At 48.5% G+C, this 115,343-nt stretch carries 97 protein-coding genes, 1 tRNA gene, 3 pseudogenes and 2 riboswitches (1 of these 103 running past the window's edge); of the genes and pseudogenes, 78 read left to right on the top strand and 23 right to left on the bottom strand.

What is annotated here, in order from left to right:
- The 5 genes from DX130_RS22525 to DX130_RS22505 all read right to left on the bottom strand — a co-directional run.
- Positions 1-390: the 5' end (the start) of a helix-turn-helix domain-containing protein gene (locus DX130_RS22525; protein ID WP_116049231.1), read on the bottom strand. It extends 1,200 nt beyond the left edge of the window; the window shows 390 of its 1,590 coding nt (coding positions 1-390); its start codon is at positions 388-390; its stop codon lies beyond the left edge, outside the window.
- 81 nt (positions 391-471) lie between these two features.
- Positions 472-1,473, bottom strand: coding sequence for a FecCD family ABC transporter permease (locus tag DX130_RS22520; protein ID WP_116049229.1), 1,002 nt, complete (start codon positions 1,471-1,473; stop codon positions 472-474).
- Positions 1,466-2,476, bottom strand: coding sequence for a FecCD family ABC transporter permease (locus DX130_RS22515; protein WP_116049227.1), 1,011 nt, complete (start codon positions 2,474-2,476; stop codon positions 1,466-1,468). The genes DX130_RS22520 and DX130_RS22515 overlap by 8 nt, the downstream gene beginning before the upstream one ends.
- A 77-nt stretch (positions 2,477-2,553) precedes the next feature.
- Entirely contained in the window at positions 2,554-4,506 is a 1,953-nt protein-coding gene (locus DX130_RS22510; protein WP_240644657.1) for an AraC family transcriptional regulator, read from the bottom strand.
- A 293-nt stretch (positions 4,507-4,799) separates the two neighbouring features.
- Positions 4,800-6,050 carry an FAD-dependent oxidoreductase gene (locus DX130_RS22505; RefSeq protein WP_116049223.1) on the bottom strand — a complete coding sequence of 417 codons (1,251 nt, stop codon included), beginning with the start codon at positions 6,048-6,050 and terminating at the stop codon, positions 4,800-4,802.
- Positions 6,051-6,177: 127 nt separating this feature from the next.
- Between DX130_RS22505 and DX130_RS22500 the strand changes: the two genes are divergently transcribed.
- The 20 genes from DX130_RS22500 to DX130_RS22405 all read left to right on the top strand — a co-directional run bounded on the left by DX130_RS22500 (position 6,178) and on the right by DX130_RS22405 (position 31,043).
- A complete protein-coding gene (locus DX130_RS22500) occupies positions 6,178-7,221 on the top strand; it encodes a LacI family DNA-binding transcriptional regulator (protein WP_116049221.1) in 1,044 nt (347 codons plus the stop codon).
- Between the two features lie 123 nt (positions 7,222-7,344).
- Positions 7,345-8,442, top strand: coding sequence for a SurA N-terminal domain-containing protein (locus DX130_RS22495; protein WP_116049219.1), 1,098 nt, complete (start codon positions 7,345-7,347; stop codon positions 8,440-8,442).
- Positions 8,443-8,538: 96 nt separating this feature from the next.
- Positions 8,539-11,886, top strand: a complete 3,348-nt coding sequence (locus DX130_RS22490; protein WP_116049218.1) for a beta-xylosidase family glycoside hydrolase — start codon at positions 8,539-8,541, stop codon at positions 11,884-11,886.
- 179 nt (positions 11,887-12,065) lie between these two features.
- Positions 12,066-12,977 carry an ABC transporter permease gene (locus tag DX130_RS22485; protein WP_240644670.1) on the top strand — a complete coding sequence of 304 codons (912 nt, stop codon included), beginning with the start codon at positions 12,066-12,068 and terminating at the stop codon, positions 12,975-12,977.
- A gap of 16 nt (positions 12,978-12,993) precedes the next feature.
- On the top strand, positions 12,994-13,875 hold the full coding sequence (locus DX130_RS22480; protein WP_116049214.1) for a carbohydrate ABC transporter permease: 882 nt from the start codon (positions 12,994-12,996) through the stop codon (positions 13,873-13,875).
- A gap of 32 nt (positions 13,876-13,907) precedes the next feature.
- Positions 13,908-15,464, top strand: coding sequence for an extracellular solute-binding protein (locus DX130_RS22475; RefSeq protein WP_116049212.1), 1,557 nt, complete (start codon positions 13,908-13,910; stop codon positions 15,462-15,464).
- Positions 15,465-15,602: 138 nt separating this feature from the next.
- Positions 15,603-17,441 carry a cache domain-containing sensor histidine kinase gene (locus DX130_RS22470; protein WP_165861417.1) on the top strand — a complete coding sequence of 613 codons (1,839 nt, stop codon included), beginning with the start codon at positions 15,603-15,605 and terminating at the stop codon, positions 17,439-17,441.
- A 5-nt stretch (positions 17,442-17,446) separates the two neighbouring features.
- Entirely contained in the window at positions 17,447-19,033 is a 1,587-nt protein-coding gene (locus DX130_RS22465; RefSeq protein WP_240644669.1) for a response regulator, read from the top strand.
- A gap of 182 nt (positions 19,034-19,215) precedes the next feature.
- Complete coding sequence (locus DX130_RS22460; RefSeq protein WP_116049207.1) at positions 19,216-19,965, top strand: GntR family transcriptional regulator; 750 nt, start codon at positions 19,216-19,218, stop codon at positions 19,963-19,965.
- 145 nt (positions 19,966-20,110) lie between these two features.
- Positions 20,111-21,016, top strand: coding sequence for a glycoside hydrolase family 88 protein (locus DX130_RS22455; RefSeq protein WP_206098875.1), 906 nt, complete (start codon positions 20,111-20,113; stop codon positions 21,014-21,016).
- Positions 21,017-21,065: 49 nt separating this feature from the next.
- Entirely contained in the window at positions 21,066-22,046 is a 981-nt protein-coding gene (locus DX130_RS22450) for a PfkB family carbohydrate kinase (protein WP_165861416.1), read from the top strand.
- Positions 22,047-22,266: 220 nt separating this feature from the next.
- The gene (locus DX130_RS22445) at positions 22,267-23,607 is read left to right on the top strand and encodes an ABC transporter substrate-binding protein (RefSeq protein ID WP_116049201.1); all 1,341 of its coding nucleotides are present in this window, start codon (positions 22,267-22,269) and stop codon (positions 23,605-23,607) included.
- Between the two features lie 67 nt (positions 23,608-23,674).
- Positions 23,675-24,598, top strand: coding sequence for a carbohydrate ABC transporter permease (locus tag DX130_RS22440; protein WP_116049199.1), 924 nt, complete (start codon positions 23,675-23,677; stop codon positions 24,596-24,598).
- Positions 24,599-25,417, top strand: a complete 819-nt coding sequence (locus DX130_RS22435; RefSeq protein WP_116049197.1) for a carbohydrate ABC transporter permease — start codon at positions 24,599-24,601, stop codon at positions 25,415-25,417.
- A gap of 25 nt (positions 25,418-25,442) precedes the next feature.
- A complete protein-coding gene (locus DX130_RS22430) occupies positions 25,443-26,483 on the top strand; it encodes a zinc-dependent alcohol dehydrogenase (protein WP_116049195.1) in 1,041 nt (346 codons plus the stop codon).
- 14 nt (positions 26,484-26,497) lie between these two features.
- Complete coding sequence (locus DX130_RS22425; protein ID WP_116049193.1) at positions 26,498-27,487, top strand: SMP-30/gluconolactonase/LRE family protein; 990 nt, start codon at positions 26,498-26,500, stop codon at positions 27,485-27,487.
- 51 nt (positions 27,488-27,538) lie between these two features.
- Entirely contained in the window at positions 27,539-28,489 is a 951-nt protein-coding gene (locus DX130_RS22420; RefSeq protein WP_116049192.1) for a phosphoglycerate dehydrogenase, read from the top strand.
- 28 nt (positions 28,490-28,517) lie between these two features.
- Positions 28,518-29,459, top strand: a complete 942-nt coding sequence (locus tag DX130_RS22415) for a shikimate dehydrogenase family protein (RefSeq protein WP_116049190.1) — start codon at positions 28,518-28,520, stop codon at positions 29,457-29,459.
- Positions 29,460-29,474: 15 nt separating this feature from the next.
- Positions 29,475-30,053, top strand: a complete 579-nt coding sequence (locus DX130_RS22410; RefSeq protein WP_206098874.1) for a glucose-6-phosphate isomerase — start codon at positions 29,475-29,477, stop codon at positions 30,051-30,053.
- Between the two features lie 12 nt (positions 30,054-30,065).
- Positions 30,066-31,043 carry an aldo/keto reductase gene (locus DX130_RS22405; protein ID WP_116049188.1) on the top strand — a complete coding sequence of 326 codons (978 nt, stop codon included), beginning with the start codon at positions 30,066-30,068 and terminating at the stop codon, positions 31,041-31,043.
- A 193-nt stretch (positions 31,044-31,236) separates the two neighbouring features.
- Here the strand turns inward: DX130_RS22405 and DX130_RS22400 are convergent, their stop codons facing one another.
- Together DX130_RS22400 and DX130_RS22395 are read right to left on the bottom strand one after the other, a co-directional pair.
- Positions 31,237-32,187 carry a phosphotriesterase family protein gene (locus tag DX130_RS22400; RefSeq protein WP_116049186.1) on the bottom strand — a complete coding sequence of 317 codons (951 nt, stop codon included), beginning with the start codon at positions 32,185-32,187 and terminating at the stop codon, positions 31,237-31,239.
- Positions 32,188-32,374: 187 nt separating this feature from the next.
- A complete protein-coding gene (locus DX130_RS22395) occupies positions 32,375-32,851 on the bottom strand; it encodes a hypothetical protein (RefSeq protein WP_116049185.1) in 477 nt (158 codons plus the stop codon).
- 241 nt (positions 32,852-33,092) lie between these two features.
- Between DX130_RS22395 and DX130_RS22390 the strand changes: the two genes are divergently transcribed.
- From DX130_RS22390 to DX130_RS22355, 8 genes are all read left to right on the top strand, one after another.
- Entirely contained in the window at positions 33,093-33,632 is a 540-nt protein-coding gene (locus DX130_RS22390) for a GNAT family N-acetyltransferase (protein ID WP_116049183.1), read from the top strand.
- Positions 33,633-33,685: 53 nt separating this feature from the next.
- Positions 33,686-34,282 (top strand): YdeI/OmpD-associated family protein, encoded by a 597-nt coding sequence (locus DX130_RS22385; protein ID WP_116049181.1) that lies wholly within the window; start codon positions 33,686-33,688, stop codon positions 34,280-34,282.
- A 63-nt stretch (positions 34,283-34,345) separates the two neighbouring features.
- Positions 34,346-34,741, top strand: a complete 396-nt coding sequence (locus DX130_RS22380; RefSeq protein ID WP_116049180.1) for an NADAR family protein — start codon at positions 34,346-34,348, stop codon at positions 34,739-34,741.
- A gap of 296 nt (positions 34,742-35,037) precedes the next feature.
- On the top strand, positions 35,038-37,044 hold the full coding sequence (locus tag DX130_RS22375) for a stalk domain-containing protein (protein ID WP_116049178.1): 2,007 nt from the start codon (positions 35,038-35,040) through the stop codon (positions 37,042-37,044).
- 172 nt (positions 37,045-37,216) lie between these two features.
- Positions 37,217-37,930, top strand: coding sequence for a DUF7832 domain-containing protein (locus DX130_RS22370; RefSeq protein ID WP_116049176.1), 714 nt, complete (start codon positions 37,217-37,219; stop codon positions 37,928-37,930).
- Positions 37,931-37,978: 48 nt separating this feature from the next.
- Positions 37,979-38,686, top strand: coding sequence for a DNA alkylation repair protein (locus DX130_RS22365; protein ID WP_116049458.1), 708 nt, complete (start codon positions 37,979-37,981; stop codon positions 38,684-38,686).
- A gap of 209 nt (positions 38,687-38,895) precedes the next feature.
- Positions 38,896-40,767 carry a flagellin gene (locus tag DX130_RS27110; protein ID WP_116049175.1) on the top strand — a complete coding sequence of 624 codons (1,872 nt, stop codon included), beginning with the start codon at positions 38,896-38,898 and terminating at the stop codon, positions 40,765-40,767.
- 109 nt (positions 40,768-40,876) lie between these two features.
- Entirely contained in the window at positions 40,877-41,293 is a 417-nt protein-coding gene (locus tag DX130_RS22355; protein WP_165861415.1) for a GNAT family N-acetyltransferase, read from the top strand.
- 104 nt (positions 41,294-41,397) lie between these two features.
- On the opposite strand, the pseudogene tkt reads toward DX130_RS22355, so the two are convergent.
- Positions 41,398-43,068: pseudogene (tkt, locus tag DX130_RS22350) on the bottom strand (transketolase); the annotation flags it as partial.
- 69 nt (positions 43,069-43,137) lie between these two features.
- On the opposite strand from tkt, the gene DX130_RS27285 reads away from it, so the two are divergent.
- The 10 genes from DX130_RS27285 (at position 43,138) to DX130_RS22305 (ending at position 53,619) form a co-directional block, all read left to right on the top strand.
- Complete coding sequence (locus tag DX130_RS27285; protein WP_276310909.1) at positions 43,138-43,272, top strand: hypothetical protein; 135 nt, start codon at positions 43,138-43,140, stop codon at positions 43,270-43,272.
- 279 nt (positions 43,273-43,551) lie between these two features.
- Positions 43,552-44,169 (top strand): histidine phosphatase family protein, encoded by a 618-nt coding sequence (locus DX130_RS22345; protein ID WP_116049171.1) that lies wholly within the window; start codon positions 43,552-43,554, stop codon positions 44,167-44,169.
- A gap of 35 nt (positions 44,170-44,204) precedes the next feature.
- The gene (locus DX130_RS22340) at positions 44,205-45,083 is read left to right on the top strand and encodes a phosphotransferase family protein (RefSeq protein ID WP_116049169.1); all 879 of its coding nucleotides are present in this window, start codon (positions 44,205-44,207) and stop codon (positions 45,081-45,083) included.
- A gap of 209 nt (positions 45,084-45,292) precedes the next feature.
- A complete protein-coding gene (locus tag DX130_RS22335; protein ID WP_116049168.1) occupies positions 45,293-46,906 on the top strand; it encodes a glycosyl hydrolase family 18 protein in 1,614 nt (537 codons plus the stop codon).
- A 409-nt stretch (positions 46,907-47,315) separates the two neighbouring features.
- Entirely contained in the window at positions 47,316-48,131 is an 816-nt protein-coding gene (locus tag DX130_RS22330; protein WP_116049166.1) for a ribose-phosphate diphosphokinase, read from the top strand.
- On the top strand, positions 48,128-49,615 hold the full coding sequence (locus tag DX130_RS22325; RefSeq protein ID WP_116049165.1) for a nicotinate phosphoribosyltransferase: 1,488 nt from the start codon (positions 48,128-48,130) through the stop codon (positions 49,613-49,615). Before DX130_RS22330 ends, DX130_RS22325 begins: the two co-directional genes overlap by 4 nt.
- Positions 49,616-49,646: 31 nt before the next feature.
- Positions 49,647-50,411 (top strand): NUDIX hydrolase, encoded by a 765-nt coding sequence (locus DX130_RS22320; protein WP_116049163.1) that lies wholly within the window; start codon positions 49,647-49,649, stop codon positions 50,409-50,411.
- 271 nt (positions 50,412-50,682) lie between these two features.
- Positions 50,683-51,363 carry a response regulator transcription factor gene (locus tag DX130_RS22315; protein WP_116049162.1) on the top strand — a complete coding sequence of 227 codons (681 nt, stop codon included), beginning with the start codon at positions 50,683-50,685 and terminating at the stop codon, positions 51,361-51,363.
- Positions 51,360-53,111 (top strand): sensor histidine kinase, encoded by a 1,752-nt coding sequence (locus tag DX130_RS22310; protein ID WP_116049160.1) that lies wholly within the window; start codon positions 51,360-51,362, stop codon positions 53,109-53,111. Before DX130_RS22315 ends, DX130_RS22310 begins: the two co-directional genes overlap by 4 nt.
- The gene (locus DX130_RS22305; protein ID WP_116049159.1) at positions 53,104-53,619 is read left to right on the top strand and encodes a DUF3558 domain-containing protein; all 516 of its coding nucleotides are present in this window, start codon (positions 53,104-53,106) and stop codon (positions 53,617-53,619) included. Before DX130_RS22310 ends, DX130_RS22305 begins: the two co-directional genes overlap by 8 nt.
- 99 nt (positions 53,620-53,718) lie before the next feature.
- Here DX130_RS22305 and DX130_RS22300 read toward each other — a convergent pair whose 3' ends face one another.
- Together DX130_RS22300 and DX130_RS22295 are read right to left on the bottom strand one after the other, a co-directional pair.
- Complete coding sequence (locus DX130_RS22300; protein ID WP_116049157.1) at positions 53,719-58,035, bottom strand: LPXTG cell wall anchor domain-containing protein; 4,317 nt, start codon at positions 58,033-58,035, stop codon at positions 53,719-53,721.
- A gap of 215 nt (positions 58,036-58,250) precedes the next feature.
- Positions 58,251-59,387, bottom strand: coding sequence for a response regulator (locus tag DX130_RS22295; protein WP_116049156.1), 1,137 nt, complete (start codon positions 59,385-59,387; stop codon positions 58,251-58,253).
- Between the two features lie 200 nt (positions 59,388-59,587).
- Here DX130_RS22295 and DX130_RS22290 point away from each other — a divergent pair, with 200 nt between their 5' ends.
- Positions 59,588-60,721: a response regulator gene (locus tag DX130_RS22290; protein WP_116049154.1), complete on the top strand. Its 1,134-nt coding sequence runs from the start codon at positions 59,588-59,590 to the stop codon at positions 60,719-60,721.
- 13 nt (positions 60,722-60,734) lie between these two features.
- Here DX130_RS22290 and DX130_RS22285 read toward each other — a convergent pair whose 3' ends face one another.
- Positions 60,735-63,803: an ATP-binding protein gene (locus DX130_RS22285; RefSeq protein ID WP_116049152.1), complete on the bottom strand. Its 3,069-nt coding sequence runs from the start codon at positions 63,801-63,803 to the stop codon at positions 60,735-60,737.
- Between the two features lie 254 nt (positions 63,804-64,057).
- On the opposite strand from DX130_RS22285, the gene DX130_RS22280 reads away from it, so the two are divergent.
- The 8 genes from DX130_RS22280 (at position 64,058) to DX130_RS22245 (ending at position 76,481) form a co-directional block, all read left to right on the top strand.
- Positions 64,058-65,365, top strand: coding sequence for a putative bifunctional diguanylate cyclase/phosphodiesterase (locus DX130_RS22280; protein WP_116049150.1), 1,308 nt, complete (start codon positions 64,058-64,060; stop codon positions 65,363-65,365).
- Between the two features lie 8 nt (positions 65,366-65,373).
- Positions 65,374-66,714 carry a nucleotide sugar dehydrogenase gene (locus DX130_RS22275; protein ID WP_240644655.1) on the top strand — a complete coding sequence of 447 codons (1,341 nt, stop codon included), beginning with the start codon at positions 65,374-65,376 and terminating at the stop codon, positions 66,712-66,714.
- Between the two features lie 100 nt (positions 66,715-66,814).
- Positions 66,815-67,011: riboswitch (cobalamin riboswitch) on the top strand.
- 163 nt (positions 67,012-67,174) lie between these two features.
- The gene (locus DX130_RS22270) at positions 67,175-71,851 is read left to right on the top strand and encodes an S-layer homology domain-containing protein (protein WP_116049147.1); all 4,677 of its coding nucleotides are present in this window, start codon (positions 67,175-67,177) and stop codon (positions 71,849-71,851) included.
- Complete coding sequence (locus DX130_RS22265; RefSeq protein WP_240644654.1) at positions 71,848-72,825, top strand: DUF4430 domain-containing protein; 978 nt, start codon at positions 71,848-71,850, stop codon at positions 72,823-72,825. The genes DX130_RS22270 and DX130_RS22265 overlap by 4 nt, the downstream gene beginning before the upstream one ends.
- Entirely contained in the window at positions 72,822-73,712 is an 891-nt protein-coding gene (locus tag DX130_RS22260; RefSeq protein WP_116049145.1) for an energy-coupling factor transporter transmembrane component T, read from the top strand. Before DX130_RS22265 ends, DX130_RS22260 begins: the two co-directional genes overlap by 4 nt.
- Positions 73,685-75,361, top strand: coding sequence for an ABC transporter ATP-binding protein (locus DX130_RS22255; protein ID WP_116049143.1), 1,677 nt, complete (start codon positions 73,685-73,687; stop codon positions 75,359-75,361). The genes DX130_RS22260 and DX130_RS22255 overlap by 28 nt, the downstream gene beginning before the upstream one ends.
- A complete protein-coding gene (locus DX130_RS22250) occupies positions 75,343-76,077 on the top strand; it encodes an ECF transporter S component (RefSeq protein WP_116049141.1) in 735 nt (244 codons plus the stop codon). The genes DX130_RS22255 and DX130_RS22250 overlap by 19 nt, the downstream gene beginning before the upstream one ends.
- A 149-nt stretch (positions 76,078-76,226) precedes the next feature.
- On the top strand, positions 76,227-76,481 hold the full coding sequence (locus DX130_RS22245; protein ID WP_116049139.1) for a DUF6953 family protein: 255 nt from the start codon (positions 76,227-76,229) through the stop codon (positions 76,479-76,481).
- Here the strand turns inward: DX130_RS22245 and DX130_RS22240 are convergent.
- Positions 76,468-77,037: a DoxX family membrane protein gene (locus DX130_RS22240; protein WP_240644653.1), complete on the bottom strand. Its 570-nt coding sequence runs from the start codon at positions 77,035-77,037 to the stop codon at positions 76,468-76,470. The two genes, DX130_RS22245 and DX130_RS22240, sit on opposite strands and share 14 nt — an antisense overlap.
- A 202-nt stretch (positions 77,038-77,239) precedes the next feature.
- Positions 77,240-77,662: a FosM family fosfomycin resistance protein gene (gene fosM / locus DX130_RS22235; protein WP_116049137.1), complete on the bottom strand. Its 423-nt coding sequence runs from the start codon at positions 77,660-77,662 to the stop codon at positions 77,240-77,242.
- Positions 77,663-77,767: 105 nt separating this feature from the next.
- Here fosM and DX130_RS22230 point away from each other — a divergent pair, with 105 nt between their 5' ends.
- From DX130_RS22230 to mgtE, 3 genes are all read left to right on the top strand, one after another.
- Positions 77,768-79,210: a serine hydrolase domain-containing protein gene (locus DX130_RS22230; protein WP_116049136.1), complete on the top strand. Its 1,443-nt coding sequence runs from the start codon at positions 77,768-77,770 to the stop codon at positions 79,208-79,210.
- A 41-nt stretch (positions 79,211-79,251) separates the two neighbouring features.
- Entirely contained in the window at positions 79,252-80,100 is an 849-nt protein-coding gene (locus tag DX130_RS22225) for a DMT family transporter (protein ID WP_116049134.1), read from the top strand.
- Between the two features lie 92 nt (positions 80,101-80,192).
- A complete protein-coding gene (mgtE, locus tag DX130_RS22220; protein ID WP_116049132.1) occupies positions 80,193-81,551 on the top strand; it encodes a magnesium transporter in 1,359 nt (452 codons plus the stop codon).
- A 129-nt stretch (positions 81,552-81,680) separates the two neighbouring features.
- Here the strand turns inward: mgtE and DX130_RS22215 are convergent, their stop codons facing one another.
- Both DX130_RS22215 and DX130_RS22210 read right to left on the bottom strand, forming a co-directional pair.
- Positions 81,681-82,310, bottom strand: coding sequence for a cyclodeaminase/cyclohydrolase family protein (locus tag DX130_RS22215; protein ID WP_116049131.1), 630 nt, complete (start codon positions 82,308-82,310; stop codon positions 81,681-81,683).
- Complete coding sequence (locus DX130_RS22210) at positions 82,307-83,167, bottom strand: bifunctional 5,10-methylenetetrahydrofolate dehydrogenase/5,10-methenyltetrahydrofolate cyclohydrolase (protein WP_116049129.1); 861 nt, start codon at positions 83,165-83,167, stop codon at positions 82,307-82,309. The genes DX130_RS22215 and DX130_RS22210 overlap by 4 nt, the downstream gene beginning before the upstream one ends.
- An 80-nt stretch (positions 83,168-83,247) precedes the next feature.
- Positions 83,248-83,333: riboswitch (ZMP/ZTP riboswitch) on the bottom strand.
- A 479-nt stretch (positions 83,334-83,812) separates the two neighbouring features.
- Between DX130_RS22210 and DX130_RS22205 the strand changes: the two genes are divergently transcribed.
- From DX130_RS22205 to DX130_RS22160, 10 genes are all read left to right on the top strand, one after another.
- On the top strand, positions 83,813-84,211 hold the full coding sequence (locus DX130_RS22205; protein ID WP_116049127.1) for an OsmC family protein: 399 nt from the start codon (positions 83,813-83,815) through the stop codon (positions 84,209-84,211).
- 307 nt (positions 84,212-84,518) lie between these two features.
- The gene (locus DX130_RS22200; protein ID WP_116049125.1) at positions 84,519-85,808 is read left to right on the top strand and encodes a histidine--tRNA ligase; all 1,290 of its coding nucleotides are present in this window, start codon (positions 84,519-84,521) and stop codon (positions 85,806-85,808) included.
- 88 nt (positions 85,809-85,896) lie between these two features.
- Positions 85,897-86,154, top strand: a complete 258-nt coding sequence (locus DX130_RS22195) for a DUF2164 domain-containing protein (RefSeq protein ID WP_240644652.1) — start codon at positions 85,897-85,899, stop codon at positions 86,152-86,154.
- 241 nt (positions 86,155-86,395) lie between these two features.
- A complete protein-coding gene (locus tag DX130_RS22190) occupies positions 86,396-87,013 on the top strand; it encodes a class I SAM-dependent methyltransferase (protein WP_240644651.1) in 618 nt (205 codons plus the stop codon).
- 142 nt (positions 87,014-87,155) lie between these two features.
- Positions 87,156-87,854 carry a YjjG family noncanonical pyrimidine nucleotidase gene (locus DX130_RS22185; protein ID WP_116049122.1) on the top strand — a complete coding sequence of 233 codons (699 nt, stop codon included), beginning with the start codon at positions 87,156-87,158 and terminating at the stop codon, positions 87,852-87,854.
- A gap of 57 nt (positions 87,855-87,911) precedes the next feature.
- Entirely contained in the window at positions 87,912-88,256 is a 345-nt protein-coding gene (locus DX130_RS22180) for a YojF family protein (RefSeq protein ID WP_116049120.1), read from the top strand.
- Positions 88,257-88,278: 22 nt separating this feature from the next.
- The gene (bshB2, locus tag DX130_RS22175; RefSeq protein ID WP_116049451.1) at positions 88,279-88,938 is read left to right on the top strand and encodes a bacillithiol biosynthesis deacetylase BshB2; all 660 of its coding nucleotides are present in this window, start codon (positions 88,279-88,281) and stop codon (positions 88,936-88,938) included.
- A 20-nt stretch (positions 88,939-88,958) separates the two neighbouring features.
- Complete coding sequence (locus DX130_RS22170; protein WP_116049118.1) at positions 88,959-89,624, top strand: phosphatase PAP2 family protein; 666 nt, start codon at positions 88,959-88,961, stop codon at positions 89,622-89,624.
- A gap of 245 nt (positions 89,625-89,869) precedes the next feature.
- Positions 89,870-90,172: a poly(ADP-ribose) glycohydrolase domain-containing protein gene (locus tag DX130_RS22165; protein ID WP_116049116.1), complete on the top strand. Its 303-nt coding sequence runs from the start codon at positions 89,870-89,872 to the stop codon at positions 90,170-90,172.
- 3 nt (positions 90,173-90,175) lie between these two features.
- A complete protein-coding gene (locus DX130_RS22160) occupies positions 90,176-90,541 on the top strand; it encodes a DUF4180 domain-containing protein (RefSeq protein ID WP_116049114.1) in 366 nt (121 codons plus the stop codon).
- 58 nt (positions 90,542-90,599) lie between these two features.
- Here the strand turns inward: DX130_RS22160 and isdG are convergent, their stop codons facing one another.
- Positions 90,600-91,457, bottom strand: coding sequence for a heme oxygenase (gene isdG / locus DX130_RS27280; RefSeq protein WP_165861414.1), 858 nt, complete (start codon positions 91,455-91,457; stop codon positions 90,600-90,602).
- A 5-nt stretch (positions 91,458-91,462) separates the two neighbouring features.
- Between isdG and DX130_RS22150 the strand changes: the two are divergent.
- Positions 91,463-91,657: pseudogene (locus tag DX130_RS22150) on the top strand (ABC transporter ATP-binding protein); the annotation flags it as partial.
- A gap of 68 nt (positions 91,658-91,725) precedes the next feature.
- Here the strand turns inward: DX130_RS22150 and DX130_RS22145 are convergent.
- Complete coding sequence (locus DX130_RS22145; RefSeq protein WP_116049110.1) at positions 91,726-93,441, bottom strand: methyl-accepting chemotaxis protein; 1,716 nt, start codon at positions 93,439-93,441, stop codon at positions 91,726-91,728.
- A gap of 379 nt (positions 93,442-93,820) precedes the next feature.
- On the opposite strand from DX130_RS22145, the gene DX130_RS22140 reads away from it, so the two are divergent.
- The 5 genes and pseudogenes from DX130_RS22140 to DX130_RS22125 all read left to right on the top strand — a co-directional run bounded on the left by DX130_RS22140 (position 93,821) and on the right by DX130_RS22125 (position 97,575).
- Complete coding sequence (locus DX130_RS22140) at positions 93,821-94,282, top strand: GNAT family N-acetyltransferase (protein ID WP_116049108.1); 462 nt, start codon at positions 93,821-93,823, stop codon at positions 94,280-94,282.
- Positions 94,283-94,521: 239 nt separating this feature from the next.
- Positions 94,522-95,763: pseudogene (locus DX130_RS27095) on the top strand (family 8 glycosyl hydrolase); the annotation flags it as partial.
- Positions 95,764-95,784: 21 nt separating this feature from the next.
- Positions 95,785-96,855, top strand: coding sequence for a discoidin domain-containing protein (locus tag DX130_RS27090; RefSeq protein WP_420818552.1), 1,071 nt, complete (start codon positions 95,785-95,787; stop codon positions 96,853-96,855).
- 189 nt (positions 96,856-97,044) lie between these two features.
- Complete coding sequence (locus DX130_RS22130) at positions 97,045-97,233, top strand: DUF3934 family protein (protein ID WP_116049106.1); 189 nt, start codon at positions 97,045-97,047, stop codon at positions 97,231-97,233.
- Positions 97,234-97,269: 36 nt separating this feature from the next.
- Complete coding sequence (locus tag DX130_RS22125; protein ID WP_338068656.1) at positions 97,270-97,575, top strand: hypothetical protein; 306 nt, start codon at positions 97,270-97,272, stop codon at positions 97,573-97,575.
- Positions 97,576-97,723: 148 nt separating this feature from the next.
- On the opposite strand, the gene DX130_RS22120 is transcribed toward DX130_RS22125, so the two are convergent.
- A complete protein-coding gene (locus tag DX130_RS22120) occupies positions 97,724-98,251 on the bottom strand; it encodes a hypothetical protein (RefSeq protein WP_116049103.1) in 528 nt (175 codons plus the stop codon).
- Between the two features lie 157 nt (positions 98,252-98,408).
- Between DX130_RS22120 and DX130_RS22115 the strand changes: the two genes are divergently transcribed.
- On the top strand, positions 98,409-99,008 hold the full coding sequence (locus DX130_RS22115; RefSeq protein WP_116049101.1) for a DUF2087 domain-containing protein: 600 nt from the start codon (positions 98,409-98,411) through the stop codon (positions 99,006-99,008).
- Entirely contained in the window at positions 99,005-99,409 is a 405-nt protein-coding gene (locus tag DX130_RS22110; RefSeq protein ID WP_116049100.1) for a secondary thiamine-phosphate synthase enzyme YjbQ, read from the top strand. The genes DX130_RS22115 and DX130_RS22110 overlap by 4 nt, the downstream gene beginning before the upstream one ends.
- A 106-nt stretch (positions 99,410-99,515) precedes the next feature.
- Here the strand turns inward: DX130_RS22110 and gluQRS are convergent, their stop codons facing one another.
- Together gluQRS and DX130_RS22100 are read right to left on the bottom strand one after the other, a co-directional pair.
- Positions 99,516-100,478, bottom strand: coding sequence for a tRNA glutamyl-Q(34) synthetase GluQRS (gene gluQRS, locus DX130_RS22105; RefSeq protein WP_116049098.1), 963 nt, complete (start codon positions 100,476-100,478; stop codon positions 99,516-99,518).
- A 99-nt stretch (positions 100,479-100,577) separates the two neighbouring features.
- A tRNA-Asp gene (locus DX130_RS22100) sits at positions 100,578-100,654 on the bottom strand.
- A 248-nt stretch (positions 100,655-100,902) separates the two neighbouring features.
- Here DX130_RS22100 and DX130_RS22095 point away from each other — a divergent pair.
- On the top strand, positions 100,903-101,496 hold the full coding sequence (locus tag DX130_RS22095) for a hypothetical protein (RefSeq protein ID WP_133297966.1): 594 nt from the start codon (positions 100,903-100,905) through the stop codon (positions 101,494-101,496).
- A 717-nt stretch (positions 101,497-102,213) separates the two neighbouring features.
- Here DX130_RS22095 and DX130_RS22090 read toward each other — a convergent pair.
- The gene (locus DX130_RS22090; RefSeq protein WP_116049095.1) at positions 102,214-102,933 is read right to left on the bottom strand and encodes a hypothetical protein; all 720 of its coding nucleotides are present in this window, start codon (positions 102,931-102,933) and stop codon (positions 102,214-102,216) included.
- 259 nt (positions 102,934-103,192) lie between these two features.
- Between DX130_RS22090 and DX130_RS22085 the strand changes: the two genes are divergently transcribed.
- Positions 103,193-103,942: a gluconate 2-dehydrogenase subunit 3 family protein gene (locus DX130_RS22085; protein WP_206098876.1), complete on the top strand. Its 750-nt coding sequence runs from the start codon at positions 103,193-103,195 to the stop codon at positions 103,940-103,942.
- Between the two features lie 26 nt (positions 103,943-103,968).
- Positions 103,969-105,684, top strand: coding sequence for a GMC family oxidoreductase (locus tag DX130_RS22080; RefSeq protein ID WP_116049092.1), 1,716 nt, complete (start codon positions 103,969-103,971; stop codon positions 105,682-105,684).
- Positions 105,685-106,023: 339 nt separating this feature from the next.
- Here DX130_RS22080 and DX130_RS22075 read toward each other — a convergent pair whose 3' ends face one another.
- The gene (locus DX130_RS22075) at positions 106,024-106,224 is read right to left on the bottom strand and encodes a twin-arginine translocase TatA/TatE family subunit (RefSeq protein ID WP_116049090.1); all 201 of its coding nucleotides are present in this window, start codon (positions 106,222-106,224) and stop codon (positions 106,024-106,026) included.
- Between the two features lie 30 nt (positions 106,225-106,254).
- Entirely contained in the window at positions 106,255-106,992 is a 738-nt protein-coding gene (tatC, locus tag DX130_RS22070; RefSeq protein WP_206098873.1) for a twin-arginine translocase subunit TatC, read from the bottom strand.
- 196 nt (positions 106,993-107,188) lie between these two features.
- On the opposite strand from tatC, the gene DX130_RS22065 reads away from it, so the two are divergent.
- The 7 genes from DX130_RS22065 to DX130_RS22035 all read left to right on the top strand — a co-directional run bounded on the left by DX130_RS22065 (position 107,189) and on the right by DX130_RS22035 (position 114,866).
- Complete coding sequence (locus DX130_RS22065; protein ID WP_116049088.1) at positions 107,189-107,584, top strand: c-type cytochrome; 396 nt, start codon at positions 107,189-107,191, stop codon at positions 107,582-107,584.
- A 171-nt stretch (positions 107,585-107,755) separates the two neighbouring features.
- Entirely contained in the window at positions 107,756-109,615 is a 1,860-nt protein-coding gene (locus DX130_RS22060) for an IucA/IucC family protein (RefSeq protein ID WP_116049087.1), read from the top strand.
- 18 nt (positions 109,616-109,633) lie between these two features.
- Entirely contained in the window at positions 109,634-111,487 is a 1,854-nt protein-coding gene (locus DX130_RS22055) for an IucA/IucC family protein (protein WP_116049085.1), read from the top strand.
- Entirely contained in the window at positions 111,475-112,725 is a 1,251-nt protein-coding gene (locus tag DX130_RS22050) for an AMP-binding protein (protein ID WP_116049083.1), read from the top strand. Before DX130_RS22055 ends, DX130_RS22050 begins: the two co-directional genes overlap by 13 nt.
- Before the next feature lie 4 nt (positions 112,726-112,729).
- Positions 112,730-113,044, top strand: a complete 315-nt coding sequence (locus DX130_RS22045) for a phosphopantetheine-binding protein (protein ID WP_116049082.1) — start codon at positions 112,730-112,732, stop codon at positions 113,042-113,044.
- Positions 113,038-114,012 (top strand): DUF6005 family protein, encoded by a 975-nt coding sequence (locus tag DX130_RS22040; protein ID WP_116049080.1) that lies wholly within the window; start codon positions 113,038-113,040, stop codon positions 114,010-114,012. The genes DX130_RS22045 and DX130_RS22040 overlap by 7 nt, the downstream gene beginning before the upstream one ends.
- Positions 114,009-114,866 carry a sugar phosphate isomerase/epimerase family protein gene (locus tag DX130_RS22035; RefSeq protein WP_116049078.1) on the top strand — a complete coding sequence of 286 codons (858 nt, stop codon included), beginning with the start codon at positions 114,009-114,011 and terminating at the stop codon, positions 114,864-114,866. Before DX130_RS22040 ends, DX130_RS22035 begins: the two co-directional genes overlap by 4 nt.
- Positions 114,867-115,343: the final 477 nt, after the last annotated feature.

The following is a 115,343-nucleotide window of genomic DNA, read 5'->3' as shown; positions in this document are numbered from 1 at the left end:
TTTCTCCATTTGCAGCAACTGTTTGACAATATCGATAGCGCGATAAGGCAGCTTGCCTGATTGCCAGCCACTATCCGGAAGGCTGCTGCGATTATTTTGATAAACAAGCCTTTCCTCGTTCTGCTGAACAAGCTCATAACTTTCAAAGCTTAGCAGACATAGCTTTGGTAATCGTTTGTCCATTCGATATAGCTTGAGCTGATTGCCAGGTCGCATAAAAAGCAAGGTGTCCTTTGTTAGCTCCAAGGTGCGTTTTCCTGCATCGGCTTTTACTGAGCCGGTTATTGCCGCTATTAAAGTCGGCCTATCTATCCGCAGCAATATCGCCTGCTCCTGTATATGCCAATCCAGCAGCCGACAGGCTTTCAGCTGATGAATAGTGGTTTCCATCTATGACGATCTCCTTATTAGAAATTGAGGGCACTTCGAAGTGCCCTATTATGTCGTTACCTTCATGCTGCAGCAAATGCATCATCTCGCAGCTTTCCGTCTAAACAGCAGGTACATAAAGAACGGCGCACCGATTCCGGCGGTGAAGACGCCTGCAGGGATATCGAGCGGCAGGAAGAGCATTCGTCCGGCCAGATCCGCGAGCAATAAAATCATAGCGCCAAGCAATGCCGATACGGGGATGACCAGCTTATACGAATGGCCGACAAGTTTTCTCGCCATATGCGGCGCCAACAATCCGATAAACGAGATCATACCTGCAACGCCGACGGCAGCTCCCGCAAGCGCAACACTGTAAAACAACAGGACCATCCGGCTAAGCTGTAGCCTGCTCCCAAGTCCGACAGCCGTCGCTTCTCCCAGTGACTGCACATTCAGCTCTTTGGAGTAAAGGATGGACAATGGGATAAACACGGCGACCCAAGGCCAAAGCACCTCGATATATGTCCAATTCGTCCCGTAGATGCTTCCTGTCATCCAATTCAGCACCTGTGCGGCTAAGTAGGCAGGACCACTGATGAGTAAAAACATCGTCATCGCGCCCATCGCGGTAGATATGCCTATGCCGATTAAGACCAGTCTAAAGGGGGAAATTCCTTTTTTCCAAGCTAATGCATAGTTTATGGCTGCGGTCAGAAATGCGCCAACAACAGCGATGGCCGGAACCCAGTGAATGCTATAACCGGTGAACAGGGTCATAAAAGCCACGACGGCTACCGAGGCGCCTCCCGTCACGCCCAGCAGATCAGGAGAGGCCAGCGGGTTGCGAATGATACCTTGAAGGATAGCGCCGGCAACCGCCAGAGCAGCTCCAATCAATAGGGCAGCAAGGATACGCGGCAAACGAAACTGGATAATGATCAAATCGCTTGCTTCTTGGTTCTTGCCTACGAGTGACAGCAGAGTTTCCCGGAAAGGGATGCTCGTCCCTCCAATAGACAAACAAACGATAGCTAGCGCAAGCATGGTGAGACTAAGACCGGCTATGATCAAAACGTTCTTTTGGGTTTTTCCTTTATGCATGCTGCCTCCTTCTCGCCACATGAATCAGGAATGGCACGCCAACAAGTGCGGTTGCCACGCCGACCGGAACTTCCTTGGGCATAAGGATGAAACGCGAAACAAGATCAGCACATACGAGTAGAAGACCCCCCGTTAATGCACAATAGGGCAGCAGCCAGCGATAATCGTTGCCTACGAGATACCGGCAAAGATGCGGCACAATTAAGCCGATGAAGGCGATAGGACCAGCGGTGGCGACTGAGCTGCCTGCCAGTAAAACAACGGCAATTACAGATAGCCCCCGGATGAGCCCCATCCGCTGTCCCAAACTTTTGGCACTGTCATCACCAAGCGCCATCACATTAAATGAGCCCGACAGCAATAGCGATAAGATCCAGCCGATAACGAGATAAGGCAGCACAATGAGCAAATGATTAATTTGTCTGTCTGCCACCGAACCAATCATCCAAAACAAGGCAGCCTCAAGCGATTGTTTATTTACTAGCATAATGCCGGAAGTCATGGACGAAGCAAAGGCCGCAACGGATGCACCGGCCAGTGTAAGCCTGATCGGCTCAAAGCCGCTTCTGCCCTGGAAGCCAAGGGTGAACACAAGCAGCGAAGTGACTGCTGCGCCTGCCAAGGCGATCCAAACCATTCCGCTCATCGTCAGCGAAGAACCGAGAACGGCCAGCGCAATTACGATAAACAATACAGCGCCTGCATTAATACCGAAAATGGAGGGTGAGGCTAATGGGTTCCTAGTCAGCACCTGCATAATGGCTCCCGCAATAGCGAGGCTTCCTCCTACGGCTGCTGCAATGAGAGCACGAGGCATCCGTGTATTCGTAATGATAATGTGAGCGTCGGAACCGTCGAATTGGGTATAGGCCAGCCATACATCTCTGATCTCAAAGGTATGGATGCCGTACAAAACGCTGGCAAGCATGCCGGCGAGCAGCAGCAGGAAGCCAATAATCAAACCCGCCTGCTTACTTCTGCGGCTGTGCAGCCCTAAAGCCATATGAATTCATTCCTTTCATCAGAAACAAGCTGACGTCTCGTAATGACGACGTCAGCTTGCGTATCCCTTATGCCAAATTACTTGATGTCAAAATAGGCAACGATCTCATCAAGCAGCAGGTTTGCAGCTTTGTAGCCGCCTGCCGTATTCCAGATAGCTTCATCCACTTGAACGACTTTATTGTTTTGCACGACATTTAACTTTTTGAACAGGGGATCATTCATCCACTCTTCGACTACTTTGGCAGCATCCGACTTGCCGGCTGCTTCTGTAACAAAGTAGAACAAGACGTCTCCGTCCATGCTAGGAATGGTTTCTTTGGACATGATTTCAATGAAGGAATCCTTGTCTTGTGATTCCGGACGTGCGAAGCCAAGATCGTTCAAGAGTACGCCGGAGAACGTTTGCTTCTGATAAATCCGGACCTGAGAAGCCGAGAAGCGGGCTACGGATACTTTGGTGTCCGCTTTGTCGCCAATTTTGGCTTTCACTTCGGCAATTCGTTGATCAAACTCTTCCATAGCCTTCTGGCCCTCATCAGTCTTATTGACAGCTTCCATATACAGCTTGAAGTTGACTTTCCAATCTCCGCCTAAGTCCTCGGCAAAAACGGTTGGAGCGATCTGATTTAATTGCTCATAGATCTTGTCTTGTCTAACCTTGTTTCCGATAATCAGATCCGGCTTCAGGCTGGCGATCAATTCAATATTCGGCTGCAGCTCGTCGCCGACTGCTGTTACCTCTTGCATGTCATCCTTGATATGGTCATACCATGGATCGCCAATCCAGGATTGGACAGCTCCGATTGGTGTAATGCCTACGGCAAGAAGTGCTTCTGTGCCTTCGTTCGTAAGGATAACGACACGCTCAGGCGTGCCTGTTAGCGTTGTTTCTCCCATTGCGTGCTTAATAACGCGCGGTGCTTCGGCCGCCGCATCCGTTGGAGAGGGGGCAGGAGTCGAGACAGTGGTGCTCGTTGGAGTAGAGCCGCCATTAGCCGAATTCGTATTTGACGTACCTGTTGAGCAAGCGCTAAGCAACAAAATCATACAAAGCAATAATGATGCAGCCATCGGTGTTCTTTTTCCGCTGTACATAGATGATCTTCCCACTTTCTTGTATTGATAATGATTTTCATAACCATTACCACTATAACGTCTGAGTCTGCTTGGGACAATTGCATATCTTGAACGATCGGCAGGATTATTTTGAACCTTTGCTTTAAATTGACCTAGAGATAGGCCCACCTGCTTTTTGAACATCCGATTAAAATAACTGTCATCAGAGAAGCCCACGCTCTCCGCAATTTCTTGCAGCGTGGCATCGGTATTCAGCAGAAGCTCTTTTGCCTTGTCGATACGAAGCGCAATCATATAGTCGATGGGGCTCTTCCCAACAGTCTGCTTAAACTTCCGCGACAAGTAACTCACGCTGCAATCTAGCAGCTCGGCAAGCTCGTCGAGTGTGACACGATCCGCATAATGCTCCTGAAGGTAGCGCATCGCCTGCGAGACAAGATCGACCTTTTTGCCTTGAATGCCTTGTTTGCTCATCTGACTTAGAAGCTCATGTACAAATTGATAGAATAAGATTTTTATATGCAATTTCTCCAGCAGGCTCGGCTGCAGCCATTCACTCTCCATCCGTTCCATTCGATGATATAAGGGAATCGGATCACCTGGCGCAAAGCTATATTGCAATTGGAATGGGTTGTTCGTCTCCATTAGCTTCACCAATGGCTGACGTGCAGGCAAAGCCAGAGTGGCTTTATAAAAAATCATATAATATTCGAAAAAATCCTGGGCGGCAATATCCAAACACATCCCCTTGCCGCCATGCAGCACATGAAACCGATCTACGAAGCTTGCATTACCATCCATCCACATCTGCGCACTGCCGCGAATCGTATAAACAAAGGTGCTGGCAGGCAACCGATAGGATCGCAGCTCATCTCCTGGCTCCATGATAGTGTGACGCACATCTACCACTTTGATCGAGGCTTGATTCCATAGCAATAGGTGATCACTCATTTTCATTGAGCCCGTTCATTCCCTTCTAAACATGTCAGCCTAACGGCAACAAACTACTATTCATTATAAATGATAATCATTCTCAATTACAATAGAAAGATGTTTTTTTTATCGAAATATCTCTAATAACCGCTCACTGGAAGGGCAACAGCGGGCTAATCGACTGCCATTTTGCAAATTCAACTTCATTAGCCTGAGTAATGGAACTACAGAATGCAGCAATCTGGAGCTTAGCGTTAACAATTAGAAAAAGCGACCGCAGCCGGTCGCTTTTTCTACGTATCAACCCTATCTTATTGGACAATTAAAACGCCTTGAGCGGCCAACTGCTCATGAAGCCGCGGAATGGAGATGCTGGCAACGGAAACCTTCTCTTCAATAGCCAGAGCAGCGGCGGTGCCGGCTGCCTGCCCAAGGGCGAAGCAGGTGGCTTGCACGCGCATAGATGACATAGCCACGTGAGTGGCAGATATGCTGCGGCCGGCTACGATTAATCCTTCGACGTTGGCGGGCAGCATACAGCGGTAAGGGATATCATAGCCGTCTAGCTTGCGTTCGTCCGTATTGGCTCCGCCGGTAGGGTTGTGAATATCAATCTCGTAATTTGTTTGTGCTACGACATCCTCGAACCGACGGCCGCTGGTCAGGTCGTCCTCCGTCAGCGTATACCTTCCTTCGATCTGATTCGTTTCTCGAACGCCGACCTGGCCCGGCACGTGGGAGAGGATATAGTTGCCGTGGTTGTTGCGCTGCAAGTAATTGGCGACGGAGAATACCTGGCGCAACGCTTCCTTCTCCGCATAATTGATATCCTCGATTGTGGCCCCGTTGCCCTTGACACGCGTCATATTGACGAGCAGCGTACCATTGCCCATACCGCCCCAATAGAGATGGCGGCCTTGCGGAAGATCGGAGACCGATTCGTACTTATAACAATCATCGGGTAAATATTGGCGTACCGGCTTTCCAGTATCCTGCATCATGAACATCAGCGTCATTGGCTGTGTCAGTCCGTCTTCGTCACGCCCCGAGTGTGTGGGCACGCCGGCCTCCGAGGCAACTCTTGCATCCCCCGTACAATCAATCACGACGCTGCCTTCGAACGCCCGGAGACCTTCCCGCGTATTGGCGACGACGCCAGTTACCCGGTTCCCGCTCATGAGAGCGGAAACGAAGCTGGTATGATAATAGACGTTGATGCCTTCTTTCTCCAGCTTTTGATTCAAATAATGGCGCAGCTCGAAAGGTGAATATTGGGGCCAGATCGACTCATGATGCGAACTCGGCAGCGCGGCGGGAAGAAACTCCGCTATGATTTCACGATAAATACCGGTTACGTTCCCCACTCCCATAAAGACGCTGACATTCCCAAGTGTCCCCATTCCCCCTAATTGCCCCGAATGTTCCAATAGTATTGTTTTACGTCCGCAACGTGCGGCGCTGATGGCCGCAGCTGTTCCTGCGGGACCTCCTCCGACGACGATAACATCGGCTGTATCTTGGACGGTGACGGTTCGCTGCAATGAAATTTCACGGTTTGGCATGCTTCCATTCTCCCTTCGAGTTGTCATTCTGCTTTGATGACCTTTATTGTAGGGAAAATGAAACTTAGATTAAAGTTTCATTTTTGTTACAATTATAAAAAATTCGCTCACATCGAAGGAGCCAGTCATGTCTCGAAAAAAAATGATTACGTTACAAACGATTGCTGATGATTTGGGCTTAACGATCCATACCGTATCCAAAGCGCTGCGGGGACTGCCTGGCATGTCGGAGACAACCCGCAAGACCGTTATCGAACGGGCACGTGAGCTTGGGTATCGGACGAAGGAGCAGGAAGCTGGGATGTACGCAGAGAGAATTCCGTGGTCGAACGCCAAGCCCCGTCGATTCGCTATGTTGATTATCGGAGATTCCATCTTTCACCGGCAGCAGCTGGAGGGGGTGCAGTTTCGATTAAATGAGCTTGGACATACGCTCTATCCACTACTTATTCCGACTTCCTTATCTGAGGGAGCGGACTTCCATGAGTGGCTGGAGAGGAATGGCTTGTTTTATGCCGACGGCTTGTTTCTCACCGCAGCTATACCGGAGTGGATGGAGTCTTCGCTGCTGAAGCTGCAGATACCCAAGGTACTTGTTAACTATCCGCCCGATTTAGCCGAGGTGGATAGTGTGATTTGGGATGTGGAATATGCAGTTCACCGATCGATGGAGGAGTTGTACCGCTGCGGCCATAGCCGCATATTGTACGTTGGGTCCATCGAGCCATTGCGGGGATTCCGCTTAAGATGGAAAGCTTTTGTGGCTGCGGCGGAGAGGCTGGGGTTGAGTGGCTTAGCGGATCCAGGCGAGCATGTCACTATCGAGGCGGAAGATCGGGCCGTGTGGATGGAGAAGCTGCGGGAGAAATTAACCTCCGGTCAATATACCGCCGTCATCAGCGCGATTCCAGGTATGGCCGAATGGGTGTACGTCGCCGCCGGCTTTCTTAACCTGGGTATTCCGAAGCACTTTTCACTAGTTGGGATGGAGAACGAAGACAATCCTTATTTTCCGGATATGACACGTCCATATTTGCTTGTCCGGGAAGCGGGGGAGCGGGCGGCCGAGCTCATGCTGCGAAGAATTGCGAACCCGCTGCTGCCATATGAGCATGTACGGCTTAGAGGCGGGTTTTATCAAGGGAATACACTCCATGTACGGAAGTCTTGAAGTCATAGGAATACCGTAAAATGTCATCGTTGTCCTCTAACGAGCAGAGAAGAAAACGGTTACGATTTGTTTGAATGCTGCTTAGCGTTCACGCTCAACATTTGAAGACAGGGAGGGGGCATCATGAATCGTTCAAAAGCGCGGCTAACGGTGATCGCCATCGCGGCAGGAGTAAGTTTGATCATAGGAGTCGTGTTGCTTATGACCTGGAAAGGCGCTTTATTCGACGATGCTGCGGTCGCCGAAGTGAACGGTCAACCGATTACGGCTGCTGAGTTCACGCGGGCGCTTCATCAGCAGCGGTCTGCTGTTATCGACTATTACATGCGGACATATGGAGCTGAAATGGACACCGATTTCTGGAACACCGACTACAGCGGAGAGACGCCTGCGCACACGTTAAAGGAATTGGCGCTTGAGTCTGCCGTAAGATTGAGGCTCCAACTGATTCTTGCGGAATCTCAAGGCATTATTCAAGGGTCATCCTATAATGAGTTGCTTGCAGAGATGGAGCGGGAGAATGCGCGCAGAAAGGCAGCTCAGGAGGCGAGAGAACCGGTGTACGGTCCAATCCGGTTCGACGAAACCAATTTCCCTGAGTTTTATATCAGTAGAATTTGGAATGAGTTGAGAGAGAAACTGTCCCAGGATGAACTAGCGGTAGAGGATGAGCAATTGATGCAGCATTACGAGCAGATCAAGGACGAGTTGTTTAAGCTGGAGGATAACATACGATTTCATTCCATCAAGGTATCTTATACGGAGGATGGGCAGCGGATCGACGGCAAGCTGAAGCAGCAGGCTGAAGTAATGATGAATGCCATTAGGGAGCGATTGGAACAGGCCGAATCGATTGAAGATATTGTGAAAGAGCTGGAGGAAAGCGATGCCGGGCCCAGCGTGCTGTTGGCTATTGAGCCATTCAATGATGATACGGCAAGGTACTACTTTAAGTCTCTGCCTAAGCTCTATGAATGGTTGGCTGGCGGCCAGGAAGCAGGGCGAATCAGTCCCGTTATGGATGACCGGGCAACGGGTCAATACGTTATGGCTCTTGTCATTGACAGGGAAGCAGGCGGCTATCGAAGCTTTGCAGAGCAGAAGGACAATGTCCGCAAGCATTATCTAAATGTCGTGCTGGCTGCGTATTTGGACGAACGAATGGGTGAGGCTGAAGTGAACAAGATTGCAAGCAGGTATGATCGCATAAAGGTGAACTAGCAGATGCGAAAAAATGAAAGCGGTTACTTTCTGCTGGTTTAGGGGAAAGGTGTTCAAGCAGCGGTAGCTTCATACGAATTTGAAGGAGGTTTAAGAATGAATGGAATGAAAATGAACAAACTGATCGGCATGCTGCTTATATGGGTGTTGATTGCGGCAGGATTAGCGCCAGCGGCGTCTGCAGCGACCGCATATGAAGCGGAGCTATCGCCATGGATAGCAACAGGAACCGTTTATTATGTAGACGATCTGGGCGGCGACGATGCGAATGCGGGAACAAGTCCGGCTGCGGCGTGGCAGACGCTGAGCAAGGTGAGTGGCACCGTATTTGAACCGGGGGATGCGATTTTATTCAAGGCGGGCGGCATCTGGTCAGGTACGCTAAGCCCGCAGGGCTCGGGAAGCGACGGTCAACCTATCGCAATTGACAAATATGGCGAAGGGGCCAAACCATTGATTGCAGGCGACGGAGCGAATGCGGCGATATACTTCTACAATCAGGAGTATTGGGAGGTTCGCAATCTGGAGATTACCAACAATGCCGAGACGGCGGGGCAGCGCCGGGGCATTCACGTATCAGGCGACAGCGGCAATGATTGGAACAACATGCGGGAGTACAAGCATTTTGTATTCGAATATCTGGATATCCATAGCGTGAAGGGGCAGCAGGGAGGCGGCTGGCACAGCGGAGGCATTATCGTATGGGGTCCGGGCTGGAATTATGCCGTATCGGATGTAGTCGTTCGGCACAATAAGATCTACTCGCTGGACAGCGTAGGCGTATATTTGAACGGAGCCACCCGGGGTTTTTCTTCAAACAACCGGATCGAGAACAACATGATTTACGATATTTCGGCGGACGGAGCCATTTTGTTGAACACGACAGATGGGGTTATTGAGAACAATGTTGTATTTGACACACATAAGAGGGCAAGCGGCTACCATGTTCCGCTGTGGACATGGGGTACCAAAGATGCCGTAATTCAGTACAACGAAGTGTTCAATACGTATCCGGGCGGGGACGCTATGGCCTACGATTCGGATTTCAACAGCAGCGGCACGATTATCCAATATAATTACAGCCATAACAATGCCGGGGGATTCGTCCTGACGATCAACGATGGAACGAATCCGAACAATTTCAACAAGGATACGGTTATTCGCTACAATATTAGCCAGAATGACCACCATACCATCTTCACCTTCGGCGGACCGATCGAGAATACGCTCGTTCATAACAATACGGTCTATATACCCGAGCACTCGAGTGCAAGAGTATTCGCCAGCGGCGAGTGGGGAGGTTATGCGAAGGACACCTATTTCTATAATAACTTAATCGTCAATTATGGCTCGGGCGGCTATTCGTTCGGCCAGAGCACCAACAATGTGTTCGACAGCAATCTATTTTACGGCAATCATCCGGCAAACGTGCTGGCAATGGACACGAATAAAATAACATCTGATCCGCAGCTTTCTTCTCCGGGATCGGCTACGATTGGCCGGGATACGACAGCCGGTTATCAGCTGCTGCAAGGATCGCCGGCAATAGGTGCGGGACGGATCATTCAGGCGAACGGCGGCAAGGATTACTGGGGCAATCCGGTACCGGCGTCCGCCAATCCCAATATCGGCGCATATGAAGGGCCGGGACTCGATCCGAACAATCTTCCAACGCTGCCGCCTTCGCCGGAGGAGGCTAATTTGCTCGTCAATTCGGGATTTGAAGCAGGCGATTTCACCGGCTGGAGCTACTATTACAACGGAGCGGCAATTGTGGATAGTGAAAGACGTACCGGTGATTATGCAGCGAAACTAACCAATGCTGGTTCAGGAGTGGAACAGACCGTAACCGGACTCAAACCGAATACGATGTATATTTTATCGGGCTATGGCAAGAGAACGAACAACGGGTCTGCAGTTTTGGGCGTCAAAAACTATGGAGACGGCTTTATGGATGTTCATATGAACAGTTCGAATTATACATGGAGGAACCTTGCTTTTCGTACGGGAGATACCAACACAAGCGCAACGATCTACCTTTACAAAAGCAGTGGAACAGGCGAGGTGTATTTTGACGATTTATCATTGATCGAATATGGGGAAGTTCCGGGCTCCACGCCTGTGGTGCTTCCGCCGGACCCGGTTTTCACGGAAGGAACGAGCGATGAATTCAATACCTCCACCCTTGATGCTCAGTGGAACTGGATTAGAGAAAATAACGCAAATTGGTCTTTGACCGCCCAGCCCGGCTACATGAGAATCATCAGTGAAGCGGGTGATATCGTGGATGGTCAAGCATCTGCCAAAAATATTCTATTAACCGGTGCTCCTGAAGGTGACTGGACGATCGATACGAGGATGGTTGGAAAGCCTGCATCCCAATGGTCGCAGGGTGGGTTAATCGTCTATGAAAACGATCAATCCTATTTCAGATTAACTCGGTTATATGGAACCGGAAATCAGTTTCAGTTCACCAAGCAGATTAATACGGTACGTGAACATGTGGAAGTCCCCGATACGTTGGAGTCAACGGTATCCTACTTGAGAATAGTGAAGCAAGGCAACACTTATAGCGGATATTATTCGGCAGACGGAGTCATCTATACCCAGGTGTGGACCACACAGACAGCCGACCTCACTGATTTGAAAATCGGATTAATCGTATGTGCGGGCACGGGACTTGCTGCGGGATTTGACTATTTCCACATAACGCCTGCCGGAACGAATCCGCCGCAGCCGACGCCTGTAACGGGGGTCGCTCTCGATCCGGCTGAATTGAGCATGGAGGTCGGTGAGACTGCCGTACTATCGGCGACAGTAACGCCAATTAATGCTACCAATAAAGTAGTGACATGGAGCTCGGATAACCCGGCTGTGGTGATGGCGAACGCAAATGGAACGATAACCGCAATGGGAATTGGATCTGCTGTCATTTCCGTAACGACAGCAGATGGAGCGAAGACGGACACGAGTGTCGTTCAGGTTGTGCCGCAGTCGCCTCCCCAAGCGAAAAATATTGCTCATTTAGCTGATTTATCTGCTAGTTCGAGCCATGAGAATGGAAGTTTTCCGCCAATGCTTGCGGTGGATGGGGTCAAAAACCAGGATGCAAGCAGGTGGATTTCCAATACGGCTCTTGCAGGGCCGCACTGGCTCCAACTGGATTGGGATACTTACTATGAGATCAGTCATGTCAAGGTATGGAGCGGCTTTAAAGGGTTAATTGGAAGACAAATAGCCGACTTCGAGATCCAATACTGGGACGGAAGCGTTTGGCAGACGGCTGCATCCGTCACGAATAATACGCAAGACGGCAGGTTTGATCAATTTGTTGATTTGGTTTTCCCCGCCGTTACGACCAATAAGGTGAGAATGTACATTACTAAAGGCAGTGCCTATGATCAAGTGGCCAGACTCTTTGAAATCGAGGTTTGGGGTAAGTAGTCTATTCAGGTCATGAAATTACCGATAAAGGTCATCGCTCTCCCCTAACAGAAATAAGCCGGTTCTCTTACAATTTAGTTATCCGGAACAAGCATGAGAACTACGCATAGCGAGGGGGAAGGGAAAGTATGGCTGCTGCTGATTTCGTCGGAATAAAGGGTGAGGACGGCTTGACCGTGATGCAAGGCAAAAAACGGTTCCGGGCGATTCGTTCCTATTGGGACCTATACTTAATCATGCTGCCCGGAATTTTATATTTTCTTGTCTACAAATATTTGCCCATGTGGGGGGTTGTTATCGCCTTTCAGAATTACAGCGTATTCAGCGGAATATGGGGCAGCGAATGGGTAGGTTGGCTGCATTTCAAAAACATGTTTATGGCTGACGATTTCTACACCATATTCCGAAATACGCTTTTGATCAGCATCTACAAGCTGATATGGGGTTTTCCAGGCCCGATTATATTGGCTATTATGCTGAACGAGATCCGGCACATGCTTTACAAGCGGTCGATCCAGACGTTGGTTTATCTGCCTCACTTTCTATCGTGGATTATTCTCGGGGGTATCATGGTCAATGTGCTTTCACCATCCTCGGGAATCGTGAACAAGCTTATTACGATGCTGGGCTTTGAACCAATCTTTTTCCTGACAAGCGCAGACTGGTTCAGAACCGTCATTGTCGCAAGCGATATTTGGAAAGAGGTTGGCTGGGGGGCCATTATCTACCTCGCAGCAATTGCGGGTATCGATCCTAAGCTCTACGAGGCGGCAGTCGTGGATGGCGCAAGCAAGTGGAAGCAGCTTATCCACATTACGCTGCCATCGATGATGAGCGTCATCGTCATTTTGTTCCTGCTGCGTCTAGGTCATGTGCTTGACGTCGGATTCGAACAAATATTCGTGCTCTATAACTCACTGGTATACGAAGTGGGGGATGTCATCGAGACCTATGTTTACCGGGTCGGCATTCAGCAGGCGAAGTTCAGCTTTACAACGGCTGTAGGGCTGTTCAAAGCGGTAATCGGCCTTATCCTTGTCACACTTGCGAACAAGGGTGCGAAGAAGCTCGGACAAGAAGGAATATGGTAGAGAAAGGGGCGAATCCATGAGATTAACCAAAGGAGAGCAAATCGTATCGGCACTCAACTATATATTCCTTGGGTTGTTCGCCTTGCTGGCATTGGCGCCGTTCGTTCATGTGCTGGCGCAATCGTTAAGCAGCCATCAAGCCATTACGTCCGGGAGAGTATCCTTGTGGCCGGTCGATTTCTCGTTCGAGGCTTATAGCAGAGTGTTAAGCGAGCAAGAGTTTCTGAGATCGTTTCAGATCAGCGTTCTACGCACAGTCGTTGGGACTGTCGTCAACGTTGTCCTCACCTGTCTCTTGGCTTATCCGCTATCCAAGGCTTTTATTAAGGGCAGATCGGTCATCATGTTTCTTGTCGTGTTCAGCATGATGTTCGGCGGAGGCATGATTCCGACCTTCCTGATCGTAAAGGAGACCGGGCTGCTGAATACGTTCTGGGCGTATATCATTCCGGGAGCGGTCAGCGCATTTAATGTCATCATTATAAAAAATTTCTTCCAAAGCGTGCCGGCAGAGCTGGAGGAATCAGCGAAAATCGACGGTGGCTCCAATCTTGGCATCCTGTTCCGAATCGTAATTCCACTATCGATGCCGGCGATCGCGACGATTACGCTGTTCCACGCGGTTGGTCACTGGAATTCGTTTTTTGATACCGTTCTATATGTGACAGACCGAAAGCTGTTTCCTCTGCAAGTCTACTTGCGGGAGCTGGTTATGTTTAACCAGTCGGGCATCGACAACAATTCCGGATATTCCGCGAATCTGGACAGCACCCTGCTGGCGCTTGAATCGCTGAAGGCGGCGGCGCTTATTGCGAGTACGGTACCGATTCTAATCGTGTATCCGTTCCTGCAGAAATACTTTGTGAAAGGCATTATGCTTGGTTCTGTCAAAGGATAGACGCCTGAGATAATGAGAGGGGATCGATTACTATGAAAAGATGGAAACAAACCATGTCGGCGCTGCTGCTCGTCACAATGATAATGGGCACGGCATGCTCTTCGAATACAACTAACCAACCGTCCAGTCCTCGCGCTTCATCAGATACTTCCTCCGCATCGCCTTCCGGTTCAGGGGACGCTTCAGAGGAATTGGAAAGAAAATCGATTCGCGTCGTGTTCAACAACGGGGGACGCAAGTTCCCAGATAAGATGGACGAGAACAACAATCCGTACATCGATTTTATCAGAGAACAAACAAATCTCGATATTACGCTGCAAATACCGCCGGCTGACGGCTATCAGGATGCGCTTAACGTCATTATGGCGTCGGGCAATTTGCCGGACTCTATCTATACGTTCGATGCCAGTTGGTTCGAAAATTATGTGAAGCAGAACGCGCTTCAGTCATTGAATGAGTGGATTGATAAATATGGCGCAGACTTGAAAAAGAATATCCCGGAAGACGCATGGAAGACAGTCACGATTGACGGCAATATCTACGCGATTCCTTCCATGAATGCGGAACCGGGTAATGAGATTATGTACGTGCGGAAGGATTGGCTGGATAATCTGGGCCTCCAGCCGCCGAAGACGCTGGAAGAGTATCGCGAAGTGATGAGAGCTTTCGCTGAAGACGATCCTGACGGTAATAACAAAAATGATACGTTCGGATTTATTATGGCCGAGAATCTGGCTAGAATGGCTCCTCTTGTAGGTGCGTTCGGCATCCAAAAAGGGATGTGGACGGAACGGGACGGTCAATTGGTCAATTCGAGTATTCTGCCCGAGATGAAAGAGGCGCTGGCATTTATCGCAGGACTGCATAAGGATAAACTGCTTGATCCGGAATGGATTCTCAATAAGGAAGCGAACTTCAGCGAGAAGATTGCCAGCGGCCAGGCCGGTCTGTTCTCGGCATTCTGGTACGACACGCGCGGCCCGATTCTGACTAGCAAAAACAATGAACCTGATGCGGAATGGATTCCGCTTGAATTCCCGGTTGGCCCTGAAGGGAAACAGGGCACGACAGGCAATGGCTATATTGCCGGCTACAACGTTGTGCCGATCACAAGCAAAAATCCCGATGCCGTCGTCCGTATGCTCAATTTCATGAATGGCGAAGGCTACCGTACGTTGCTGCTCGGCTTCGAGAATGAAGTGTGGTCGATGCAGGACGGCAAGATTGTGACGAACTTCGAAAAACATAATGAGCATATTTATCGGCAGACGCTTGGTGAATCCATCCGGCCTTTCGGTGCAAAGGAAGAGAAAGACCGTCGCGATTCCCTTGGTTTGGAATTTAATTTGAACGACAACATTGACAGAATCGGGAAGGTGGCTATCCGTGACCAATATTTCGGTGTGCCAACGCCCGGCATGGGCAAGTACAAAGCTGATCTGACGAAGCTCGAGCTGGAATATTTCACGAAAATGATCGTTGGGCAGCTTCCGATTGACGCGTTCGATAAATTCGTCGAGGAATGGAAGAAAAAAGGCGGGGACGAAATTACCGCGGAAGTGAACGCATGGTATACGGACAATAAATAAGACCGACTGAGGTTGCTGATGGCGCTCCATAGGAGCGCCATTTCCGCTATTCATAATAAGGGTTATACTTTTTTTGTATGTGTTACCGGGGTTGGACTTCTGCACAGAAGTGATCTCAAGGGTCGTGGGGGTATGGAGATGAAGTGGCTCAGGGAACTTCAGGATAAATTCAGCAGCTCGATTCAGGTCCGATTGACCTGTTATTTTATAGTTATACTGCTGCCGCTCATTTTTTTTAGCTTGTACGCCAATATCCGTTCACAGCACATTCTTGAGCAGGAGCTAGGCGAACGGACGATGAGCGCGATGAGCTCGGCGCTGGAATATGTGGATTTGACGATGAACGGGCAGAAAAATCTGTCTACGCTTCTATCGACGGACCGAAGCTTGACGTCGCTCCTGAAGCATAATGAGCAACAGCTGTCGCCGGAAGCGCTGATCGATTTCATGCAGGTCATGCTGCAAATTACGAATATTGCCGCAGTCAATCCAAGCCTATCTGAGGTAACAATTTATCATGGAAGCTCGAAAAGGATGCTGTCAAGCAGGATTGGAGCACTGTATAAACCTCAGGCCGTGACGGAACAGTGGTATAAGGATGTGATGCGGTTAAACGGAGCGTACAATCTTTATTTGCCGGAGCGGCATGAGGAGTCACTAATGGGATGGGCTGACCCGGTGTACAACGAGGATCAGATCGTTCTGATGCAATTGATGGATTTGTACAGCCGGGACAGGGGCAGTAATGTGTTAATGCTGTCCATTCCCAAAAGCTTGCTCCTTGGATATCTGATGAGCCTGGTACCGAGTGAAACCTCCCATGTGTACTTACTTGACGAAAACGGGCGCCTGATCGTGACGAATGCGTCTGAAGAGCAGCGTGTGGACATCGCGAATATAGAGACGACGCATCAAGTGACGGTGCAGGAGATGCCGAATTCCTCGGAGAACAATATGGTGCTCCGTGTGGAGTCGCCCGTAAGCGGCTGGTCGCTGCTGCTGATGCAGCCGGAGAGCGAAATTTACAAGAAGTCGAGACCGCTGCAAATTTTCTCTTACTGGATTATTCTGATCAGCTGTCTGCTCGCGGTGTGGATTTCATGGCTCATCTATAGCGGGATTGCATCACCTATCTCCTCGCTGGTTTATGGGATGAAGCAGCTCCGTATGGGGAATTTCGATGCGAGACTCGTGAATAACCGGCAGGATGAGCTCGGTTATTTGACCGATGCGTTCAATCAGACCGTCGAGCAACAGCGCCATCTGATCCGCGATATTTATGAGCAGCAGCTGCGGCTTACGAAGACGGAGCTGAAGTTTCTGCAGTCGCAGATCAACCCCCATTTTCTGTATAACACGCTTGATTCGATCTATTGGTCGGCTAAAAATTATGATGCCGAGGAAATAAGCGATATGGTGCTCAACCTGTCTCGTTTCTTCCGACTTAGCCTGAGCAAGGGACGGGAATCCTTTACGATTGAAGAAACCTTCTCTCACTTGCAATATTACATTCGCGTCCAGCAGTTGAGATTTGTAGACCAGTTCACCGCAAGCTTCCATTCCACGGCGGATAGCAGCTCTCTTTACGTGCTGAAGCTTATTTTGCAGCCGCTTGTGGAGAATGCGATTTTGCATGGATTGGAGAAGAAGAAGAGAGACGGTGAATTGCGCATATCGGCTGAACTGCAAGACGATAGGCTCGTTCTGCTCGTATCGGACAATGGCAAAGGAATCGCGGAAGAACGGATGCAGCGAATTGGAGCCATGTTAACACGAAAAGGGGGCAGTGACACGTACGAAGCATCGGAGAGGAACGCCGAATTCTTCGGACTGCTGAACGTGAAGGAGAGAATAAAGCTCTATTATGGCGATTCGGCCGAGTTTTCCATTGAAAGCGAGGAAGGCAGAGGGACGACCGCGCGTGTCGAATTGCCGATTGAACGCTGTATGAACCAGTGGGAGGGGGAAGAGCCGTGAACCTCATGATCGTAGAAGATGAAATCCGTATATTGAATAGTCTTGTAAATAATATACCTTGGGAGCGGCACGGCATTGAAGTGGTAGCGCTCGCGGAGAACGGTAGGGAAGCGCTGTCCATCGTGGAGCGGCGCATGCCGGATATTGTTCTGCTGGATATTGAAATGCCGGAGATGGACGGCTTGACTCTGGCGGAAACCGTTCTGGAGCGGGAACCGCAAACGAAGATCATCATATTGAGCGGACATGATGATTTCCATTACGCGCAGCGGGCGATCGGGCTTGGTGTGATGAAATATTTGCTGAAGCCGGCAGGGGAAGATGAAATTCTGCAAACCGTGTTGGAGGCTGCCGAGGAGATCCGGCGTGAGCTGTCAGAGAAGCACAGCCTGACCGAACTTCAGCGGATGTGGAGCAGCAGGCTTCCACAACTTCAGGAGGAGTTTCTGCGCAGTTGGATCACTAACCGCTATGCGGAGTGGGAATTGCGCAAGCATTCCGGGGAGCTGAATCTGCAGCTGCAGGAAAACGGAAGATACGAGGTATCCGTATGCGAGATTGATCCGCTGTCGGAAGCGGAGATCCGATTCTCGTCGGCGGACAGGGCACTGCTCCAGTTCTCGTTGGAAAGTATCGCTAAGGAATGTATGCCGCCAGAGGAATGCCGGGTATTCAACGACGCCAACGGCTCCACCGTGTTGTTGTTTATGAGTCAGCCTGGAGAATCGGATGATAGTCTGACAAAACGAATGAATGGGCGAATATCCCGGCTGCTTAACATGGTTAAAGAGTGCCTGAAGCTGACGGCAAGTGCGGGTATGGGAACGGTATGCAGTCTCGGGGAGGTTCCCCACTCCTATCAGCAGGCATGCCGGGCGCTGCAGGAAAGGGCCGTTTACGGGCATGAAATTGCAATTCCATATCTGGAGGTCAGGCGAAGCGAGCAGCCTGTTTTCTTTGACTCCTCGTTTGAGAGGCAGTTGGAGATGGCCATTTATACAGGGGAGGGTGTCCAGGCATCCGCCTTAATCGACAGTTATGTGGAGAGGGCATTCGATCATGCTGATTCATCCGAGCTGGCTTATGAGCACGTGCTTTATTTAAGCGGAGTGTTCACTCGAATGATCCAATCGCAGGGATGGCTTATGCAGAAGGTGCTGGCGAATGACTATGCGTATTTCTTGTCATTAGAGACTTTGGTATCCAAAAGCCATATTGTGGAGTGGGCCAAACGTGTGACCGGTCATATTGCGGCGTATCTGGAGAATGAACGAAGGAGCTCCAGCCACCAGCTGGTGAAAAAAATAGTGGAGACGGTGGATCAGATGCTGGACGATGATTTGAGTCTTCATTCCCTGGCAGAGCGTATGTATGTGAACTCCTCATACCTCAGCCGCCTCTTTAAGAAGGAAACGGGGGAATCGTTTTCGGGATATGTGCTTTCTCGGCGTATGGAACGCGCCAAAGAGCTACTGCTGAGCGAAGCCAAGGTGTACGATGCGGCCAATGCCGTAGGCTACCGCGATCTCAGTTATTTCGCCAAAGTATTTCGCAAGTATTGGGGTATGGCTCCAAGCGATCTGAAAAAGTAGGATTATGGGAATCTATGAATCAGAGGGGCGAGCAGCCCCTCTTTTTCCTTTATCCGACTAACTATCGTTCGGCTAACGCGCAAAAAAACATTGACAGCGATTACATCGCCCTTTATTATGAAGGAAATGAAATGTAATGACATATTGATATGTTGAACTGTTGTTTTGAAAGGGTGAGATAAATGGCTGGTCTATTTTCGAAAAAATTAAATAAAGATATTCCGGTTCCATATTATTACCAACTAAAAGAGATATTGTTGGAATATATAGTAGAAAAACCTGATAATAATAATCAAATACCTACTGAAATCGAATTAAGCGAGCATTTCGGCATTAGTAGACCTACCGTGCGTCAAGCCATTAATGAATTGGTCTTTGAAGGGTATTTGACACGTCAAAAGGGCAAGGGAACATTTATTACGAAAACCAAAATTAATCAATCGTTCCTGCAAGTGCTCGAAAGCTTTAATCATGAAATGGTTCGCAAGGGCTTAACGCCAACGACGAAAGTCATTGGTCTCAAAGTCATGGAGGCGGATTCCAGTATTGCAGAGATGTTGAAGATTGCTGTAAATGATCAAGTCATCCAGCTGCGCAGATTAAGATTTGCCAACGACGAACCCATTGTTTACGTCATTACGTATTTGCCATACGAGAAATGTCAGGCCATTATGGATAAAGATTTCCAGAGAGAATCCTTGTATGATCTATTGTCCAAAGAATGTGGGTTTGAGTTGTTAAAGGCTGTACGTAAATTAGAAGCAGTATTAGCAGGGGAATATGAATCTCAAATCCTTGAAATCGAAAAAGGCACGCCCATTCAATTTATTAAAAGCGTAACGTATTTGGCTGATGAAACACCAATTGAATATTCACTTGCCAAGTATCGTGGAGATAGAAGCCAGTTTACCTTTGAATTAGGCATTCGTTAAGGGAGCTTCCACCATTCATCAGTAGGTTTATAAAAATTTTTAGAATAATATGTAATGACATACTTATATCTTGATAAATGGACTATATGAGGTGATTATGGTGGGAAACGATAAAGTGGACAAAGTAAAACGAGCAATGTTATCAATGCAACGATTTAGCTGGGAGCAAGGCGTTGCTGCTCAGGCGTTAATTGAAAGCGGATACATCGAGGAGGTCGTCTTGCTTGCACACGATGCGTGCGTTCGGCAGACCGAAGAAGGCAGACTCGGCATCATGGCCAGTGAACCGGCTGTGACGGATCCTGCAAGCAATGGTGAGGCCGTGTTGTTTGCTTGGAAGCATACGAATGATGAGAAATATAAAATTGCCGCTGATCGGATGCTGAATTATTTGCTGAACGAAGCGCCTAGAACGAGGAACGGAGCCATCTCCCATATGAACTTCGCCAATCAAGTATGGGTGGATTCCTTCTATATGGCCCCGCCGTTTATCGCCGTAGCCGGGCATGTGGAAGAAGCGGTTAGACAAGTAGAGGCTTACCGAGAGCTGTTATGGAATGCGGAGAAAAAGCTCTTCTCGCATATGTGGGATGACGACAACGAGAGATTTATCCGGAATGCGTATTGGGGAGTAGGAAACGGCTGGGCAGCTGCCGGACTTATTCGTGTCATTCGTACGTTGCCCGATACGATGGCAGAGAGTAAGCAGCGGTTGATTGGGTACTTAAATGAGCTGATCGAAGGCTGTTTAACTTACCAAAGAGAAGACGGATTGTTCTATGATGTGCTGGACGATTCAACGACTTTTGTCGAAACGAATGTTGCACAGATGCTTGCGTATGCGATCTACTCTGGTGTGAAGGAAGGATGGCTGAGGGAAGAATACCTGGCGAATGCGGATAAAATGAGAGCTGCGGCAAATAACAAGGTTGATTCCTATGGCATCGTTCAAGGCGTTTGCGGATCACCGAACTTTAACCAGGTTGGAACGGCGACTGAAGGCCAGGCCTTCTACATGTTAATGGAAACGGCTAAGCAGAAGCTGGGCTAGGGCATACATTTATATACAAATGAAATGGATTGGATTGGAGGACATGACTTTGAAGCATGATGTGATTTGTATAGGCGAATTACTTATAGATTTTGTTTCGTCACAGAGTGAAGCTTCGTTGATCGATAGCCCAGGTTTTATAAAAGCTCCGGGAGGAGCGCCGGCTAATGTTGCGGTAGGACTGTCGCGATTAGGAAGACGATCTTCCTTTATCGGAAAAGTGGGCAGAGACCCGTTTGGTCAATTTTTGACTCAAACCTTGCATGAAAACCAAGTGGATATTTCTGAAGTTATCTATGATGAAGATGCCAGAACGACATTATCCTTTGTAGCTATTCGACTAGATGGCATCCGAGATTGTATGTTTTACCGCAATCCTGGGGCCGACATTCTGCTCAGAGCGGATGAAATATCAGATGAATATTTGGGAAATAGTAAAGTGTTGCATTTTGGTTCGGTTAGTCTAAGTCATGAGCCATCCCGATCTGCTACGTTGCATGCCGTAAAACGTGCAAAGGAACTTGGTTTGCTGGTATCTTACGACCCTAATTTAAGATTGATGCTGTGGGATGATGAGGAAGAAGCCAAACGAGAAATACAAGCGGCGTTTAGTTATGCGGATATAGTAAAAATCAGCGAAGAAGAAATGGCGTTTATTACAGGCTATCAATCCGAAGTTGCCGCAGCTAACTATATTCTAAGTAAAGGTGCGCAATTGGTTGTAATATCCAGAGGAGAGCGCGGCTGTTTTTATTCCGATGGCGCAGTAACCGGGGAAATAGAGGGACATCGTATTGCAGTAAAGGAAACGACTGGAGCAGGCGATGCCTTTGTAGCGGGCCTCTTAAGTCAATTGCTTATCCAGCATGATCGTGACGGCCAATTCCACTTGAAGGTTGATTCGAATCTAGTTCGTGCCATTCAATTTGCCAACGCTGCAGGGGCACTGGCTACGACGAAAATCGGAGCGATCCCGTCCATGCCAACAACAGAAGAAGTTTATGAATTGCTCCAATCCAAGGAGTTATAATCACGTTAATATGTAAGCGCAACCAATGGTGATGATGAAGTGATGACTGCCGCACTGTGAATAAGTGCAATCAAATAGTCATCCTTTATATGTAATTATGTAATGACAAAATTTCATAATAACAATTCATCTAGTTACAAAGGAGGTGGTGTTATGTAAGGTGATGGTTTTGAGAAGGTAGAACCGAGTATACATTTGCGATCAAATAGGAGGGGTATCAATGTCAAAGAAATTAATGCCGTTTGTAGCTATTCTTCTTACATTAAGCCTTGTTTTGACAGCATGTGGACAGTCATCTAATACTGGCAAGAATGGATCTAAAAATGAAGGCTCCAACCCAAGCAGTGCGCCTGGTGATAACAACACGTTCACGGAGAAATCTCCAGAAGAATATTCGGGCGAATTTACGTTATGGGCATGGGGTGACTTTGAAGCCAATGTTGTTCCTGCCTTTAATAAAGTGTATCCGAATATTAAGGTGAACGTAGAGGTCATTCCTAACTCGGATTACGGTCGTAAATTACAAACAACGATTGCATCTCGCGGGGATATGCCCGACGTTTCACTCATGGAAGTGTCAGCACGCGGAGCGTTGATGTCCCTGGATGCTTGGGAAGATCTGAGCGCGGCGCCTTATAACGCTAAGCTGGACGACTTGCTGGAGTATGCGCTGCCCCTTATCACGAACGAAAAGGGTGAAGTCGTCACCATTCAAGAGGATGCCACAATGGCTGGCATTGCCTATAAACGTGATCTGGCGCGTGAATATTTTGGAACAGATGATCCGAAAGAATTAGAAGCTATTTTCAGCAATTGGGACGTCTTTGTCGAAAAAGGCAAAGAAGTGTATGAAAAAAGCGGCGGAAAAGTGACTTTAATGAGCGGACTATATGAAGAGGGCTTCCGCCTGCTATCAGGATCGTACACAGAGCCGTGGGTAGTAGACGGAAAGTTGAACATAGAGAGCACCTTTAAGCCCGTTTACGAGCTTATGGAGAAGATGACTAAAAATAATATGTTCGGCAAGCTGGACACTTGGTCCGCTTCGTGGAATGCAAGCTTCGCCAACAATAATGTCATTTTCTATGCAACGCCTACATGGTTTGTTCCTCACGGTATTAAACCAAATGATCCTGACTCTGAGGGAAGATACGGTCTAATGAGAGCTCCGGTCAGCTATCAATGGGGCGGAACAGGAATGTCTATTCCGAAGGATGCTAAAAACAAGGAGCTGGCATGGCAATTCGTCAAATGGGTAACGATGTCCATGGATGGCGCAAAAGCATTCGCTGAAGTGAACAATACGATGACCTTGTACAAACCGGCAATGGAAGCCAACATTTATTCTGCTGCTGATCCGTATTTTGCAGGGCAAGATATTATGTCGAAATTCATTGAAATTGGCAAAGAAACAAAGGCAAGACCGATTACCTTGTATGACTCCATCATTACCGATTCTAATGCCCTTACGATGAAAATGATTGAAAACGGCAGAACGGCTGAGCAAGCTTACAATGAATTGGTGAAGATGATTTTAGAATCAGCTCCGGAATTGAAATAATATCTAGCGGAAAAAGGCAGTCCCCTGTCTTTTTCCGAAATTTCGACTGCATCGAGGTGGGTGTTGAATGTCTACGGATGAATTAACTAAACGGAATAAGATTTCTCAAAAATTAGCACCTTACATTTTCGTGTCGCCTTTCTTTATTATTTTTGCGTTATTTTCTTTATTCCCCATTTTATTCACCTTGTATATTAGTTTGACGGATTGGACAGGAACCAAAGATGTATCGTTGGTAGGGGTACAAAATTACATTCAAGTTTTTCAAGATACGCGTTTTTATCGTGCAGTGGGCAATACGTTTTTGTTTATGATTATGATCATTCCAGCTCAAATTATTTTGGCTTTATTTATTAGTGTCATGCTCACCAGTAAAAAGGTGCCTTTTGTCGGGACATTCCGCTTAATGAATTTCCTCCCGTATATTACAACGTCTGTTGCGATCGGCTTAATCTTTAACATTATGTTTGATTCGAATTACGGCAGCGTAAATGAAATATTAATGAAGTTTGGCTTCATTACAGAAAAGATTAATTGGTTAGGCGAAAAATGGCCTGCAAGAATAACAATTGCGCTTGTAACGATATGGAAATACTTCGGCTATACAGCCGTTTTATTTATGGCAGGCATTATGAGTATAGATAAACAGTTGTATGAAGCAAGTGAAATTGATGGAGCGGGTAAATGGAGACAATTATTCAGCATTACATTGCCTAATTTGAAGCCAGTCATGATTTTTGTCGTGTTGACTACGATGATCGGTTGCTTCCAGATCTTTGATGAGCCATACATGATTTTCACAGGATTCGGCGCGACACTGGTCGGTGGTCCTCAAGGATCGGCATTAACGGGAACGTGGCTGATTTATGATACGGTATTTGGCGGCACATTCCGATACGGATATGGCTCTGCCATTTCATTTGCGCTATTTATACTCATTACGGCGATTACATTAGTTGTGCTTCGCTTTATGAATAAGGGAGGGGAGTAAATGGTTAAGAAGCTGGGAAGTCCCTTTATGTTTCTGCTCATGGTGATCATTTCACTGATTTCCCTTTACCCCTTCTACACGATGATTATTATGGGTACGTATGAAAGCAATCAGTTGTATACCGGCATAAAGTTTTGGTTTGGCGATTCTTTGAATAAGAATTTAGCGTCGGTGTTTTCAATCAACTTTTTGAACTATTACAAGAATAGTTTGGTCGTAGCAATTTCAACCACGGTATTAGGCGTTTTAGTCTGCTCTGCGGCCGGATTTGCTCTAGGGAAATATCAATTTAAAGGTAAAAAGCTGATGCTGGCTATTGTTATTGGGATGCTCATGATTCCAAGTCAGCTGAGTATTATTGCCTTTGTGATTGAAATGCGCTGGTTTGGTTGGATGGATACGTTGTGGCCGCTAATCATACCGCCTGCGGCAAGCGCTTTTGGCGTATTTTGGATGACGCAATTTGCGAAAAATACGATTCCGACAGAAGTATTGGAGAGCGCGAGAATAGATGGCTGTAATGAAATGAGTGTGTTTTTACGCATTGCGATGCCATTTATGCGCCCGGCTTTCGTCACCTTAGCCTTGCTATTGTTCCTATGGTCCTGGAATAGCTTCTTAACACCATTAATTGTGTTGAATTCAGATGCCCTGTATACGATCCCGTTAGGAATAAGAGGCTTGGCGGGTCAATTCAGAAATGATAACGCCGCTCAAATTTTGGGGATTACGCTCGGCACCATTCCAGTGCTGTTCTTCTTTATCGCATTTTCGAAAAACTTGATCGAAGGTCTTGCTTCATCAGCGGTCAAAGGATAATGGATTCTCGATGGGAGGTTGGCATATGAGGAGTCTCGTCACCGACGGGCGCGGAAATCTGGAGATACGCCATATAGCGCGTCCGCTCTACAACGAATATCAAGCGTTAGTGAAGCTGGAGAGCTGCGGAATCTGCGGTACAGATTCCAAAATTATAAACGGGCAATTTAAGGGATTCGATCACTATCCCGCTAGCCTTGGACATGAAGGCGTTGGTCGTGTCGTTGAGCTTGGTTCGAAGGTGACCAGCTTCTCGTTCGGAGATCGGGTGCTGCTTCCCTTCATGGAAGAAGCGATTGATGGTGTGAACTCTGGTTGGGGCGCGTTTTCGGAATATGCAATTATCGGGGATGCGCAAGCATTGTTGGTTGATGGCAAAGGTCCAGGCGACCCGCAGTTCTCAGAGGCTTATTATGCACAGCAACGAATTCCGGACGAGATCAGCTCCGTAGACGCTGCCATGATTGTGACCTTCCGTGAAGTATTAAGCGCTATTAAGAGGTTTAATTTTCAAGCTGGTGAAAGTGTCGTGATTTTTGGAGCTGGTCCGGTCGGATTAACCTTTACGAAAATGGCGAAGCTGCTCGGTCTAGGGCCAGTCGTTGTATCCGTCAATCGTGATTCCAAAATCGATGAAGCGAAAGCGGTAGGAGCCGATTATGTATTTAACAGCTCAACGGTAGATATTGTGAGAGAGCTTAAAGCGCTGTTCCCGCAAGGTGTGGATCAAACGGTGGATGCAGTCGGTTTGCCGGAAATTATGAACCAGTCGATGAAAGTCGTGAAGCATAACGGAAAGATATGCTGTTATGGCGTGCCAAAGGAACAAAAGATGGAGCTGGATTGGAGTCAATCCGAATATAACTGGTCGCTTCATTTCCTGCAATGGCCATCCAAATTAGAAGAATCCTTATGTCATGAACAAATTCTGGAGTGGATGGCAGAAGGTCGCTTAATTCCATCCGACTATATATCGGACATTGTGCATTTTGACGATGCAGTTGAAGCCTTTGCCGCTGCCAAAAACAAAAGTGGAAAAAAAGTAGTGATCACATTTGATAAGTAGAGAGGATGAATGACATGAAAGAAACCAAGCTATATTGCGCGCTTCCTGAGGACATTGCGGTAACACCGGACGGCATGGCAATTGATCACGAAGGGAATTTGATCCTGTCATGCCCGAACTATGCGGATCCGTCGAAGCAAGGCGTTATTTTACGGATTGATAAGGAACGCCATATTATGAAGTGGGCGGATGTTCCCGTTCATGAAGAAACCGGGAAGTCGCATCCGATGGGTATCGCTTTTGGCCCGGACGGCGATTTATATATTTGTGACAATCAAGGATGGTCAGGTGATCCGTCCCTGGTATTCAAAGGTCGTATTTTAAGATTACGTGTTCGCGACGGCCTTGTAGAACGTTGCACCGTTGTTGCAACAGGAATGGAGCATCCTAACGGCATTCGTATTAAAGACGGCTATGCATACGTTACGCAAAGCTTGCTTTCCAAAGTGCAAGATTCGTCGAAGCTATTAGTGAGCTGCGTCTATCGCTTCAAGCTTGACGAAGAAAACATTGAGATTACAAACACGCTAGAGGATAGACATATCCTGACTACGTTTATTACTCAAAATGTGGACTGCCAGTATGGGGCAGACGGCATAGCCTTTGATAAGGAAGGCCGCATGTACGTAGGGAATTTCGGAGACGGCGCCGTGCATCGAATTTGCTTTGATGAGTCTGGTGAAGTCACTAGCAATGAAGTTTGGGCACAGAATTCGGCAGAGCTGCAATCAACGGACGGCATGATTTTTGATGATAACGGCAACTTATATATCGCTGATTTCTCTGCAAATGCTATTGCTAAGGTAACGCCTGACGGCGTCGTGAAGCGAATTGCGCAAAGCCCGGATACGGATGGACTTAATGGTGAACTGGATCAACCAGGCGAACCTATCGTATATGGGGGCAAAGTTATCGCTTCATGCTTTGATCTTGTAACAGGTCCGGACAAAGTCAATACAGGGCATGAACTGCCGGCGACGCTTTGTTATTTCGACCTTGATTAGCCGTCATCATGGACGGGTTGAATACCTTACAGGACAGGAGTGGGACAGAGAATGAACCGGGTGCTTATAACTCCAAAATCATTTCCGCGAACGATGACGGAACCTGCTGAATTGTTGAAGGCTGCTGGCTTGGAGCCGATCTATAATACTTCAGGTCGTACCATGACTGAAGATGAAATCATCGAAGTTTCTCGGCAGGGTGTTGTTGGCATTATTGTGGGGGTAGATCCCATTTCAGCGCATGTGTTAGAGGACTTGCCCGACCTCAAGGCGGTTTCAAAATATGGCATGGGAACGGACAATATCGATAGTCAACGCGCCAAAGAATTAGCCATTGATGTGCGAGTCGCTGCCGGAACCAATAATGTATCTGTTGCAGAGCTAGCGATTGGTCTACTATTTGCTATTGCAAGAAAGATTCCATTGACTGTGGCTGAAGTGAAAAAGGGAAGCTGGCAGCGGGTAATGGGGAATGAGGTTACCGGCAAAACACTTGGTCTAATCGGTGCAGGTCAAATTGGGCGTGAGGTCGCCTTGCGTGCACGAGGATTATGTATGAATGTCATCGTATACGATCCTTATTTGCAGGATGACTCCTTTTTCAAAGAACATCATATTGCGATTAGTTCCAGCTTAGAGGGCGTATTAGGCGTAAGTGATTTTGTATCTCTGCATGTGCCGGCAACCGCAGCTACTCATCATTTAATTAATGAAACCACGTTAAGCTATTGTAAGCCTTCATGCTATTTGATTAATACATCAAGAGGCGAATTGGTCGATGAAGAAGCTCTCTATAATGCATTGCTGAACAAGAAGTTAGCAGGAGCGGCACAGGATGTTTTCAGTATAGAACCACCTCCGTCTAATCATAAATTGCTAGAGCTAGATTCCTTTATATTAACGTCTCATACAGGCGCATACACGCAAGAAGCTGTAGAGCGTATGGCTGTTAAAGCGACAGAGAATTTACTATCCATGCTTAAAGAGAAGCAACAGGGCTAAGCTGTAACGACGAGGAGTGGATCACAAGATGAAATTTGAAAAGGCAACGAAACCAACGATGTATTTTATCGGTGTAACTACGGGGAAGTCCTCCATCATGACGCTTTTTCCTAAATGGGCGGATATCCTGGATCTTGGGGATGTCGTGATCAAAGGGATTGATATCGAGATTCATGCGGCCGCTGAAACCTATCGTGAAGTCGTGGAGTTCATTAAAGGGGATGAGCTTTCGCTTGGAGCGTTAGTGACGACGCACAAAATTGATTTGTATCACGCAGCGAAGGATTTATTTGATGAATTCGATCCCTTTGCAAGGAGCTTTGGTGAGCTTTCGTCCATTTCCAAACGAGACGGCAAGCTAATCGGCCATGCGAAGGACCCCATTACAAGTGGTCTTGCTATGGAAGCCTTTATTCCCGCTAATTACTGGAGCGATCACAAGGGCGACTTGTTTATTATGGGTGCAGGCGGAAGCGCAATAGCCATTTGTTCATACCTCTTACAGGAGAAGCATGGCCATAATATCCCTTCTCGTATTATTGTAACCAATAGAAGTCAGCCTAGATTGGATGAGATTGAGAGAATTGTGAAGGAGCTGCGTCCGGATGTAGAGTCTCAATTCTATCTATGTCCTAACTCCGGAGATAATAACGAAGTATTATCTCCGATTTCCCCTCATTCTTTAATTGTGAATGCAACCGGTCTTGGTAAGGATCGCCCGGGTTCGCCACTATCGGATAACGTAGATTTTCCGCTTCAAAGCTTGATATGGGAGCTGAATTATCGGGGTGATTTGACCATGCTGAAGCAAGCCTTTCAAGCACAAGAGAAATGTGAGCTGACAGTAGAGGATGGCTGGGTCTATTTCTTGCATGGCTGGACACAAGTGATTGCGGAAGTATTTAACATTGAAATGACGGATGAGAAGTTTGATGAAATCGAAAAAATATCAAATTCGATACGCAGTTGAAGGATGGGGATCAGGATGATGCAACATTTTTCACAACCGTTTACACAATTATTTGATCTTAAGAATGGTTTGTCCGATAAAGGTGAGACGACAAACAGATATTTGTCCAATATGAAAGGGATGTACGCCGATCAGGGGGCTTATGAGGAAGCGATCGCACATGATAATCCGCTAGTTTACGAGTTTTATGAGCTGAAACTGCCGGAGCATCCCGGTGAGCTGTTGTTTGGAACAAGTATTGTTTATCCAGGTAAAGTAGGCAATGAATATTATATGACGAAAGGTCATTTTCATAGTATTCTGGAAACAGGCGAAGTGTACTACTGTCTCTCTGGGGAAGGATACCTGCTGCTCGAAAATCCTGAAGGAGAATGGAGCGCAGAGCGCTTTACTCCCGGAGCTGCCGTATATGTGCCGCCTCGGTATGCACATCGCAGCATTAATACGGGTAATGAACCGCTGGTTACCTTTTTTGTTTTCCGAGCGGATGCAGGTCATGAGTATGGTTTAATTGAACAACAAGGCTTTAGAAAGTTAATCGTTGAGGAAAACGGAGCTAGTTCAATCATAGACAATCCGAAATGGATTGAATAGGAGGCGACCACCATGGAATATTCATATTTGGGAAGATCGGGCTTGCGCGTAAGCCGCTTATGTCTGGGTACGATGAATTTTGGCGTAGATACAGATGAGAGGGAAGCTTTTAAAATTATGGATGCAGCATTAGATGCCGGCATTAACTTTTTCGATACGGCTAATATTTATGGGTGGGGCGAAAATGCCGGTCTAACCGAATCCATTATGGGTCGTTGGTTTGCGCAAGGCGGGCAAAGAAGAGAACGTGTAGTTCTTGCTACCAAAGTCTATGAGCCCATTAATGATCCTGATAAGCCGAATGATATAAAAGGTCTCTCTATCTATAAAATTAGAAGACAGCTGGAAGGATCGCTGAAACGATTGCAAACCGATCACATCGATCTATATTTCATGCATCATATTGATCGTCGCACGCCATGGGATGAAATATGGGAAGCGTTTGAAAGAGAAGTGCGTTCGGGTAAAGTCGATTATGTCGGCTCCAGCAATTTTGCCGGATGGCATTTGATGAAAGCACAGGCATCCGCTCAAAACCGCCGGTTCATGGGATTGGTTTGCGAACAGCATAAGTATAGCTTGCTGAACCGCTTGCCGGAGCTGGAAGTCATTCCTGCGGCGAGGGATCAAGGTATTGGTATTGTAGCTTGGAGTCCACTGGATGGCGGATTATTAGGTGGGAACTGGAAGAAGAAATTAGCAGCAGGGAGAACAAGCCGCAATACGCAATTAATTGAAAGACATATGACTCAGCTCGAAGAGTATTCAAGCTTATGCCAACAACTTGGCGAGTCGGAAGCTAACGTTGCGTTAGCGTGGGTGTTGGCGAATCCTGCGATGACTGCCCCGATTATCGGGCCGCGTACAGTGGAGCAGCTGAAGGATAGCTTGCGGGCTGTTGAGATTTCTTTGGACGAATCGGTTATGAAAGAATTAGACCGCATCTTCCCCGGCCCGGGAGGAGAAGCTCCTGAAGTCTATTCTTGGTAAGCGCATGAACGTATAAAGACAAATAAGGCTTGTTATATAAAAGTGCATTTCACTTGTAAGTTGAGCAATTAACAAGTGGGGTGCACTTTTGTTTCAAAAAGTGACATGAAAAAACATCTTCAAATAGATCGTTCCAGACTCGTGAGCTGGATGGGTCATTGAAGATGTTTATAATTAATGTCATGAAGTTAGCTCATGGCGTTTGAATAGAAAACGCCCGTGTCGGATTCGTAGTCATAAGCGCATCCAGTTCTTGTTCGGTTACCCCTTTACTTCTTAAACCAGGTAAAAAGGATTCGATAAGATACGTGAGTCCGATCGAGCCTTGGTATGACTTTAAGCGTTCTCTAGTAGTGTCGAGACCGAGCAAAATGTGATCCCCAAAACCGGCGCGTATCATCATCGTAATATGAACTAGTTCATTCTCATCATTATGATACTTGAATCTGCCTATCGTATCATACTCCAGAAAAACCCCTTCTTGCGCCATTCTTATATGTTGATCGGGTTCATCGAGCGAACGGTCGAGATGGCAAATAATGATTCGATTGCTTTCTACGCCATGCTCCTTGAAGAATTGATATAAGTACCAAGCCTGACGACTGGACTCAATATGACACATAATAGAACATCCGGTTGCTTTCGCTGCTATAGCAGCGGCTTCGAACCATCTTTTATCGGGATCATCCATTCTGGCTTGATCAATCGCCACTTTAATAAATCCCGCTTTGGCTTCGATATACGTATCGGGATAATGCTGATCAGTACCGATGTACATGCCGTTTTTGAGTTCATGTATAAAAATCGCGGCTAATTGTTGGGCGCTCTCTTGCTTGATCCAATGATGGTCGGGGTAGAAGCTTAGTTTGTGAAAGCCGGTAGGCAAAATTAACTGTAATCCTGTCTCTTGCGCCAGTCTGACCTGTTCCTTCTCCATCCGGCCGCACCCTAATGGCTGCGCATCCACAATAGCTTTGCCGCCTGCAGCCAAAAAATGCTCAACTTCCTGCTTAGTCAGATCATAATTGTCTATCGTTAAAGCAGGATTAAGAGTGCCTGGATGTCCAGGTGCAATAAACAAATGCTCATGGCTATGGCAAAAATCAAGTTTTTCTATCGGACCTAATACCGTTTGAATGGCCATATCAATTCCCCTTTAGCAGCGATTACAAATATATAAGAACGTAAATATGTCATTACATATTATTATACTCCTTTTTGTTGTTTAGTAAAATGCATCATTCTTTTGTTTTCGACAGAATCATATTTAATCCGAAAAGGGCCATCACTATTGTGAGAGGTTCTTTCTTTTGCCTGTTTTCTGGCTGCCGTTATTCACTCACTGTTATTTCTACCGGTTGAGATGATATTCTAAAATCTTTTCGATTCCCGTCGTCTAACTCTATTGAAAAAGATGCTGTTCCTATTAGCTTGTATGTCCCGGCTTTTTCGATTTTTATTGTCGTTTTGCCATCCTTCTGGCTGCCTGACTTATACGGCTTATTTGGTTTTAAGGGATGAGTAATACCAATCGTAGCCGTAATAAAGGAATCTATGAGAGGGTTGTTTTGTTCATCATAGATTTGCACATGAATCAATGGAGCTCCATGTAAAATCGAGATACTTTGCTTTGACAGGTTAGTTAATTCTGTGATGAGAGTAATGTCTTTATTTGCTTTCAGTGTTGTATCCACTACAGCTATGGATGTAGTGAAATTCTCCTCTACAAGATCCTCCTCAACAGGATCATTCATTGTTGTACAAGCTGTCAGAGACAGAAGCAAAACGATTAGGAAAACATATTTCATGATGGAATCCCTCCTTAAAGTTTATGGACGTATTTTAGACGAAATTGTTGCTTGTTCTTCCAAATATTCCATCATGTGAGTTTATAAAAGGCAGTTATAATATACGGTCAGATGGTTTCAAACTTGCTAATATGCTTATATTAGATGATAGAGGGAACAATAGTCATACACAGGTTAAGCTGTAATATAGCTTGAAGCAGCTCTACCAGGCATTATTTGATATAGGGGATGGAAGCAGATCATGAGCCAATTTACGATTATTGCAACGGATAGATTAATCATTAGAACACTTGAAATGAAGGATAAAGAAGCTTTTTTTGAATATCGCGCTATGCCGGAGGTTTATAAGTACCAATCATGGAGGCCTGAGAGTATTGGCGAAGTCGAAAGCTTTATCACTGCGAATATGGCTATCGAGCCGAATACAAGAGATTCATGGCTGCAATTAGCAGTTTGCCTGAAGGAAGGGCAGCTTGTTGGTGATATGGGTATTCATTTTATGGGCGATGATGAATCCATTGAAATCGGTTATACCCTTTCTCCTGAGTTTCAAGGTCAAGGCTACGCCTTTGAAGCGGTCAAAGCATTAATAGATTATTTATTTTTGGGGCTCAAAAAACATAGAATCACAGGATCAGTTGATCCTGATCATATAAAATATATAAATCTACTAGAGAGACTAGGGTTTAGAAAAGAAGCCCACTTTATCAAGAGCTTTCGACTTCATGACCAATGGGTTGATGATTGCGTATATGCCATATTGGCGGAAGAGTGGAAGTAATTTTTGGGGCAGTTGGGGATAACGTAGAAAGACAAAATAGAGGAGGTTCCTCCATGACAACTAGTAAAATGAATGCTAAAGTGGATCGTTTTATAGGCAGAGCTGATAAATGGCAGGAACAATTCGAGAACTTAAGAATGATTGTTCTTGGGTGTGAGCTAACCGAAGAATTGAAGTGGGGCGTGCCTTGTTATACGTTTCAAGACAGCAACGTCGTATTAATTCATGGATTTAGAGAATATTGTGCGCTTCTGTTCGTCAAAGGCGCCTTGTTAAAAGATCCTCAAGGGATTCTGATTCAACAAACGGAGAATGTACAGGCGGCACGCCAAATCCGATTCACTAATGTTCAACAAATCCTTGAAATGGAGACGACCCTGAAAGCCTATATTAACGAAGCTATAGAGGTTGAACAGGCAGGTTTGAAGGTGGAGTTGAAAAAGAATACAGAATACGCCATTCCTGAGGAGCTGCAAAGCAAATTCGATGAAATGCCTGATTTGAAAACAGCTTTTGAGGCATTGACGCCCGGTCGGCAAAGAGCGTATCTTCTTCATTTCACTGATCCAAAGCAATCCAAAACGAGAGTGTCACGGATCGAAAAGTATACGCAGCATATTTTGAATGGAAAAGGATTAAATGATAATTAGATTGTGTGGGCCAGTTATAATTAATTTTAGAATGGTTGCTTTTCAAATTTCGCCAAGTATCCGTTGGGGCGGGATAGAAGCAAGCCTCTTCGTAAGGATTGGGAAGAATGCAAGATTCAAATCATGAAGGAAGCACTTCTCGCTAAGGTACAGCAGCATTCCAGTATTAAATCGATTCTTCTGTTTACAGGAGATTGTACATTAGTCGAACATACGACCAACGATGCCTACTGGGATGACGGCGGTAACGGTCAAGGTCAGAACATGTTGGGAAAATTGTTAATTGAAATTAGAAACGATCTGGATGAACACATCCCGGAGTTTTATCCGCCGCAATGGATTGCGTTTCCCGATTACCCTCCCTTTAGTATGGGCTGGAGAATGGGAGCAGGCGAAGATTATATAATGTACTTGTCAGAATGGAGAGGGAAACAGTCTCCTGAAGCTCTAAAAGAATAGGATGACTACTTTGTTCAGCCGGACGAGTGGGTCAAGGCTGCTGAAGTTGAAGACGCATTCCATCAAAAAATAAATAAGCAATCCCGTAGCCTCCCGTCTTTTGATCTTTTTTCAAATAGACGGGAGGCTAAGTTGTTTCCATCAAGACATCGTTCTTGCACCAATTACGTATAGTCACTCCGTGTGTTCCCTCGACATTCGTTTAGCATTTACTTTGTCGGAAAAGAAGGGATTTTTGGCAGATATATCGAATTAACTCGAGATATCTGGATGACTATGGAAAAGGGGATAGTAAGATGAGGAAGTTTGCAGCAATGATGTTGAGCTTGTTCCTGTTGGTAAGCTTGATCCCGACAGCTGGGGCAGCACAGACAGAAACAAAAGCTTCACAGATTGCGGATGTAAAAGGCGATATGATTTTGATGGAGGACGGCACTCTTTGGCTGAAGCGGCCTTGGGCTGCAACCGGGTATATGAAAGCCAGTATAGACGCCACTTCTTTTGGCAAACCGTATGGCTATGCTTTAACAAGCAAAGGAGAGCTTATTTCCTGGGATGATCATGATCTTCCAACAGTTGACAAGAGCCAAAATAGTATCAAGTACTTAGCGTACGGTGCCTATATAAAGAAGGATGGAACGGTTTGGTATTATGACGGCAAGCAAATAGAGGGACTGAAAAATATTGTCCTTTACGAAAGAGATTATATGAGCCACGTTTATTTGACGACTAGCGGTGAAATCTATCATTCGTATATTCGTGACGCTGTGTTGGATAAGGTTGAAGATCCTTACTCCATTGTATCGTTACTAATGACGAGCGACAATGACGTTGCTTATATGGACAACACAGGCAAAGTTGTGGTGGTGAAAGCTCATCACTACGATTACAACGACGGAAAGGTTACCTTCCGCCCCAAAGTATTAACGAATGATGCCGCTCATATCCAATACAACTCGGACAATGCGCTTGTCGTTACCAAGAAAGACGGAACGGTGTGGATGTCTGGCAGCTACAAAGACCAAGATAAACTTGTGAAGCAAGTGAAAGGAATTGAAAAAGCAGTAAAAGCTGTTCCGTATTATGGAACCTTGCATGAAACCAAAAAAGTGGACGACCCCAATAATACGATAACTGTTAAGAGTAGTGGCATCACCATGCTAGTCAAGCATCAAGATGGCAGTTGGAAGGTTCATGTCGGCGACAAGGTTACAAACATCAAGGCTCCAGAATCGACTGGGATTAAATTCACAACATCGAATGCACAGCCGGCAGTAGGGAATACCATATACTTCAAGGTTGTTCAACAATACAACAACGGGTATAAAGAGACTTTATCGAACGAGAGTTATTCCATGGAGATTGACAAGCCGCATTTGTTAAAAGTAGCAAAGGACGGCTCCTATAAGGTTACAGGTGTAGGAGAAGCGAAAGTAACTGTAAAGGCAGGCGAGAAAAGCCAAACGCTCACGATAACGGCCAAGCTAGGGAAGAACTTGACAGGGGCCGTAAATCTTAATAATGTCACTTATTTGCCGATTCAAACCGTTTTCCAATCGCTTGGAGGAACCGTCACTTACACGGCAGCCAGCAAAACGTATGACGTTACGATCGGTACGACGACCATTCAACTAAAGGTTGGACAGAAGAACGCAAAGGTGAATGGCAAAGATACTGCCATGGAACAGGCAGTCCGCGAAGAAAAGGGTAAAGCATTGTTCCCGGCAAGTTTATTGTCCAAATCTTTGGGAGCGAAGCTGCAGTGGGATACCAAGCTCCAACAAATGAAAGTATCGTTTGGCTCCGCATTTATGGTCATTGAATCAGCTGATACGCCGAAGATCAAGAAACAAGATGAACAAGGTACGCTTGTTAAATATTTGAATAAGTCGTTTTGGGTGAATAGTTATAAAAATTGGGAGCGATTCTCCAAGGTTACGGTAACAGACATTGTTCCAGTAGGCAGTAACAATTTCCAGGTAGTCTTTAAGGATGCCAAAGGAAATACGCTTCAATCTGATATCATGTCGAAGGATTTTGTCTCACGAGTTTTGGACGATTCGTATACGTTCTTGTCGTACGACCCTTATAAGAAATACAGCTGGTCGGCCGCAACATGGGAATCGATCAAGGCATCCAAGATCTCAATCGGCATGAATAAGACCCAGGTGGAATTTTCATGGGGACGGCCTAATGATATTTCCAAATTAACGAGCCAGCAGACAACAATAGAAGTGTGGAGCTATGGCAGCCAGTATGTAGCGTTCACTAATGGTAAGGTTACACAAATTTATACGTTATAAAACAGAGAGCCGCACAGTCGTCCGAAAGGATAGATGTGCGGTTTTTTGAATGCGTAGAGAAAGTATAAATAGATTACTCAAAAGGGTGATAGAATAGAGTTCCTAGAGGGAAACTGTCTTACGTATCGGATATGTTATTTTTTATTTTTCTAAACATCAGCGAGGTGACAGCATGACCAAGATAGAAATCGTTTTGACCAAACAGGGCAAGACTTTCAAGGATTACAGGCACTTGTCGATTACGGAGACTCAAGAAGTTTGCATCATTAACTACATTAAAGGACGGTTGTATTCGGATAAAAAAACGATAAATCCTACCTATGAGTCATTTCCCAACAAGCAGGAAGCTATCGATCGGTTGAATGAAATTGATGGTGAATGGAAAGCAAAAGGCTATGTAGAAGAAGCGGTGGATATCTTGTTTCAAATCGCGGAAAAAGAAAAATACGTATACGACAAAGCAAAATGGCATTACGATGGCGACTTTCCGCAAGAGCTGGATCGCACTCAAGCCTATGTACCGACAGGTATGTTCATAGCCTGGCTGGTCAAAAATGATCTCGTCAGTAAGCGAAGTCGGAAGGAAGATGCGAACGAAATCGAGCTTGTCAAAGGGAACGAAATGACAGGTGCTCAATTTTATCGTACAAATTGGGATGGCGTATTGAGCTCGGATGAATTATCGGATGAAGCGGATGCATTTGCCCGTGAATATCTCCATCTTCATAATGACATGTATACGGCGGTGGATTTCCAAAACATATTGGCGGGTGACCTGCCGTCGATTTATCATGTAGAGGATTCTATTGAAAATTACTACGTCATTGAGCCGATTATTTCAGAGCGATATCAAGAGTGGAAAAATGGAAAAAAACTCGACATGTGATCATGGTATAGTATTTGAAGAAACAGTCTAAAAAGGATGTGTGAAATGATGAACTTAGAGGCGGTTATGCAAGAGCTTGAAGCTCTGAGCAAGGAACGTACCAAAAAAATATATCAATCCAATGGCGCTCATGAACCGTTATTTGGCGTAGCTACCGGTCAAATGAAGCCTATTCTCAAAAAGACGAAATTAAATCAGCCTCTAGCGGAGCAGCTTTACGCTACAGGTAACTATGACGCTATGTATTTTGCAGGCGTTATTGCAGAGCCAAAAGTGATGACGGAAGCGGATTTCGAGCGTTGGATCGAAGGTGCTTATTTTTATATGTTGTCCGATTATGTAGTGGCCGTAACACTTGCCGAGGCCGACATTGCACAGGAAGTGTCCGACAAGTGGATCGCCAGCGGCGAAGAATTGAAGATGTCTGCGGGCTGGAGCTGCTACTGCTGGCTGCTGGGGAATCGCAAGGACCATGAGTTTTCCGAATCGAAGCTGGCAGATATGCTTGAATTGGTGAAGAATACGATTCACGATGCTCCTGAGCGTACAAAATTCGCGATGAATAACTTCATCTACACAGTAGGGGTATCCTATGTACCGCTTCATGATAAAGCAGTCGAGATTGCAGGGATAGTAGGTCCAGTAGAGGTCAAGAAGGATCAGAAAAAAAGCAGCTTCTTGATCGCTTCCGAACGTATTCAGAAGGCTGTCGACAAAGGAGATATTGGTTTCAAGCGCAAGCATGTAAGGTGTTGAAATTATCCAAGATAAAGATCAATTGCAATTAGTATGGTTTATTACCGGGCCATTATTTTCTGGTTCTATTAGACTACTATTTTTTTGGAATTCGAAATGCCAAATGATTGAATTATGCGACTAAAGTAGTAAAAAAGAAGTGATTACTTCTAAATATTAGGATGCTACTTGCCGATATAGTAGTAAAGCGACGTTAATGGGTGGGGTCTATGAAAATAACGCATAACATCTCGGCATTAAATACAAGCAATCGGTTAAATAAAAGCAACAAAAGTGCAGGCACCTCTTACGAAAAACTATCATCGGGCCTTCGCATCAATCGGGCGGCAGACGATGCCGCTGGACTTGCCATATCTCAGCAGATGAGAGGGCAAATTAGAGGGCTGCAACAAGCAAGCAGAAATATTCAGGATGGAAATTCACTTGTTCAAACAGCAGAAGGCGGTCTTCAAGAAATTACTGCGATAATCCATCGGCAAAAAGAATTGATAATTCAAGGCATGAATGGAACTTATTCCGACCAGGATAAACAAAATATGGAGCAGGAAATTAAACAACTTAATGAAGCAATAGACAGCATCGCGCTTCAAACAGGCTTTAATACCACTAATTTGCTCGCGAGAGTGGATTATCAAATTCTTGAGGATCGTTCAAGCTTGAATGAGGATGTTACGACGACAGGCCCGTTCCCTACTACGGTAACCAATCAGCGAGTGTTTAACGGGTTTTGGCCTATCGGCACTCCTACACAGTCTCTGTCTGTTGTTTCGTCGACAACGGGAACGAATACCGAAATGGCTAATGATCATGAGGCGAGATTAACGCCGATCGTTTCGCCGGACGGCAGACCGGGCTTCAACGATTATGAAAAAAATGTACATACACAAACAGATACGACCGCTACCGTTGAGCATACCTATGAACGCATATTGAATAACGAACCGAGATTTACAGAGCTGGACGTGAAACATAATACACTTCGCAATATTTATTTCCAAACGGAACTTGTAGTCAACTCGACGCGGGCAGGACAATTCCCTGATTTTGGAGGGTTCCAGGATAGATTTGCGGTGATTGAAATTGATGGTGTATCGCATACGCTGGATACGTTTACGATAGACAGCTCGAACGTATCGGCAGGATCTATTTCGGTTTTTTATTCCAAGGACGGCATTGAAATCGAAAAAACGATGACGACAGATGGAACGTCATTTACAGCGGGGTTTAAGGTACGCAATCAGTCAGGAGTGGATGACAAACAAATCAGATTTAGTACGGTTTTTCAGCCGGTATACGACGCTACCTACGACATTTCATCTACTAACGGGGTGCCGATCGGCAGCACGGCGGCCAGCGGGGACATTCCTGATGCAGGAACGGTATTTGAATTGTCCAACGATCTAGTCGATTTTGAATTTTCATTTCTGAATGGCGGAAGCTATGCCAAGCCGAGCTCATTGACGACAGGAAGCGCGGTGCTGGATTCAAACAATAGCGGCACCAATGTGATTACTACGACTTGGGAAAGTGCAGATCTGGATGACGGGGGCTTACTGGAGTTCGGGTTTTCGCTGAACAACTTTAATTTCAAACAAGAGCTTCACCGAACTACAGATGAATATACCAGAACCATTCATTCCATTGTCGAGACGGTGACCACGGATATTAAGGACATTGACTATGTTCCTCCCAAAGTCGATATTCAAACGGGGGATCAATCAGGCCAGCTTCTTAATATACCATTATTCAATGTGAAAACGGACGGCTTAGGTATTGCGAACCTTAGCATTTTACCGCCGACTATTCCTGAGACTTCATTGGCTAAGACCGAAAGTGCACTAACAAGGGTAACGAATGTTAGATCGATTTATGGCGCGTTGCAGAATCGTCTTGAACATACGATGAATTCGGTTGATAATTATACCGAAAATTTAATGGCGGCTGAATCCAGAATACGCGATACGGACATGGCCAAAGAAATGATGGAGCTGACGAAGATGAATATTCTGAACCAATCGGCCCAGGCTATGTTGTCCCACGCGAATTCAAATCCGCAGGCTATTTTGCAGTTGTTCAAATAATGTTGTTATGAAGACCTTCTGAATAGGAGGGTCTTTTTTAGTACACAATGACTTGCAGCTTGACGAACAACCTAAATATGCTATTATACTGGCCTAAGGGGTGAGTATTTTGCAAATACTTGAATTGAATTACGAGAACAACCAACAAGAAATTTCGAGATTACTGGAACAACACAGCGAATTCGCTAACCATAGTGTCCCGCCCTATGTGCGTGAAGGCATCTCGCTTGCAGCTTATGAGAATGATAGGTATATCGGCGGTATCACGGGCAGTATTGTATGGAATATGCTGCATGTTCACCTTCTGGCAGTTGATCCTTCCTGCAGAGGGAATGGATTGGGAGCGGCTCTGCTGGAAGAGATAGAATCTAGAGCGCGGTTACGCGGTTGTAAGGTGAGCGAGTTAACGACGATGAGTTGGCAAGCGCCGCACTTTTATCAGAAGCAAGGGTATGAGATCTTCGGTGAGATAAAAGATTGTCCGAACGAAGGCCACACTAAATACTATTTAAAGAAAAGTCTTTAAGCTGTTATAGGAAAGCCGTCAACAAAAAAAGTTGCAAACATCATGTTTGCAACTTTTTTGTCTATAACCTACATGTGAACCAAGTCAAAAGAGTGTCCATAGCCTTAGCTAACTTCAAGTCGTCTTTTCACACGTTGGACAATTTGCTCTACGCTGAAGCCGTACTGTTCGATGATCGTCTCGCCTGGGGCGGAGGCCCCGAATTGGTCAATTGCAATGATGTCGCCGTCATGGCCTGCATAGCGTTCCCAGCCCAGGGATGAACCCATCTCAATGGCAATCCGTGTTTGGACAGACGGGGATAACACTGATTGTTTATATGCTAAGCTTTGCTTCTCAAAGCGATCCCATGACGGCATGCTGACAACAGCTGTATCGATTTGTTCTTCGGCCAGCGCTTGTTGTACTTGTAGGGCAAGATGAACTTCAGAACCAGTAGCTAGCAGCAAGGCTCTCGGGCTGGCGGACTGGCTTTTGGAGATGATATAAGCTCCTTTGGACACTCCATCATAAGCAAGCCGATGAGTATCTTTCATTGTAGGAAGATTTTGTCGGCTGAGAACAAGCGCGGTAGGAATGTTCTGGGATTCTGCTGCTAATCTCCAGGCCACTTTAGTTTCATTGGCATCGGCTGGACGGATGATAGATAGATTAGGCATCGCCCTCAACGAGGCCAATTGTTAAATCGGCTCATGTGTCGGTCCGTCTTCGCCTACCGCAATGCTATCGTGAGTAAAGACGTAAGTAACAGGCAACCCCATTAGAGCTGCTAGACGGATAGCCGGGCGCAAGTAATCGGAGAAGACAAAGAAGGTGCCGGCATACGGCTTTAATCCGCCATGCAACGCTAATCCATTGAGTATAGCTCCCATGGCAAACTCTCTAACCCCGAACCAAATATTTTTGCCACTGTAGGATTGGGGTAAAAAAGGCTCCGTATGTTTCATCATCGTTTTGTTGGAGCTTGCCAGGTCAGCCGAACCGCCGATTATGCCTGGCAATTCGGTTGCCAGCACGTTAATGATTTCTTCTGACACGGCGCGGCTTGCAGCAGAGCTGCCATCTGGATAGTGGGGCAAAACCTCATCCCAGTTTAATGTAAGTTGATTCTCTATTGCTCTCAGCAGCTGCTTGGCCAGATCCGGATAAGCAAGGGCATATTGTTCCCATAACTTCTGCCATGCGGCTTCTTGCTGTGCTCCTGTTTCAACAACTTTGGTGTGGAAATGAGCGTAGACTTCCTCCGGAACATAGAAAGGGGTGTCAGGAGCCCATTGCAACGCTTGTTTAGTCAGCTTTGCTTCTTCGCCACCCAAAGGAGAGCCATGGGAAGCGGATTTGCCGGCTTTATTCGGCGAGCCAAATCCGATTGTTGTTTTGATTTCGATAAGGGTCGGTTTTGTGAGATCGGATTTTGCTAGCACTAGAGCGCCGGTAATTTGTTCTCCGTCATTGCCATCCTCAACCCGAATATACTGCCATCCCTGGGCTTCGAACCGTTGCTGCACATTTTTAGAGAAGGACATATGAAGCTCGCCATCGAGCGAGATATCATTGGAATCGTACAGCACAACTAATTTCCCCAGCTTCAAATGCCCGGCAAGCGAGGCTGCTTCATAAGAGATGCCCTCCATTAAATCCCCGTCACCGCAAATAGCAAACGTAAAGTGGTCAATAATGGGCAGTTCGGGCTGATTGTATACGGCAGCTAGATGCTGTTCTGCAATGGCGAGACCTACAGCGGTAGCGACTCCTTGACCAAGAGGGCCGGTAGTGAGTTTTTCTTTGCCGTAACGGCAACCGCGACTCAATCCGCCACATTGCCGGTGTATATGAGTAAGTTCATGACACAGCAAGGTTATTTCTGGGGCAAGATGTCAGCCGCCGGTACGATGGTTGTGCTTGTGCCTATTATCATCGGCTTCTTTGCTTATAAGTCCTTCGTGAAAGGGCTGACAGCGGGTTCGGTTAAAGGTTAGCTATTAGCAGCTGAATAGCGCGTTCAAAATTACGGCTTTGGTTCCAAAAGGTTCGAAAATCTATAATAGATTTTCGGGCCTTTTTTATATGAATCGGCTAAATAAATTGTGAATCTGTAGGAATGTGATAGATTCGCGGTATTTAGGCCTGCGTTTTCGCATGCTCTTTAAACCATAGACAGGACGCTGGAATGAACATCCCGACGTCTGGAAATTTTGGCCAGCGACGACTACAATAGAAGGACCATTTACGAATAGATCGAGAAAGAAGGTCCTCCCATGAAAACAAAACTGTACTTGACTAGACACGGCCAGACAGAGTGGAATGTCGAGCAGAAGCTGCAAGGGCACCAGGATTCTCCTTTGACTGAGCAAGGAATCAACCATGCTGCTTGGCTTAGCGAGTCGTTAAGGCATGTGAATCTCGATATCATCTATGCTAGCTCCAGCCCGCGAACGCTAAAAACAGCAGACATTCTGCGCTATGATCGAGCAATCGATATTGTGCCGGAGGATGATTTGAGAGAAATAAGTATGGGCAGTTGGGAAGGGCAGAGGAACAGCGATATTGAAAGCCATTCTCCAGATAAGCATTATGACTTTTGGAACAATCCGCATTTGTATGAGCCGACGAATGGAGGGGAGACCTATCATGATTTGCAGCAACGGGTGCTCCCTAAGGTTCAGGATATCATCTCCCGTCATACGGGGAAGAACATTCTGATTGTGACGCATGCCGCTGCACTCAAAACAATCATGACCTTTTTCGAAGGCCGGGAGCTTGCCGATCTGTGGACGCCTCCGATTCTGCACTCAACAGCGCTATGCAAGGTAGTCTGTGAAGGCGATCGATTTACTATTGAACTATATGGGGATACGTCCCACTACAAAGAATAATCATTCAGGGTCATGTTCGAAAGGATGATTTTGAAATGACAGTACGGATTGAATTAGTAGATTGGGTGGAAAGAGAGGAGAGGGCGGAGGCCTTGCTTAGGCTAGGAGATGCCTTGATGACGTTTCCGATGAAACAAGGCTTTGAAGCTGAGGTCGTCAGGCTCCATTCTGATGCTTGCGGAAGTTTTGTTTTTAAGATATGGAATAAGCACTCCAGGCATGATGTTTCGTTCCAATACCGGCTGCTTAGCGTATTGTTCAAACGTGGAATATCTGTATCACGACCGCTCGGTTGGGGAGTGATGCCGGACGGAACCTATGCGCTGCTCACCACTTATGATGGTGTATCTGTTGACCCGTTGAAACCAGAGAAGATGCAGGCTATTGCCGGTATTCTGGCAGAGCTGCATCAGTTAAATCCAAGCGATATAGAAACGCTGAATATGCCTCAATATGATTTCGTCGGCTACCATTTTCAAGGCTTGGACTCACATCCCGATATCGCTGCAGCACTGCAATCCATCCTTTCAAAGGTGCAAATGAAGCAGGACCGAATCATTCACGGTGACTTTCACCCAGAAAATATTGTGGAAGACGGGGAACGCTTTACAGTAATAGATTGGACGAACGGTCAACTGGGAGATCCCAGGTATGACTTTGCCTGGTCCTATTTTTTACTTCGGCTCTACCTTTCGGAGCAGCACGCCAATTATTTTCGAACAGCTTACGTTAGGGTGGCGGCGCATGAAGTACCGCAGCAGGAGCTCGATATCTATGAAGCGATAGGTATCCTCCGATGGGTGTTATTGCATCGCAACGGTCATGTATTGGCCAAGCCTGAAGTGTTAGAGCATCTAAACAGGCTATTGGCCAGTCATGCCATAATGAAGGGGTTTGGGTTTCACAGAAGCTGAGGCCCTCCAATTATGATACCTAGCTCCGTTATATCCATTCACAACAAACAAGGGCGCAGCACTTCACAGTGTTGTGCCCTTGCTTATTCTAAGTCTTACAACCTATTCATTTTTCCAACCTTGTAACTACTTGTCACGAATGTGCGTCTATTACATGACAGTGAATAGGTTCGATAGATTTCAGAATGATAGAGGAGGAGCCGGATTATATGTTCAGAAAAACAACGTTATGGACGATAGCGCTTGTGCTGTTATGGGCTAACAGCGTATTCGCATACAATGTTCAGCTGCTGCCGTTTAAGGATGAGGAACACGATTATTCCAGGGAGCCGATCTACACCTTATCGGCGCTGGGCATTATTAATGGTTATGATGATCGGACCTATCGTCCGAATGTGGATCTTTCCAGAGAAGCATTTATAAAACTGCTGGTCATGGCCAGTCAACTGGAGATGACTGCTCCTAAGGACAAGCTGCCGGCGGATGTAACGAAGGATCGTTGGTCTGCACCATACATCTCGGCAGCGCTTGAGCGCGAGTGGCTCGGCGGACTGCTGGATCAGAAGGGAGCATTCCTGCCAGCACAGACGATTACCCGACAAGAAGTGGCGATGCTGGTTGGCCGGTCTCTGCTGGATGCCGAGAAGCAGGAGGTGCGCGAGAAGTGGTTATCTACGGAATGGAAGAAGGAGCGGGATACTCGCGGCTTTAAGGATCGCGATGCGATAAGCGAAGCCATGCAGCCCTATGTCTATTATGCAGCATATCGCGGCATGATGGAGGGCGACGCTGCGGGCTTTAAGCCTGGGGAGCCGCTAATCCGCAAGCAAGCTGCTGCGGTGATTTATCGCTTGATCGACAAGCGCATATCTGGTCAAAAGACCGATTTTACGGGCTATTATGCGATCCTATCGTATCCAGCCGTGCAGCATATGAATAAGCTTTCTGATGTTATCTTAGGCTGGTCGCATATGGAGTATGGCGGCTCGGGAGCTGCTGCCAAGCTTAATACCGGAACAACGGAGTACCGTATTCCGAACGGGTATGAAGAAGTATTGAACAAGGCCGACCAGGCGGGGCTTGGCAAGGAATTAATGGTATTTTACAATGATGTTAACTTGAAGGAATTTCTGAAGGACAAGCCGGCACAGACGGCTTTTATTGAATCTCTGTTAGCGACGCTCCATAATCCCGCTTATTCGTTTACCGGTGTGAGCATTGACTTTGAAGGATTGAAGGAAGCGGGCAGCGCTGCGGATTTCGTTGCATTTCTGCAGAATGTGAAGAAGCAGTTGGGCTCGTCTTACACCTTGTCCGTTGCTGTACCACCGATTCATTATTACAAAGGGTATGACTTGGCTGCAATCGGAAAGCTCGCTGATTCGGTTATTCTGATGGCCTATGATTTCACGTATAGTGCCAGCAAGCTTCCTTCAGCACCGCTGCAGCTCGTGAATGATACGGTACAGACTGCACTGCAATCGATTCCGAAGGAAAAGCTGGTGCTGGGTATTTCGAAGCAAGCTAATCAGTGGATTACAACGGATGGTGTAACTTCTTCGGTGCTTAAGCCGTCGATTGAGGCTGTAGAGAAGCGTCTGGCGATGCCAGGTGTGAAGAGCCAGTGGATGATGCCGCATTTCTTGAATCAAACGACTTTTGTAGATGACGGGAGCACTCATTTGATCTACTATGAAGACACGCAAAGCATTGCCAAAAAAGTATGGCTGGCCAAGTTCTATGGTCTGAAGGGCGTTTCCCTATGGCACATGGGCCATTATACGGCATCAGACTGGAAGCTGGTAGGCGAGCAAGCTCGCTGAGTAGGCTGAAGGAGCGGTTTATTTAATCATTTTTAGATGGTCAGGACATCTTTTCGACAAGGTCGGAATTGTCCCCAAAGTTTTACGCTTTCGTATGTTCATGGCTGAGACAAACAGAGTAAGACCTATCCTGGAGAAGCGTCAGCGTTCGCCTTTGTGTCCGGATTCCCCCCTTTGATACTATTCAAGGAATCTGGATACAACAGCGATACGAGGGATAGGTCTTGCGCAATTTGCGCATTTAGCCATGCAATCTATGTTGTTCCTCTGTGGTGACTTGTTTGCAATGATTAGAAACTTAGGCGCCAAGATGATAAAAACCTATTGACAATTTCTAATATTGTCATTATGATAATATCAATACGAAGTTATTAGTCGGAGTTAAAACTAACGGCAGGAGCGTGATCACATGATTGCATTAAATGGACAACAGCTGACGTTCATGACTTATCCGAACGGGGAAACACGAGTGGATGGAGAGCAAATATTGAAGCTTGCGGAGTCTCAGAATCGGATCAGCTTGAAATACGAGACCGATGGCGATTTGCTGAAGCTGCTGTTCGTGAAGAGTTTTCTGGATGATCACCGCCACACGGCATCGCTAATGATCAGCTACATGCCATACAGCCGGATGGATCGTGTGGAAGGAAGCTCCGTTTTTACTTTGAAATATACTGCTCATATGATTAATGCTATGAACTTTGAGCGCGTCACCATTGTAGAGCCGCATTCGGATGTCTCCACAGCGCTTATCCATCGCAGTGAGGCTGTTTATCCTACCGGTGATTTGCTCCAGCAGGTACTGGAAGAGACGGGATTCCGAATGGAGGAAGACTATCTGTTCTTTCCGGATGCGGGAGCACAGAAGCGATATGGCAAGCTGGGCGGTTATAGACAACTGATCGGATTTAAGAAAAGAAATTTCGAGACGGGGCATATTGAGCAGTTGGATGTTGTCGGAACGGTTGAGAATAAAGGGTTCAGAGCTATTATTGTAGATGATTTATGTTCCTACGGCGGTACGTTTCTATTGAGTGCAGAACGGCTGCGCGAGCTAGGCGCCTCGGAAGTTTATTTATTAGTCAGTCACTGTGAAGATTCGATCTATGAAGGCAAGCTCTTGTCGTCCGGTCTAATTGACCGAGTATACACGACAGATACCATCCTGAGCCAAGCTAGCACCGACAAAATAAAAATGTTCCCAATCGGAGGTATGTACAAATGAATGACACCTACGTATACCCTGCCACATTGCTCTGCGATTTCTATAAAGTCAGCCATAAGAATCAATATCCGAGAGGCACGGAGCTTGTCTATTCGACATGGACGGCGAGAACTAGCCGCTTAACCGGTATCGAACATGTTGTAGCCTTCGGTTTCCAGGCTTTCATCCGGGACTATTTGATCGATTACTTCAACCGACACTTTTTTAACCGGCCACAGGATGAGGTTGTGCGTGAATACAAGCGGATCATTCAGTTTACGCTAGGCATTGCTGATCCTGATGCTGATCATATTGCTGAGCTTCATGAACTGGGTTATTTGCCCATCCGAATCAAAGCGATTAAGGAAGGCAGCTTGGTACCTATCAAAGTGCCCATGCTGACGATAGAGAATACGAAGCCGGAATTTTTCTGGCTGACGAATTACTTGGAGACTTTAATGTCGTGTCAGCTATGGCTGCCAGCCAACAGCGCTACCATTGCTTTTGAGTACCGTCAAATCCTTCAAGACTATGCACTGCGTACGAACGGAGATGCTGCTGGCGTACCCTTCCAGGGACATGACTTCTCGATGAGAGGCATGAGCTCGCTGGAAGCGGCGAAGAGCAGCGGAGCAGGACATCTCCTCTCGTTTACAGGTACGGATACGATTCCCGCTATTCTGTACCTCGAAGACCACTATGGTGCTAATATGGAGAAGGAGCTGATCGGCACGTCGATCCCGGCTACAGAACATAGCGTCATGTGCGCTCATGGCCGTGATGAGATGGCTTCGTACCGTTACCTGATCAAGGAAGTATACCCAAGCGGATTCGTATCGATTGTATCGGATACATGGGATTTATGGAGTGTGCTGGATGTCGTCATTCGTGGGCTTAAAGAAGATATAATGAGCCGGGACGGCAAGGTAGTTATTCGTCCGGACAGCGGCGATCCCGTCCTCATTCTATGCGGCGATCCGGATTCGGACCATCCCTTTGCGCGCAAGGGCGTCATTGAGATTCTGTGGGACATCTTTGGCGGAACGATTACCGAACGCGGCTACAAGCAGCTGGATAGCCACATCGGTGCCATATACGGCGATGCGATTACCCTTGACCGCTGCCGGGAAATTTGCGAGAAGCTGGCAGAGAAGGGTTTTGCCTCGACGAACATGGTGTACGGCATCGGTTCGTTTACGTACCAATACAATACACGAGATACGTTCGGATTTGCGCTGAAGTCGACGTTTACTGTGGTGGATGGCGAAGAGCGCAAAATCTATAAAGACCCGGCAACCGACACGAACAAAATGAAGAAATCGCAAACCGGTCTAGTTAAGGTCGTCGAGCAGGACGGAATCATGACTTTCGTCGATAATCTTAGCATGGACGAGTATAATCAGTTTGAAGGGAAGGATTTGCTGGAGGATGTGTTTGTAGACGGAAAGCTGGTTCGTGAGCATACGTTAAGCGATATTCGTGCCCGGTTGCTAGCGAAATTGTAATTCAAATTTATATATAGCAGGAGATTAAGCCATGAACGAACAATCTATTCCGTATTCGCCCGAGCAATACCGCACGCCTGACGGAGCGCCGACCGATATCGTTGTCTTTACGATTACATCGACCCAGAAGGCAGGGATCAAGAAGTCTCTGCCGATCCGTTCGCTGGAGGTCATGCTGATCAAGCGAAAGAAATGGCCGTATGAAGGGAAATGGGCGTTGCCCGGAGGTTTTACGCTGGAGACCGAGACTGTTCAGCAATGTGCGCAGCGTGAGCTAATGGAGGAGACAGGGGTATCCGGCTTACATCTGGAACAATTCAATGTGTATAGTTCGCCGGGACGTGATCCTCGCGGCTGGATGATTTCCCATGCGTTTTTTGCGCTGGTGCAGGAGACGTATGTCGCGAGCAGGAGAACGTCAGATGAGGCGGCGGATGTCCGGTTAATACCGGTGGAGGAAGCTTTGTCGATGGAGCTTGCCTTTGACCATCGCGACATTATATCTGATGCGCTGGACAAGATTCGGCTGCGTATGATGACGTCCACTATTGCCAAGGAGTTTTTGCCGGAGCGATTCACGATGAGCGAGCTGTATCAGGTCATACAGGCTGTAGTGCCGTCCTTCCAGGAGCGCAACTTTATTCGCAAAATTACGTCGACGCAAAGCCGAAAGGGGATTATTGAGGAGATGCGAGACTCGAAAGGTCAGTTGCTCATGTCCAATCAGTATTCTCAGCGTCCGGCACAGCTGTACCGGTTCACAGATTACACACCGGAACTGTCGATTTATGGCTAAGTGAACATGGCATCGTGCTTTCGAATATCCAATGTAGACGGCTGACTGATCGCAGCCGTCCTTGCTTCTATACTCTCATTCGAGAGTATTTTTTTATTTGCCGTCCTAGGACACACGTTGTACACAGAACTTCGTTATAGTACGTCTTAGGGAAGCGGAGGTGCAGAATCGTGATGTAGCGCCGAAATCCGAAGCGAAGTTTATATCAAGGTTTCAATAGGGCAACAATGAGTATATAGAAATAGAAAAAGGTTAGATGTGGAGTCCGGGTATGAAACGAATAATATTGCTGGTTGAAGATGATGCGCTCATGCGTGAATTTATTACCGATTATTTCAAAAAAGAACAGTGGGACGTGCTGGAGGCGGAGAATGGCAGGGTGGCCATGGAACTGTTCGAGACCCATACCGTTGATCTTATCGTGCTGGATATTATGATGCCGGAGATGGATGGCTGGAGCGTATGCAGGAGAATCCGTGAGCAGTCAGACGTGCCAATTATGATTATGACAGCCAGAACAGATGATGACGATCAATTGCTCGGCTTCGAGTTGGGTGCTGATGAATATGTCATGAAGCCGCTAAGCCCGCGCGTCTTGGTGGCTCGTGCGACTGCCTTGATGAAAAGGACGGAAGGAACCGTCGGCCGTGACGGAGATACGCTGATCTTCGGAGGGATAGCCGTGAATCGAAAGTCACGAACGGTCACCATAGAGGGTGAGCCTGTGACCCTGGCTCCGAAGGAATATGAGCTCCTGCTTTTTCTGATGAAGCATGCTGGCAAGGTGCTGTCCCGCGATTACATTCTGAACGCGGTATGGGGCTACGATTATATGGGCGACTTGCGGACAGTCGATACTCATGTCAAAAAGCTGAGAGCCAAGCTAGGCCCAGCAAGCCGCTATGTCAGCACGGTCGTCCGATCGGGCTATAAGTTCGAGGTAGAGGGATGAGAAACCGCAGTGTTGCCTTTAAATTATTCGTTGTCACTTCGGTATTGATCTTAGTCGTGTTTTTGGTCGTTATGTTGGCAGAGGGATTGTTCTTCGAGAAATTTTATCGCTCTACCAAAATGCACAAGCTGGAGCAAAGCATAGAGCAATTTGCAGATCGTTATACGGAAGAGCAGCCCAAAGGCAGAGAGCTGTCCAAGCTGCTCGGCACCTTTATGAACGATCAGAATGCTAGTTTCTCCATACTGAACGACCGGCTGGAGCGATTAAATCTGAATCCCTATTTTTTAGAGATGCGCACCGAGGACGAACGGAAGTTAACCATTGTCATTCCAAGGGAAGGCTTAACCCGTGAGAGTATTCCGCAGGGACTGAAAAATGGAGACCGGTTAACCGTCGACGGCATTTTCATGGATCAGCAGGATACGGTGATGCAGCCTTATACCCTTCAGCCGGAGGGTGCTGCACCTGAAGTGGGCTTGGTGAGAGTCAGCGGGATCATTACCGAGTTTCTGTTGCCCGAGCAGCGATCGTATAATCCTTTTTATCAGGATGCCTTGATCGATGATGTGCTGAGAGAGTGGAGCGGATTGCATGAATCGTATCTGTCAAACCTGAGAATGACGGGGACGCTTAAGACGGAATGGGTGGATAAGTGGAGCGGGATTCATTATGTGATTCTGATGCAAAGCTTGCCGGGCAGCGAACGCTATGTGATGGTGATGACTTCGCTACAACCAGTCGGAGAAGCGGTCGGTATTCTGAAGCAATACTCCGCCTTTGCGGCGCCGATTATTGTTCTGCTTGTTCTTATTCTGTCACTGGTGTACTCCCGAATGATCTCTCGTCCATTGGTTCAGCTTAGCCGTTCGGCGAAGCGGCTGGCGAGATTGGATTTCTCCGAGCAGCCGAATATCAGGTCGAAGGATGAGTTCGGAGACCTGTCTCGGAATATGATTGCGATGTCCACCAACCTGGATGTTGCCCTCAAGGAATTGACCGCTGCGAATGCCAAGCTGTATGAGGATATGCTAGAGAAGGATCGGACAGAGCAGCTTCGCAAAGAGCTGATCGCGAATATATCTCATGAGCTGAAGACACCGCTCAGCAATGTCAAAGGTTTTGCTGAAGGACTGCAAGATGGCGTAGCGGAAAATAAGCGAGACCGCTACCTTACCCTAATCGCAAGCGAGACAGACCGTATGAATTCGCTGATTGGCGACATGCTGGAATTGTCCAAATTTGAGCTCAAGGCTGTACGCCTGAACATAAGAAGCTGTTCTTTCCTACTTATGGTGCATAATGCGCTTGATTCCTTTTCGCATCAGATGGAGAGCAAAGGGCTCACGTATAAGCTGCACCTTCAAGGAGAGGGAGATTATCTTGTACGGGCAGATCAGGCCAAGCTCGAGCAAGTCGTCTTGAACTTATTAAGCAATGCGATTCGTCACGCTTCAACTCATAGCACGATCAACATCACGTTGGAACGGCAGCTTGACGGTCAGCTTCGCGTGACGATCGAAAATGAAGGTTCGCCTATCGGCGAGGAAGATATGGATCGGATATGGGACCATTTCTACCGGGTAGAGCGATCGAGGGATCGCAAGTCTGGCGGGACGGGACTGGGCCTGGCGATTGTGAAGCATATTTTAGACCTGCATGGAAGCGAGTATGGCGTTAGGAATACTTCCCATGGCGTTGCGTTTTATTTCACATTATTTGAAAGCAGAGGGAACAACGATGAATAAAAAAATGACCATTTATCTGATTACTACGCTGGCCGCAATGACGCTGGTGCTGAGCGCATGTGGAGCAGCAACGAATGATCCGACTGCAAGTCCATCGAGCACACCGTCCGGAAGCGCCACAGCGCAGCCGAACCAACCGGGCAAAGATACAGGTCCGGATAAACATTCGGATGAGGACAAGGATCAGGAAATATTGATGATCATTGATCAGACGCCTAAACCGACCGAAGGGAATAGCTTTGATTTCGTTGTCAACAAAGTTCCGGAGGGTTATCAATTGATTGCAATGGAATGGAAATCGGAGAATAATCGTATTAAAAACTCTGTAGTGGAAGCAGCCGAGCATGGCGGGAATGGCGAAGATGGCTTTTATATAAGCGGGAACGGACAGTTCTCCGGCTTTATCTATCCGGATTCCATGAAGGACGAGCAAGGCGAAGTCATCTTTACATTCGCCAATGAGTTAGGCAAGGAACTGACGTGGAAGAAGGACATTACTCTGAAGTAACGCACAGGTCTCTGAATTAGACCGAAACTGTATAGAAAATAGAAGACCTTGCGCATACGACCGGTATACCGGAGATATGCTGCAAGGTCTTCTTCCTGTTTAATGATCGTACGATTGAGCTTGGCTTACATTACGTTTTTTACGATAGAGAAGTGTAGCGGCACCTAGCAGAACAAGTGCCATGCCGGATAGCGTGAAAGGCAGTGTGCTCTCTTCACCCGTTTTCGGGAGCACGTTGACTCCTTTTACGCCTTTATCTCCGTCATTTTCACCGGCAATTTGACCATTGCCGCTTCCAGCGGAATTGCCGTCGTCCTCATTGCCGACTGCTCCGTTGCCTGATCCGTCATTATGGCCAGGCTCCGTTCCGTCTGTTGGACCACCATCAGGCCCGTCCGTAGAACCTGGATTCGTCGTAGAGCCATTGCCGTTGCCATTACCGTTAGAGCCATCCGTGCCATTAGATCCGGAGTTATCTGTATCTTCCGGTTTCTTCACGGGCTCCTCTTCGTCAGGAGCTGGCCAACGGTAATTGTATTCAGCTACTACTTCTTCCTCCTCGCCGCCAACCACTTCGAAAGGAATCATATCCTTCACGATGCCATAGCTGCGAGGTGATTTAATTTGCTTGATATAATAATGGCCAGGACGCAGATTAGGCACTTTTACAATGCCGTCTTCATCCGTTTTGACAATCAGATCCTCGCCATTTTCGTCTTTGACTGGATTCTTGTCTTCGTCAAGTACGACAAACTCGGCATCCTTGAGCGGCCGATCCGGTCTGCGCTCAACGATCGAAATGACCTTTACCGAGCCGTCTGTCATTTTGTTGGCAAAGGTGACTTCCAGCAAAGGCTCATCCACAAGCTCGAATTCCAGCGGATCGCTTGGAAGATCATAGCCTGTCGGAGCCGCTTTCTCGATGAAGTGGTAGATGCCTGCCGGAATATCCTCCACTTTAATTTTGCCGTCTGTATCGGTGATTAAACCCGTTCTCACTGATACTCCGTCTTCTGTTACCAGATCGAATGTCGCTCCCTCAAGCGGTTTATTGTCGTATCCATCGATCTTAGTCAGTTCAACGTCGCCGCGATTGATTTCATTCTCCACCGTTACCTGAGTAGCAGTAGCCTGATGAGCATAGATCGTGAATGGAATCGGCGTTGCGTCAAGCTTGTAACCGCGAGGCGCTTGCGTTTCAATCAATTGATACTTGCCATGCGGCAAGTCTGCCAGATAGATTTTGCCCTGGCTGTCCGTTGTCAGCTCATCCATGCCGTCCACATCCTCGAAGGATGCACCGTTCTTGTACTGAAGCTTGAATACAGCATCTTTAAGCTTTTTGGACGCGTCGTCTTTATCTACTTTAAGCAGTTCCAGATCCCAGATTCCTTTTTGGTTGGTAATCTGAATATCTTTCACAGCCGCATCCACGGTTACTTTCTCTCCATCTTTATACACGGCTGAAAGCAGGTAGCCCGATGGGGCAGCCAATTCTTTCAGTACGTAATCTCTGTATCTGAAATTCTCGAATTCGGCTATTCCGTCGCTATCCGTTTCCAACACCTTTAGGAGATTGGTTCCGCTGGCGTCATACAGTCCGAATCTTGCTCCTTCGAGCTTAATGCTGGAATCCGCTGCGTCAACCTTCTCGATTCGCAGATTGCCCTTTGACGCCGAAGCGCCGCCTCCAGCCCCGGAGAAGCTGGCTTGGAATGAGCTGTTTTTCTGCTCGTCAATCGATTCGGAGGATTGTCCGGCGAATGAAGCACTGTTGCTGATCGTATCTCCATGGCCTGCGTTAATGAAGGATGTGTACTCCAGTACGTAGGCAACTTCGAATGCTTTATTAAAGGTCAGGGTGAACGAATTTCCTGTAACCTCCAGCTTGTAATCCGCTGCGGGAGCAAGCGCTCCCTTCGTCAGGTTGCCTTGCTTATCGACCGTTGTCGTATACAGCTTGAAGGAATCAGCGACAAGCACCTGATTCGCCGACAATGTATCGGTCAGTTTAGCTCCAGCTTCCATATAGGATTGGCTGCGGTCAATCGATATCGTCCAGAATGCGAAGTCTTGATCTGCTCCGGTTCCCTGTCTGCCGTTCTTCACGATGTATTCATCGCCATGCAGCGGTGTGATGGTCGCTGATTCATGGAACAACAATTTCGCAGGAGTGCCTGAATCGACCAATTTCGCATCATTAACGTATTGAACGGTTACCGGATGGTTTTGCAGGCTTGTCTTATACGTAATGCGATAGGCCGAATCGATTTGCTCGGTGAAAGTCAACTCGAAGCCGTCCTTTGTGCCCTCTTTCTTAGGCACAAACGTATAATCCGTATTCAGCGAAAGAGTGCTGCCCTCGCTTACGCCGTTATTACCGCTTGTCAAATTGAGATTCTTTACGGTAATAGAGCCAGGTACAAGTGTCTGCTCTCCCGTGTAGAAATCGCGCAACACGGCCTCAGCAATTGTATGCTGGTTGTAGTTGATGTCGATCGTCCACGTGATTTCCTTCGTGCGAGCATCGTATTCGCCCCGCTTGTCGCCATTGTCTTTCGTATAGCTGTCTGGGGTTACGCTGGCGGTTTTCACGATTTTCGTCTGTGCGATGCCAGCCTCTTCCCACGCTAGCGTAGCTTCATTGTGGTAGTTGATCGTTTTGATTTGTGCAGGCGTGTAGTAGGTTGGATCAAATTCCGTTTTGTACGTAATAACGTGTGTGTTTGTGATCGTATTTGTAAAATTAATAACGATTCCTTCATTAACCGACGGATCAGGAGTGACGTTGTAGTCCGTTACCTTTGTCAGTCCGGTGATCCCAATGCTGTTCTCAAGGTACGTCAATCCCTGATTGGCGAATTCGTCTGTGATGACAACGGATTCCATGGTCTGCTTGTCTTCATTCAGCGTCAGTTGCCATTCGATCGTCTTATTAGCGTAATCGACCGATCTTACGGACTTGGAGAAGATCGCTTGCGAAAACGTAACGGATTCCGTATCCGATTTGCCGCCGATCATCGCTGCTGTATTGGTCATAGAGATGCTCTCTGCATAAATACGATTGATCGATTTGGTGGAGTAAATGATCTCATAGGCTGAATCAATGCCGCTTGCGAATGCAAGCGTAAAGCCGTCGCCAGCCGGTGTTACCGTATAATCGGTATTATATGTCAGCGCTGCTCCCTTACGGGATGCGCTGCCGTTATCGGCAATCGTCATTTCGTATACAGAGAAGGAATTAGCGACCAGCTCATGGTTGGCCGTGTCGAAAGTATCTTTGACCCAAGCATCCGCCAGCGCGATAGGTTGTTCGTTATAATTGTATCGAACCGTCCATTGCACCGATTGCGTATTCTTGTTGTAATTAGCCAGCTTCTCGATCGGCTCGCTGTAGCTTACCGGTACGTTAGCCGACTTGGACAGCGGGGTGGTCAAGTCGGTGCCGCTTACAGTCGCCAAGTTCGTATAAGTCGTATTGGCTGTGCCTGTAATGTCTGTCGTGTATTCCACACGATACGCGCCTGTGATGTCGCCTATCGACAGCTCGAATCCGTCTGCAACCGGCGTGAACTGATAATCGTCTACTACAGTCAATTGAGTGCCCTTTTGAGTAGAGCCGTTCAGTTGGACTTCAAGCGGATAGACCTTCACTGAACCGGCATCCAGTGCAAGCCCGGTCGGCAGCTTGTCCTTGAATACTGCGTTTTTGATCCCTTTCTCGCCTTTGTTGAAGTCTACAGCCCAGTCGATCCGGTTCGGGTTCTTGCCTTTATTGGCCGTACCCGTCTTGTCGATCTCGCTGCTGTTGCCGCTCTTGAAGTGTACGGGAATCGTAATGCCCGCAAAATCAAAGTCGATTTCTTGCTTGGTCCCGCCCGAGAACTTGCCGGCATCAAATTCTCTCCATACGATGAAGTCGCCGTCAAGCTCCTGATTGTCTTCAATCTCTTTATTGAACGTAAAGGTAACTTCTCCCTCCGGGGTTACCACATACGTACCGATGTCGCCTGTCAGGTCCCCGGTCAACAATCGGTCAGTCCTGAAGTTGTTTGGTAGTTTGAACGTATAAGTCGATCCTGCCCCATATCCGTGTTGGTCTGGCAGTGTCCAGAAGAACTTAACCTCTACACGCTCGTTCTGATTAGGTCTGACCGTCTCAATCAGATTATCGTTCACATCTCTTATCTCGATAGCGGTAATCAGATTGCCCGCAATTTCGCTGGCAGCTGCCGCCGCAAACAATGCGGCATCGCTCTCAGGAGCCGCTTCCTCTGCCGGTTCTACCGCCTCTACGATTTCATCTGCAGGTTCCACAACGGTCGGATCGCCCTCAGCGAAGGATGTAGGGAGTATGATCTGGAACAGCAGGATGGCTGCCGCCATACACTTCAATGCCTTACTTCTTAACTTCATGCTTGTATAATACACCTCCAAAATAATCTATTGTTCGACACTCATTTCTGGATGGTCTGACGATGATAGTCGAAGGTTGTCAGAACATCTTCCAATATAACGCACTGCACTAAATATTTTCTGAATATAGCCGTAAGCGGAAAAAGCCCCCAGACCCTATGAAGGGCAGGGGCACGGAGCAAGGCTCGACTGATGATAATCGTTTTCTATGGCAGTCAATTAGCGGACGTGGTGCGCTGCTTCCATTCAGCGTACCAGTCTGTTAACTCTTTACTTGGCGCAATGCTGAACGCCTCTTGCAATCGATTCGCAATCGTATGATACAGCTTCATCACTTCGCTTGAATAGTTAAGCACTGCGTTGGTTTTCATTAAGCCGAAGTAACCGTCTTCCATATCGGGGGCTCTATCCAGCATATGCTGGTAGATGCCGGCGGCATCGTCATATTGGCTGTTTTTGAAATACCAGTCAGCAATCGGCCTTGCTTGTTTTAACCACACTAGTCGAATGCGATCGCGCTCCCATTCGGCCCAGTTGTAGCGGTGATCCGCCAGATAGTCGCCGTCGTATTCCATACATACGCCGAGGTGCAGCTCAAGCGTGTCGGCGGTCAAAGGAGGCAGCTCGCGGACATGGGACTCCCACAGCTCTGTATCTACCATAAGTGTTGCTAGAGCCAGCCGGTAGCCGCCGTCTTTATAAAAGATCTGTATATTCAGATTGGCTGTTTCGATCACTTTGCGTATCTGGTAGATGGCAGTATGAAGCTGGGCTGTTGCTTTTTTGGCATCGTAATCCGGCCATAGCAGGTCAAGCAGCTCTTGTTTATTAATCGTCTGCTCACGACGATGGATCAGGTAAGCGAACAATTCCTCTGCCTTCAGCGTCTTCCAGGTGAAGGAACGGGCATGTCCGGCGTCGTCTCTGTAATAGAGCGAGGAGAAACAACATAGGACGAAGGGCTCCGTCTCCATGATATCCGATTGAACGATCGCTTCCCTGGCACGCTGCAGCGTGAGGGACAGTCGGTTGGCGGCTACAGGTTTCAACAAATAATCAAGTGCATTAACATCGAAGGCTTTGATGGCGTAATCCTGATAGGCTGTTACGAATACGATGCGGATTTTAGGACGAATGAGCAATAGCTGCTCGGCCAATTCGAAGCCGTTCATTTCGGGAAGCTCAATATCGAGGAAAGCGATATCCGGCTGCTCCCGTTGCGCAGCTTCCAGCGCCTCATGGGGGTCAAGGAAGGCCCCCGACCACACTAGTTCGTCGCCGACATGTTGTTTGATGAGCCATTCCATGCGTTGCAGCGCCAGACGCTCATCGTCTACCAATAGGGCTCTCATTTCGTCACCGCCTTTTCTGTAATGATTCTGCGGAAGTTGTCGAACATTAAATTATCATGTCCGGAAGGATCATTCAAGTGAGATGTGGAATCTAAGTTAAAAAGTAGAAGTATAGATGGTATAATCTACTTGGCAACTTACAAGAAAAATCTTAGAAAGTCCTGTAGCTGGGAGCAAATATAGAGTAAGGCGGTAAGCATATGAGAGTAATCCTGATCGATGACGAGCGGCTTGCGCTAGATTATATGGTTTATCAACTTGCCGATTTGCCGGAGATTGAAATCATAGGGAAACATATCGATCCTCTCAAGGGGAAAGAACAAATCTTTCAAAGCGATGTAGATATTGTTTTTCTGGATATTCATTTGCCCGAAATCAGCGGCCTGGAGCTAGCGGGACAGATCCTGGAGAAGAAGCCTTACTTGAGCATCGTGTTCGTGACGGCTTATGACGATTACGCAGTGAAGGCCTTTGAGCTAGATGCGCTGGATTATATCGTGAAGCCTGTTATGAAGTCGCGGCTTCTTAAGACGATTAATCGTTTGAAGGAGCGGCGCGAGTCCGTCGGAGACGAGAGGAGGCAGGCGTCCTCTATTCGCATCAAGCTGTTTCGGCAAGCAGAGATCGGAACCGGCTCTCTGCCGTATGAGCTCATGCATTGGCGAACGGCCAAAGCCCAAGAACTTTTTTTATATTTGCTCCTACATCGGAGAGAATTGGTCCGCAAAGCAACTTTAATTGATTTGCTCTGGCCCGACTTGGAGGATTCCGAGAAGGTGTATGCGCAACTATATACGACCGTCTATCATGTTCGTAAGGGGCTGTCACGCTTGGGTCGTCATTTTGAACTGATGAATGCGGCAGACGGTTATCGGCTTAACGTAGTGGATGCCCAGTTTGATGTGGAGGAGTGGGAGAACGCCATCTCTCTCGATCGTCCGCTGACAGCAGAGACGATTGACCGATATGCGGCGGCCATGGAATTGTACGGCGGGGATTTCTTGCAAGAGTATGATTACTGGTGGGCGGAGGCGGAGCGAGAGAGGCTGCGCCAACTCTGGCTGCGGGCGTCCCTGCGCATTGCCGAATGCTATGAGGGCTTCGGTCAGACGGATCAAGCTATCCTGCGTTATCTGGAGATCGGACTTCGCCAGCCTGTGGCAGAGGAAGCGCACTTCGGCTTGATGAAGCTTTACGCTTCCCAGCGCAATCTGGCCGCGGTTCATCGACAATATCGCGTGCTGGAGCAAACCTTGCAGATGCAGATGCATGAGCTTCCCAGCCCTTACATTACGGAGTGGTACACTCAGTTGCTAGAACAGAACAGGGAATGAGCGGATGAACCGTTCATTCCCTGTTTGTTGGGATAAAGAAGCTAACCTCAGCCCCATGCCCCGGCTTGCTTACTATCGTTAATCCTCTTCCGTATAGCTGCTTTAATCTCCGATTCGTATTGCGAAGACCAATTCCGCCTGAGGATATGGAATCGTCCAGCAACCGCATAGCTTGGTCAGAACCCATCCCTACGCCGTCGTCACGAATGACAATGCGCACCCCTTCCTGCAATACCTCTGTCTGAATAGTGATGGTTCCTCCACTAGCCCTCTTTAAAATGCCATGATTGACGGCATTCTCCACAAGTGGCTGGATAGACAAGGGGGGCACCATGATGTTGATGTTTTCCGCTACATTCCACAAGATGTTCATCCGCTCCCCGAATCGTTCCTGCTCGATATAGAGATAGGAGCGGACAAGCTCAAACTCCCGATCAAGCTGAACAACTCTCTCCGCGTTATAAAAGTCGTAGCTGATGCGCAAATAATGACTGAACGCATCCATTAATTGCTGCATCTTGGCAGGGTTAAAGGCGCTGAGCGCAGCAAGTGAATTAAGCGTATTGAACAGAAAATGCGGCTTGATCTGCGCTTGCAGCCATGCAGCTTCCATGCGCAGCCTTTCGTTCATCGTATGTTTCATATCCGTCAATGCGCGTACACGGCTTCTCAGTTCGAGGCTGTCTACCGGTTTGGTTACATAGTCGTTTGCTCCGGCGTGAAGGCCGGTATAGACATCTTCGGGACTGCTTCTTGCCGTGAGCAGCAGGATCGGCAACTCGACCCTTGAGAAACGGCTGCGTATCGTGCGGGTAAGCTCATAGCCGGATACATAAGGCATCATCACATCCGCAATAACCAGATCCACGGGCTGCTGCTCCAGAAGGAGGAGAGCCTCGGAAGCGCTGGATGCTTTAATGATGCGGTAATGCTCCCTGCCCAGCACGTTCTCTACAACAGTGAGATTTAGGACATCATCATCGACAGCAAGCACTACGGGACGGTTAGTGTTCTTCGTATTATGGGGTTCATCAGCCTCAATAACGCGATAAGAAGGCTGAGCTGTTGCTTGTTCATCTGCTTGGTTTTGAGCTGGGTATGGATTCGACGCGGGATTAATTAATGGCCCGACTGCTGCTTTGGGCAGTGTGAAGCTAAAGGTGGAGCCTTGTCCTGGCGTGGATTGGACCTCCATACCCCCGCCTTGCAGCTCCACAAGTTGCTTGGAGATGTGAAGTCCAAGACCGAACCCGCCCGCGGCCCGTTCCAGACTGAATTGACCCTGTTCATAGGGCTGGAAAATACGGGACAAATCCTCTTCTGTCATACCGACTCCTGTATCGGAGACTCGTATGTATACCAGGTGGTCTTGGCTGGAGGCGCTCACGATAATTTCGCCTTTATCTGTATATTTGACCGCATTGTGCAGCAGATTGAGCAGCACCTGGATCAGCCGGTTTTCATCCGCCATGACGCGGGGAAGCGAGTCTGGAAAGATCGTCTTGAAACGGACAGGCCGGCCTTCCGTCATGAACCGGACCATCTCCAGAACGCCTGCCGTAACTGCCCGGACATCAAGGGGGACGACATGCAGAGTGACACGATTCTCCTTCAGTCTGGTCGTATCCATCATATCTTTCAGCAAATAGGACATGCGCTTGCCGATGCTGATGAGCAGCTCCAGATTTTGCGCATTCTGCTCACTGGGAGGATGTACTTTATCTTCTTGCATGGATTGAGCGATATTGATGATGCCATGAAGCGGATTGCGAAGCTCATGGGACGTATTGGCCAGAAATTGGTCCTTGCGCCTGTCCTCGTGTTGAAGCTTGGCTGCCAGTTGGCTGCTTTGTTCGCTTTTGCGAATAAATTGCTTAAACCAGAAAGTGGCAAAGCATAGGAAAGCGATAATCAGGTCGATCGGATAATAGACGGGATGTGCGATGAGTGCCAGACTATTCAGGGCCCCCCAAGCGACGTTCAAAATAATAGCCGATGTAGCAAGCACCAGAAACAACATATCGGGATCGTGCAGAACGGCCTTTCTGAGTATTCGAAGCGATACCAGCAATGAAAGCGGCAATAAACCGATCAGCAAGGCAGTGAAGTTCAGCAAGAACTGGGACGGCGCAAGAACAACGAATAAACAGAACGCAGCGCATAACAGATAGAACCAGATCAGGGAATGGCCGCGGTCATATCGCGAGAACAACTGTTTAATCAATGGAGGCACGACAGCAGCAATACACATATAGGACAGAAAGACCAGTTTGACCCCCGTCTCGAAGGGCACTGTAAGCCAATGGAACAATAATCTGTCGTCGTCGACAAGCACGCTCAGAGTTGCCGCCAGCACAAGTAAGAAGAAGTATATCAGTGTCTTATGGGATGGCCCGATAAAAAATAAAATGATGGCGTATAGGCCATGCAGCAAAATGACAACACATAATAAGAGCTGCATAGAGACGGATAAATTGCTTTTAAACGAAACGGCCCCTTGCATACCGAACCACAGCGCTGTCTTAATGCCGCTTTTCGGCATGTGGCTGGAGATCTGAATGATGAGATCGATCGAGTCCGTTCCGACAGGCAGATCAAGGGTAGAAGGTAGATTCAAGGGCGTGAGTGGTTCTGGTGTTTCGGAAGGATTGCCAGACTTCTGGAGCAATATTCCGTTGGCATAAATAGCGGAAGCATATCTTATATTGCCCGTTCGAATGCTATAGTTGTGCTCCCCATTCTCCGGAAGCCATATACGCAGCCGATAGGTACCGTATCGGTAGGATGAATCGATGTCCGTAAATGCCTCTGTCCAGCTCCCGGGAACATGAATGCTGGAAGAAGTTGAGGGAACAGCTTCCGAATCGTTCGGGTCCCACAACTGCATAGGATAAAACGTCCATTCTCCGTTGAGAGAGATCACCCCCTTGGCAGGAATCTGCCAGCTGCGCAAGTCCAACTGGCCTTGCTCGGCTTTAGGTTGATGTCGGAACAGCTCCGGGCTATACCACACCAAGCGGACGGCTGTAAGCGCAATAATGAATATTAAGGTTAGTAGGATTAGTTTTTTTGTCGTCATCATAACAGGACTTTCGACATTTTTTATGAATCTCCTTTTCTCCTGTCGGTATTATCTCCGTCCGTTCTCCATTATCGCGCATGTGTTTCCATAAAAATACAGCTTGTTGAGAAATTGTTTAGATTTATTTGATAGACTAAATATAGCAATCTATCTATTTTATCTTTTACATACAAGGACTGGTTACTATTGTTGTTCTTTATCTTTTATTGCTAGGCGCGTTGATTTATATTTTCGTGCAAAATAGAGCCAAATCGATGTATCGGCAAGAACTGGAGAAGCTGGCTTATCGGGACAGCATTACCGATTTGCCTAACCGTCATGCGATGACCCGCTTTTTCGACAGTTATCAAACGGAGCATTCCGCGGGTGTCTTGTTTCTGGATCTGGATCACTTCAAAGCCGTTAACGATACATTAGGCCACCATATTGGCGACCTGCTGGTGAGGGAGGTCGGAATTCGTCTCAGTACCTTTATTGATGGTCCCCGTCAGCATGTATTCAGAATCGGAGGGGACGAATTTCTTGTTGTCCGGCAATCGGGGGACGAGGAGGGCGCGGAACAGCTTGCGAGGGACATTTTGCAGCATATGAAGAAGCCCTTTGTCATCGAACAAAATGAACTGTATGTGACATGCAGCATCGGAGTCAGCGTTGGGCCCGTAGGGGATCAGGATCGCCTTATGCTGTTGAAGGCAGCCGATACCGCTATGTACCGTGCGAAGGCGCTTGGCAAAAATCAATATTGCTTCTTCAACGAGCAGATCGGCAAGGAGCAGTTTCGCAGGCTGGAGCTGGAGAAGGATTTGCGACGAGCATTTGAGCAGAAACAGTTTTTTTTGGTGTATCAGCCAAAGTGGAACGTGCAGACAAACAGCTTGTCCGGTTTTGAATCGTTTATTCGCTGGGATCATAGCAGCCTTGGTATTGTCCATCCGCAAGAATTTATCCCGATTGCGGAAGAGAACGGGCTGATTATGCCATTGACGGAATGGACGCTGGCTACGGCATGCGCCCAGTGCAAGCAATGGATGGACAAGGGTATTCACCAGCCGGTTGCGGTCAACGTATCACTCAGCCTGTTCCGCAATGATAGCTTGCTGGAGACGATCAAGGCGGTACTGAAGCATACAGGGCTTCCTCCGGACCGGCTGGAGCTGGAAATTACAGAGTCCGTAGTCCTGCATGATGTGAACGACATTATGAAGCAGTTGAAAGAAATTCGGGAGCTGGGCATCCGAATCGCCATGGATGATTTCGGCAGTGGTTATTCTGCGCTGGGGTTGCTTGACCGGATTCCGATTGACTCTCTCAAGCTGGACCGTTTGTTTACTAGCGATATGGATAAGCCGGTGAAGCAGACGATGATTCAAGCAATTGTACTTATGGCGGAAAGCTTAAATGTCGAGGTTGTAGCCGAGGGGATAGAGGACCCCCAGCATATGTCGATGCTTCGAGAATTAGGCTGCCATGTTATGCAGGGCTATTACTATAGCAAGCCTATGCAAGCGTCAGCGGTGGAGGAGTGGCTGAATAACGCGATGCGGCCGGCTGACAAGGCATAAGGGGCAGGATGAATCTGGGAATGGGGATGAAGCGGATGATGTATACGCGACTAGTCAATCAGGAGAGTGCTGTAGCCGTTATTGGACTTGGACATGTCGGGTTGCCGCTGGCACTTGAATTCTCGAAGCATGTCTCAGTCATCGGTTATGATGCCAATGCTGACCGGATCGAGAGCTATCGTCAAGGGATAGATGCTACAGGCAATGTTGGCTTTCAGGCTATTCGGGACAGCAGTGTAGCATTCACATCGGATGAAGCTAGGCTGGAGGATGCGGATTTCTTTATTATAGCGGTTCCGGCTCCTGTCAGACGCGGCTTTGCATCAGACTTGACACCGATTCGCGATGCAACACAAACAATTGCCAGACGGATGAAGATAGGAGCGGTGGTCGTGTACGAAGCGACCGTCTATCCAGGGATGATCGAAGAAGTCTGCCTGCCCATGCTGGAAGAGGAGTCGGGGCTTCTGTGCGGCGAAGATTTCAAGATCGGCTGCTCTCCACCGAGAGGCAGAAGGAACGATCAAGAGGAACAATCGAATGGGACCATGAGGAAGATTGTCTCCGGCATAGACGACGAAACGTTGGATATTGTAGCGAGTGTATATAGCATGGTTGCGGATGGAGGCATATTCCGTGCTGGGAGCATAAAGGCGGCAGAGTCGGCGCAAGCCATCGGGAAAGCTCAGATTGAAATCAATAGGGCATTTATGAACGAGCTGTCTATGTTGTGCAATCGGATGGGAATCGATACGAAAGCGGCGCTAGAGGCAGCGAGCGTCAATGGGCAGGTTATCACCTACAGCCCGGGACTGGCTGGCGGACAAGAGGCTGGTTCCTATTCCTCTGATTTGTTGTGCCATGCTGAAGTGGCGGGATACTCATCTTCGTTGCTGCTCGCGGGAAAGCATATCAATGATGGTATGGGCCGATATATCGCACAACAGTTCATCAAGAAACTGATGGGACTCAGAATGGATATCCGTTTTGCGAGAGTGGGCGTCATCGGGTTGTCTGCTATGGAGAATAGTCCGGATATACGCAATACGAAGGTGACGGATATCGTATTCGAGCTTCAGCAATACGGGATTCATCCTATTATTGTCGATCCGCTCGTAGATAGCCGGATTGCTTATGAGGAGTACGGCATAGAACTTTCCGATTTGTCCGCTCTGCACCATCTGAATGCCATTATTGTTGCGACGCCTCATCAGATGATTGCTGATATGAACATTTCGGACTTCGACAAGTTATTCGGCGATGGTCACAAGAAGTTGCTATTTGATGTGATGGGCATTTATGATCGGACTGAATTTGAGAGGCAAGGTTATCATTATTGGAGTCTGTAATGACGCAGTCTTATGAAAGCGTGATTGAAAGTAAGTACGATTCGGTGTACGTAATAGATTTATATTGCCATCATAGGTTGCATGTAGTAGCATGTAGCCAACTGAATAAGATTTTTATGGTGCTTTTGAGATAGAGTTGCATCCTATCAAAAGTTAAAAGGGAAGTTCGTGTGAATCGAAAGCGGTCCCGCCACTGTAACGCAGAGCCTGCCATCATGATCCACTGTCACGAGACGGGAAGGAGATTGTCCGGCGATGAAGCTAAGCCAGGAAACCTGCCATGAAAATGCTCTATGGAATCCCACGCGGATGGGAAGGGAGGTATTGGCGCTATTTAATGGAAGAGGCTTAGTTCAGCCTTTGGTCTATTAAATGTTATTTGTTTCGTACAACATCTTTCTTCTGGCTGAAGGAAGGTGTTTTTTTGTTGTGCCCAACTTTATGGAGGAGTGAATGAGTCATGTTCAACAACCGAGTGAAAACCAGATTCGCAGCACTAATTCTCAGCTTGATGATGCTGGTCTCCGTTCTAAGCCCTGCTTATGTATGGGCGGCGGACGAAGTTGGTGGGCCGGTCATACAGTTTGAGGGAAATACGGAAGCCGTCATCATGGATACGGGGACTGGAGATAATGCTGGCACGCCAGTAGAAGAAGCAGAAGGTGAGTCGGATGAGTCCGTCGCCGAGCCGGATGAATCAGAAAGTATAGAGGAAGAAGAAATAGCTTTGGCTGCGGAGGAAGATACCGTTGCATTCTACACGAATGCCATGGAGAAAGTCGCAGCTTATTATGCAGCGAAAATGCCAAGCTCACCTGCTGGGGATTGGGAAGCTTTCGTAGCGTTAAGAGCAGCTTCAGAGCATATTGATCTGCCAGCATGGCCGAATTATGAGTGGCGTACGAAGGACCCTGGCTTTAAGCCGGATACAGCTGACAACAGCCATATTTATTATATTTACGGTCTGCTTGGTGTCGGACAAAACCCTGCTGACGCGTTCGACACGCACCGGAACCTTTTTGCCGAGCTGGCGAGCCAACTGAATAAGGAAACGGGCAGCTTCGGCAATCTTGGCAAGCAGATATGGGCTATGGTTGCACTCGAGATTGGTCGCGATCTAGGCGTAGATGTTGTTACGTGGAACGAAGAGAGACGCGGGCTTGCGCTCCAATCGCTGCTCAAGCAGCAAAAGGAAAACGGAAGCTTCGGCTCCTTCAGCCAGATTGACTATACAGGCTGGGCACTCATCGTCTTATCCCGATATGAGGGGGAAAGGGTCGAACAAAGCATCGAGAAAGCCAAGCAATATTTGAAAAGCATGCAAAACGAAGGCGGTGGCTTTAACGGCTCCAGCAAATGGGAATCCGAAAATTCGAACAGTATCGCCTGTGCGATACAAGGTCTGGTTGCAGTCGGAGAGGATCTGACCGACCGAACGGGTTATTGGGCCTTTGACGGCAAGACGCCAATGGATGCGCTGATCAGACATCAGCTGGACAACGGCTCTTTCACTTGGCAAATCGGTACGACCGGTTCGATCGGGATGGCGACCAAGCAATCTGCTGTTGCGGTAATGGATGTCGTGAATGGCCGGTCTTCCTGGTACAAGCTGGGCGAACAAAGCTTCGAGCCACAACCAGATTCAGCTCCAATAGTGGCTTTGTTCAATCTTGCGGATTACTATAGCAGCAACCTGCCGGCACAACCGGGAGGAGATTGGGAAGCGTTCGTTGCTGTAGCGGAAGCGCGCAATTATGCCGCGATCAAGCCATGGCCGGGTTATGACTGGCGCACGAAGGATCCGGGCATTAAGCCGGATGTCACTGACAACAGCCATATCTACTATATATACAGCTTGCTTGGTGTCGGTCAGAATCCGGCGCAAGCTTTTGATACGAAGCGAAACCTGTTCGCCGAGCTGGCGAGTCAACAGAATAAGGAGACAGGCAGTTTTTCCAATCTGGGCAAACAGATCTGGGCCATGGTTGCGCTGGAGATCGGAGCCGATCTCGGCGTTGATGTTGGCTCTTGGAATGAAAAGAATCGCAACAAGGCGCTTGAGTCGCTGCTTAAGCAACAGAAGGAAAATGGCAGCTTCGGCTCCTTCAGCCAGATTGACTACACGGGATGGGCGCTCATTGTGTTATCCCGATTCGATGGAAAAGCAATCGAACAAAGTATTGAGAAGGCCAAGCAATATTTGAAAAGTATGCAACAGGAAGGCGGCGGCTTCGCCGGCACCAGCAAGTGGGATGCCGAGAACTCGAACAGCATTGCCTGTGCCATACAAGGTCTGGTTGCGATCGGAGAGGATTTGACTGACCGCGCAGGCTATTGGGCAATTGAGGGCAAGACGCCGATTGACGCGCTGCTGAAGCATCAGCTTGACAATGGCTCATTCACTTGGCAGCTGAATCAAAGCGGCTCTATCGGCATGGCTACGAAGCAATCGGCAGTTGCAGTTGCGGATGTTGTGAACGGAGAGTCCACATGGTACAAGCTGGGTAAGCTTCGCTTTGAAGGGCCGGAGCTTAACCTAGTTACGCTGCCTGAAGGTGATGTACAGCCAGAGATTGCGATTCCGAACGATAATGCGGCATATAAGGTTGTCGTTAAGCCTTCAGATGCAAGAAAAGAGATTACGATCACGATTCCGGAAGAGAAGACATCCAAAGTATGGGCCGCTCTGCCAAGCGGTAGGCTTCTGCCTCAACTTACGGTCATAAAGGGCAAGATATCAGCGCTATTCCCGGCTGGGATGCAGATGTCCACTGGCGATCTTTCGCAAGCGTTGGAGCTTATGACGTTCCAGGATACGGACGGAGCCTCCTTGAAGGAACAACTGAATACCCTTGTGCCTTCCGGCAAGAAGCTGTCTGAGGTAGCTTTAGCGTTTACGATGGGCGGGGCTTCCGGGGTGACGTTCGATCAATATGTCACGCTTACCTTTGCCGGAATGAAAGGCAAGGATGCCGCCTATATTGCTGGCGGAAAGATTCACGCTATCGCCAAGTTCCAGAGCGAGCAATTGGGCAAGCAAAGCGGAAAAGCGGAGTATGCATTCGACAAGGGCGAAGATCTCATTGTAAGAACGAACCATTTTACAGAATTCGCAGCTTATAGCACATCGGTTGATACTACGCCTCCAGGAGGCGGGACGCCGCAGCTGAAGAAGGCAACACTATCGATTGACAAACTGACGATTAATAAAGGATTTGTCATCTCTCCTGTGAAGGTTGAATTCGAGCAAGGCGAAACCGTATGGGATCTTTTGAAGCGAGTTTTGGACAAAGAAGGCATCACCTACAAGTATTCTTGGTATGATCAATACGAGAGTGTGTATGTTGCCTCGATTGCGGGCGATGGCGAGTTCGATCATGGCGCCGAAAGCGGCTGGATGTACAGTGTGAACGGGTGGTTCCCGAACTACGGAGCAAGCCGCTATGTTTTAAAGGACGGAGATATCGTCAAGTGGCGTTTTACGAAGGATTTGGGCAGAGATGTCGGCGCCGATACGGATTGGGAGACGCCGGAAAATCCGAATAATCCTGATCCAGGCACAACGCCGGAGACGGCAGAACCGGGCAAACCATCGGAGAACAATGGGGGCAGTGAGAAGCCTGATCTTGGCAAGCTGTTCAGCGACAGCAAGCTAATCTCGGAGTGGGCTTACTCATCCATTGGCGAAGCGATACAGAAGGGCTTTATTAAGGGTTATGACGGCAAGATTAATCCGAAGTCTTCCGTGACGAGAGCGGAGTTCGCTTCTATTATTGCGCAAGTGCTGAAGCTGGAGAATGTAGCGAAGCCTGCTGAATCGTTTGCCGATGTGAAGCCGGGCGACTGGTATTATGAGGCAGTGCATGCCGCGTATCAAGCGAGCATTGTGACGGGCTATGAAGGACGCTTCCATCCGGACAAGCCGATCAGCCGCGAAGAGATGGCTGTTATGATTGTCCGCGCGTTGAAGATGGGTGAGTCTAAGGGACAGCCTCAATCGGCGGATGCGAGCGATATTTCGGCATGGGCGAAGCCTGCCGTTCAGGTTGTGACGGCTGCCGGTCTTATGACGGGCCATAACGGCAAGTTTAACCCGAGAGACAAAGTGACAAGAGAAATGGCTATCGTTGTAGCCATGAGAGCTTATCATTATCCGGAGCAGGTGCAGCCTGGCAGAGAATCAGACGAAACGATTCAGAAGCGTGTAAACGAGCTGATCGCGGATACGGCTGCGTACATGCAGAAAACAATTACGAATCCGATTGTGGGGTCAATCGGCGGAGAGTGGACGGTCTTCAGTCTTGCACGCTCAGGCGTACAAGTGCCGGATGCTTATTATGAAACGTATTATGCCAACCTGACCAAGACGTTGAAGGCTAAGGATGGCGTGCTTCATATCATGAAGTATACGGAGTACGACAGGGTCATTCTTGCCCTCGGTGCAATCGGGAAGGATGTTACGAAGGCAGCGGGATATGACTTGCTAAAGCCGTTGGCCGACTTCAATACATTGACAATACAAGGCATTAACGGGCCGATATTTGCTCTTATTGCACTTGATAGCCGTGCTTACGAGATACCGCAAGTGGCCGATGTAAAGGTTCAAACAACCAGAAATAGATTGATAGAGTTTATTCTGAATAGAGAGATTGCAGGCGGTGGATGGGCGCTTGGATCGAAGCCGGAGAAAGCCGATCCGGATATTACGGCAATGGCGATTCAGTCGCTGGCCCCGTACTACAAGTCGAAGCCGGAAGTAAAGGCGGCAGTAGATCGCGCCCTCCAATGGCTTTCCCAAGTGCAGAACGCGGATGGAGGCTATAAGAGCTGGGGAGCGGTCAACTCGGAAAGCACGGCGCAAGTGATCGTGGCTTTGTCTGCTCTTGGTATAGATGCTCATCTTGATCCTAGATTTATAAAGAACGGGCGATCTGCCGTTGATGCGCTGCTTGGCTTCGCTGCACCAGGCGGGGGCTTCTATCACATTAAAGCGGGCGATGAGAGCAATGGCGGAGCTGAACCTGGCTTCGTAGATCCGATGGCAACCGATCAGGCGATGTATGCGCTTGTGGCTTATGAGCGGTTGCTCCAAGGGGAAAATCGCTTATATGACCTGACTGATGTGAACTCGAAATGAAAAAGTGGATGAGCAATAAAAAATTCCTATTCGGAATTTGTGTTGTTCTGGCGCTTGTCATCGCCTTCTTTTTGGGGCCGCGGTATGAGGTTGTTCCGCTAACACCTGAGCAGGCTGCGCATGTCATCAGTGAAGAAGAGTCTGTCGCCACTCCTTCTGCCTCTGCGGAAGCAACCGCTCCCGAAGATACAGACAGCGAGCGCATACCCGATAGAGAGCAATCGACACAGCTGGAACAGGCCACTGAGGTTCCCGGCGAGGAGACAGACAACGGACAGCAAGAGAAGGAGGCGCTCCCATCGGAAGCGCCTGCTCCATCTGCCCCTATGGAGCAGCCAGCCTCCGGCAGTCCGGAGGAGACGTCGAACCCTGAAGCGACGTCTAAACCATCGCTTCAACCAAGCGCGACGGTTAAGCCGGCGGCTACACCGAAGCCCACAACTGCTCCGAGGCCTTCTGAAGAAAGCAAGGATCGTTATTTGACCGATCCGATACCATCCGGTAAGCCAAAGCCGGTGGAGTGGCAGGATGTCACAATCGATAAGGACAAGGAATTGACAATTACCTTATCCGTCACTGCCAAAACCATACTGAACAATATGAAGCTCTTCAACGAGAAGAAGCTGGAAGTATTGCCCGAGGATGGCGTTATTTATCCCTCCCAGAAGGTGACATTCTATGAAGGTGAGTCGGTATTCGACGTGCTCCTCAGAGAAATGAAACGAAATAAAATTCATATGGAGTTCGTGATGACGCCGATCTATAACAGCAATTATGTTGAGGGCATTAACAATATTTATGAATTCGATTGCGGAGAACTTAGCGGCTGGATGTACAAGGTTAATGAGTGGTTCCCCAATTACGGAGCAAGCCGTTATGTGCTGAAGGACGGCGATGTCGTCGATTGGGTCTATACCTGCGATTTGGGCCGTGATATTGGGGGAGGCTTTGTCGCTTCGGGAGGCGAGAAATGAGAGACAGCTTTGCCGGTTTGCATCCTGCTCTAACCTTCAGCTATTTTGTGTGTATGATCGCATGCAGCATGCTGGTTATGCACCCGATTGCTCAAGCTATTGCGCTGGTTGGGGCGTTCAGTTATTCGGTACTCGTGAAGGGAGCCAAAGCGCTGAAGTTCAGCTTCATTTACTTGCTTCCGATGCTGCTCATTATGGCGGTGATGAATCCGGCCTTTAATCATCAGGGTGTAACCATCCTCTTTTATTTGAAAAGCGGCAATCCCGTCACTCTGGAGTCGATCCTGTACGGTGTGGCGGCGGCCGTCATGTTCATTACCATGATTCTATGGTTTTCTTGCTACAATGCGGTAATGACATCGGACAAATTCATCTATTTGTTCGGCAAAGTCATTCCTGCGCTTTCGCTGGTGTTATCGATGGTGTTGCGGTTTGTGCCGAGATATATCGAGCAGATCAAAGCGATATCCCATGCGCAGCGTTGCATCGGACGGGACATGACGCAAGGGAATTTATGGAGCAGGGCGAAGAACGGCATCAACATTTTATCGATGATGACGACCTGGGCTCTTGAGAACGGAATGGAGACAGCCGATTCCATGAAGTCGCGGGGCTACGGCTTGCCGGGCAGAACGACCTTCTCGATCTTCCGCTTTGATGGAAGAGACGGTATTTTGCTTGGCATTATGGGTTTGCTTGCCGCCATTATGGGCGCCGGGATCATGTCTGGAACCGTCAGCATGAGGTTTTTTCCATCGATAAAGCTGGCCCCGGTTACGGTATGGAGCATGGCGGTTTATGCCGCGTACGCGCTTCTGTGCATGCTTCCGGTCATTATTAACTTGCAGGAGGCTTGGAAATGGAAGCGTATCGAGTCGAAAATGTAAGCTTCAGCTACCCGCTGCAAGAGCGGAAGGCGCTTGTTGGGCTGGATTTGGCAATTAGAAGCGGAGAGTTTGTTACCCTATGCGGTCAATCGGGCTCCGGCAAGAGTACGCTGCTGCGGCAATTCAAGACAATTCTTACGCCTCACGGCAAACGGGACGGCATGATTTATTTTCAGGGGGAGCCGTTATCCTCCCTCGAGCAGCGGCGGCAAGCGTCGGAGATCGGATTCGTGCAACAGAATCCGGATAACCAGCTTGTGACGGATAAAGTGTGGCATGAGCTCGCCTTCGGGCTGGAGAGCTTAGGCTGTGATCAGCGAACGATTCGGCTTCGCGTTGCGGAGATGGCGAGCTTCTTCGGTATTCAATCTTGGTTCCACAAGCGGGTGGCTGAGCTGTCTGGAGGTCAGAAGCAGCTGCTGAATCTGGCCGGCGTCATGGCGATGCAGCCGTCCGTCCTTATTCTGGATGAGCCGACATCGCAGCTTGATCCGATCGCTGCACAGGAGTTTCTGGACACGTTGCGCAGAATCAATCGCGATCTCGGGACGACAATCATTCTGTCTGAGCATCGACTGGAAGAGGTTCTTCCGCTGACCGAGCGGCTCATCGTCATGGACCAGGGACGGATCATTGCGGATGCCCCGCCGGCTCAAGCAGGCGCTGCGCTAGCTGAGATGAATCATCCGATGTTCGCGGCGATGCCGAGTGCGATGCAAATTGCACGTGTTGTTCATCCCGAGTCGGGGGTGGTATATCCGCTTACGATTAATGAAGGAAGAAATTGGATCAACAAATGGATGAAAGACAAGGCGCCTGCCCAATTGTCTGATCAGTCCGCTGTCGATGCAAGTCCCGTTAGATCTGTCGTAGAACTGAGGGATGTATGGTTCCGGTATGACAAGCTGGCTCCTGATACGATCAAAGATTTGTCGCTGACTGTCAAGGAAGGCGAATGGTATTGTATTGTGGGAGGCAATGGGACAGGGAAGACGACGGCGTTGTCCTTAATCGGCGGAACCCAGCTTCCCTACAGGGGCAAAGTACTTGTGAATGGGAAAGACATTCAGAAGCAAGGGCTTAAGGAGCGGTTTCATCGAAATTTGGGCATTTTGCCGCAGAACCCACAGCATTTGTTTCTGAAAAAGACCGTAGAGCTGGATCTGCTGGAGATGCTGGCAGATTCGGAACTAGGCAAGGAAGAGCGACAGCACAAGGTGGAGGATGTTATTCTCTTAGCCGAGCTGGAGTCTGTAAGACATATGCATCCTTACGATTTGAGCGGAGGGGAGCAGCAGAGAGCGGCGCTAGCCAAGATTCTGTTGATGGAACCGAGAATTCTACTGCTGGATGAGCCGACCAAAGGCCTTGATGCTTTCTTTAAAGTGAAGTTGGCACGTCTACTGTCCAATTTGACCCGGCAGGGCGTGACAATTGTGATGGTATCTCATGATATCGAGTTTTGCGCCCGGCATGCCGATAGCTGCGCTCTCTTCTTCGACGGGAGCGTCGTCACGACGAACCGGACGCGAGCTTTCTTTGCAGGCAACAGCTTCTACACGACGGCAGCTAATCGAATGGCGCGGCACTTCTGTCCGGAAGCCATAACAACGGAGGATGTTGCAAGACTATGTCAATCCAGTCATTGAACGGTCAGGGCAAGAGAAGGCTGTTAGCCGCCATTCTCATTCTGATCGTCATCCCGCTAACCATATTGGCTGGCGTATTCTACTTCGACGACCGCAAGTATTATTTCATTAGCATGCTGATTATCGTCTATACGATGCTGCCATTTGCGATGGTGTTCGAACAGCGGGGGCCTAGAGCAAGAGAGTTGATTTTGATTGCGGTGCTGGCTGCGCTTGCGGTTGCGGGACGTTCTGCCTTCTATATGCTGCCGCAATTCAAGCCGGTTGTAGCTATCGTCATTATTGCCGGGGTATGCTTGGGCGCGGAAGCGGGTTTTCTTGTCGGAGCACTTGCGGGCTTTGTATCCAATTTTTTCTTCGGACAGGGGCCATGGACGCCGTGGCAAATGTTCTGTTTTGGAATCATTGGATTTATTGCCGGGCTTCTGTTCCAGAAGGGCAAGCTTTCGAAAACGAGGCTGTCGCTCTGCCTGTTCGGCGGACTGGCGACCTTCTTCATCTATGGCGGCATCATTAACCTAGGCAGCCTGTTTATGTTTACGGCGGAATTCTCATGGGGAGCGCTGCTTGCGACGTACATCTCCGGCTTTTGGTTTGATATGATTCATGCCCTGTCTACTGTCATCTTTCTCTTTCTGATTGCGCGTCCGATGATTGAGAAGATTGAGCGGGTCAAAATCAAGTATGGATTGATTGAGCCTGGTGACGAGAAGTAGGAAAGTCACTAATGAGTATCATCCGGTTTATTTCATAGAAGGGCCAAGTCCGTTTCCTCTGGGCTTGGCCTTTTTCTATGGTACAATGAAAGGAAAATAGGTCCCATTTGAGTGGAAGACAATATAGTGATTAATATCGGAGGACGGACATGAACACAACACCAGACGAAATTGCAAGATGGATGTTTAATGAAATGAAGAATACGGGCGTGCTATATCAAGCTGCGGCTGTTGAGCATATTCGAGGTCAGTACGGTGATTCATTTATCTATGTGAACGATAAGGGACATGTGTCGATTGACAAGGAGGTCAAGAAGGCGTTCAAAAAGCTGCATGGCGGCAAAGCGGCCTGGGACCGTGACGCGTTCTTCTGGGGATGGACTTCTGCGATTAAGGAAGGCTGACGCTAGCAGGCTGCAGCGCTTCTTCGGATACATCGGATAAGGTGGGAGCGGCCAGTTGCTTGCCGCTTCTTTTGCTTTTCAGCAGACGATGCAGGCTGAGCATATGAGCTTTCTCCAAGTTCATCATAATGCCGAAAGCGCTTGTATAAAGCGTCAAGCTAATGATGTTCATATTGCCGGATAGAATGAAGTTAATATGCATGAACATGCAGATGAGGACGGATGGCAAGATCCAGATGCCAAGGATGAGTAAAACGCCGATAATGACTTGAACAGCGGGAATGATGTAGTTGAAGGGCAATACTTCGTTTAGGCAGAAATGCTCGATGAAGGCTTTGTAGAACTCCGGAACATTAGGTTTTAATAGAGCGGCATGGAAGTAATCGGTCAGGAACTCTCCCGGATACTGATACCAGGATGCTTCTCCGGCTTTTCCCGTAATCTTGGTTAGGCCCGCCATTAGCCATCCTAATCCAAACAGGACTCTCATGAGCGTCACGAGCAGTTGGTAAGAGGACGACCATTGCCAAGTTCTATTCTGTTTTTTGCGAATCACTTGAATTCCCCCCTAATCAAATTTTTCGACGGCAGTTGCGATTAACATGCGGAATGGTGAAGCGAGTTGCGAGGTTTAGCGAAGGTCGTCGTTAGCTCTCTCTATTTACTACTACATTCTACAAAAATATCCAAACCTTGTATTTGGGCCGATTAGTATGTTTTTTGCGCAATAAGTAGGACTTTAGATCGTTTTTGGCGTATTAATCATAAAAATCGATATGCGGCTTGTCCTCTCGGTAGTAGTTCAGCCGGTCTTGGAGCGTGCCGGTATGAAATTCGAATTTATGCCCGTCCGGGTCAGTGAAGTAGATCGACTTTTTGTCTTTTTCGTCACGCGGACGTCCGGATAGGATAGTTACATTTAACGATTGCAGTTTTTCATAGGTTGAGTCGAACTCGTTTTCGTCAATAGAAAAGGCAATATGGGTATAAGACGCGTGGATTTCTTTGCGCGGAATGTCCTTTTCGACATTGAGAGCAAGCCACATCCCATTCAAGTCGAGATAGGCTATGCTGCGTCCTTTCATTAGGAGTTTGGCCTCGAGTACATTGCTATAGAAGTCAATCGAACGATCCAAATCAGAGACAGAAAATAATAGATGGTTAAGTCCTTTGACAGGCATTTCATCACCCCGGATCGATAGAATGGGCATTAGCTTGGAAATTGTAGTTGATTTTCTGAGGTATGTCTAGCACACTTTGGGTAGAACGCCAGACGGAGGTTAGCGATGATGATTCCGAAGGATATACTGGAGAACCAAGGCCTATCCACAGAAGCATTGCTGACGTTTTATCGTAAAATCGAAAGTCTGAACCTAGCTGTGAACGGCTTCATGCTCTTGCAAAACGGGAAAGTAACGGCTGAGTTTTGGCGAGAACACTATCGGAAGGATTGCGAGCAGGTCTTATTTTCATTAAGCAAGAGTTTTACCTCTATAGCCATTGGCATCGCCTGGGATGAGGGATACCTCGGCTTGGACGATCAGGTAGTAACCTACTTTCCAGATAAGCGGCCTGATGCTGTATCGCCGTATTTGGAGCAGATGACGATTCATCATCTGCTATCCATGAACACAGGACATCATGCCAATATTTATGAGGCGGTCGTGAAGCAACAGGATTGGGTGAAAGCTTTTCTTTCGCTTGAGGTGGAGCATGAGCCGGGGGGCTATTATCAATACAGTACGCCGGCTACGTATATGCTCTCTGCTATTTTGCAGCGTGCAACGGGCGAGGGGCTGGTCGACTTCCTGATGCCGAGATTGTTCGAGCCGCTTGGCATTCCAAGACCTTCTTGGGAGACCTGTCCGCTTGGCATTGCGGCAGGCGGCATGGGACTTAGCTTGTCCGCAGAAAGCGTCGCTAATTTTGGATTGATGCTGCTGCATAAGGGATCGTTCGAAGGACGAAGAATCGTGTCGGAGCGGTATGTCGAACTAGCGGCGGCCGAGCATAGCGACAACCGCAAGGAAGGGGCCCCTATTGACGCTGCTCAAGGGTACGGCTATCAATTTCATAGATGTCGGCGCGGATCCTACAGAGGCGACGGGGCGTTTGGCCAGCTTTGCTTCGTCTCACCTCAGCATAATATAGTTATTGTGGCGAATTGCAGCTTTTCTTCGATGAGGCCGCTTCACACCTTGCTGGACCTTATCTATGAACAAATCATCGACCAGCTAGACGTCAACCCTCCTCTGACAATAATAGAGGGAGCAGCGCTGAATCTTCGGTTTAAAAGACAGTTTGCTGATTTGTCTTCTGGTGCTTCGAATACCCTTCTTGATTGGAGGAAGCTGAACAGGAGCTACAAGATGGCAGATAACCCGGATGGCGTGGAGAAGATAATAGTCAATCTGGATGATGATGAGCTTGAGCTTGGACTCTTGTACAGGGATGGCTGGAAACAATCGCTGCCTTTCCAGTTCAGCAAGCCGGTAGAGGCTAAGGCCGTCTTCTGGAAGGATCTTTCTTTGCATTTGCAGACGGTGGTTACGTATGCGGCTTGGAGGGATAATGCCACGATGCAGCTCTTTTTGTACTACATTGAAACTCCTTATGTGGTGGACTATACATTCAGACTGGATGAAGCGTCTATTGATGTTCAATTCGATATCAATGTCTCTATGCGTCTAAGCAGCTATCGGATGTCGGGAAGCTTGGAGGCAGGCTGATATGTTTTGCATCGCATCTTGCGCGAGAGGGTAGTGAAAGAATGGTTGGATTAGCATTTGCCCTTGTGCTTAGTTCCGGCTTTGTTCATTCCATCTGGAATTTGTATACGAAGAAGAGTATGAACAAGATTGTGTTTCTATGGCTCTGTCAAATCATTTCGGTTATCGTTCTGATGCCTTGGACGATTATCGAATGGGATGCCTCCCACTTTACAGGCACAGCTCTGCTTCTGATGCTGGCTTCCGTTGCTCTGCACGGAATGTATATCACTTTGCTTGCCGCTACTTATACGGTAGGGGACTTGTCGCAAGTGTATCCCATAATGAGAGGAACGAGCCCGCTGCTGGTGCCGCTTATGGCAGTCCTATTTTTGAATGAATCGCTTAGTCCCATGGGATGGCTCGGGGTGGTCATTATTGTGGCGGGCATTTTGTTTTTAAGTGAGTTTAAACTGAAGCGGGTGCAGGGAACATCGGCGAGGGCTCCGTTGCTCGCCTTGGCTGTCGGACTTTGTATAGCCGGTTACATCGTAGTGGATAAGATGGCCTTGGATTATTTCCCTGTAATCATCGTTCTCCAGGCCACCAATATCGGCAATATGCTGGTGCTGACATGGGCTTCACTTCGATCCCATGCAATCGGACAGGAGCTGAGAGTCAATTGGAAGACGATTCTGCTTGGAGGGGTGCTTGCACCCGGTGGTTATCTGTTGTTTCTAAACGCGGTGTCGTTGGCACCGGTGGCACAGCTTGCTCCTATGCGAGAGATCGGAACGGTATTCGGAACGCTGTTGGGCATATTTATATTACGTGAGCAGCAAGGACGGAGGAGGATATTTACCTCTATTCTTATTACGGCGGGGATTATCATCCTTGGCCTTTGGGGATAGACGTCCTCTATGCTGCAATATTTTCGGGCAAATAGGGTATAAGGGTAAGAAGCATACTTTTATTGCAAGCAGGATTGGAGGTGGCTTGGCCATTGATTATGAATCTTAACGATTCGGAGTTGGACTTACTTGTCCAGACTGCGATTAAGGAAGGGAATCGGACGAAAGTCCAGGCCGTTGCAGAAGAGCTTCAGCCATACGACATGGCGGCCGTATATGGCCGCCTGCCGGAGAAGTATCGTGCCGGATTCGTTATCTATATGACGATCGAGCAGCTCACAGCGATGGTCGGCGAGATGGTGCAGGGACAGCAGGTTGAAGTGTTTGCACTGCTTGGCGTGGAGCGGACGGCAGAGCTGATGGACCGGATGGACAATGATGACCTGGCTGTACTGCTCGGTGGCTTGTCCGAGGAGCGGAAGAAGTCGTTCCTGGACTACATGAAGAAGGAAGAAGTTATCGCGGTCCAGCATTTGATGGCTTATGCGCCGGAGACGGCGGGTAGGATCATGACGAATCGGTATGTTTGGATACCGAGCCATTATAATGTTCGCGATACAGTCGATAAGCTAAAGGATTTTGCTGAGATTGCGGAGTCTATCAATTATCTCTACGTTGTGGATGAGAAGAAAAAGCTGATCGGCGTCGTTTCATACCGCGATTTGATCATGGCGGAGATCGGAGATCAGATTACGGATATTATGTATGAGCGAGTTATTGCTGTTCCGGTAGATATGGACCAGGAGGAAGTAGCCCGCCAGATCGAGCGGTACAACTTTCTTGCCATTCCCGTCGTGGAAGAGAATGGCGTGCTTGTCGGTATCGTCACGGTCGATGATATTATCGACGTCGTGATCCGGGAGGCATCGGAGGATATTGCGAAGATGTCCGCATCGGGCAAGTCAATTGACTTCGACACGAAGGCTCACGTGGCGGCATACCGAAGGCTGCCTTGGCTAATTCTTCTATTGCTGATCGGCATCCTATCAGGGACGATTATTAGCCGGTTTGAGGAGACGCTCGATAAGGTAGTGGCGCTAGCTTTCTTCATGCCGATGATAGCGGGGATGACGGGGAATACGGGAACGCAGTCGCTGGCGGTTGTCGTTCGCGGCTTGACGACAAAGGAAGTAACCAGCGGAGTCGTCCGTAGGCTGGTGAGGCGGGAGCTGATGGTCGGGCTGATGATCGGTGGCATCTGTGGCGTACTGATCTCGATCATTGCGTACGTCTGGCAAGGCAGTCCCATCTTAGGCCTTGTCGTGGGGGGTTCGCTTGTGATGACGCTTATTATAGGTACACTGGCGGGCACCGTCATTCCGTTGATACTGTATAAGTTGAAGGTCGACCCTGCTGTAGCGTCAGGTCCGCTCATTACTACGCTAAACGATATTCTGTCCTTGCTGATCTACTTTGGAATCGCGACAGCGTTCCTGGAGTATTTGATATAGCGAGAGCTAGTAAGATGGCATCACCTTAACGATGCATAACTTCTGAACGTTCATATTGAGAAAAAAGAGACTCCGAATCACGCAGCGTGGTTTGGAGTCTCTTTCTCATATCGGTATGCCAGCCATTCATTACATTCTCTGCCGGGCTGTGCGCAGAATAGCTTTGCATTGTGTCTCTATCTGGCCCATGAGCTCGGTGGCATGCGCGGTGTAACGACTCTTCACAGCTGACTCTGGCATGGAACGGAGGTTAATCTCCACGGTTATCAAGGCGGAGCGTGCTGCCGCTTCGAACAGGATAGCGCCGATACCAAGATCAGAGATGATATGTTTGTTGGCAGAGTCGGCAATAGCGGCAGTACTGGTTATACCGTCCCGGCATAACCTCATAAGCCGAAGCGGAACCTCAATGGCATGGAGGGTGGCGGACTCCAGAGCAATCTTGCGCGAAGCCTTCTCGTCCTCCGACAATTTTGGCAATTTTAATGCTGACATATATCCGTTGAACGATTCTATGTCGGCATGAAGCAGCTCCTCTGATGTTCTGGATATGCGTTGCATTTCGGTTAGCGTCTCCTGAATTTGCGCTTTATAGGCAGCGAACTTCTCGCCCTTAGACAAATTGCCGGCCATTGATGTCATGGAAGCTCCGAGCGCTGCAACTACCGCGGCAACACTGCCGCCGCCGGGAGTAGGATCGGAGCCTCCTGCCTGATGCAGGAACCGGCGGATGGAATCATCCCAGGATACATGGCTCATAGCTGCTCCTCCTTGTCTTGTTGGATACGAACAGCTTTCATCAGGTTTTGGAACAGGTTGGCCGTAGTCAATGTACCTACACCGCCTGGCACCGGGGATACGGCAGCGACATAGGCGTCCAGATCGGCGGCGCCATCTCCGGTAATAAGGCCGTCCTCGGTTTCATTGATGCCGGCGTCCACCACAATCAGCTTGTCATGGACCATAGCCGGGGTGACCCAGTTCGGCCTGCCAACGGCCAGAAAAGCAATATCAGCATGACTTAAATGAGAAGCGATATCTGGCGTGTGGGAGTGACAGACGGTGACAGTAGCCTGCTCCCGTTGAAGCAGGTGGAAGAGAGGGAGGCCGACCGTCTTGCCTCTGCCGATCAATGTAACGTTTTTGCCTTCCAAAGCGAAGTTGTAGTGCTTCAACAAATAGATGCAGGCTTGAGGAGTCGCGGGATACAGGCCTGCTTCTCCCGTCATCGTCGCCAGTTTGTTTTGCGGCGTCACGCCGTCGATATCTTTGCATGGATGAATCTCTCGCTCGATTCTTCTTGTCGAGATATGCTGAGGTAGTGGGAGCTCCAGCATGATGCCATGTACGGTTTTGTCTTCGTTCAGCTGGCGGATGAGTGCCAAGATTTCGACTTCTTCTACGTCAGCCTTGAAAGCATGAAGGTGAAAGGATACGTCAAGCCGCTCGGCAATTCTCCGCTTTGCTTCTGCATAATAGGCCGAAGCGGGATCCCCCTCGACAATAATCGTGGCCAAATGGGGCTTAATGCCCTTCATGCCAAGCGCACTTACCTCAGCTATAATCTCCGTGTAGACGCGATCCGCTGCTTCCTTTGCTTTCATCAACAATCCCATCTTTACATCCTCCTCAGCGAGAAATTTTCGAATAAAACGAAAAAAAGCATCCGCATCAGCTCATGATGAGCCGGCTGCAGATACTTTTCCCAGGCGAACGGATCGTTTCCGATCGTATGCTTCCTCGTGGTTCATTCCACTCTCTTCGCCAGTCGCATACGACGTTAATTTTATATCACCTATTATGTCTGCAATCGAATTTAAGGTCAAGATGATTGCCAAAAACAGTTGTGCAATTCATCTGATTTACCCCTTCCGTAAGCAGGCTGAATAAAGCTTAACAAAAAATATTCATTACAATTTATTCCTTATAAAGAAGCCGAAAACGTTAAATAAAGCACTTACATTCACGAAAAGTATAAAAAACTAACTCAACGTGTGTCTCTTTTCGGAGTTATAAGGCATTACTATCGAAAGCTCTAGGTTGACACGGTTATTAAAGTGCATTACTATTTTGCCATTACATTAATACTATGTGGTTACTATGGATTTATATATGTCAAATAACCTCATCATTCATCGAAAAATAACGGAATACATAGAAATTTGTTTTATAAAAGTTGAACCAAAGGTCCGTAACAAGCGTTCTATTGATATCGCCAAATCTCTATGGCTTGCCGCTCGGTGTAATGAAAGGAGATTATCATGACTACTAGAATCCAACTGATGAACGGTCAAAATGAAATCTATAACGAAGCGGGCTTGCAATTAATTGGCAGCAATGGGTCTAACCAAATCGGGCTGTCGCCTAAGGAGCTGCTGGAATCGGCGCTGGGACTATGTGTCTCGCTCTCTCTTCAGCAGACGCTGGAGACGGATGGAATAGAGTACGAGCGGTTCCCACTAAGCGTAGAAGTGACGGCAAGCAAGACCGACCGAGAGCTTAATGCCTTTACGAGTTTTACGGTGCTGGTGACGCTCCCTCCCATCATCGAGCCGGATTATAAGCAAAAGCTGATCACGATTGTCGAACAAACTTGTGTCATCAGCAATTCACTGAAAAGCGAAGCTACCATAGAAACGGTCGAATACCATCTCTCCTAAGGGTTAAGGATCTACCTGCATGATCATCTCAGCGGCAAAGCATGAATAAGAGCAGGCTGTCGCTTGCATAGTAAAGGAATATCTACTATAATCAGCATTACTTTACGTTATGAAGGGGTTTGTAGCTATGCGTATCTCCAAGCTGAATCAACTTCATCATCACAAGCAGCGTTAGCACGCCTGAATGGATCAGGGCGGGCTAGCGCATTTCGCGTTGGCCTCCCTGCGAGATATGGAGCGCGCAGGACCAAGAGGTCCTGCGCGTTTTTTGTTTTTTTACACCTCAATTAAAAAGGAGCTGAAACTTATGCAAAACGTAAAAGGTACCTATGATTTTATCGGACCTGCTCAGGCGCTTAGGAAGAAAGTACAGGATATACTCACGGAAGTATTCGAGCTGTATGACTTCAAGGGGATGGAGACGGCGGTGCTCAATGAATTGGATTTACTGGCCTCCAAATATGCGGGAGGGGACGAAATTCTGAATGAAATGTACAGGTTGACCGACCAGGGCAGCCGCAGTCTGGGTCTTCGCTACGATCTGACTATTCCGTTCGCGAAAACCATTGCGCTCAATCCGGGCCTAGAGATGCCATACAAGCGTTATGAGATCGGCAAAGTATTTCGTGACGGACCAGTCAAGCGGGGACGCCTCAGGGAATTCTTGCAATGCGATGTCGATATGGTCGGCATAGCCGGTCCCGAAGCTGAGGCTGAGTTGATGCTACTGGCTGTCGATGCTTTTGGAAGATTGGACATTCCCGTCGAACTTCGCTGGAATAACCAGCGCTTTCTAAGTGACGTGCTTGCAGCAATGGGGGTACCGGCCAACGATCTGTCCTCCGTTATGCTGACGCTTGATAAGCTCGCCAAAATCGGATTGGAAGGGGTGGAGAGAGAGCTGGCACAAAAGGGGATCGGTGATGGCGTCAAACAAGCGATTCTGGCTTTTGCATCAGGAGAGAAACTCACTTGGGATGCTGTTGCATCCCGGTACAATATTACGAATTCGCAAGGCACGCAGGAGGTTGCGGAACTGGATAGGTTGATTCGAGAGCTAGGCTTGGAGCAACGCTGCATCTTCGACCCATTCCTATCCCGAGGGCTGTCCTTCTATACCGGTACGGTGTATGAGCTATATGATGCGAGCGGTGTGTATCCATCGAGCCTTGGCGCTGGAGGACGCTATGACGCCATTATCGGAAAGCTAATCGGTAGGGAGGAGATAGCGTACAAGGCGGTAGGTCTTTCATTTGGCATGGAAGCAATCCTGGAGATGATCCGGGATCGGCCGCTTATACTGCCGGCAGCCCAAGCAGTAGTAGTACCTATCGGGGAAGAGGGCAAAGTCGGAGCCTTGAGGGCAGCGGCGGAGCTAAGACGTGCCGGTATTCGGACAGCCTTGGAATCAAGCGGTCGGAGGTTGAAGAAAGCGCTGGCTGCAGCCTCGGGCAAGGGTATTCGCTACGTGGTTATCATCGGCGGCGACGAAGCAGCCAAAGGTCAAGTACGATTAAAGGATATGAGTCTATCGACGGAGGTTCTGCTTTCCTTGCGGGAGGCCTCTGCTGCGATTCTGGCTCAGCCAACTTCCTGATGATTCGACTATTGGTTTGACAGTCCTCTCGTGAGACCGCCTTACCTGTGATATGATCGTGAAAAGACAGGTGAGAAGAGGGGGATTTATGTTGGTGCCTTTGAAGTTGCCGAGAGAGCAAAAGCTGCAGCTTGTATCCGGTCTGCAGCAATATGTTTATGATGAACTGTCCGTGGAGATGGGTCAGCTGGCCGGAGAAAACCTGCTCGATTATATGTTGAAGGAGCTGACTCCTTATATTTATAATCAAGCGATGGCAGATGCGAGGCATGTCATTGAACAGCGAATGACCTCTATTGAGGAAGAACTGTACGCGCTCGAAAGACAGGTTCCGCCTGCGAAATAACAAGCAGTAATATATAGGTCTAATCGTAATTTTGATAGCTGCTGTTCTCGAGAAGAAGAACAAGTGGCCTTGTACTTGGAAAGCTAGATCAGGAGGGTATCTGATGACGCTAGAAGAACAAAAATAGTATTGGCTGTCGGAGGAGCAGCAGGTTTTTGAAGGATGGGATTTCTCTTATGTTGCCGATCGAATATCGGAGCAGAAGCTGCCCTGGAGCTATAAAGAAATTGTACAGTCCCATATGAATGATTCGGATGTAATTCTCGATATGGGTACGGGAGGCGGCGAATTTCTCTTATCGCTGTCTCCGCCGGCAGGCCGGACATTCGCTACAGAAGCTTATCCGCCTAATGTGGCCATATGTCAGCAGAAGCTTCCGGCATATGGCATTGATATCAGGCAAGTGTACGACGATGAGAAACTGCCGTATGAAGACCGTTTTTTCGATCTCGTCATGAATCGTCATGAATCGTATAGTCCGGGGGAGGTCTATCGCATATTAAAGCCGGGCGGCCTGTTTATTACGCAGCAAGTAGGCGGTCAGAACAACAGGGAGATGTCTCGTTATCTGCTTGGGGATGGGGCGATCGCTGTAGACTCCAAGTTCGATCTGGAGGGTAGCGTGAGCGAGCTTGTTTCAACAGGGTTTGCAATCTGCGAGAGCGCGGAGTTTTTCCCGGAGCAGCGATTTTACGATGTAGGGGCTTTTGTCTATTTTGCAAAAATATTGGAGTGGGAGTTTTCCGGGTTTTCGGTTGAAAAATGTTATAATGAACTATGTTTGCTCCAAGCAAAGATCGAGACGGACGGTTCCTTCACGAGCAAGGAGCATCGATTCTTTATTATGGCTCGCAAGTAAGCGAAGGCGCTGGGACAACTGAGTTCAGGATATGCTATGATACGGTGCAGACAGCAGAGTTCGCTAGTTATGGATGATTCATTCACGTTGGGGAGACGCCTGTTTTTCCGGCGTATAGTTGTTGCTAGGAGGATTTTGGGATATGTCATATGATGTTATATTTTTTGATGCGGATGATACGTTGTACGATTACGGGCAATCGGAGGCTCACGCGCTGACCGAAGCGTTCAGGGAAGCGAAGCTTGAGGTATCTGAACAGCTGACAGGCAGTTACAGAACGATTAATCAGCAGCTGTGGCAAGAATATGAGAAGGGCTTGATGGACATGGCTTCTCTGCGCAGCGAGAGATTTGCAAGGATGATTGCCGAAAACGGATTGTCCGTTGCATGGACAGCGGAGGAATTTAGTGATGTGTATTTACGGTATTTGGGAGAGGGCTCATTTCTGTTAGATGGCGCCGTGGAGATATGCCGAGAGCTTCTGGCGGGAGGGCATCGACTGGCGGTGATTACGAACGGAATCAAGGATGTTCAGCTAAGCCGGATTGGTCGTTCGGAGCTTGCGGACGCATTCGAGCATATTATTGTATCGGAGGATGCCGGTATCCACAAGCCGAACCCTGGCATATTTGATTTTGCTTTTGCCAAGCTGAACTTGACGGGCAGCCGCAATGCGCTGATCGTCGGCGATTCACTCAGCTCGGATATGCAAGGAGGCATCAATGCAGGTATCGATACATGCTGGTATAATCCGCTTAAAAAGCCGAATTTGACTGACGTGAAGCCAACGTATGAAATTCAACATTTGAGAGAACTGGCGGAGATTGTTGGACTAGACTAATGTCCAGTTTTCATGACAGCTTTTTACAGGCATGATCTATAGAGAGGAAGAGTTCGCATGCAGCTTATCCAACCCATCAAAGTTCAGCAGCTAATAGACAAACTTAAGGACCAAGAGTTGTATGTTCATATCGAGCAGACAACGGGGGCTTATGCCGCCCACATGGACAGTTCGAAGCATCCTGCCTCCTCATTCCTGACCAACGCAAGGATTCGCTATAGCCATGGTGCGATATCTGGCAACGGGCCCTATCGGGTCGGACTTAAGATGACGCACGGCTGGGTCTATTCCGAAGGGCTGACGCACTACGAAGATATGGAGACCGAGCGTCTGATTCTGGCCGGACATGACAGCCAAGGGAAGTTAATCGTAGCCCTGCAGCTAAGCCCGAAGCCCTTCTAAGCGAGAGGAGATGGAACATATGATGGAACAACGCATACTTGTAGTACTGCCGCATCCAGATGATGAAGCATTCGGCTTGTCTGGTACGCTGGCTATGCATATTCATAACGGCGCTCAGGTGACCTATGCTTGCCTGACATTAGGCGAGATGGGTAGAAATATGGGTATTCCGCCATTTGCGACGCGTGTGACGCTGCCTGCCATCCGGAAGATGGAGCTGGAATCGTCCTGCCAAGCGATTGGCATTCAAGATTTAAGATTGCTTGGATTTCACGACAAAATGATAGAATTTGAAGACCAGAATGTGTTGGATACACGTATCGGCGAGTTGTTGAAGGAGCTCAATCCTTCTCTTGTAGTGACGTTCTATCCAGGTTATAGCGTACATCCGGATCATGATGCGTGCGGTGCGGCAGTCATACGAACAGTGGGCAAGCTGCCTGCGAGCGAGAGACCTGTCGTTCATTGCCTGGCATTCTCCCGAGATCATGAGCAAGCGATCGGGAAGCCGGATGTTCATTATGACGTAAGAGCGTTTTTGAAGCAGAAAGTAGCTTCCATCGAATCGCACCGTTCCCAGTTCCAAGCGGCAGAGCTGCTTGGGAAAAATGAGCTGTCGCAGCAAGAACTGGAGGCTCGGTTCGGAACGGAGCGCTTTTGGACCTACCGATATCCATCATAGATCTGCCGGGGAGGAATTCCATGTTGACAAGGGACGGAATAAAAAAGCTGTTTGTTCATCCGTTATGGATGCTGCTAGCCATCCCGACTTTAGGTTACATTTACGTTCTCATTAACAGAGAGCCGCAAGCAGTTTGGATGCTATATACGGATTTGGACGATTTGATTCCATTTATAAAAGCTTTCATTATTCCATATGCTATATGGATGCCCTTCTTGTATCTGACGCTTATTTTCTTCTTTTTCAAAGATCGTGCGACCTATTACCGGACGCTTCTTGCTTATGTCATCAGTGTTCTGACGTGCTATGTCATCTACACGATCTTCCAGACGACAGTTCCGAGAGCGGAGCTGGTAGGCGATGATTTGCTAAGCCGATTAGTGATGTTCGTCTATACGAATGACGCTCCCTTCAATTGTTTCCCAAGCATTCATTGCTTGTCCAGTTATCTGTTGTTCAGGGCAGCAAGTCAATCGAAGGCGATCGGTCGCGGTACGACAATCGGGATAGGGATCATCTCGTGGTCCATTATTTTATCTACAGTATTCGTCAAGCAGCATGTGGTTATGGATGTATTCGCTGGTGTGATGCTAGGTCATTTTATATTTACACTGGCCGGGCGATTGTTGAAATCCCGCAGCGGAGTGCCTCTCCATGAAGGGCAGCGTTCCTATCTATCCCCATGATTTTTATCACTTTTCAATGGAGGATGGAGCAAATCATGATACATCTTTACGTAAATAAAGGACCCTGCATACGCGAGGGTCTTTTTGTTTGTTTATAGGATAGATGAACACACTGGCGATGTATTTTAAAATAAGGAGTGGAAAATTTGTTTTAAATGATTTGGTTGGTAGGGTTGATGCTCCTCATCCATTACAATTGACCTAAGAAACGAAAAGAAAGCGGACGGCTCAAGAGGTGGAAGAGGATGAACAGAAACTTAGCGGCAAGGGTTGCAGAAGAAACACTGGCTATACTAGAGGAAGGTCAGTACCGGAATGCACGTAATGAGACTGTAGATATCGGCGCAGCGTTAACTCATGCCATTGATGGTGCGGTGCTATATCCAACAGCAGAAACGGACAACCTGTTGTCCACACTGACACGCGAGCTTTCAGGCGCTCGATTTGATACTGGAGGCTGGGGTTTGAGTTGTACGGTTCGATTGACAAGGCCGGAGAATACATGCATGATGAAAAAAAGTCTTAATTGCAAGGAAGGAGCGAAATAGAGGATGAACTTGACGATAGATGCAAGCGGCCATTCGAAGGTCGCTATCCTGTCAGGCGACGGCGTCGTAATCGGAGATGTGCAGGATGCGCTCGATGCCATTATGAATGCCCATTATTTGGACTGTGATAAGCTGATGATCCGGAAGGAACTGATTCACGAGGATTTTTTTGAGCTGAAAACGGGTCTTGCAGGTGAAATATTACAGAAGTGCACCAATTACCGCACCAAGCTGGCTGTAGTTGGCGATTTTAGCGGTTATAACAGTAAGAGCTTGAATGACTTTATCTATGAATGCAACCACGGTCAAAACTTCTTCTTCAAGGCTACAGAGGAAGAGGCGTTAAAGGCGCTGCATGGCGTTGCATAACGATGAGTAGAAGGGGATTCCGAATGTGACGGAGTCCCCTTCTGATGTTTTGCACTCTTTATTGCGCAATAGCCTCTGTCGGATCTGAAGGAGGAAGCGGATTGCGCTTTACTTTAACCTCCTGAAACGTAATTTTGTTGGACAGAATATAGTCGGGCGTCTTCCGGCCCGAATGCGATTCGCGGAATGCTTCGCTGCGCGTCCAGTTCTGGAAGTCTTCCCTGGATCTCCAACGGGTTACGACGGATACTTCATCGTATTCCTTTACGTTTTGCGTGAAAAGCACCTCCAGTCCCAGGAACCCCTCCATGCCCTCCACTTTGCCGATCCGATCGAATCTTTCAATGAGCTTCTCTCCATCGCCTTTCGTAATGTGGGACGTATTCGTTACAATGATCATGCTCTCTTCCTTCTCTTGAATGATAGGTACAATAATCGGGTATTGATCTGCAAAGCTTACTTTGGCGTGAATGTGAAACACATCCCGCATAAATCCTGGCGTCAGCAGCTCCTTCGGATCGCCGGAGGCGAATAATTCGCCCCCCTGCATCGCGATAAGATGGTGGCAGAAGGCAGCTGACTGCTGCAGGTCATGGAGTACCATCACAATGGTTATGCTATGTTCCCTGTTCAGCTTGGCAAGCATACGGAGCAGCTCCAACTGATGGACGATATCCAGATAAGTGGTCGGCTCGTCGAGTAATAAAATGCCGGTTTTTTGGGCGAGTGCCATAGCGATGCGCGCTTTTTGCTGCTCGCCGCCGGACAAGGTATAGAAGGGACGTTGCTCGTAACTGCAAATTCGCATGCTGCCCAGCGCCCAATCGATCATGGCGTTATCTTCCGGAGTCAGACGATGACGGAATGCATGCTGATGCGGAGAACGTCCGTATGCAACCAACTCACGTACAGTCAAGTCGGATGGTGCTGCATGATATGAATCAAGCCATTCGATATAGCGATCGCATTATAGTGATGAAGGAAGGACGGATTGTGGGGGAAGGCGCGCCGGAATCCGTTATGACAGAAGAGATGATTATGGCAACCTATCAGGTGAAGGTAGCTGTGAAGTCGGATGAACAGTCGGGGCTATATATGGTGCCGGTTGGCATCTAGACGAATTGGCAAGCAGAAGGGCAGTCACGATTTCCAAACGGAAAGCGGAACTGCCCTTTTGCATGTCCTTATATTTTGAATTTATCCAGTTGACCCTGCAATTGCTCGGACATCAGGGACAACATTCTGGCGGACGAAGACACCTCTTCCATAGAGGCGAGCTGCTCCTCTGTGGCGGCAGATACTTCTTGAGCGCCGCGAACGGTAGACTCAGATGCAGTCGTTACAGCCTTCATCGCGCCGACGATCTGCTCTGCTCCGGCAGCCACTTGTTGAATGGAAGACGAAACTTCTTGGATTTGACCATTCACAGCATGGACAGAGTGCTGAATGGATTCGAATGCCGTACCTGCGGAACGAACGGCATTCAGTCCGGAGGCGACCTCTTGAGAGGCAGTGCCCATCTTCTGCACAGCTTGATTCGTCTCCACTTGAATAGAAGCGATCAATTCCGAGATTTGCCCGGCCGAATGAGACGACTCCTCTGCCAGCTTGCGTATTTCGCTGGCTATGACGAGGAAGCCCTTCCCGTTCTCCCCTGCTCGCGCTGCTTCAATACCAGCGTTCAGCGACAGAATATTCGTCTGCTTGGCCATATCTGTAATGGCGTTCAGAATATGTCCAATTTGGGTGGAGCGCTCGCCTAGTCCGTCGATTTGTACAGATAAGCCGGATACCGCCTCGTAGATGGAGCCCATTTGGCGAGTGGCGGTATGGATCGCATGACTGCCTTCCTCCGCGCGGTCGTGGGCTTCGAAAGCGGAATGCGAGACATGCTGTGTCTTGGCGGAAATATGCAGTACGCCAGCCGACATGTCGTGGATCGTCCGAGAGGCTTCCTCCAAATGGGTGAATCCATCATTCGCATCCGATGCCACCTGCTGCATTGTGCCTGCAATTTGTCCCGAAGCAGCGGAGGCTTGCTCGCTAGTTGCCGACAGCTGCTGCGCAGATGCCGCTACCTGCTCTGCACTGCTGTGGACATGCTTGATCAGGCTGCGAAGCTGCTCCGACATCTCATTGAAAGAACGGGCCAAATCGCCCACCTCATCCCGGTTGCGAATGATCATTTTCTCAGAAGTGAGATCGCCTGCCGCAATTTGCTTTGCCGCCGATGCAATGGAGATGACGGGCCTCGAGATGATGCGTCCGACAGCCCAGGAGACGATAAGGCCGATCATAACGGCAGCAATGCCGAGCAGCAGCACCAATTGCTTGATGGCTTGTACTTCGTTATGTACTTCCTCTTTGCTTTCATCAAGCAAGTTTTGTTGATAGGCGATTAAGGTGTCGGCCTTTTGGTCGAATTTCTTCAGAATCTCCTGCCCTTGCGTCGACGTAATCTCCAGATACTGCTTCGTATCGCCGGATACCTTCAGTTTGATAGATTTATTCGAAGTGAAGTAGTATTCGCTCTCCAGTTGATCAAGCTCTTGCAGCATAGCGGCAGCTTCAGGATGCACAATGATTGCTTCCAGACCGCGGCTTAGCGCCTTATAGTCGTTATGAGCGTCGGTGAAGCCTTGCAGCGATTCCGGATCGCCAAGCAGCAAATATCCGCGAAGTGCGGCTTGCTCCTTTTTGACTTCAACATTCAACTCTTGAATGAGCATGAGTTTGTGGGCTTTATCTTCGATGATGGACGTATAATGTCGGTCTACTTGTGTGATCTGGAAGTAACCGATGGCAACCGTAGCCATCAGTACAACAAGTACGGCAGTAAATCCCGCAAAAAGCTTGCGGTTGATCGTGAATCGAAATGCTGGTTCTTTCGGTTGCTTCATAGGCGAAAATGGCCCCTGTCTAATGGAATAAATTGATTTTTCTACTATATTACATGTTGTTGGCTAATTCAATAGTTAAACTATAAGCTTATAGAGAATTCCTATAGATCAGCCTTCATAGTTAGATAGGGTATAATCTGTATCATTTCGCTGGAATAGAAGGCAGCGGGTTTGCGCGACGAGCCTATTTTGCTGGCAGATGATGAACGGGGCAATTTAGATAGGCTAGAACTCGGGTTTTAATAGCCACTTGAAACAGAGATTGGAACGGGAATTGCTCCTGTGGTACAGTACGAATAACATGTAGGGCAATACATAGGAAGAAACCTATGTCCAACCTACATAATTAAGGAAAAAACGAACATCGGAGCGATGAAGCATGATCGAGAAACTGAATCACCGGGAACCGATTACGGCAAAAGCCATGCTGGCTGTCCAACTGCCCGCCTACCGCATCGAGGCGGATATTATCGGGTTCGATGATATTCCGCCCCTTCGCGATACGGCAGAGACGATAATGGCAAGCGAAGAAACCTTTGTAGGTTATTGGCTGGAGGAAGAGCTGGCCGGATTTATATCGTATGAGCTTGATGAGCATCAGCTCGGCATTTGCCGGATGGTTGTCCATCCCCAATATTTCCGCAGAGGCATTGCGAAAGGGCTCTTGTCTTATGTGCTGACGGGGGCGGGAGAGCAGAAGCGGATAACGGTTAGTACAGGGGCGAAAAATGAGCCTGCGAAGGCGTTGTATCGGAGCTTTCGCTTTACCGACGCGGGAGAAATCGAGGTTGCGCCTGAGGTATCGCTCGCTCTATTCGAGCTGCCCGCCATTCGACAATAGAGCGGAAGATTGACGAAAAAATAGAGAGATTGTAGGGTTTGGCAGAAAGTATTTTCAAGGGAATCGAAATGTGTTATTTTAAAAGCAGGTTTCGAAACCCTATTTTTTTGTCCCAAAAGTTTAAGCGCTTAAACTTATGAGACGAGGTTAGCCAACATCCTATATCAAGGAGGCGTTGCAGTTTGTTTACTTCATCGTTAATCGGTTCACCGAGATTGAAGTCCCTGTTTCTTCTGCTTCTGTGTTTGGCTATGGTTGCATCGATTGGTTTCGTTCCGAAGGGAAAAGAAGGTACGGTCCACGCCGCTGGCGAGTTGATGCCGTTCCCGCAGCAAGTCAGTTATTCCGGCATTATAAAACCTAACCATGTGACGCAGGCGGCGATGAATACAGCCGTGGCGGCATACTATGATTATTGGAAAGGCAAGTATCTGAAAAACAATCTGGCGTCGCTTCCAGGCGGTTATTATGTGAGGGGCGAGATAACAGGCAGCGCCGAAGGTTTCGTGCCGCTGGGCACGTCGGAGGGGCAAGGCTACGGCATGGTCATTACGGCGCTGATGGCGGGACATGATCCCAATGCGCAAACGATATTCAATGGTCTGTTCAAAACTGCACGCGCTTACAAAAGCTCGGGCAACTCCAATCTGATGGGCTGGGTAGTCGCGGATCACATCAACGCTCAGGGGCATTTTGGCTCGGCGACGGACGGAGATCTGGACATTGCGTACTCCCTTCTGCTTGCCCACAAGCAATGGGGCTCTGGCGGTACGGTCAATTATTTGGCTGAAGCCCAGAATATGATTACTAATGGCATCAAAGCCAGCTACGTGACGACTAATAATCGTCTGAACCTGGGCGACTGGGATTCCAAGAGCTCGCTGGCCACGCGTCCATCTGACTGGATGCTCTCCCATCTTCGCGCTTTCTATGAGTTCACAGGCGATCAGACGTGGAATAACGTCATTAACAATTTGTATAATGTCTACACGCAAGTAAGCAACAACTACGCCTCATCGACAGGATTAATCTCCGATTTTGTCGTCAACAATCCTCCTCAACCCGCACCTGAATGGTACTTGAACGAATTCCAGCAAACAAATGCTTACTATTACAATGCAGCGCGCGTGCCGCTGCGCATCGTGATGGATTATGCGATGTACGGCGATACGCGAGGCAAGACGATTGCAGATAAAATCGCGGTCTGGATTAAAGGGAAAGCAAGCAACAGTCCGGCCAATATTAGGGACGGCTATCAGTTGAACGGTACAACGATCGGCGGCTACGCGACCGCTGTATTCGTATCGCCATTCATCGCGGCAAGCACGACAAGCACGAGCCATCAGGCTTGGGTTAATGCGGGCTGGGATTGGATGAAGAACAAGCAAGAGAACTATTACAGCGATTCCTACAACCTGATGACCATGCTGTTCATTACGGGCAATTGGTGGAAGCCGATCGCAACTGCGACCGATACGCAGGCGCCTACAGTTCCAGGGGGCTTGACGGCTGCAGCGACTTCCAGCAGCAGTATTAACTTGACTTGGAACGCTTCGACTGACAATGTCGGAGTGACGGGCTACCGCATCTATCGCGGCGGCAATCAGATCGGCACAGCGACAGGATTGTCCTATTCCGATTCCGGACTGTCCTCGAATACGAGTTACAGTTATACGGTGAGGGCGGTCGACGCTGCGGGCAATTTGTCCGGCAATAGCAATACGGCGACGGCAACCACCTTATCAGGAACTAACCCGCCTACAGGGACGAATCTGGCACTGAATAAAGCGGCAACGGCGAGCTCGGTTGAGGGAACCGGCTTTGAGGCATCCAGAGCGTTCGATGGCAGCAATACCACCAGATGGGCTAGTGCTGCTGGCGCTGACCCTCAATGGATCTATGTAAATCTGGGCTCTTCGCAATCCGTTAACCGCGTGAAGCTGAATTGGGAAGCGGCGTATGCTTCTTCCTACACGATTCAGATGTCCAATGACAGCGGCACGCCAACGAACTGGACGACAGTGTATACGACGACCACAGGCGACGGAGCTATCGACGACGTTACGTTCGCGGCTCGTACGGCGAAATATGTACGTGTGCACGGTACGGTCAGAGGTACGCCATACGGGTACTCGCTTTGGGAATTTGAGGTGTACGGGGGCAGCACTGCCCCCTCTAACCTTGCCCTGAATAAAGCGACGGCGACAAGTTCGGTTGAGATTGCAGGACATGAAGGAGACAAAGCGGTAGACGGCAATGCAGCAACGAGGTGGGCAAGCGCATACGGCGCATCTCCCCAATGGATTTATGTGAATTTAGGTTCCACTCAAAGCATCAATCGGGTAAAGCTGAGCTGGGAAGATGCATACGCTACCGCGTATTCCATTCAAGTATCCAACGACAGCGGCACGCCGACGAACTGGACGACAGTCTACAGCACCACTAGCGGCGACGGCGCAATCGACGATATTACATTTAGCGCGACAAACGCCAGATATGTTCGTGTATATGCAACTACAAGAGCGACAGCATATGGCTACTCCCTATGGGAATTTGAGGTATACGGGGCTTGATCGTTTGAGCTTGAATGCTTCTCCAATTATAGACAAAGACTCGGCTCTGTATGAGGCTCCGGCTTCATGCAGAGCTTTTTTTGAAGAAAATGAGTGCCAAGTTTAGGATATTCATAGTAAGTAAGCGAAATATCACGTATAATGAAGGGTATGACTTGAAAAGACAGACGTCTGTGATGGAGTGATTGTTTGAGCAAAGCAAAAGGTAAAGGCGGAACAGGCAGGGGAACGGACAAGAAAGGCTGGAATCGCTGGCAAGCAAGTACCAGACGCGCCCAGAATACACCTAAGCCTTACAAGAGCAAGGGAACGAAGAGGAAGGAAGGTACTGCTGCTTCTGAAACGAAGAATAGCAGTGGCAACAATTCCGAATCTTAATACAATAATGACGGATACAAACCAAGGAGTGGTCATTTGAGAAAAAACAAACCTATGTCGTTCGATGATTTGCTAATCGAGCTGAAAGAGCAAAAGGCGAATCAAGCAGAACTGGAACAATCGTCACTGGCACATCTGTTCAACGAGTCGTTCATGAGCAAAAATTCCAATTGCAAGAGCATGCAAGAGTTTCTGGATAGAGGAAACTTCCAAGCTTACACGAAGGAAGATATGAACCTCATCCCGGAAGAGCTTCTTAATCGGCATGTAGCCAGAGAAACGCGGTTTTCGGATTGGAAGTCGATGCTTGACGCAGCAATGTCGGAGCAGCCTATCGCGTAGGCAGTGACGGTGAACTCGGAAAAATAAGCAATAGAGAATAGACGCCTGGCTCATGGAGAGTCGGGCGATTTCTTTTTGTTCAGAAATACGGCCAGCAGAGGACCGGCAAGCTATGGTGATAGCGTGGCCGGTCTTCTATTTATGCGCATTATGCGAGGGTGATGAAATCGTCCTGATGTCCTCGAATATGTGCGGCTATGAGATTTAATGTTCCGGGTAATGCTGCAAGCAGTTTATTGTATTCAACCGCGACGATGGCAGACAAGGGCTCATCTTGCTCCAGATCGCCCATTGAAACATCGAAATTCATTAAGCTTCGGGGATGATTCCTTGCTGTCAAACCTGCATCCATAGTCTTTACGATCTCTAGCGTGGATAGGTCATTGAAGTAGCGCAAACTGGCCTGAAGAGCTTCCCATCGCAGCGGATTGGCCATAAAGAAGGCGCTCCACCAATAGAGGTCGGCTTGTGATTCCCGTACGTGGCTATAGTACGTCCAAAAGGCAAATAATGCCTGCTGTCCTTTACTGAATCGGTTGTAGACGAGTTTGACGAAGTTCCCTCCGGTACTCTCCATTTCCTTATAAGCATGGATTAGCGGTGCAAAACATGCGGCTCCCAGAGCCTTGTCATCCATGGCTTCAAATTGTTCCCTTGCTAAGTTGGCAACGATCAATATATCCCCTCCACCAACTATTGTATACAAAGATATCCAGAAGCAGCAACTTCATATTTGAAGAGATCATTGACAAGAATGGAGTTATTGCATATATTTAATTTAATAATTATCTAATTAGATGTTCATTAAAGTGAAAAGGGGGATAACGATCGGTATGCAATTAGATAAAGTGGTCAATTACCACAAGGCATTAGCTGATCCAACGAGGATCAAGCTTCTCATTCTGTTGGCGGAAGGTGAATTGAATGGAGGCGAGCTGGCGGAGAAGCTGTTCGTTACGCCTGCGACTATTACTCATCATGCGACGAAGCTGCGGGAAGCCAGTCTCATTAACGAGAGACGCGACAAGAACACGATTTATTTCAGCTTAAACCATTATTTTATTAAAAGCAGCGCTGCGGCAACGGAGGAGTTGATCTACCGTCGGGCAGAGGGAGGAGTGGAATCGATGGAGGAGAAGAATGAGGCGCTGTGCGCTTCCGTTATTCGCAATTTCTTTACGACAGAAGGGCAACTGAAAAATATCCCCAGCCAACTGAAGAAAAAGCTGATCGTACTGGAGCATATCGTGTCTCGCTTAGAGCAGGGCCGCACATATAGCGAGAAGGAAATAAACGAATTTATTAAGGGATATCACGAGGATTTTGCGACGATTCGGCGTGAATTTATTATGCATCAGTATATGTATCGGGACAAAGAGGTATATGAATTGAACCCGCAGGAGCTATGGGCCCGATGGGAGACGTTATCATGAAGCTGAGAACGTATCAAATCGCAACCAGGCAACGGGATCAAATGGTGGAAGTAACGGACAGCGTACGCGAAGCGATAAGGGAGAGCGAGGTACAGGATGGATATGCGATCGTCTATTGTCCCCATACAACCGCCGGCATTGCGATTAATGAGAATGCTGACCCGGATGTTGTTCGGGATGTGCTGCGCCGGCTCGATGAAATCTACCCGTGGGAGCATCCGAAGGACCGCCATGCTGAAGGGAATACAGCGGCGCATATGAAGGCGATCCAGACGGGAACAAGTCAGATGATACTCATTCAAGATGGCAAGCCGATTCTTGGCACTTGGCAAGGCGTATATTTCTGCGAATTCGATGGGCCGCGCACGCGTCGGTTCTATGTGAAGACGATGAAGGGATAGACTCGGCAGGAAGAGAAGGGCAGCCCAATGATTGATTAAAAACGCACCACTAGCTGTTAGCTGAAATCTAACCGTTAGTGGTGCGTTTATAGGTGATGCCGCTTCGTTACAGACGAAGCCATCCGAGAATTTGCTGTGTCATGATGATGGGTTGTGTGTTGCCGTCAGGCGCGCGATAGTGGGAAATAAGCTCCTGTGCGGCAAGCGGCTCCAGCCGATCCCTCCAGCCAGCCGTATACGCGATCGCTCCGATCAAGCGCTCGGGAGCGACCCCAGTTTCCCTTAGCGAGGCGAGTGTTAGCGATTTGTCCCGCTTGGACAATCGCTTGCCATACTCGTCCGCGACAAGGGGGACATGCGAGAAGGATGGCGGCGCCAGATCAAGCGCTTCATACAGCGCAAGCTGCCGCGGAGTCGAGTCCAGCAGATCGGCACCACGCAGCACGTCCGTGATCCCCATAGCTGCATCATCAACCGTAACGGCAAGCTGATAGCTGAATATGCCGTCCGCCCGCTTCACGATGAAATCGCCAAGAGCCTCCCCGTCATAGCGCATTGTGCCGCTTATGCCGTCTTGGAAGGTAATGGCCTCCTCCGGCATAATGAAGCGCAGGGAGGGTGTTTTTTTCTGCGCTTTGTATGCGCGTTCTTCGGAGGTGAGATGGCGGCAGAGACCCGGATACGCGGGACCTTCCGATGAAAGTCCATGCGGCGCGCTGGCGATGGAAGCGAGCTCGCTGCGGCTGCAATAGCATGGATAGATTCTGCCGTTATTTCGCAGTACGTCGAGAGCGGCTTCGTACAGAGGCTCCCGCTTGCTCTGCTCATAGGGCGCGAAGGGACCGCCTATTCGCGGACCCTCATCCCAGTCGATGCCGAGCCATAATAGATCGTCCAGCTGCTGCTCCGCAAAGACCGGACGGGAGCGCGGCTTGTCGATATTCTCGATCCGCAGCAGAAATTCGCCGCCGATCTGACGCATCTGAAGCCACGAGGCCAATGCGCTGAACGCATTTCCAATATGGAGCATGCCCGACGGCGTTGGAGCGAACCGCCCGCGTCGCTTCATCCCAATCACTCTCCTTGTTACATGCAAAAAAAGAGCAGGCTAGGCCGCTCTTCATTCGTTCCTATGTATAGCTCTTCAGTTGAGCATTTAATTCGAAAATGGCGGAGCTGACGGGATTCGAACCCGCGGTCTCCTGCGTGACAGGCAGGCATGTTAGGCCTCTACACCACAGCTCCACACTTTCAAGGTGTCTCACAGACACAAACAGTATCTTATCATGGAGACATACAGTTTGACAAGTTATTTTTTTGATTTAGATGAATTTTTATGAGCAAGCCTCTGTTTTTAGTCCATACGGAAGACTGTCTCCAGTGTAGATCCCATGAAAGCTCAATAAGGATGGAGCTGCATGAGGGAAGAAACATTTTTTGGGAATGAAACGTTAGAAGTATACATGAGAGATGGGTTAAAAGGCGTGAGGGGGATGAACAAAGTGATACATGAAGGGAAGATGAAGGTTAACAGAGGAACCCTATGGTTTGTGGGATTGCTCATGATGGGGTTGGTTTTGTTGCTTGCGAGCTGCAGCGGACCATTGGAAGCTGTGAATGAGACAGATAACAAGAGTCCTGTACAAGAATCGGACTTTATTCATAGGCTCTATCTGGAGAAGAAAGATTATCGGGAAGGCGACCAAGTGACATTTATCTCTGAACTGGAGTATGTTGGGGACCGTGAGTCTGTAACGATTAATCACGGAATGACGCCGTTTTCTTATGCCATTAGAGAATCCTCCGGAAAATATTTGTATATGTATATTATGGATCAACCTCTGATTTATACGACGTTGTATCCAGGACAGCCCTATGTCGAAAAGTATTCGAGCGGTTGGGCGTATACGGAGGAGGGAGAAGGCGAGGAGTTGAAATACACTCCTGTGGACGTCCCTTTCCCTGCTGGAGATTACACGGTTGTCGGTTCTGCCAAGTTCAACATAGGTGAATTTGGGGAAGACAATGAGAATGAGGGCCCTATTGAAATCCTTGGGAAGGAACTGTTGTTTTCTGTTGCACCATGATGGACTTGTAGCTTAGGTTCGACCTAATAATCAGTGCTTGAGAGCCAGGCTGCAATCTGATGGCGGTTGAATTGTAGCGAAATGTCAGCTTTATTGCGGCCCGGTAATATTTTCATATCGGTGAGGATAACACGTGTGCTTATTGGTCACCGGAGTCCGTTAAAAGCGGAAATGCAGCGAATTGAGACTGTAACAGTCATGGATGTCCCTTACAAGCTGAAAAGGAGGCAATTGAGGGGGAAAACTCCTTCTATTGGTCACGAATGTCCGTTAGAATCGGGAATTTGTAATAATCATCCTCTAAAGGTTAGCGATGACCGTTAGAGGTTCTTTCCGTTTCTGGAAGATATCTATGGGACCCAAAGTATTGGTTTATAAACACGATCTATGTATCCTATGAAACGATATCTGTAGAAATAGAAGCCGATGAGGCAAGCGTGGCATTACGCTATTTTTTTAAAGAAATACCGCTGTATCATCGAGAATACATTGATTTAATAGGGAGAATATATTTGAAACTAAAATGGACGGGTTCTACGTGGCGTATTGTTAATTTTGAATCCGAATTGGATCCATTATCCAACCCTAGACCACCTCAGAAATAAGAAAGACACTTTCTTCTACTTAGAAAAAGGACTGACCTCTCCGTCACCTGGCAACAGGCGGCCGGACGAGGCCAGTCCTTTTTGGTTCTCGGTATACCTATCCCGACGTTAATTATTGCCCCGCTCGAGTCGTCAGACTGAGCAGTACGCGGATATCCTGTGCGATTTGATCAGGGGAAATTTGATCCGCTAATGCGTCGGATCTGATTTTTTCGATCGTTTGCACGGCTTTTTCGCCTTCGGCGACAAGCACTTTCACCTCAGCCCCCATCAATTCCTTGATATGGCTTGCGGCGTTGGATAGGTTATCGTACTGTCTCTCTGTTCCTTGTACGCCTCCGAGTCCTTCACCTGGCGCTGTGCCATTCGAAGACATGCCCTCATTCTGATTCAGCAGCTTCCGCTGCAGCTCGTCGTAGCTGGATGCGCTGGCTTCACGTTTTGCTGTTGCCAGTACAACCGTATCGTCAAAGACGAACACACGCACATCCGGTATGCCTGCGCTGCTAAGTCGCGACTCCAGATGAGCGGAGAAGCCGTTCGCATGCAGGCCGGAGCTGCCGATCATGCTGTAGACGGACGTGCCGAGGCCGTACGTGGTCTGTCCCAAATTGTTGGTCGTATAGTTTTTTTGGCCGTTCTCGCTCGGAATGAGCGATGAATCGTTCATCGAATGAGCTTTATGCGGGCCTTTCGGCACAGGTGTGACTTGCTGCGTCACCGTATTGCCTCTGGTTGTCATTTTGCCGTCGGCTGCCGGATTCATGGTGCAGCCCATTAAGGCAGCAGCAGACAGGAACGCGCAAGTGAGCAATTTCACTGTTTTTATCATCTGATATCATCCTCCACTAAGGGTTCACTCGTTCGACGTTAGGATAGCCCTTCCTCTGAAATGAATATTCATGGTGGGTTGGAAAATAATAAGCGAGAAGACAGCAAGAAGATCCATACAGGAGGTGCAAGAGGTGGAAGGGAACAAGAGCAGTGGACTCGTAGCGGATAAAGAAACGGATAGCAAAAAGGCACTGGAGCCTGCAAAAGAAAACAATGCAGTCAGCGAGCATTCCGGACCGGAGCATGACAACGTACAGATGAACAGCAACTCCCGCCGCAAGTTTTTGGTCAATTCCGGTTATGTGATCGGAACGCTCGCAGTTGGCGGAGCGCTAAGTACGATATTCGGTTGCACAGACAACAATGGCGGGAATCCGCAGGAGCCGACGGCAACTCCGGGTGGCGGTAAGGAAACGGAAATTCCAAACTATAACCGTGCGTTGATGTATTTCACACCCGCGCAATTCCGTATCGTGGACAGTGCGACCGAACGGATTTTTCCCGAGGATGACAATGGACCAGGCGCAAGAAAACTCGGCGTGGCGTTTTTCATCGACCATCAGCTCGCGGGGGACTGGGGCTTTAATGGCCGGGATTACATGAGCCCTCCCTTCTATGCAGGAGAGAAAGTACAGGGATATCAAGGCAGGCTGAAGCGGAAAGAGATTTTTGATATCGGCATTCAGGAACTGGAGAATTACAGCTTGACGAAATACACCAAAGGATTCGCCGAGCTGGAAGGTGCGCAACAGGATGAGGTGTTGAAGGTATTTGAGAATGAGGAGGCTAATCTTCCGACGATTTCCGAAAGTTTTTTCTTCAGAATGCTCCGTGCTACCACGCTGGAAGGCGCGTACAGCGATCCGTTGTATGGCGGCAATATGAATATGGAGGGTTGGCGCATGCGCAACTACCCGGGGTCGCAGATGAGCTACTTGAACATCATTGACAAAGATTTTACGAAGGTGGAGCCGAGCAGCTTGCAGGCTCACTTGGTCTCGCATTAGCGAAGGTTAGGAAAGGGAGGATTGAAATGGCCAAAACATTGCCCAAAACAGATGTAGTCATCGTAGGTGTTGGCTGGGCCGGCGGCATTATCGCGGCGGAGCTGACCAAAGCCGGACTGAATGTCGTCGGACTGGAGAGAGGCAAGGAGCGGAAGACCGAGGATTATTTCATGGTGCATGACGAGTTGCGTTATTCGATGCGCTATGAGATGATGCAGGATCTGTCCAAAGAAACGATCACGTTCCGCAGCCACGACAATGTGCGCGCCTTGCCGATGCGACAGTACGGTTCCTTCCTGCTTGGAGACGGTCTGGGCGGCTCAGGTGTCCACTGGAACGGTCAGACATACCGCTTCCTGCCCTATGATTTTCAGATCAGAAGCAAAACGATAGAGCGCTATGGCAAAGATAAAATACCGGCGGATATGACGATTCGGGATTACGGGATTACTTACGACGAGTTGGAGCCTTATTATGACAAGTTCGAAAAGATGGCGGGTATCTCCGGCGAAGCGAATCCGTTGGGCGGCAAGCGCAGCAGCGAATTTCCGACCCCTCCCATGAAGAAGACGCCGGGGATTCAGATGTTCACAGAAGCTGCGAGCAAGCTGAAATTGCATCCGTATATGATGCCGGCTGCCAATCTGTCAGAGAACTATACGAATCCGGACGGCGTGGCGCGTGCTGCCTGTCAATATTGCGGATACTGCGAGCGTTACGGCTGCGAGTACGGTGCCAAGGCGGACCCTGTCGTAACGGTCATTCCGGTTGCGAACAAGACCGGCAAATTCCAGATCCGCACCCATTCCAATGTGCGCCGTATCCTTCATAAAGGCGGCAAAGCGACTGGCGTTATGTACATAGACGTCACAACGGGTGAGGAAATCATCCAGCCTGCGGATATCGTAGTGGTGACGAGCTACGTCTTCAACAATGTGCGCTTGCTCCTGATGTCCGAGCTCGGAAAGCGTTACGATCCATCAACTGGAACCGGGGTTGTGGGCGCCAATTATGCTTATCAGGTCGTGAAGGGCAGCGCAGTAGGCTTCTTCGAAAACAAACAGTTCAATACGTTCGCGGGCGCCGGCTCGCTCGGTATTTCGATCGATGATTACAACGGCGATAACTTCGACCATTCCGACCTTAAATTCATCCATGGCGGTGTCATCTCGCTTAGTCAGACAGGAGCAAGACCGATTCAGAACAATACGGTTCCAGCTGGAACGGCAAGTTGGGGACCGGAGTTCAAGAAGCAGTCGCTGCACTATGCAAACCGGACACTTGCAGTCGGAGCGCAAGGCTCATCGATGTCCTTCAAGCAGCATTTCATCGATCTGGATCCGACGTATAAAGATACGTTCGGAGATCCGCTTATGCGCATTACATTCGATTTCCGCGAACAGGACAAGGAACTGGCGAAGTTTCTGGCTGAGCGCTGCAACGAAATTGTGAAGGAGATGGGCGCGGATAAAGTGGACTTTTTGAAGGAGCTTGGGCCGTACGAGATCATGTCCTATCAGTCCACGCACAATACGGGCGGTGTCATTATGGGGGCCGAGCCAGGCACGTCGGCAGTCAATAACTTTAGCCAGATGTGGGATGCAGACAACGTATTTGTCGTAGGAGCCAGCAGCTTCCCGCAAAATGCAGGCTACAATCCGACAGCCACCGTCGGCGCACTAGCCTACAGAGCGGCGGAAGGTATTCTGAAGTATAGACAGTCCGGAGGACTGTTGGTGTAGCGGAGGACAACTCCGAAGCAGTTACGACCGAAGAATTGCAAATTTGTGCGGCGAACCAAGTGGGGAATAGGCCGGAATCATCGCTAGATCGATTCCGGCCTATTTGCAAGAGAGACATGAAGAGGGCTGTGTGCTTGAAAGTTGATCAGCTGGCAAAACGATAGGGCTCGCTATATCAATTAAACGCAAATGGCGGTGTCAGGGAGTTCATCCCAGCACCGCCATTTTCGGCTATAGGTCGGCAATCTCACCCAGCACCACTAAATTCGAGCCTTCGCCCTTTTGGCGCAATTAGTAGTGTGTGGGATGACTCCTTCTCTTTTCATGTGACCTTGAGTGTTAGAGAAGCTTCTCCAGCTCATCTGGCTGGTCTAGCTTAGGCGAAGTATCTTCTTCTACGATGCCGCGTGTCGAGCTGCGGAATTCGCGAAGCGTATCGCCGAATGCGCGGCCAAGCAGCGGAAGCTTGGCTGGACCAAAGACGATCAATGCGATTAGCAAAATAATGACTAACCCGGAAACACCAATATTGTTGAACATACGTCAAAACTCCTTTTTGGTTGAAGTAAATTAAGTAGGGGACGGGGTGGCTGACATTCTTTTGGCGAAGCGACGCGACAGAAACGCGCTGATCTCGAAGAGGACGAGCAGCGGGACGGTCACAGACAAATGTGACACAAAGTCCGGCGGCGAGATGCAGGCACCTACAATCGCAAGTCCAACATAGGCATACTTGCGAGTTGAGGCCAGTCTCTCTGGATTCAGCAATCCCAGCCTGGTCAGGAACAGCATAACCAGCGGCATTTCAAAGGCAACGCCCAGCGGGAAAACTATGCTGAACATGAACGAGAAGTATCGGTCGATGCCATACGTCTCCACAGCGCCTATGTTATGGTTCATCTCCATCATGAATTGCATCATCATGGGGAAGATGAGGAAATAGCTGAAGGAAATGCCGGTCAGGAACAGCAAGAAGGAGACGGGTACATAGGCCAGCGTTCCCTTGGCCTCCCTCGATGTTAATCCGGGCCGCACGAAAGCCCACAGTTGATAGAGCAAGACCGGTAAAACGAACAGAATCGCGAACAAAAATGCGCATCGCAAGTAGATGAACAGGCCGTCTGTAAACGAGAACACATTCCATTCGACTGCTTCTGCTGTCGATCCTGATTTAATGTAGCGCAAGATATGGGGAGAAGCGTACAAGCCTCCGCACATCGCTACAAGGAAGCTCATGGCTACGACGATCAGCCGTTTTCTCAGCTCTGACAGATGACCGATGAGATCCTCCTGCGTATTCAATGGCATCACCTCAGCACTTCTGCGATTTTGTTAAATCCTGTCATGACCTTACCTTATGTTGTCCAGCACTCGAATCGTTATGCGTGCAAGTTGATGCATCGTTCAAGAGAATGCCTAGGCGTAGAGGGGGATGGTAAACATGCATAGGTTGAGGGTTATAGGGAAATGTAATAACTGATTTACCAATGAAGGAGGCAATTTCATGACGCGCAATAGTAAGTGGTTACTGCTGGTCGTTGCCGTTATTCTCGTAATTGCTGTGTCCGCGTGCGGTGGCGGAGTTAAAGAGGGTACGAACAGCGGCGGCACCAACAATGGAACGAATAATGGAGGAACGAATGGCGGCAATAATGCCGGTGGGGGAACGGTCGATGCCGCAGCAGCGGAGGCCATCTATAAGCAGAATTGTATCGGCTGCCACGCGGTTGATTTATCAGGCGGTGTAGGTCCGAATCTGCAGAAGGTAGGCGCCAAATTATCCGCTGACCAGATCAAGGCAACAATTACGAATGGCCGTGGCGGCATGCCGGCTTACAAAGATCAACTCAGCAGCGCTGATATCGACACACTATCCAACTGGCTTGCATCGATGAAATAGTGGTGTCCAACAAATGAAAGCTTTCGCACTACCTAGTGCGGAGGCTTTTTTCATGCTCAGATGTGAATGAATTATCCATAACATTTGGGATTTTTGTCTATGTATCCCTTGAGCTATAACCTTTATAATATTGATACTGATAATCATTATTAATTAGGAAGAGGGAGAACTATGGTTAATCCGAAGCAAGTTGCCGAGAGAGCCGCCGTCACCAGCTTCCTGAATTGTTACTTAAGAGAAACCGGCGAAGGCGAGTGGAGGGTTCAAGAGGGACACACAGGCACAACCAACATCTTGCGATTGCCGCTTGCTTCCCGGCAGCTTGCCATTCAAGCTACCGCTTCATACAAGTCTCCAACAGGAAGACATCAATTTCTTTTGCCGATCCGTTTACAAACGGGTAATTCAGAGCCATCGCCGATTGGCATCGCGACTGTGCTGGCCCTGCTTGTCGATGAACTGGGCGGAAAGCATCATGGTTCGGAGACAAAGGAATTACTGTTGCGCGCACTTCAGAGCTGCAGTCTGTTGGCCGACTTTCTGTCAGCCAGACTTGATGACGCCCCCGAATTATACAGCCCTTCGCTTACCTTCCTGCAGTCCGAACAATCTCTTCTATTCGGCCATGTCTTCCATCCGACGCCTAAGAGCAGGCAAGGATTCCCGGAATGGAGGCAGCATCTCTATTCGCCAGAGTCGAAAGGCAGCTTTCAACTGCACTATTTTGCAGCACATCGAAGTCTTGTTCAAGAAGGCTCGGTATGGGGAGACAGCGCTACCGGGATTATTGAGCGCGAGCTGAAGTCATCGATTGGTCCAGGAATGGAACTTCCGGGGAATGTCGAAGCCATTATGAATGATCCGGCCTACATCTGGATTCCCGTTCATCCTGTTCAAGGAGAAGAGCTGCTTCATGATGCCAGGGTACAAGAATGGATACAGGAAGGGAAGTTGACTTACATAGGGGCTCTTGGGAGGGCATATTACCCGACTTCGTCGATTAGAACCGTCTGTGATCCGGAATCGGACTATATGTATAAGTTGTCTCTGCGGGCTAAAATTACGAATTCCATGAGAGTGAACAAACGGCATGAGCTAACGGGTGCGATAGAGGCAGCACGTCTTGCCTATGGGCTTGAGCCTTGGTTTAAGAGCAACTTTCCGAACTTTCATATTGTAAAGGACGGGGCGTATGTCACGCTTAACGACTCCGATACCGGAGAAAGCGGATTCGAACTGTTGATCAGGGAAAATCCTTTTGCCCGAGAATCAGGTGAGCGGGTATTTCTAGCGGCGGCGTTTACGCAGGAAGCTATCTCTTCCAACGGTTCCAGAACACTGCTTGAGAATGTGATTCGGGAACTGGCTCAGCGAGAAGGAATCTCTATTGCTCAGGCGGCGCTGGCTTGGTTCCGTGCGTATATGGCCATCTCTATCAGGCCAATGGTGATGATGTATTCCGAATTTGGCATTGCTCTGGAGGCGCATTTACAGAACAGTGTGGTAAGTCTCGGAGAGAGCGGGTATCCGGAGCACTTCTATTATCGGGACAGTCAGGGCTATTATTACGCCAAATCCAGAACGGGCTTGCTGGAAGGACTTGTTCCGGGTATTGGAGCTAGCGTAAACGTATATGACGATGAGTTGGCAGAGGAGCGATTCGGCTATTACTTAATCGTTAATCATATGTTGGGGCTTATCCAATCATTTGGCCTATTCGGCTTAGTGGATGAGAGAGTGCTGCTTATGGAACTTCGCGACGAACTGGAATCGATAGCTGCGTTCCCAGGGGCACATACAGGTCTTATTCGCGATTGGCTGACACGCCGAACTTTCCGTTTCAAAGCGAATTTGCTTACACGTCTATACGATGTGGATGAACTTGAGACTGAACTGGAGCAGGCGGTCTACGCGGAGATGGATAATCCGTTATGCGCCGCACTACCGTATCGAGAGGCCATTCGCAAAGCGAGACTGGTCACCGCAATGTGGAGAAGGGAGCGGAAGGCTCATCAGTCCAGGCAAGCGTAACAGGAATGGAGAGGTGAAATGAAGCTGCATGTCCCAATGGGAAAAAGTCAGATAAAGGATATCGCAAGAAGACAAGTATTTCGCAAGCTTGTTGAGGCATTGATTTTTGAAGGTGTGCTGGAAGCTCGTTGCACAACCTCTCCCTTAGATGAAGGAATAGGGGTTAAATTCAAGGGCGAGTTTTATGTACTTGATGGGAGGGACTGGGCAGGCCACCGCGTATCTTACTCTTTTGAAGGCAGGCGGGCATTCTCATTCGGTATGATCAGGATGGGCGACAGTCCTCTGCTGAGAAGCTGCTTCAAGGAGAGCGGTACAGAGACGGCGGAAGCGGACAGTGTGGCATTGTTTTTGGAAGAGACAATATCGGCCCGACACCCGTCACTGACTGTTCTGCCTTCCTTTATCGTCGAGCTGGAGGAGACCATCCGCAAGGAAGTGCAATGGATGGAAGTCAGGGAGAACGATCGGCATAGAAAGAGAAAGCTGCTTGGACGATCGCTTGCGGAGCTGGAGAGCATCTCGACGGAGGGTCATCCCTACCATCCTTGTTACAAATCAAGAATAGGTTTTACTCCGAAGGATAATGGTTCGTATGGTCCCGAATTTCAGCCGGACATTCAGTTGTTTTGGCTCGCGGCTCCTTGTATAGAGCTTAGCTGGAATGTGGAGGACGGGAGCGATTGGCGGCATTTTATAGAGAGTGAGCTTGAGGAAGGGGATCGAAGGCGGTTTGGTGATCAGTTAGCGGCCCTCGGACTGCGTTCCGAAGACTACGCATTTCTGCCGGTACATCCGTGGCAGTGGGGTTACCTCAAAGAGAGGTATCCAGACTTGCTGAAGAACCAACGAATTGTGAGGCTAGGACATGGTTCCGAATACTATCGTCCTCAGCAGTCGATTCGGACGCTTTCCTGTGTAAGGGGTACAAAACGAGGAGACGTTAAGCTGTCGCTGGGCATTGTCAATACGTCTTCACAACGCCACTTGACCATACATTCCACGGTAGCGGCTCCAGCGGTATCCGCTTGGCTCCAGAAGATTGTGGAATCCGACTCTTATTTGCGAGAGACGAGGCTGATTTTACTGCATGAGTATGCGGGCATATCGTTGCCTGCGGCTGGCGGTGCAATAGGAGCGATATGGCGGGAAAACGTACGGAGCTATCTGGAGTCAGGGGAGGAAGCGGTGCCGTTCTTCACGCTGGCTGCGAGAGAAGCGGACGGCGCGGCGTTTATGGACCCCTGGATCGCCCAATATGGTATGGAGACATGGTTTCGCCAGCTGCTGCGTCGCTGTGTGATCCCGGTTGTCCATCTGCTTGTTGCTCATGGCATTGTGCTGGAATCGCATGGGCAGAACATGCTCCTGGTGCACCGGAATGGTTTGCCGGAACGCGTAGCGCTGCGGGACTTCCATGAGGGAGTTGAGTATTACGGGCCTTTCCTGGCATCGCCGGAGCTGGTGCCTGACTTTGGCCGCTTGCATCCTGCTTATGGGGATGGAAAGCCGGGAGACTATTTTGAGATGGGCCGTTTGGAAGATTTGAGTGAGATGCTGATGGATGCTTTATGGTTTATGAATATAGGTACAATCATTTCATTTGCAGCAAGTCGGTTTCCGATTGGGGAGCGGGAACTATGGTCGACGGTAGCTGGGGAGCTTAAGACGTATCAGTCATCTTTCCCTTCGATGAAAGAGCGATTCGATTCACTGGGACTTTTTGCGCCCGAGTATGTGATTGAGCCGCTAGTGCAGCGCAGAATGTTCGGCGGCACCAAGGTTGCTCCACGCCCTGCACCTAACCCGTTGTACGAAGTTAACCAGATTAAAGACTACATTCAGGGGGAGAATACATCATGTTTGCAGTGAATCAGGAGCGAATCAGCCGTTCCGTATACAATCAGTTGATTGATCAATACGAGCGATTGGTCTATTTCCGCCAAGGAAACGGGGAAGCGCGCCGATATGCGGTATGTTCTTCGGATCCGCTATTCGCTTTGTCTATGATCTTATTCCTTCGCGAGAGAGGCCTGTCTGTGTTGCCGCTGCATGGGGATACGCCCATCAAAACAGCCATTAGTATGGCAGAGCGGGCGGAATGCTGCGGGTTATTCTATCAATCGGCGGAGCAATACTATCCGCTGGATGCTGCGGCAATGCGTACAGAGGAGCCGCCTTCCATCTATCAATTCAGCTCTGGTACGACGGGTGAGCCAAAGCTCATTCGGCGTTCCTGGGAGGAAGTGAGCCAAGAAACGGCAGCGTATAATGAACGGCTGGCGGCTTGTTCACTAGAAGAAGATACGCCGATAGTGCTAGCGTCTATTACACATGCTTATGGCTTGATCTCCGGCGTATTATCCGCGTTGGAGCGGGGGGTGGAGCCGATTGTAATGAGTGGCAAGAGCCCCAAAGCGATCGCACAATGCGTGAAGGCGACTCCAAAGCATCTGCTGTACGGGGTGCCGGCGCTTCTGCAAGGTCTTGGCCCGTTATTCGAACACGGTGGCATCAAGCTGCGCGGGGTCATTAGCTCAGGCGCGCCATTATCACCGATTCTATATGAGCGTTATAGTCAAGCATCCGCTTTGCTGCTGCAGCAATACGGCTGTACAGAAGCGGGCTGCGCAAGCCTTGCCGTCGGCATGGAATCCCATGATGATCTGGGCACGTCGCTTGGACATCTGTCCATACGAGCGGGGGCTGACCCGTCAGAGCTCATTATTACTATGGGCGGAAGAGAAATTCCGACAGGAGACTTGGGCTGCACATTCGGTGAAGGCAATGTTCGGTTCCTGGGACGAATCGATGATCTGATTAACGTATCGGGGCTGAAGGTGACGCCCTCCGAGGTTGAAGAAGTGATTTGCAGGCTGGAAGGCGTAAGTGAGGTTGTTGTCTATCGGGGCGTTCATCCCGTTAACGGCGAGACGGTCCGGGCGCAAGTCGTCGCATCAGATGCTGTGACGGCAGGGGATGTGCGGGAGTGGTGTCTAAGACATTTGCCGCCATACAAGGCGCCTTCGGAAGTACGCATGACCTCAAGCATACCTAGAATGCCGTCAGGTAAGATAAGCCGAAAGCTGCTGGAGCAGGAAGGAGTTTGAACCTATGTTAAAACATACTCGGGATGCTTTGAAGAATGAGCTGCAAGGACTAATACATCATAAGTTTAAAATAAACGTCGATGTGCTGCACGACGAACTAAGATTGAATGAAGATTTGGCTGTTGATTCCATTATGATTGTGCAATTAATCGTATTTCTGGAGATAGAGCTTAAGCTGCAGGTGCCGGATGATCAGGTTGATCCGAGAACGTTCGCCACGGTTGGTTCATTGCTTGATTTCATGCAGAGTCTGGAGCCTTATCCTGAGGAAGCGCCTGATGAGGAACAGCCTGTTGAGATGGTGAAGCGCGCATGGTGATCAAAGAAGAGGTTAGCATTAAGGTTCATTGTATCGTCAGCTGTCTGTGTGAGGTGATTCGTGAAAGAAGCGATTATGATTATCGCCCTTTCTATATGGGCTTATGGGATGCTCCGTTCGATGTCACAGAGGATGGACAAATCACCTATTACCAGCATGACTTGAATCACAGTCATTATTTTAACTGGTATGAGAGACTGTTCGGCGCGCCCGTCCATGAATGGTATGATGCGGCTTTGCCGAGAGAAGCTAACTTGGAGCGGCTGTTGGAGCTGATCGAGCATTGTCCGCCCGATCGTTATGTGATTGCGCAGATCGATCTGTCCCTCATGCCGGAGCGCGAAAATAAATTTCATCAGAAGCCGTTTCCGCATTTTCTTATTCTGATCAAGACGGAGCGCGAGGACGAGTGGGCGATGATCGACGCCGACTTCAGATGGCAGGGCATCGTGCAAAAGGAGAGAGTCGTTCAAGCGTTCTTGGAGAATCCGTTCGGCGGAGGATTCTACGTCGATTCGCAAGCGATTAAGGAGCCTGGACGAGAGGCTGTAGCAGCTTATTTCCAGGAGGTCTTCCGTTGGGAGAATGAACTGACGGATACCCTTCGCAATCGGTTGTCTGCACTAGGTAGGGAGGATCAAGGCATTACCTTTGATAGAGTGGAGAAGGCTGTCAAGCAACTTCCGGTTTTGGCGATTCGAAAGTATAGCTACGAGCATGCGCTAATGTATTTTATTGAAGAAACAGGTTCGAGCGATGAGACGTTCGAGGCCTATACGGATAAGGTAGAAGAGCTTGTACGCGGGTTTCATAATGTACAATATCAAGGTATGAAGCTTGCTATGACGGGCAAGAGCAGCCAGTTGCCAGCCATTCTGAGCAAGCTTGAGGAGATGGATGGGATAGAGAAGGAGATCAAACGTGAACTGTACCGGCTCTACGGACTTTGGGAGGCGATGCGCCTATGAAATATTCCTTATGCAGCATTTCGTTCCGTCATCAACTGATTTCCTTCCCGGCGCTGGTGACTTTTATGATCCGCAAAGGATTCGAAGGGATTGAACTATGGGGCATCCATGCCAAGTCGCTGTATGAGCATGAACGCAAAGAGACGGCGGAGCAATTGCGGGCGATGGAGGATGCAGGATTGGCGGTTTCCATGCTGAGCGACTATCTGGATATTCATTCCGAGGAGGAGTTTGTGCGTGCGGAGCGCAAATGCGACGAGTTGCTTCGTTTGGCCCATTGGCTGGGGACGGATCGGCTGCGTACATTCGCGGGCAACAAGTCCAGTCGAACGGTTGCGCCGGGGGAGCGGGATGCGTATACGGAGCGGATGAGAAAGCTATGCCGCCAATGCGCCGCCGAAGGCGTGCAGCTTGTCGTCGAGACGCATCCCGGCACGCTGGCTGACGATCTGGATTCGACGTTGACGCTGATTTCGGATATCGGGGGCGATGCGCTTCGTCTGAACTTTGATGTGCTGCATGTCTGGGAATACGGTGGCGACCTGATGCATATGCTGCATGTGCTGGAGCCGTGGATTCACCATTTCCACTTCAAAAATATCGCCCATCCCAGCCAGGTCACGCTGTTTGAGCCCGGCAATGTATACTCCGCATCGGGCGACCGGAAAGGGATGGTGCCGCTGCATCAAGGCTTCCTGGATTATCGCCGCCTGCTGGAGGAAACGGCGCATCTGGATTGCTTCGCCTCGCTGGAATGGTTCGGCCCCACGCCGCTTTCGGTGCTCTCGGAGGACATCGCTTGGCTGCATCGGCAGCGGTATAGTTTGGCTGGGGATTGGCGCAATTCTATATAAAAGGTGTAAGAGGAAATGCCCGGCTGCAGGAGTGCGGCCGGGGTTGTTTTTTATATCGTACTTTAGCTTTGCTGATCATCAGATTTTTAATCTGGCAGCTTTATAAGCTTACAAAGGACTGATTCCGTTCAAGCTTTTTAGTCGAGCTGGCTTTGAACAGGATGTTATTTATGGCTACGGCCAATATAGTTTTTGAAATACAACACTGTAGGCGGACTATCCGCCAAGTAATAAGAATGGAAATCTGATCGGGAATAGCACAGAATCTATCTAATATTACACATGACTTATGCAGTTCGCCCCAATTGATGGAAGTTTCATAAGTGTCATGCAAATGTGCTCAAAAATCTGGAAAACACCTTGGCTTTTCCAGAATCCCACAATAATCGCAAAGGATACCTTTCTACAAAGGGTATATCTTTAGCGATTACAGGTGATTTCATTGAAGCAAACCCTTGAGCAGCCTAAGTTCCGCAA

Origin of the sequence: Paenibacillus paeoniae (assembly GCF_003388735.1) — a bacterium.
Lineage (GTDB): Bacteria > Bacillota > Bacilli > Paenibacillales > Paenibacillaceae > Pristimantibacillus > Pristimantibacillus paeoniae.
The sequence above is the reverse complement of the archived record's forward strand: the minus strand, read 5'-3'. Positions and strand labels throughout refer to the sequence as shown.

Excerpts from the sequence above, each read along its gene's own strand:
- DX130_RS22200 (WP_116049125.1), top strand. The coding sequence starts at position 84,519 with ATGCAAAACGTAAAAGGTACCTATGATTTTATCGGACCTGCTCAGGCG.
- DX130_RS22310 (WP_116049160.1), top strand. The coding sequence starts at position 51,360 with ATGAGAAACCGCAGTGTTGCCTTTAAATTATTCGTTGTCACTTCGGTA.
- DX130_RS22290 (WP_116049154.1), top strand. The coding sequence starts at position 59,588 with ATGAGAGTAATCCTGATCGATGACGAGCGGCTTGCGCTAGATTATATG.
- DX130_RS22050 (WP_116049083.1), top strand. The coding sequence starts at position 111,475 with ATGTTTGCAGTGAATCAGGAGCGAATCAGCCGTTCCGTATACAATCAG.
- DX130_RS22060 (WP_116049087.1), top strand. The coding sequence starts at position 107,756 with ATGGTTAATCCGAAGCAAGTTGCCGAGAGAGCCGCCGTCACCAGCTTC.
- DX130_RS22440 (WP_116049199.1), top strand. The coding sequence starts at position 23,675 with ATGTCTACGGATGAATTAACTAAACGGAATAAGATTTCTCAAAAATTA.
- DX130_RS22210 (WP_116049129.1), bottom strand. The coding sequence starts at position 83,167 with ATGGGATTGTTGATGAAAGCAAAGGAAGCAGCGGATCGCGTCTACACG.
- DX130_RS22045 (WP_116049082.1), top strand. The coding sequence starts at position 112,730 with ATGTTAAAACATACTCGGGATGCTTTGAAGAATGAGCTGCAAGGACTA.
- DX130_RS22520 (WP_116049229.1), bottom strand. The coding sequence starts at position 1,473 with ATGCATAAAGGAAAAACCCAAAAGAACGTTTTGATCATAGCCGGTCTT.
- DX130_RS22335 (WP_116049168.1), top strand. The coding sequence starts at position 45,293 with ATGTTCAGAAAAACAACGTTATGGACGATAGCGCTTGTGCTGTTATGG.
- DX130_RS22370 (WP_116049176.1), top strand. The coding sequence starts at position 37,217 with ATGACCAAGATAGAAATCGTTTTGACCAAACAGGGCAAGACTTTCAAG.
- DX130_RS22065 (WP_116049088.1), top strand. The coding sequence starts at position 107,189 with ATGACGCGCAATAGTAAGTGGTTACTGCTGGTCGTTGCCGTTATTCTC.
- DX130_RS22425 (WP_116049193.1), top strand. The coding sequence starts at position 26,498 with ATGAAAGAAACCAAGCTATATTGCGCGCTTCCTGAGGACATTGCGGTA.
- DX130_RS22185 (WP_116049122.1), top strand. The coding sequence starts at position 87,156 with ATGTCATATGATGTTATATTTTTTGATGCGGATGATACGTTGTACGAT.
- DX130_RS22490 (WP_116049218.1), top strand. The coding sequence starts at position 8,539 with ATGAATGGAATGAAAATGAACAAACTGATCGGCATGCTGCTTATATGG.
- DX130_RS22270 (WP_116049147.1), top strand. The coding sequence starts at position 67,175 with ATGTTCAACAACCGAGTGAAAACCAGATTCGCAGCACTAATTCTCAGC.
- DX130_RS22225 (WP_116049134.1), top strand. The coding sequence starts at position 79,252 with ATGGTTGGATTAGCATTTGCCCTTGTGCTTAGTTCCGGCTTTGTTCAT.
- DX130_RS22340 (WP_116049169.1), top strand. The coding sequence starts at position 44,205 with ATGACAGTACGGATTGAATTAGTAGATTGGGTGGAAAGAGAGGAGAGG.
- DX130_RS22495 (WP_116049219.1), top strand. The coding sequence starts at position 7,345 with ATGAATCGTTCAAAAGCGCGGCTAACGGTGATCGCCATCGCGGCAGGA.
- DX130_RS22230 (WP_116049136.1), top strand. The coding sequence starts at position 77,768 with ATGATGATTCCGAAGGATATACTGGAGAACCAAGGCCTATCCACAGAA.
- DX130_RS22295 (WP_116049156.1), bottom strand. The coding sequence starts at position 59,387 with ATGAGAGCCCTATTGGTAGACGATGAGCGTCTGGCGCTGCAACGCATG.
- DX130_RS22385 (WP_116049181.1), top strand. The coding sequence starts at position 33,686 with ATGACAACTAGTAAAATGAATGCTAAAGTGGATCGTTTTATAGGCAGA.
- DX130_RS22170 (WP_116049118.1), top strand. The coding sequence starts at position 88,959 with ATGTTGACAAGGGACGGAATAAAAAAGCTGTTTGTTCATCCGTTATGG.
- DX130_RS22330 (WP_116049166.1), top strand. The coding sequence starts at position 47,316 with ATGATTGCATTAAATGGACAACAGCTGACGTTCATGACTTATCCGAAC.
- DX130_RS22215 (WP_116049131.1), bottom strand. The coding sequence starts at position 82,310 with ATGAGCCATGTATCCTGGGATGATTCCATCCGCCGGTTCCTGCATCAG.
- DX130_RS22265 (WP_240644654.1), top strand. The coding sequence starts at position 71,848 with ATGAAAAAGTGGATGAGCAATAAAAAATTCCTATTCGGAATTTGTGTT.
- DX130_RS22500 (WP_116049221.1), top strand. The coding sequence starts at position 6,178 with ATGTCTCGAAAAAAAATGATTACGTTACAAACGATTGCTGATGATTTG.
- DX130_RS22510 (WP_240644657.1), bottom strand. The coding sequence starts at position 4,506 with ATGAGTGATCACCTATTGCTATGGAATCAAGCCTCGATCAAAGTGGTA.
- DX130_RS22420 (WP_116049192.1), top strand. The coding sequence starts at position 27,539 with ATGAACCGGGTGCTTATAACTCCAAAATCATTTCCGCGAACGATGACG.
- DX130_RS22180 (WP_116049120.1), top strand. The coding sequence starts at position 87,912 with ATGCAGCTTATCCAACCCATCAAAGTTCAGCAGCTAATAGACAAACTT.
- DX130_RS22080 (WP_116049092.1), top strand. The coding sequence starts at position 103,969 with ATGGCCAAAACATTGCCCAAAACAGATGTAGTCATCGTAGGTGTTGGC.
- DX130_RS22285 (WP_116049152.1), bottom strand. The coding sequence starts at position 63,803 with ATGATGACGACAAAAAAACTAATCCTACTAACCTTAATATTCATTATT.
- DX130_RS22255 (WP_116049143.1), top strand. The coding sequence starts at position 73,685 with ATGGAAGCGTATCGAGTCGAAAATGTAAGCTTCAGCTACCCGCTGCAA.
- DX130_RS27110 (WP_116049175.1), top strand. The coding sequence starts at position 38,896 with ATGAAAATAACGCATAACATCTCGGCATTAAATACAAGCAATCGGTTA.
- DX130_RS22085 (WP_206098876.1), top strand. The coding sequence starts at position 103,193 with ATGAACAGCAACTCCCGCCGCAAGTTTTTGGTCAATTCCGGTTATGTG.
- DX130_RS22165 (WP_116049116.1), top strand. The coding sequence starts at position 89,870 with ATGAACAGAAACTTAGCGGCAAGGGTTGCAGAAGAAACACTGGCTATA.
- DX130_RS22395 (WP_116049185.1), bottom strand. The coding sequence starts at position 32,851 with ATGAAATATGTTTTCCTAATCGTTTTGCTTCTGTCTCTGACAGCTTGT.
- DX130_RS22275 (WP_240644655.1), top strand. The coding sequence starts at position 65,374 with ATGAATCTGGGAATGGGGATGAAGCGGATGATGTATACGCGACTAGTC.
- DX130_RS22390 (WP_116049183.1), top strand. The coding sequence starts at position 33,093 with ATGAGCCAATTTACGATTATTGCAACGGATAGATTAATCATTAGAACA.
- DX130_RS22320 (WP_116049163.1), top strand. The coding sequence starts at position 49,647 with ATGAACGAACAATCTATTCCGTATTCGCCCGAGCAATACCGCACGCCT.
- DX130_RS22325 (WP_116049165.1), top strand. The coding sequence starts at position 48,128 with ATGAATGACACCTACGTATACCCTGCCACATTGCTCTGCGATTTCTAT.
- gluQRS (WP_116049098.1), bottom strand. The coding sequence starts at position 100,478 with ATGAAGCGACGCGGGCGGTTCGCTCCAACGCCGTCGGGCATGCTCCAT.
- DX130_RS22055 (WP_116049085.1), top strand. The coding sequence starts at position 109,634 with ATGAAGCTGCATGTCCCAATGGGAAAAAGTCAGATAAAGGATATCGCA.
- DX130_RS22475 (WP_116049212.1), top strand. The coding sequence starts at position 13,908 with ATGAAAAGATGGAAACAAACCATGTCGGCGCTGCTGCTCGTCACAATG.
- DX130_RS22195 (WP_240644652.1), top strand. The coding sequence starts at position 85,897 with ATGTTGGTGCCTTTGAAGTTGCCGAGAGAGCAAAAGCTGCAGCTTGTA.
- DX130_RS22090 (WP_116049095.1), bottom strand. The coding sequence starts at position 102,933 with ATGATAAAAACAGTGAAATTGCTCACTTGCGCGTTCCTGTCTGCTGCT.
- DX130_RS22430 (WP_116049195.1), top strand. The coding sequence starts at position 25,443 with ATGAGGAGTCTCGTCACCGACGGGCGCGGAAATCTGGAGATACGCCAT.
- DX130_RS22515 (WP_116049227.1), bottom strand. The coding sequence starts at position 2,476 with ATGGCTTTAGGGCTGCACAGCCGCAGAAGTAAGCAGGCGGGTTTGATT.
- DX130_RS22040 (WP_116049080.1), top strand. The coding sequence starts at position 113,038 with ATGGTGATCAAAGAAGAGGTTAGCATTAAGGTTCATTGTATCGTCAGC.
- DX130_RS22305 (WP_116049159.1), top strand. The coding sequence starts at position 53,104 with ATGAATAAAAAAATGACCATTTATCTGATTACTACGCTGGCCGCAATG.
- DX130_RS22365 (WP_116049458.1), top strand. The coding sequence starts at position 37,979 with ATGAACTTAGAGGCGGTTATGCAAGAGCTTGAAGCTCTGAGCAAGGAA.
- DX130_RS22300 (WP_116049157.1), bottom strand. The coding sequence starts at position 58,035 with ATGAAGTTAAGAAGTAAGGCATTGAAGTGTATGGCGGCAGCCATCCTG.
- DX130_RS22205 (WP_116049127.1), top strand. The coding sequence starts at position 83,813 with ATGACTACTAGAATCCAACTGATGAACGGTCAAAATGAAATCTATAAC.
- DX130_RS22115 (WP_116049101.1), top strand. The coding sequence starts at position 98,409 with ATGCAATTAGATAAAGTGGTCAATTACCACAAGGCATTAGCTGATCCA.
- DX130_RS22460 (WP_116049207.1), top strand. The coding sequence starts at position 19,216 with ATGGCTGGTCTATTTTCGAAAAAATTAAATAAAGATATTCCGGTTCCA.
- DX130_RS22190 (WP_240644651.1), top strand. The coding sequence starts at position 86,396 with ATGAATGATTCGGATGTAATTCTCGATATGGGTACGGGAGGCGGCGAA.
- DX130_RS22315 (WP_116049162.1), top strand. The coding sequence starts at position 50,683 with ATGAAACGAATAATATTGCTGGTTGAAGATGATGCGCTCATGCGTGAA.
- DX130_RS22410 (WP_206098874.1), top strand. The coding sequence starts at position 29,475 with ATGATGCAACATTTTTCACAACCGTTTACACAATTATTTGATCTTAAG.
- DX130_RS27285 (WP_276310909.1), top strand. The coding sequence starts at position 43,138 with ATGACACAGCAAGGTTATTTCTGGGGCAAGATGTCAGCCGCCGGTACG.
- DX130_RS22075 (WP_116049090.1), bottom strand. The coding sequence starts at position 106,224 with ATGTTCAACAATATTGGTGTTTCCGGGTTAGTCATTATTTTGCTAATC.
- DX130_RS22415 (WP_116049190.1), top strand. The coding sequence starts at position 28,518 with ATGAAATTTGAAAAGGCAACGAAACCAACGATGTATTTTATCGGTGTA.
- DX130_RS22110 (WP_116049100.1), top strand. The coding sequence starts at position 99,005 with ATGAAGCTGAGAACGTATCAAATCGCAACCAGGCAACGGGATCAAATG.
- DX130_RS22465 (WP_240644669.1), top strand. The coding sequence starts at position 17,447 with ATGATCGTAGAAGATGAAATCCGTATATTGAATAGTCTTGTAAATAAT.
- DX130_RS22485 (WP_240644670.1), top strand. The coding sequence starts at position 12,066 with ATGCAAGGCAAAAAACGGTTCCGGGCGATTCGTTCCTATTGGGACCTA.
- DX130_RS22160 (WP_116049114.1), top strand. The coding sequence starts at position 90,176 with ATGAACTTGACGATAGATGCAAGCGGCCATTCGAAGGTCGCTATCCTG.
- DX130_RS22405 (WP_116049188.1), top strand. The coding sequence starts at position 30,066 with ATGGAATATTCATATTTGGGAAGATCGGGCTTGCGCGTAAGCCGCTTA.
- DX130_RS22145 (WP_116049110.1), bottom strand. The coding sequence starts at position 93,441 with ATGAAGCAACCGAAAGAACCAGCATTTCGATTCACGATCAACCGCAAG.
- DX130_RS22345 (WP_116049171.1), top strand. The coding sequence starts at position 43,552 with ATGAAAACAAAACTGTACTTGACTAGACACGGCCAGACAGAGTGGAAT.
- bshB2 (WP_116049451.1), top strand. The coding sequence starts at position 88,279 with ATGGAACAACGCATACTTGTAGTACTGCCGCATCCAGATGATGAAGCA.
- DX130_RS22470 (WP_165861417.1), top strand. The coding sequence starts at position 15,603 with ATGAAGTGGCTCAGGGAACTTCAGGATAAATTCAGCAGCTCGATTCAG.
- fosM (WP_116049137.1), bottom strand. The coding sequence starts at position 77,662 with ATGCCTGTCAAAGGACTTAACCATCTATTATTTTCTGTCTCTGATTTG.
- tatC (WP_206098873.1), bottom strand. The coding sequence starts at position 106,992 with ATGCCATTGAATACGCAGGAGGATCTCATCGGTCATCTGTCAGAGCTG.
- DX130_RS22095 (WP_133297966.1), top strand. The coding sequence starts at position 100,903 with ATGAACAAAGTGATACATGAAGGGAAGATGAAGGTTAACAGAGGAACC.
- DX130_RS22455 (WP_206098875.1), top strand. The coding sequence starts at position 20,111 with ATGCAACGATTTAGCTGGGAGCAAGGCGTTGCTGCTCAGGCGTTAATT.
- DX130_RS22505 (WP_116049223.1), bottom strand. The coding sequence starts at position 6,050 with ATGCCAAACCGTGAAATTTCATTGCAGCGAACCGTCACCGTCCAAGAT.
- DX130_RS22435 (WP_116049197.1), top strand. The coding sequence starts at position 24,599 with ATGGTTAAGAAGCTGGGAAGTCCCTTTATGTTTCTGCTCATGGTGATC.
- DX130_RS22445 (WP_116049201.1), top strand. The coding sequence starts at position 22,267 with ATGTCAAAGAAATTAATGCCGTTTGTAGCTATTCTTCTTACATTAAGC.
- DX130_RS22280 (WP_116049150.1), top strand. The coding sequence starts at position 64,058 with ATGTATCGGCAAGAACTGGAGAAGCTGGCTTATCGGGACAGCATTACC.
- DX130_RS22245 (WP_116049139.1), top strand. The coding sequence starts at position 76,227 with ATGAACACAACACCAGACGAAATTGCAAGATGGATGTTTAATGAAATG.
- DX130_RS22400 (WP_116049186.1), bottom strand. The coding sequence starts at position 32,187 with ATGGCCATTCAAACGGTATTAGGTCCGATAGAAAAACTTGATTTTTGC.
- DX130_RS22375 (WP_116049178.1), top strand. The coding sequence starts at position 35,038 with ATGAGGAAGTTTGCAGCAATGATGTTGAGCTTGTTCCTGTTGGTAAGC.
- DX130_RS22250 (WP_116049141.1), top strand. The coding sequence starts at position 75,343 with ATGTCAATCCAGTCATTGAACGGTCAGGGCAAGAGAAGGCTGTTAGCC.
- DX130_RS22140 (WP_116049108.1), top strand. The coding sequence starts at position 93,821 with ATGATCGAGAAACTGAATCACCGGGAACCGATTACGGCAAAAGCCATG.
- DX130_RS22480 (WP_116049214.1), top strand. The coding sequence starts at position 12,994 with ATGAGATTAACCAAAGGAGAGCAAATCGTATCGGCACTCAACTATATA.
- DX130_RS22260 (WP_116049145.1), top strand. The coding sequence starts at position 72,822 with ATGAGAGACAGCTTTGCCGGTTTGCATCCTGCTCTAACCTTCAGCTAT.
- DX130_RS22035 (WP_116049078.1), top strand. The coding sequence starts at position 114,009 with ATGAAATATTCCTTATGCAGCATTTCGTTCCGTCATCAACTGATTTCC.